This window comes from Streptomyces sp. NPDC057486, assembly GCF_042802415.1.
Lineage (GTDB): Bacteria > Actinomycetota > Actinomycetes > Streptomycetales > Streptomycetaceae > Streptomyces > Streptomyces yanii.
Genome location: NZ_JBHVEE010000001.1, coordinates 167,177 through 279,407, shown reverse-complemented (window position 1 = coordinate 279,407; position 112,231 = coordinate 167,177). Strand labels below are relative to the sequence as shown.

The window sequence follows — 112,231 nt, the reverse complement described above, 5'->3', positions numbered from 1 at the left end:
GGGGCAGCAGACCTGCGGCGAGTGCGTGTGCCACTGCTGCGGAAGCCGTCTGCCGGGCCAGTCGGCGGCCTCGCCACCGCGGGTCGGTCAGCACACAGACATGCGCGGTCGAGACCGGCCACGCGCGGTATCCCGCCGCGGCCACCACGTCCGTTCCCTCGCGCACGACGAACGCAGGGGAGGTGATCTCCTCCAAGCCGCTCTCGTCCGCGTCCTCCGGTCCCGCCGACCGCACCAACTCACGAAGGCCGCGATGCCCGGGCGCGAGCTCCTCGACGGCGTGATGGGCCGGCGTGGGCCGGAAGCCGTCCCTCGCGACGTAGGCCAGCGTGGCCGGACCGAGTACCTCGGTCACGGGCAGCACGGCCGTGATCGCTTCGGGCCGAGTGAGCGAACCGGCCGGCACCGCAGCCAGCACACGGCGCACCACCTGTGCAGCACCCTCGGTGGGCACCGTGGCTATGGCCGCGCCGCCCAGCATCACGATGCCGGCCCACGACGGCGGGCACAGACCCGAACCGGGCGAAGCGACCACGGTCAAACCACCGGAGGGCGCGAACGTCACCGGAACGGCGGCCAACGTCTCCCACAGACCACGAGCACGGATCAGCAGCGGATCGACAGGCATGACCCGATCCTGTCACCCCGAGATCGTCGGGCGCCCGGGAAATCGACCTCCGCAGGCACGGCACATCGGATGCTGAAGCGACCTCGCGCTCACCGGAGAAACCCGTCCGAGAGTTCACGAGACGGTTCCCGGATCCGCCGGACCGGTCAGTGGCCGGGCGGGGTGTCCAGGGCCAGTGCGGCGAAGGTGGCCAGCCAGTGGTCCGTGCTGAAGTCACCGGAGGAGACCGAGGGCAGGCCGACGGCGAGATGAGCCTCGGCCGAAGCGGTCAGAGCGGCGTGGGCGGGGCCCTCGCCCAGCGCGTCGCCGATCGTACGGAGGGCCGCTGCCCGGCTCAGGGTGAGGCCCAGGAGGTGACCGATCTGCGGGTCCGCGTGGTCGGAGATCACGGGCGGGGTGAGCAGCGGAGAGTCCGTCAGCCCCGGCAGGAACCCGGCCAGCCAGGTCCGGAACTCGGCGACGGGAAGCACCCGGCGCATCGCGTCCGCCTCGGTCAGGGCGGGGGAGAGGAAGTCCTGCCCGGACGGCTCCCAGTGGGCGGGGGCGTCGTGGTCCTCGGCGAACCAGGTGCGCAGCCGGTCCGTCACCGCGTCGAGGACCGGGCGGGGCAGCCCGGCGCGCTCGCCCGCGTCCAGAACCATGCCGAGGCCGAAGGCGCTGTTGGGGTGGATCCCGTGCCGGATCGGGTAGGTCGCCTTGGGCAGCCAGACGGTGAGGAGTTCGCCGACCGTCTCCACGGCGGGGGCGAGGGCGTCGGCCCAGCGGTCGCCCTCGGGGGTTCCGAGCGCACGGCTTTCCGCCGCCAGCGCCACCAACCACGCCCAGCCGTAGGGGCGTTCGAAGTGCGGACGGTTGCGGAGATACGCCGCCTCGACGGCGAGGTTCTCCGGGGTGAGGTGGGAGTTCAGCACCTCGTGGACACGGGTGGTGACCGTGGCCGGGAGGTCGCCGGTGGCGGAGAAGCGGCGCAGCAGGCGGACGAGCAGCCAGTGCATGTGCACAGTGGAGTGCCAGTCGTACCCCCCGTAGAAGGCGGGGTGCAGGGTGCGGGGCGCGACCAGTTCCTCGGGGCCGGCGTACAGGTGGGCCGGGGCGTTGGGGTACTCGCGTACGACATTGGCGAGGGCCAGTTCCGCGAAGGGGACGGCGTACGCGGCAGGGAGCGCGGGGGACATCGGGGTCACTCCAGAGGGGTGGGTGAGCGGCTCGGGTCAAGGGGCGGCTCGGGTCGGGGCAGGGGTGGCTCGGGTCAGGGGCGGCGCGGGTCAGAAGGCGAAGAGGGCCATGATCGCAACGTTGCAGACCAGCAGGGCCGCCGCCGTGGGGAGCTGGGCCTTGATCGGGCCGTACTGGTCCTTGAGTTCGAGCAGAGCGGCGGGAACCAGGTTGAAGTTGGCGGCCATCGGGGTGACGAGGGTGCCGCAGAAGCCGCAGAGCATGCCGATCGCGAGGATCGCGGGCGCGTTGCCGTTCATCTGCTCGATGAGGACGGGCCAGCCGATCGCGGCGGTCATCACCGGGAACGCGGCGAAGGCATTGCCCATGACGATGGTGAACAGCGCCATGCCGCAGCAGTAGACGGCCACGGCCACGAACTTCTGGCCGTCCGGCAGCACCGCCTCGCTGATCCTTCCGACCTGCTCGCCGACGCCGGCGGACTGGAAGATCGAGCCGAGGACCGCGAGCAGCTGAGGCAGGATCAGCGCCCAGCCCATCGATTCGAGCATGTTGCGACCGGAGTGCAGCGGTACGGAGATCCTCCGCTCGCGCAGCAGCACCATGCCGACGATCAGTGCGGCGATGGCGCCGACGCCGAGGCCCAGGATGGTCTCGTACCCCGGTTCCAGGACCGGTTCGCCACCGATCTTCCAGTTCTTCACGAGCGTCGCGCAGATCATCGCGACGACGGGGATGGTGAGAGCCGGAAGAAACAGCTTGTTGCCGAGGCGGGCGGCCGAGGCTGCGCGCTTCTCGCGGGAAGGGGTGTGTGATGCGCCCTTGCCGGTCAGACCGCAGCCGCCCAGGACGATCAGGATCAGGACGGCGACGCCCAGCGGTTCGGCGGGGAGGGACTTGTCGACGACTCCGGTGGAGTAGAAGAACGCGGCGCCCAGCAGACCCCAGAACCCGGCCGATCCGAAGCGCTTGGGGTTGGTGCGGTCCCCGACCATCTGCGCGGCCATGACGAGGAACACCGCGCCGACCAGCCAGAAGAAGTACTCGGACTTGATCACTTGGCGTCCTCCGTCCGGAGCCCGGCGTGTGCCGTCATGTCGTTCTCGGCGGCGACGACGGCGAGTTCGCGCTCCAGCTGCCGGTCCAGGTTGAGCAGGCGGGCCCCGTGGATCAGGAAGGCGCAGATCGCGGAGGGGATCGCCCACAGAGCCAGATGCAAGGGTTCGAGGTGCTGGTCGTACGTGGAGTTCACGAAGCCGGTGATCAGCAGGATCGATCCGATGGCGATGAAGCAGTCCTCACCGAAGAACACGCCGATGGTGTCGGCGCCGGACGCGTGCGAGCGGACCTTCTCGCGCAGCTTCTGCGGCAGCGGACGGCCCGCCTTGGCCTCGGCCGCGGCCTCGGCCATCGGGGCGATCAGCGGCCGCACACTCTGCGCGGGGCCGCCGATGCTGGTGAGGCCGACGGAGGCGGTGAGCTGACGGATCAGCAGGTAGAGCGCCAGGAAGCGGCCGGTGGTCAGCCTGCCCAGTTTGCCGATGAGAGTACGGGCCTGCTCCTGGAGTCCGTACCGCTCGAGAAGCCCGATGACGGGCAGGGTGATGACGAAGACGGTCACGGAGCGCGCGGAGGCGAAGCTGTTGCCGAATGTGGCCAGCACCTCCTGCGGGGAGAGCTTGCCGAGCAGCCCTGTGACGATGCCTGCGACACCCACCACGAGGAGGGGGTTGCGGCGGGTGGCGAATCCGAGGATCACCACGAGCACGCCGAGGAGAACGATCACGCGTCGGCCTTCTTCCGCGCATGGACGTGCAGGCAGGCCTGCTCGGTCCTGATCAGATGGGGTGGTGCGCGAGACATTAAGCGATTGTTCAACAAACCCACAAGGGTGTGGGTTACATGGATCGAAATGTGCATGGTGGGGGCGTGGTGTGATCGGGCAGGCGGTGCGCGGTTCGCCCGATCCGGGCAATGACAGGCGCGAAATGCCCGTGATGTGCGGTTGTGGCTGGAGGGAGGTCCGACACGTGGGGTGAGGGATGGGGTTCGGTGGATGGCCAGGATTGTGGAACATCCGATGCGCCGCACGGGCCGACGCGGCACGAAGCGCGGGGCCGTGCGGAGCGGGGTTCCGGCGAGGCGGACGGTCCGGGCGGGGCTATCGCGCGGTCAGGCGCTCCGCGTACGCCTCCGCCAGCTGGCGCCGCGAGTCCTCCAGGTAGAAGGCCAGCATCCGCTCGGCGCCCGCCGCGTCGCCCTCGGCGAGTCTGTCCGCGATCTCCCTGTTCCGGGTGAGGTAGGGCTCGTGGAAGCGGCGCGGGTCGGCCATCACGTGGAAGGCCAGCCGCAGTTCGGCGAGGACGTTGCGCATCAGCTCGTCCGTGCGGGGACTGTTCGCGAGGCCGGTCAGGGCCTGATGGAAGCGGATGTTGGCGGTCGAGCAGACGGGCCAGTCGTCGGCCAGTGCCGCCTGCTCGCCCGTCGACACGGCGGCTTCGACGGCCGTCAGGTCGTACGGCGGTTCGCCCAGCGTCCGCAGGGCGGCGCACTCGACGAGCAGCCGGACCCGGTAGATGTCCACCAGGTCCTCGACGGCCAGGACGCGGACGAAGACACCCTTGTTGAGGCGGTGTTCCAGGAGGCGCTCGTGCGACAGCAGGCGGAACGCCTCGCGCAGGGTGTTCCGGGACACGGCGAGGGCGCCGCTGATGCTTTCCTCCGAGAGCCGGGTGCCCGGCGGGAAGTAGCCTTCGGTGATCCGGTCCCGCAGGACGGCGGCGACCCGCTCGGCGGTGCCGGACCGGGCCAGGGAGGCGCTGTCCGCCGCCAGTTCCGAGAGGTCCGGAGAAGTCCGGCCGCCCGCAGTCCCCGCCATGCCCCGTCCCCTGCCTGTTGCCGTGCGCGTCGTCAGGTGCGCACTCTGTGCCCAGTGAACCGTACCGGCATCCCGCTCTCCGAGCCGGGTCTTGTCAGATTGTTGAACAATCGCTAGCGTGCGCTCGTGATGGATCTGACGAACCCGGCGAGCCCGACGAACCCGATGGATCTCAACGCGGATCTCGGCGAAGGGTTCGGGCACTGGACCCTCACCGATGACGACGCGCTGCTCGACTGCGTCACCAGCGCCAATGTGGCCTGCGGCTTCCACGCGGGCGACGCCTCCGTGATGCGGCGGGTCTGCGACACCGCGGCCGCCAGGGGCGTACGGATCGGCGCCCAGGTCGCCTACCGCGACCTGGCCGGCTTCGGGCGTCGCTCCATGGATGTGCCACCCGCCGAACTCACCGCCGAGATCGCCTACCAGATCGGCGCCCTGCGGGTCTTCGCCGAAGCGGCCGGCTCCACGGTCGCGTACGTCAAACCGCACGGCGCCCTCTACAACCGCGCCGTCTGGGACGACGACCAGGCCGCGGCCGTGGTCGAGGGCGTCCGGCTGGCCGGCGGGGACCTGGCGGTCCTCGGACTCCCCGGTTCGCGCCTGCTCGCCCACGCCGGGGCCGCGGGTCTCACCGCCGTCGAGGAGGCCTTCGCCGACCGCGCGTACACCCCGCAGGGCACGCTGGTCCCGCGGAGCGAGCCCGGCGCCGTGGTGCACGACGAGGACGAAGTGGTACGCCGCAGTGTCGGGATGGCAGTGGGGCGGGGCGTCACCGGCGCGGACGGCAGCCGGATACCGGTCGCGGCACGCTCGCTGTGCGTCCACGGCGACACCCCGGGCGCGGCGGCGCTGGCGCGCAGGGTCAGAGCGGCGCTCGAAGAAGCGGGCGTGGCCGTGCGGGCATTCGCATGAGCGTGGGCGCGGGTGCCGGCGCCGCGCGTGCGGTCACGGCCGAACGGGGCGCCCCCGCAGGGCGGTCGCGCGACGCGCGTACGCCCGCGGCACGGGAGGCGAGCGCTCCGGACGGCGTCCGCGTTCTTCCCGCCGGGGCCGGGGCGCTGCTCGTCGAGCTGTCCTCCGGTGAGCACGCCGAGGCCTTCCACGCCGAGCTGCTGCGGCGTCGTGCACGCGGCGAGCTGCCCGCCGTACGCGAGATCGTTCCCGGTGCCCGGACCGTGCTGCTCGACGGCATCGCGGACCGCACCCCGGACGGCAGCGCGCGGCTCGCCCGGGAGCTCGTCTCCTGGCGGATACCGCCGCTGCGGCGTGACACCGGGGAAGCCGTCGAGATCCCCGTCGTCTACGACGGCCCGGACCTCGCCGACGTCGCGGCGGCCTGGGGCGTCACCGCTGCCGACGTGCCCCGCATCCACGCCGGGACCGAATTCCGCGTGGCCTTCTGCGGGTTCGCCCCCGGCTTCGGCTACCTCACCGGTCTCCCCGAGCACCGGCACACGCCACGCCGCGCGACGCCGCGCACCAGGGTTCCGGCCGGTGCGCTGGCCCTCGCGGGGGCGTACACCGGGGTGTACCCGCGCCCGTCGCCCGGCGGCTGGCAGATCATCGGGCGGATGCCCGAGCCGGGCGAACTGTGGAACCCGGCCCGTGAACCGGCCGCCCTGCTGAGCCCCGGGGCGCGGGTGCGGTTCGTCGCGACGGAGGTGCGGCCATGACCGGTGCCATCGAGGTGGTCAGGGCCGGAGCCCTGACCACCGTTCAGGACGCGGGCCGTATCGGCTGGGCGCACCTCGGGGTGCCGCGCGCCGGGGCCCTGGACGCCCCCTCCCGCCGCCTCGCCAACCGGCTGGCCGGAAACCCCGCGGACGCGGCACTGCTGGAGACGACCGCCACCGGCTGCGCGGTCCGCCCGGACCGGCCCGCGGTCGCCGTCGTCGGCGGTGCGCCCTGCCGGGTCACGGTCGACGGGCGGCCCGTGGCCTGGGGGACACCCGTGCACGTACCGGCGGGCGCGGTGCTGGACGCCGGCCCCGCGGTGCAGGGGCTGCGCAGCTATCTGGCGTTCGGGGGCGGCCTGTTGCCGGAACCGGTGCTGGGCAGCAGGTCCGCGGACCTGCTCTCCGGGCTCGGCCCGGCCCCCCTGCGTGACGGGGACGTACTGCCGCTGGGACACGGGCCGTCGAGGCCCGCGGCCCCCGACGCCGTGCCCTGGCCGGGCGCGCCCGCCGAACTCGTACTCCCCGTACGCCTCGGCCCCCGCCACACCTGGTTCACGGATGAGGCGCTGCGCACGCTCACCACGGCCACGTACCGGGTCTCGCCGCAGAGCAACCGGATCGGCCTGCGCACGGAGGGTCCGGCCCTGGCGCGCACCCACGAGGGCGAACTGCCCAGCGAGGGGATGGTGCTCGGCGCCGTTCAGGTGCCGCCGGACGGCCGCCCGGTGGTGTTCCTCAACGACCATCCGACGACCGGGGGCTACCCGGTCGTCGGTGTCGTGCACGAGACCGCACTCGCGGGGGCGGCACAGGCGGTGCCGGGAACCCGGGTGCGGTTCGTGAGCGCGGGCTGAGGGCCTGCCCCCGTCGGGGTGGGCGGCTTCCTACGCCGCCGCCCTGAACCCGCGCAGCCGCAGCGAGTTGCCGACCACGAAGACCGACGAGAACGCCATCGCGGCGCCCGCGATCATCGGGTTGAGCAGTCCGGCCGCGGCGAGCGGCAGGGCGGCCACGTTGTAGGCGAAGGCCCAGAACAGGTTCGTACGGATGGTGCCCAGCGTCCTGCGGGAGAGGCGGATGGCGTCCGCCGCGGCCCGCAGATCCCCGCGTACCAGCGTCAGGTCGCCGGCCTCGATCGCGGCGTCCGTACCCGTACCCATCGCCAGGCCCAGATCGGCCTGGGCGAGAGCGGCCGCGTCGTTGACGCCGTCACCGACCATGGCGACCGAACGGCCCTGGGACTGGAGTTCCTTGACGACGTCGACCTTGTCCTCCGGCATGACCTCCGCGTACACCTTCTCGATCCCGACCTCGGCCGCGACCGACTCGGCCACCGCCCGGTTGTCACCGGTGAGCAGGATCGGGGTCAGCCCCAGGGCCCGCAGCCGCCGAATGGCCTCCGCACTGGTGTCCTTCACCGCGTCGGCGACTTCGAGGACCGCCCGCGCCTCGCCGTCCCAGGCGACCGCGACGGCCGTCCGGCCGGCGGCCTCCGCCGCGGCCTTGTGCCGGGCCAGCTCCACCGGCAGGTGGATCTCCCACTCGGCGAGCAGCTGCTCACGGCCGACGAGGACGGCGTGCCCCTCGACGACACCCTGCACGCCGAGCCCCGCGATGTTGGCGAAGTCCTCGGGGGCGGGCAGGGCGGCACCGGTGCGCTCGGCGGCTCCGGCAGCGACGGCCTGGGCGATGGGGTGTTCCGAGGAGTGCTCCAGGGCGCCCGCGAGCCGCAGCACATCGCGCTCGTCCGTACCGTCCGCCGTGTGCACGTCCAGCAGCGTCATCCGGCCGGTGGTGACCGTGCCGGTCTTGTCCAGGACGATCGTGTCGACGCGACGCGTGGTCTCCAGAACTTCCGGGCCCTTGATCAGGATGCCGAGCTGCGCGCCGCGTCCGGTCCCCACCATGAGGGCGGTCGGAGTGGCGAGGCCCAGCGCGCACGGGCAGGCGATGATCAGTACGGCGACGGCGGCCGTGAACGCGGCCGTCAGACCCGCCCCGTTACCCAGCCAGAACCCCAGCGTGCCGAGCGCGAGCGCGATGACCACGGGCACGAAGACCGCGGAGATCCGGTCGGCCAGTCGCTGCGCCGCCGCCTTGCCGTTCTGCGCGTCCTCGACGAGCCTCGCCATCCGCGCCAGCTGCGTGTCGGCGCCGACCCGTGTCGCCTCGACGACGAGCCGGCCGCCCGCGTTGAGCGTGGCACCGGTGACGGAGTCCCCGACCCCGACCTCGACCGGCACGGACTCGCCGGTGAGCATCGACGCGTCCACCGCCGAGGCGCCCTCGACGACCGTGCCGTCGGTGGCGACCTTCTCGCCGGGGCGGACCAGGAACCGGTCCCCGACCTGAAGTTCCGCGGTCGGGACGGTCATCTCACGGCCGCCCCGCACCACGGTGACCTCCTTGGCGCCCAGCTCCAGCAGCGCCTTGAGCGCGGCGCCCGCCTTCCGCTTGGAACGGGCCTCGAAATAGCGACCGGCCAGGATGAACGCGGTGACTCCGGCCGCCGCCTCCAGATAGATGTTCCCGGCGCCGTCGCTGCGGCCGATGGTCAGCTCGAAGGGGTGCGTCATGCCCGTCATCCCCGCCGTGCCGAAGAACAGCGCCCACAGCGACCAGAGGAACGCGGCCGACGTACCGAGCGAGATCAGCGTGTCCATCGTCGCCGCACCGTGCCGGGCATTGGTCCAGGCGGCCCGGTGGAACGGCCAGGCGGCATACGTGACGACCGGGGCCGCCAGGGTCAGCGACAGCCACTGCCAGTAGTCGAACTGGAGCGCCGGGACCATCGCCATCGCGATCACGGGGACGGCGAGCACCACGGCGGTGAGCAGCCGCTGCCGCAGCGGACGGAGCTCATCGGCTTCCGCTGCGGCTTCCGACGGTGCGCCTTCCCCGGCAGGTACCGGAGGTGCGGGCTCCTGTGCGGTGTAGCCGGTCTTCTCGACCGTGGCGATCAGGTCCTGTACGGAGATGTCCTCGCCCCGGTAGCTGACCTTGGCCTTCTCCGTGGCGTAGTTGACGGTGGCGGTGACGCCGTCCATCCGGTTCAGTTTCTTCTCGATGCGGGCCGCGCACGATGCGCAGGTCATGCCGCCGATCGCGAGCTCGACCTCTGCGGTGGCGTCGGTGCCGATGCCGGTTGCGGCGGTATGCGCGGACACGGTTTCCTCCCGGACGTGGACGGATGCGCTATACCCCTAGGGGGTATCTAATCCTGATCCATGTATACCCCCCACCCCTATGAAACGCAAGAGTGGATCCGGGATCGAGAGATGGATCATGTGCGTCCGATTACCGGATGTCGCTCCGGCCTCGCGTATCTTCGCGTTCGCACCGGGGCTTCGCCTTGGCGCGACCGGCCCGTAGGCTGGTCATTGGACTAGACCTATAGCTGCTTACTGGAGGAATGGGGTCCCATGAGCAACCGTGCAGTCCTGGAGGTGATCGCTCTCGACGCGGAGGACGCGGTCGCTGCCCAGGCGGGTGGTGCAGACCGGCTGGAGCTGGTCACCGACATGGCGTCGGACGGCCTGACCCCGTCCTGTGCGACCTTCGCGGAGATCCGTGCCGCGGTCGACATTCCGCTGCGTGTGATGCTCAGGGTGGCGGACGGATTCGCGGCCGGTGACATCGATGTTCTCGTACGCAAGGCGCGCGAGCTGCGGGCCGAGGGTGCCGATGAGTTCGTCCTCGGCTTCCTGGATGCGGCGGGCCACGCGGACCTCGTCGCCGTCGAACGGCTCGTCGCCGAGCTGGACGGCTGCCGCTGGACGTTCCACCGCGCGATCGACCGCGCCACCGACCGGGACACCCTGCGCAAACAGCTGGCAGATCTGCCGGGCCTCGACACGTACCTCACGGCGGGATCGGCGCGCGGCGTCGACGACGGCATCCCGACGCTGCTCGCCGAGGCGGCCCACAAGGGCGAGCCCGGGTACGCGCCGCAGATCCTGGTGGGAGGCGGGCTCCGGCTCGAACACCTGCCCCAGCTGCTGGCCGCGGGCATCGACGCGGTGCACATCGGGGGTGCGGCCCGCCCGAAGGGCTGGGAGGCGCCGGTGGACGCGGCGGCGGTACGGGAGTGGCGGGCGCGGCTCGACGGGTAGCCGGCTCACCGGGGTGACCGGTTACGTCCTCGATCTCCCCCAGGGACTTGAGGCCATGAGGGAGATCGAGGACGAAGCGGCCGCCGGACGACCCGGTGACCGCCGCTCAGTCCCCGAGCGCCTCCGGCAGCCCCGCCGCGTGCACCACGGTCAGCCCCGACACCGCACGGGTCAGTGCCACGTACAGCCGGCGCAGACCCGTGCGTTCGTCCGGTTCGCCGTCGACCACCGCCGCCGGCTCGTCCAGCACCACGTAGTCGTACTCCAGGCCCTTCGCCAGCGACGCCGGGACCAGCGTCAGCCGCGACTCGGCCGTCGTCTCCTCGCCCGGCGACAGATACGCGTGACCCGCCGCCGTCAGCGCCTCCGCCAGCACCGGGATCCGCGCGTCCGCCGCGATCAGCCCGATCGATCCCTCCTGCGCCAGCGACTCCTCGCAGGCCGCGAGCACCGCCGCGTCCAGTCCGGTCACGTCGGGCACCTCCCGCACCGCCAGCGAACCCGGCGACTCACGCACCGACTCCACCGCCGCAAGACCCGGTGAGATGACCGGCAGCAGCCGTGACGCGTACGCGATGACCTCCCTCGGCACACGGAAGCCCGCCGTCAGCTCCTCCACCACGGCGTCCTCCTTGCCCAGGTGGTGCAGCGCCTGCGCCCAGCTCTCCGTCGACCACGGCGTCGTCCCCTGCGCCAGGTCGCCGAGCACCGTCGCCGAACCCGTCGTGCACCGCCGCCCCACCGCCCGGTACTGCATCGGCGACAGGTCCTGCGCCTCGTCGAGGACGACATGGCCGAGCGAGTGCGTACGGGCCACCAGATCGCTCGCCTCGTCGATCAGCACCGCGTCCGCCGCCGACCACTTCGCCGACTTCACGCTGCGGGCCGGCTTCGTCCACAGGATCGTCTTCTGCTCGTCCTCGGTGAGCAGCCCGTCCGCGTGCGCGGCCAGGAAATCCGGGTCGGAGAGCAGTCGCAGCACCAGCTTCGTCGGATCGACCGCGGGCCAGATCGCCTTCACGGCCGCCTTCACCGCCGGAGTACGGGCCACCGCGTTCTGCACCCGGTCGTCGGGCGCCTCGCCGGCCTCCTCCATCCGGACGAGGACGGCGTGCGCGATCCGCTGCGGGAGCGCCTCGTGCGCCGCGCCGTACCGCATGTCGCGGGCCAGCAACTCGGTGACCATCTCCTCCAGTTCGTACGCGGGTACCCGCCATCGCCGCGAACCGCGCACCACCATCACCGGCTCCGTCGGCACCGTCACATGCGAACGGATCGCCCGCCGCAGCACCTCCGCCATCCGGGCGTCACCCTTGACGACGGCCGCCTCCGCCGCGTCCGATCCCCGCACCTCGACGTGTGCCGCCACCAGATCGTCGACGGTCGCCTGCTTCACCTCCAGCTCACCGAGGGCCGGGAGCACCTGCTCGATGTAGTGCAGGAACGACCGGTTCGGCCCGATCACCAGCGTGCCGGTGCGCGCGAGACGCTCACGGTGCGCGTACAGCAGATAGGCGACACGGTGCAGACCGACGGCGGTCTTACCCGTACCGGGGCCTCCCTGGACGCAGACCGTCCCGCCCAGCCCGCTACGGACGATCTCGTCCTGCTCCGGCTGGATCGTCGCCACGATGTCGCGCATCGGACCCACGCGCGGCCGCTCGATCTCCGCCTGGAGCAGCTTGCTGGTCTGCGCGGCCTCGGTGGGGTCGGTGAGGTGCTCGTCCTCGTACGCGGTCAGTTCGCCACCGGTGTAGCCGAAACGGCGCCGCTGCCCGACGTCCTGCGGGTCCTTCCTCGATGCCCGGTAGAACGGCTGCGAGACGGGCGCACGCCAGTCGATGACCATCGGGTCGCCGTCGGCGTCGTGGACGTGGCGGCGTCCGATGTAGAACTGTTCTCCCTCCGCGCCCTCGGCCCGATCCGCGCCGACCCGGTGCAGATAGTCGAGACGGCCGAAGAAGAGCGGGGTGTGCGACAGATCGGCGAGCGCCTTGATGCGTTCGTCGATCTGGGCCTGCAGGACGGCGGCGTTCACCCAGTTCGCGGTGACATCGCGGATGTCGAGGGCCTGGGCGTCCTCGCGCATGGCTCGCAGCGCGGCGCGGGACGCGGCGAGATGGGCGCGCTCGCGAGCCAGCGCATCGGTGGTGGTCGTGACGGCTTCGTGTTCGTGCGCGGGCACGGTGTTGCCTCCGGCTTTTCGACGCAGGACAGCGGACCGCAGCTCGCACCCGGTCACGTGCCGGGGACGATGCGGTCCGCTAGGGGATCGATCACGGGTTGCGCACGCTGGTGCGCGTGCGGCTGTCGGCCGGTTTCCGTCCGGTCGGCGGCGCTCCCCCGGCTGCCGGCGAAGAGCCGGTACCACGGTGCGGGAGGCGGGCAGACCGGCGATTGTATCGACCGCGACCGGTGGGGTCGAACGAATTGGGGCGCCGGGCCCACCCCTCCTCCACCCCCGGATCACCCCGTAGGGGACGGCATCCGACCGGAGACCCATGCGAAGCCCACCGTGATTCCGCCCGCGGGCCGATGCCTTTACGGAACGGGCGCAGGACCATGGACTACATGAGCACCGTCAGTCTGAACCCACACGGGACCGGCCCCGCGCACGGCGCGACCGCGGCCACCGGTCACCCGCCCACCCATCACGTCGGCGACGCCGTGCGCGCCGTCAAGGTCTTCGCCCGCGCCGCGTTCGACGTGGCCGTCCTCGGCGAGTACGCGGAGGAGGCCGGCGTTCTCCGCCGCGACCACCGGGAACAGCACGACCACCGAGTACGCCGCGACCACCGGGAACAGCACGACCACCGAGTACGCCGCGAACACTGAGTACCGCACGGCCCCTGAGTACGCCGCGAACGAACACTGAGTACCGCACGGCCCCTGAGTACGCGCGACTGCCGCGGTATGAGTAGCCGACCGGAGGTGGCGGGTCCCCGTCCCACGGTTGAGTGGCCGCATGGAGAACAGCCGCTACAACGCCTTCGCAGCCCCGACCGCCACCGCGCCGGCCATCGGCGCACCTCTGCCGCCTCGGGTGATGCCTCAGGCCCCGTCGCGCAGAGCACCACCGCCTGGGTCGCCCCCACGATCGCCACGGTGCTGGCCGCGTTCCTGACCTTCATCGGCGTGTTCACCCTGGGCTTTGCCGTGATGGCCACGGACAGCTGCGGCCCCGACAACTGCTCGTCGGACATCACGGTCCCGCTGGACCTCATGGGCTACGGGCTCTACGCGTCGCCGTTCGTCACGCCCGTCGCCCTGGTCGCCGCGTGGGCGCTGCCGTGGCGGCCCCGCTGGGCCACCGCCCGCCGGTGGGCGGCGGCCGTCGCGGTGCTGCCGGGCCTGACGATGGTCACCGGGCTGTTCCTGCTCCTGACCCTCGGAGGCTGACCGGGCGGGACCGCTCGGTTCAGTTCTCCGTCAGCAGTTCGTCCGCGTCCACGATCCGGTACGCGTACCCCTGCTCGGCCAGGAACCGCTGGCGGTGCGCCGCGAAGTCCTGGTCGATCGTGTCGCGGGCGACCACCGAGTAGAACCGGGCCTCGTGCCCGTCCGCCTTCGGCCGCAGCACCCGGCCGAGCCGCTGCGCCTCCTCCTGCCGCGAGCCGAACGTGCCCGACACCTGAATGGCGACGGTCGCCTCCGGCAGGTCGATCGAGAAGTTCGCGACCTTCGACACGACCAGGACGTTGAGCTCGCCCTCACGGAACGCGTCGAAGAGCTTCTCGCGCTGCGCGTTGCTCGTCTCGCCCTTGATGACCGGGGCGCCCAGATGCTCACCCAGCTCGTCGAGCTGGTCGATGTACTGCCCGATGACGAGAGTCTGCTCGCCCCGGTGCTTGCGCACCAGCGCCTCCGTCACCTTCCGCTTCGTCGCGGTCGTCGCGCAGAACCGGTACTTCTCCTCCGCCTCGGCGGTCGCGTACGCCAGCCGCTCCGAGTCCGTCAGATTGACCCGCACCTCGACACAGTCCGCGGGCGCGATGTAGCCCTGCGCCTCGATCTCCTTCCACGGCGCGTCGAACCGCTTGGGGCCGATCAGCGAGAAGACGTCCGACTCGCGCCCGTCCTCGCGCACCAGCGTCGCGGTGAGACCGAGCCGTCGACGCGCCTGCAGGTCGGCGGTGAACTTGAAGACGGGCGCGGGCAGCAGATGCACCTCGTCGTAGATCACCAGACCCCAGTCGCGGGAGTCGAACAGCTCCAGGTGCGGGTAGACGCCCTTGCGACGGGTCGTCAGCACCTGGTAGGTGGCGATGGTGACCGGCCGGATCTCCTTGCGCGTACCGCTGTACTCGCCGATCTCGTCCTCGGTCAGCGAGGTCCGCTTCACCAGCTCGTGCTTCCACTGCCGGGCCGAGACGGTGTTCGTCACCAGAATCAGCGTGGTCGCCTTGGCCTCCGCCATCGCACCGGCCCCGACCAGCGTCTTCCCCGCACCACACGGCAGTACGACCACTCCGGAGCCGCCGTGCCAGAACCCCTGGACGGCCTGCTTCTGGTACGGACGCAGTGACCAGCCGTCCTCGGCCAGCTCGATCGGGTGGGCCTCGCCGTCCACGTACCCGGCAAGGTCTTCGGCGGGCCAGCCCAGCTTCAGCAGCGTCTGCTTGATCTGCCCGCGCTCGGACGGGTGCACCGCCACGGTGTCCGGGTCGATCCGCGCCCCGACCAGCGGCTGGACCTTCTTCGACCGGAGGATCTCCTCCAGCACCGGCCGGTCGGTGGAGGTCAGCACCAACCCGTGGACGGGGTTCTTGGAGAGGGTGAGGCGGCCGTACCGGGCCATCGTCTCGGCGATGTCGACGAGCAGCGCGTGCGGCACCGGGTAGCGGGAGTACTGCACGAGGGCGTCGACGACCTGTTCGGCGTCGTGCCCGGCGGCGCGCGCGTTCCACAGTCCGAGCGGCGTCAGCCGGTAGGTGTGGATGTGCTCGGGTGCACGCTCCAGCTCCGCGAACGGGGCGATCGCACGACGGCAGGCGTCGGCCTGCTCGTGGTCGACTTCCAGGAGCAGTGTCTTGTCGCTCTGGACGATGAGGGGTCCGGTCACGCGTCTCGGCCCTTTCTTCGGGGGGTGGCCGCCCTTGCGGCCAAACGTCCAGTGTGCCGCATGCGGGGCAGGTGGTGCGTCGGTGTCGGCCGGCGGGAGGCTCGGCCATCCGTCCGCCGCGCGGGCGGGAGACGTGGCATGGTCCGTGCGTGACCGATGCCGCCGCCGGGGCCACGCCCCCGGAACGAACCGCTTCCGCGCGTCCGGACGACCGCATACCGTCCGTGCTGCGCTTCTCCACCGAAATCGTCGCCTGGGTCGCCACCCCCTGGGTGTTGGCCGGCCACTCATGGCTGCTTGCCGCCCTGTCGCTGGTGGTTCTGATCGGCCTGCCGGCCGTTCTGTCCACCCCGGGTGACAAGAACAGTGTGCTCGTCGCCGTGCCGGGCTGGGCCACGATCCTGATGGTGCTGGCCGAACTGGGCGCTGCTGTCGTCTCGTCGTGGCTGCTGTGGCCGGTGTGGGCGGCCGTTCCGGTGACGCTGCTCGCGGCGGCCGCCGTGGTCACCGAGCAGCCCCGGTGGCGGTGGCTCGTCTCGCTGGGCTAAGGAGCTCGGAGCTGTCAGGCGTCTTCGGAGCCGGCCAGTTCCGCGACGCCCGTGACCCGGTGCAGCGGGTACGTGCGGATCTCGTCCGCCGTGTGGTCGTACGCCGTCACGAAGCCGCCCTCGACCCGCACCGGAGCGATGACGCGCTGGCTGGCCGCGCCGTCCGCATTGACGTAGCCGATCCAGATCGCCGAGCCCGTCATGGCCGCCGCCTGGACGGTCGCGAGAGTCTCGGCGGAGGTCGTACGAGGCAGTGAACCGGCCGGTGCCGCGGGGGCCTCGGAGGTGTCCTTGCGGACGACGGTGGCGGCCGTGTCGCCGGCGCGGATCGCCCGTACAGCCGCGCCCAGCAGCGTTCCGTCGGGGAGCGGCGGGCCCTCGGGGACCGGCACGGGGGGTGTACGGGGAGGGGTGCGGCGGGTGCCCGCGCGGGTGATCAGGACATCGCCCTCGGCGGACTCGGCGGCGGGCGCGTACCCCATCTCGCGCAGCCCTTCGAGCAGGGACGCCGGGTCGATCTGGGCGGCCAGCGCCGTCGGGGCGAGGCGGCGCAGTCGCAGGGTGGCCGAGCGTTTGTCGGCGAGGATCTCGCCCAGCACGGCCTCGTCGTCGCAGCGGACGTACGCGGACGCGGCACCGATCCGCAGATGGCCGTGGCGGCGGGCGACGTCGTCGATGAGGTAGCTGAGCGGCTGCGGGACCGGCGTGCGGCTGTGTGCGGCGAGGAACGCGTGCAGATCGGCCGCGGACTGCCCGGCGTCCAGCGCGCGGCGTACGGAGCCGGGCGTGAACCGGTAGACGGTCGCGCCGCCCTTCGACTCGATGTCGGCGAGGACGGACAGCGTGTCCGCGAGGGGGCGCTCCAGCGGGCCCGGCGCGACGGCCGTCAGGTCGGCCTGCAGCAGGACGTGGTCGAGAGACTCCGGGATGAGCGGGGCGAGCAGCGCGGCCGCTTCGGCCGGCCCGGATTCGAGCAGGGCGCGGGACTGGGAGGAGAGTGCGCCGCGGCCGGTGATGCCGAGGAGCTCGGACTCGTTCAGTGTCCACAGGGCGATCCGGGACCGGAGGTCGGTGGTGTCCCCGGCGGAGGTGGAGGAGCCGCGCAGCGGCCGTTCCCAGCGGAGCCGGGCGAGCAGCGTCTCCGGGTCCGGTACGGTGCCGGGGTCCAGGGAGGCGAGCAGGGCCAGGATGCGGTGGCGTACCTCGGGAGCGGCCGAGCGGTCCAGTTCGGGGCCGAGCGCGGACAGGGCCCGGCCCTTGGCGTCCTGGCCGCCGACCAGACCGGCGGTCCGGGTGGCGGCGAGCCAGGCGGTCGCGAGGCGCACCCAGCGCTCCTGGGCGGGGAGTTCGGTCCAGTCGTCGTATGCGGGCGTCGGTGCGTACCGCTCGTCGGCCTCGCCGTCGGAGGCCAGCAGTCCGGCCGCGTAGGCGAGTTCGAGCCAGAACGCGGCGATCGGCTCCGACACATCGAGGACGGACGCGGTCCGCTTCAGCTCGCGGACGCTGAGGCCGCCGGCCCGGAGCATGGCGGGGCCGCCGGTGTTCCAGCTCGTCAGGAGTTCCTCGACGGTGGACACCGCCAGGTACGCCTGGCCCGCGGCCGCACTGTCCACAGCCTGGGGATCACGGGTCGCGGCCGCCGCGACGGCGGGCGGCAGCGGCTCCGGTACGCGGTGGGCGCGCCCGGCCCGCAGATGCAGCGCCGCCTCGCGCGGCAGGACGACGGTGCGCGTCGACACGGGCAGCAACAGCCCGCGGTCGCGCAGCCACTTCACGGGCGGGGTCGGGTTCGGGGTCACTTCTCCGTACGGCGGACCCCACACCAGCCGGTCCAGCACGGCGAGCGCCTCCATCGGCGCGGTGTCCAGCAACTCGCCCATCCTGGCCCGGTCGGTGAACAGCGCGGCCAGCGCGGCCACGGCCGAGACCGGGTCGTGCGTGGCGGGCAGCCCGGCCGCCGCCAGGATCTCCTGCAGCCGGCCCGGCGACATGCCGGCCGTGGCCTCGGCGACGGTCGGCCCGAGACCGGTGGGGGAGGGGTGCTGCGGGGACGGTGCGAGAAGTTCGCGCGCGGTACGGACCAGCCGCAGCCGGTCGTCCTCGCCCCAGACCAGGGCCTGTTCGCGCAGGGTCGCGAGGGCTCCGGGCGCCGCGTCCCGGATCGTCGCACCCGCGTCGTCGCGCTGCGCGCCGTCGTCCCGGCCGTCGCCCGTGAGGAGGGCGAGAAGCGTGTCGTACGAGGCCGGGTCGGGTGCGACAGCGAGCGCCTCCGCGGTCTGCAGGGCGAACCGGTCGAGGTGCTCCAGCGCGCGCACGACAGAGGCACGGGTGCCGGCTCTCGTCGCCAGCTGGGTGATGTCGTTCGGCACGGGAGACAGGAGGTCGGGACGGGCACGCAGCAGCCCGGCCAGCGACTCGTCGTCCCGGGCGCGCAGCGCTTCGGCGAGCGTCCGCGGTGGTGTGGTCATCCCCATCCGTCCCACGGTAGTCGCTCCGGACAGGCCCGAGGGCGCTACCGTCGGTGCAGGGCGGCCGGAGGGGAACCATCGCGTGGGGATCGAGAGCGACCAGCTCGTCTACGACTACCTGAGCCGGGTCGGAGACCTGGCCCAGCAGCAACAGCTGTCCTCGGGCGCCCGGATGCGGCTCGTGGCGGCACTGCGCACCGAGATCGACCGGCAGCGCGGAAGCCAAGGCACGGACACACCGGCGGCGGTGCGGCGCATCATCGGGAAGCTCGGCACACCGGACGAACTGGTGGCCGCGGCGGCGAGGTCGGGGGACGGGACCGTGATGCTGCCGGAGGGGACGAAGGACGGGAAACGGGGCGATCCGGAGCCGCGGGAAATTCCACGGCCGCGGAGAGGGGCCTTCCGGAAAGAGAGTTTGCGCAAGGGCGCGTCGGAGGGCGACCCGGGGACGGGTGGGGTGCCTGGGGCGCGTGAAACGCCTGAGGGTTCTGGGGCCTCTGCGGCTTCTGCTGCTTCGAGGGGGGACGGGCCGTTGCCGCCGCACATGGCGGGGACGGATGAGCTCGGAGCGTCCGGGAGCGAACCCGACTGGTGGCGTATCGAGCCGGGGCCGTTCGAGGACGGGGTGCGGGTGCCGGGGTTCACCGGTGGGGTGGAGATCCCGGAGCTTCTGAAACCGCCGTCGCCCGCGGAGGAACCGGAAGCGGCTGCCGAGGGCGAGGCGGAGGGGGACGGGAACGATTCCGCCGAGGACGGCGGGAGCGAGGGTGCGCGGAGGCGCCTGCGGCCGCGGATCCGACGGCGTGCGCCACGGGAGAGCGCGGGGTTCCGGTTCGCCCACCCGCTGCTGCTGCTCGCCGCCGGGTTGCTGGTCACCGGTGCGGTGACGGGATCCCTGCTGGCACTCGCGGGCGGCTGGCTGATCGCGTACAGCTCGCGCACGCTCTCCCGCACGGAGGCGAAGCTGGCCGCGATGGGGCTGCCCGGAGCGGCCGTGGCCGGCGGCCTGGTCTGGCTGTGGGGACGGATGGACGGGCGCTGGGGCGAGCCGATTCCGGAGGACGGGATGGGGGATGCGCTGACCGGGGTGTGGCCGGTGGTGGTGCGGGCGGCTGCGGTGGCCTCGGCGGTGTTCCTGGTGTGGCGGGCGGGGAAGCGGGTGGGGTAGGCGGGGGCGTTGCGTGGTGCGGGGCCCCTGGGCGGGGCGGGTCCGTTGCGTGGTGCGGGGCCCCTGGGCGGGGCGGGTCCGTTGCGTGGTGCGGTGCCCCTGGGCGGGGCGGGGGCGTTGCGTGGTGCGGTGCCCCGGTCCGGGGTGGCCGGTTCCGTCCTCAATCGCCGGACGGGCTCGAGGTGTCGGCCTGGGCCCTGGTGGCATGGTCGCCTGCTCCGGTGGGTGGTGGTCCGGGGCCTCTCCGGGGTGTCTCCTCGGGCGACGGACGTTCGGCGGGTACGCGGGGGAGCTCGGGTCTTTGTCCGTCGCCCTGCGGGGACTCCCCTGCACGGCCCCGGACCGGCCGTCGTGCGTCAGCGGCAATGCGTTCCACCGGGTCGCGGACGCGGGTGATGCCCGGGTGGGGCCGTGCAGGGGGGTCCCCGCAGGGGCCGGCGTACGTGCCGGGTTCGTCCGCGTTGCGGGCTTCCGCGCCAGTCCTGAGGAGACGCCCCGGAGGGGCCCCGCCCACCCCCCCACCGCACAGGGGCGGCGGCCCCCCGGGACACGGCGCCGAAAATCCAGCCCGTCCGGCGATCGAGGACGGAACCGGTCACCCCAGGCCGGGGTGGGACCACGGGGCCCCCGGTACCACCAGCGGCGAACCCGTCACCGGGTCCGGGACGATCACTGCCTCCAGGCCGAAGACCTGGCGTACGAGGTCTGCCGTGACGATGTCCTCGGGGCGGCCCTCGGCGACGATCCGGCCCGCCTTCATCGCGACCAGGTGGTCCGCGTACCGCGCGGCCTGGTTCAGGTCGTGGAGCACGGTGACGACGGTGCGGCCCCGGGTGCCGTCCGCCGCCGGGGCGGCGAGCTGCCGCACCAGGTCGAGAACCTCCACCTGGTGCGCGATGTCGAGGTACGTCGTCGGCTCGTCGAGCAGCAGCAGATCCGTCTCCTGGGCCAGCGCCATCGCGATCCAGACCCGCTGTCGCTGACCGCCGGAGAGTTCGTCCACCGACCGGTCGCCGAGTGCCGTGATGTCCGTGCGCTCCATCGCGTCGGTCACCGCCCGCTCGTCCTCGTCCGACCACTGCTGCCACCAGTGCTGGTGCGGCTGGCGGCCACGGGCGACGAGGTCGGACACGGTGATCGCCTCGGGCGCGACCGGAGTCTGCGGCAGCAGCCCGATGGACTGTGCGATCTTCCGCGTGGGGATCCTCGACAGTTCGGTGCCGTCCAGGAGCACGGCCCCGCCGCGCGGCTTGAGGAGTCGGCCGAGCGCCCGCAGGGTGGTCGACTTGCCGCAGGCGTTCGGGCCGACGATGACGGTGACCCGGCCGTCGGGAATGGCGAGGTCCAGCTCCTGGACGACGGTGCGGTCCTCGTACGCGAGGGTCAGTTCCCGCGTCGCGAGCCGGCTGGTCGTGGTCGTCGCGGTGTCGGACGTACGGGTCGAGCTCATGCAGTGCCTCCACTACGGCCGCGACCGCCACCGTGACCGCGGATGATCAGCCAGATCAGATACGGGGCGCCGACCGCCGCCGTCAGCACGCCCACCGGCAACTCGGTGGGCGAGAAGAGCTTGCGCGCCAGCAGGTCGGCGAAGACGACGATCACCGCGCCGAGCAGCGCCGAGCAGAGCAGGGGGATCTGCGCGGTCCGCGTCATGCGGCGGGCGATCTGCGGGGCGAGGAGTGCCACGAAGTCGACGGGACCGGCCGTTCCGGTCGCCACGGACGCCAGGATCACGCCGATGGCGACGAGCCCCAGCCGTACGCGTCCCAGACGTACTCCGAGGGCCGTCGCGGTGTCGTCGTCCATCGAGACGGTGCGCTGGGCGCGGGCGGCCCACAGGACGGCCGGCAGCAGGATCAGCAGCGTCCAGCCGATCGGCGCGGCCTCGGACCAGCCGCGGCCGTTGAGCGAGCCGGTCATCCAGATCTGCGCCTGCTGCGCGACCAGGTAGTCGCCCTTCGTCAGGAACAGTGTGGTGACCGACCGCAGCGCGATGGCGAAGCCGATGCCGATGAGGACGAAGCGGGTGGCGTGCAGCCCGCCCCGCCAGGCGAAGACGTACACGAGGGCCGCCGCGGCCACCCCGCCGATGACGGACAGGTACGGCAGCACGGTGTACGAGGTGACGCCGAAGGTCATCGCGCCGACCGTGAGCGCGCCCGCCCCCTGGCTGATGCCGATGATGTCGGGACTGGCCAGCGGATTGCGGGCCACTGTCTGGATCAGCGCACCGGCGATCCCGAAGGCCGCGCCGACGAGCAGCCCGACGACCATGCGCGGCAGCCGCAGCGTGCCGACGACCAGTTCGTCCGGGGACGGCTGCCCCAGGATCACCTTCATGACCTCGCCGGGGGCGACGAAGCTCTCGCCGACGCAGAGGTACGCGACACAGACGGCGGCCAGCGAGGCGACGAGCGCGGCGGCGACGACGGCCGCCCGCCGGTGCAGCAGGAACCGGCCCCGCGCCCCGATCCGTACGACGTGGTACCCGGCGGGCCGCACCCGGACCGTGGTGTCGCTCATGCGGGCACCGCCTTCCGGCGCACCAGCGTGACCAGGAAGGGAACCCCGATCAGTGCCGTCATCACACCCGCCGGGACCTCGCTCGGCGGGAAGACGATGCGGCCGATGACATCGGAGACGAGCAGCATGACGGGCCCGATCAGAGCGGCCATCGGCAGCACCCAGCGGTGGTCGCTGCCGACGATCGCGCGGGCGATGTGGGGGACGGCGAGTCCGATGAACGCGATCGGGCCGGCCGCCGCGACGCCGACGCCGGTCAGCACGGTGGCCCCGGCGCCGCCGACGATCCGTACCGTCGCGACCTTCTGTCCGAGCCCCTTCGCCACGTCCTCGCCGAGGGCCAGCGCATCGAGCCCGCGGGCCACGGACAGCACGAGCACGGTTCCGACCAGCATGAACGGCCAGATCTGCTGAGCCACGTCGGCCTCGCGCCCGGCGATCGAGCCGACCTGCCAGAAGCGGAACTCGTCCAGCGCGGACGCCTTGGTCGTCAGCACCGCCATCGTCACCGACACCAGCAGCGCGTTGATCGCGGCGCCGCCGAGGGCGAGTTTCACGGGGGTGGCGCCCCCGCGCCCGCTGGACGCGATGGCGTACACGGCGACGGAGGCGATCGCGGCACCCGCGAACGCGAACCACACGTACCCCGTCAGGGTGTGGATCCCGACGTACGCGATGGCCAGCACCACGCCCACCGAGGCGCCCTGGCTGATGCCGAGGATCCCGGGGTCGGCGATGGGGTTACGGGTGATGCCCTGGAGCACCGTGCCCGCGAGGGCCAGTGCCGCGCCGACCATCAGCCCGATCAGGGTGCGTGGCACCCGCATGTTCCGGATGACCTCGGCGGCGTCGGAGTGCCCGCCGTGCAGCAGGGCGTCGATCACCTGGGACGGGGGTATGGAGCGTGCCCCCACGGCAAGGCTGAGAAGTACCGCCACCAGCAGCGCCGCGACGGCCGCCGCCGTCGCGAGTGCGCGTCTGGAGCGGCGTGGTGCGGCGGCTGACATCGGACCCAATCGGAAGCGAAGCAAACTTAGGCTTGGCTAAGTCTAAGCATCGCCGTTCCGGTGCCCGAGGGCCGTACCGGGACCGCCGCTTCGCCCGGCCCCGCGACAATGGATGCCATGTCTGCACATCCACTGACGGTCGGCTTCGACCTCGATATGACGCTCATCGACTCCCGGCCCGGTATCAAGGCCGCCTACCTGGCGCTTTCCGCCGAAACAGGGACGCCGATCGACGCGGATCTGGTGGTGAGCAGGCTCGGGCCGCCGGTCGACGACGAATTGCGGAACTGGTTTCCGGCCGATGCGGTGGCCGCTACCGCCGACCGCTACCGGGAGATCTACCCCACATATGCCATCGTCCCGAGCCTTGCGCTGCCGGGTGCCCGGGAGTCGGTCGCGGCGATCCGTGAGCGGGGCGGCCGGGCCATAGTCGTCACCGCCAAGCACCGGCCGAACGCGGAACTGCACCTGGCGCACCTCGGGATCGAGCCCGATGCGGTGATCGGCGGCCTGTGGGCGGAGGCCAAGGGGGAGGCGCTGCGCGAGCACGGGGCGCACGTGTACGTGGGCGACCACATCGGGGACGTACGGGGCGCCCGCACGGCCGGCGCGCTGTCGGTCGCGGTCACCACGGGCCCGTGCGACGCGGAGGAGCTGCGGGCGGCGGGAGCGGATGTCGTCCTGTCCACACTCACGGACTTCCCGTCCTGGCTGGACGCGTACGCGGCGTAGCCGAGGTCTCGGGCCGACCTCCTGGGTACGAGCCCAGGGCAGCTCGGCAGCGACCGTCTTGTCCGTGATGCGCACCGACTTGAGCATGCGCAGCAGGTTTCCGCGATGGACACCGCTGCAGATCCACTTGCAGGATCTCCGCGCAGTCGTGCCGGCATGCTGCCTATTCCTTACGCCGGGCACCGCTGATGTGGTCGTTGATCTGTCGGAGTCGCTGCCAGGCAGTGGGGTCGGCGCCGTCGCCGAGCGCGTAGTGCAGGGCGGTTCGGGCGGCCGGGCCGAGCCGGACGGGTGTGGTGTCGGCGAGGGCTCTGCGGGCGTGGTCGAGTCCGAGGTCGGCGACGGCGTCGGGGCCCAGGGTGAAGCCGATAGGTGTCGGGGGCGGCTCGTAGTGGGCCGGGGTGGTCAGATCTGCGCGTGCGGTACGTAGTTGGCTGATCATCGTGGCGAGGTTGTGTCCAGTGGTCAGGGACTCGGCCAGCTCGGGCAAGACGTCCACCGGAGTGCTCCGGTCTGCGCCGCAGCCGATGGCCAGAGTGATGTGCTCCTCGATGCCGAGGTGAGTACGGGCCGTGCGCACGGTGGCGATCGCCGGGCGGTCGGGGGCGCCGACGGCGACGATCCAGGTGGGCAGGGACTTCTGGGCGCGGGTGCGGGTCAGGTCGGTCAACTGCCGCTTCGACCAGGGGACGTTGACGGGTTCCGCAGTGGCCCAGCCGACGGGCGGGGCTCCGGTGAGCGTGCGCCAGGCCTGTTCCAAGGCGCCGCCCAGGACGAGCCGCTCGTCGGCCGGGTGGACCGTACGGATGGAGAGCAGCAGCTGCCGTTCGCCTTCGGTGCCGGGTCGCGGCCGGAAGGCATCCGCGATCCGGGGGCCGTCGCCGGTGACAGGGGTGAAGCGACCGCCGTGCCAGTGCAGCACGGCCCCGGAAAGTCCGTCGTAGTAGCCGCACTCGGGGTCGCGCACGACCCAGCGGGAGGGCATCCCGTCCAGCAGCGTGCGGGCGGGCAGCGTGAGCCGGGTGCCGGGCGGGGTGACGAGGTGCAGCTCACGCCCGGTGCGGGCCGTGTTGCGCACCACGTCGGTCAGCAAGGTCGTGACAGCGACGACGGGGCGGCCCTGGATGACGACGGCGGCCTGCTCGGTGAGCATGTCGACGCCCATGGGAGCCGCATCTCCTACGGCGTCTGCGAGATCGGCCACGACGTCGGTGTGACCGGCTTCACGCGGCCAGACGGTGCCCCCGAGGACGGCCGTCAGGCGCCCGGCGACGGACCCGGCCAGCCGTCCGGCCTCTTCCACAGCCGTGGTCGCCCGCGCCTCGGTCCACCACACGGGCGACTCCGCATCCACGCTCGGTCCGAGCAACCGGTGCACCTCGCCCGGGACTTGGAGGTACCGGGGCGCTTCGACCGACACCAATGCCTGCCCGGAGGCGGTGCACAGCTGGACGACGGCCCCATCGCCTGCCCGGTTCACCCGCAAATCGGAACCACCGGCGTGGAGCCCGGCCAGCAGTGTCTTGGTATCCGGCATCTGCGGGGTCAGGGCGATGGCGTCCTGAGTCATGTGCTGCTCCTGAACCGGCGGCTCGGTAGGTCCAAGGACGCTTCTGTCATCCGCGGCACGGGACGGAAGTCGTCTTCTCGGCAGTCAGAGGTGGTCGGTGAGGTCGAGGCCCATGCCGTTGTCGTCCGCGTCCGGGGTGGAGACGCCGAAGCCGACAGTATGACCGAAGTGCGTCGGCTCACCCGGTTCGGGTTCCACGCCGAAGGCGGAGGTGATTTCGCGCAGAGCGTCCGCAAGCCGTGGCGCGTTTCGGTTGTGGACCTCGGGGTGTGGACGACCGGAGAGATCGAACCAGCTCCAGATGTCGTGGTAGACGGCCGGTTCAGCCCAGGCGCCGATGGAGCCGGGGGCTACCGACACTTCGACCAGCCGTGATTCCTTGCGGAATGTGCCCTGTGATCCGTGCCGCGGCACGGAAGCTGCCGACCCTCCGGTCATCAGAGTCTGTTGGTCAGGTCGGGCCCCAGGCCGTCTTCGTACGCATCCGGCGTCGCAAGACCTTCAGATGTGGCTGTTCCGAAATACGTCGGTTCGCCGGGCTCGGGAGACATGCCGAGCAGAGCGCCGAGTTCCTTCAGAGCTGCCGCAAGCCGCGGAGCATTGTTCCGGCAGACCTCGGGGTGCGGGTGTCCCGCGAAGTCGTACCATCCCCAGATGTCGTGGTGCACTGACAGTTCGGCCGAGAGGCCGGTAGGGGCGGTGGAGAGGGACAGATTGACCAGCTGCGGCTCTTTTCGGGGTTGCCCGGCTGCATCAATCCACGTTCCCGAGCCGATGACACTGATGCGGCTGATCCCGGCGGTGGGAAACGTGACGGGTCGGCTACCTCGCACCCGATCCGGAAGGCTCGGGTCTCCCAATGGTTTGGCGAGCTCAAGACTGCTTGTGATGCCGGTCGTTCCGACGCCCGGTACGCTCCAGCCGTACTTCAACTCGGTTGGAGTGAGGAGTTCATGACGGACAAGCACTTCACTCATCTGCGCTGCAGTCGAGAGTGCCGACTCCAGGCCTGGAGGAGCAACCTCGTAGAGATCCCAGAACCAGGAACCGCATTCCCGCGGCGCACGCATCAATGTCGACATGGATTTCCTTACGGGAATGTGGGCCCATTTGGTGGGACGGTTATGGAACCATCAGTGAAGCGCAGGAGGAATGTCGCTCCGGCGTCCCTCGCTTGAAATTCTGCCTCGCGAAACATCCTGGGCGTGAGTTCCCCCATCGACTGGTGGATGTCGAGCACGGCCACTCGATGGGTGATGCCGTCGTGGGCCAGTTGCGTTGCAGCCTTCTGCGCTGCGCTGTTGATGCCCTTGATGGTGTTGACATCCTTGAGCTGGTATCCGTAGTCGATGGAACTGTCGGGGTTCCGTGTGTAGACGTCGAGATCGAAGGTGTCCGTATCGAGCTCGACCCCCACCCGGCGCATGCCGTGCTCCTGCAGGTCGGTAGCGAGCCTCATGGCCATGTATGCGGCCGGAACCATGCCCTTCGGGTCCCCCTTGGAGGGCCCCTTCTTACACATGTCGAGCAGCTTGTCGTAGCCCTCCACGTTCCTCAGATGCCCGCGCGAGATCATCTCGGCGACACCGGCTCCGTACGGGTCCTTGCGCAGGGCGCGAAGCACTGACTGCTGATCGCGCGGGTCCATCCTGGCGCGGTTCAGTTCTGCCACGACTCCGGCTTCCTGTTCCGGCTCGATTCGGCCCGTATGGGCCTGCGCGAGGTCGTTGACGTCCTTGGTGTACTTGGCCGGGTCGATGCCGGGAGGACCGCCCGAAGCGTCGCCATGCACCGGATGCGTCTCGGGCGGCACGGTTGGGTCACCATGGCCGCTGACATCGCCATGCGCAGGGTTCGTCCGGTGCTGACCGGGAGGATCGTGGGGAGATGGGCCCGAGGGAGGGTCAGCGGGACCGCGCCCATGGCCGGGCGCGTCGGGGAGGGCACCGGTCTCTGCGGCCCCTTGGCCGTGACGGCCTGCTCCCGGTGCACCTTCATCAGTTGCTCGGATGGTGGAACCCGCGCCACCGGGTGCAGCGCTTCCCGCCCCGCGATGTGTTCCACCGTCTCCACCAATGGGTCCACCGCCTGAGTTCTCGTGGTTGGACCTGGGCGCGTGTCCTCCCACGCCGACCGGCTCGCGCTCCCTCTGCGGTCCGCCGACGCCCCGTTCGGCTGCGGCGGGTTCGCGCTTGACCGGGTCGACGTTCGGTTTGCCGTCCGGGTCGAGCGGAACGAAGTTGCCGTCCTTGTCGACCCGATACCGGTCGTTCAGGTCGAAGGCACCATCGGGGAACTTCGTCTTCGGTAGCTGGAGGTGGTCGCTGACGTTGGCCAGGACCTGGGAAACCTTCGGTAAGTCCGACAGGGCCTTGGCGGCCTTGAAGGCGCCGCCCAGGGGGTCGAGGGCGTCGCCGATCTTGGCCATGGTGCCGGCCGCCTTCGCGAGAGTACCGCCCTTGCCGAGCTTCGAGGCGGCGGCCAGAGGACCGGCGCCGAGGGTGAGCAGGTTGAAGGACACCACGGCATGGGCGCGGGCGGGGTCCTCCGCACCCATGTCGTAGGCGATGAACTGCTTGCCGAACTCCTTGGCGTACGCCTTGCTGTCGCGCTGCCAGCCGGTCAGATGCTCGTCCTGCCCGAACAGGTCCATGCCGTAGGCGTAGCCACCGACAGCAGTGCGCCTCAGCCCGTCCCAGGCCTGGTCGCGCTCTTGCTCCCCGTGGAAGCCGGCCAAGGTGCCCAGGCCGTCGATACCGCCCCAGATGCTGTCCTTGGCGATGCCGTCCCATGCCCAGCTCTTGGCCCCGTGCCCCCACCACTCCAGGCTCCATCGCTCGTAGGTACGTCCCTCGGGGCTGCCCCACGGCAGGTCCTTCACGTCGTTGAGCGCGTCGGCGTCCTGGCCGTACATGCCGGGCCCGTGGGTGCCGTCGTCCACCACCCACTGAGGGCGACACACACCCGGACTGATCGCGTTGATCTTGTTGGCGGCGCTGCGCTCGGCCTCCTGGAAACCCTCGCGTGCCGCCGCCACACCGTCCATCAACGCCTGATGCGCATCGACCTTGCCCTTGTCCTGGTTCCAGTTGTCATCACCCCGGACGCTGTCGACAAAGGTGAACGCGTCCAGCTTCAGCTGCCCCAGCCGGTCCGCGTGGGGCTTCGCCTCGAAGATGAACGTGTCCAGGACATCGGCCAGCGCCTCGATGTCCCCGGCGAACTCCTCCGCCGTGTCCATCACCGGCTGCGTGGAGGAGAACAGCTTGTCGGCCTCGGGAGCCTTGTAATAGGCAGCTGTCGCCTGGAAGCGGGAGTGGACGTCCTTCCCCCCGGTCCGGATGCCCGCGGCATGTGTCCGCAAGCTGGACGCAGCCTTCTCCAGCTGACCGAAATCACCGGTGTACTGCGGTATCCCACCCGGTTCGATCACCCCGGCTGCTCCCCGCCCTTGTGGCCGGCCCGCTGCCCGACCGCCCTGATCTCAGCGGGGGTCGGAGCCTTGGCCGCGTCACGCTGGGCCTGGGCGGCCATGGCCAGGTCCCCCTCGATGTACTCGGTGGTGGCCTCGACCGTGCCGTCCATCGACTTCTTGGTCCGCGCCGCCATGAACCGGATCCGCTGCTGGGTGTCAGCGACGAAGTTCGCCACCGCGGCTCCCACCGGCCCCGCCGGGGCCTCACCGCAGTACGGCCCGCTGATCGTCCCCGCGTGCAGCGCGGCGTCCTCCACGCTCGCGCCGTAACCCCTGACACCCTTGCTCAAGTCCTCGGCCGCCAGCCCCACCAACGACAGAACGGACTCCACCCCACTCGGCCTGATGTCCCACCCCGTCACACCAACCCCCTGCATCCCCCGGCTGATACGTCTCGTCAACTGCGTCCGGCAACGCGCATGCCACTGACAACAGGATCTTCATCTGTATCAAGATGCCCGTCGCAGTGGCAATGCACTTCAAGCCAAACATGTGTTGCGGTAAGCGCGCAGCGTGGTCGCCGAGGTGTCGTGGTGACCGAGAACCACCGCTGAATGAGCAGCTCACACGGCTCTTTGTGTCTCGTGTCGCTGTCCCGTGAGGTGGGGATCGGGTGGCCGAGCAGGACGACTCACGGCGTTTGCGGCGGGAAAGAGGGCTGCCTGCCCGGAGACAGGGCCGGCCGAAACGGCCCGGCGCCCGTCCCCGTCAGCGTGCGGTCCGCTTGGGGGATGCCGCCCATACCGACCGCACCACGCCCGCCGCGGCGATCAGGAACCCCACGCCCATCAGCATGCACACGGCATACGCGAAGGACGGGAACGGCTCGGTCCCGAGGAACAGCGGAGCCACCGTGACCACTGTGGCCAGGGCTCCGATGAAGAAAACGATCGCGCCGACGCGGACAAGCCGGTCACCTGCGCCAGAGGGAGGAGTACTCACCCCATCAGGGTAGTTCCCGCCCCGGAGCCACCGTCGCTTCACCCGGAGTGCGCCGTTTCCGGACAGAGTCCGGATGACCCGGCTTGACGGGGGGTACTGCACCTGTGGAGGCTTCTGCCAGCAGGGGAGCACGACCATTGGACGGCCTGACCTGCTGAGGTTTGGTTCCGGCTTACGGGTTGAGATGGGGTGCGTGCTTTGCCGACTGGCAAGGTCAAATGGTTCAACAGCGAGAAGGGCTTCGGCTTCCTTTCCCGCGACGACGGTGGCGATGTGTTCGTGCACTCGTCGGTGCTCCCTGACGGAGTCGACGCACTCAAGCCCGGCCAGCGCGTCGAATTCGGTGTCGTCGCAGGTCAGCGCGGAGACCAGGCGCTCTCGGTGGCGATCCTCGACCCGACACCGTCCGTCGCTGCCGCCCAGCGCCGCAAGCCGGACGAGCTCGCATCGATCGTGCAGGACCTGACAACCCTGCTGGAGAACATCACGCCGATGCTGGAGCGGGGCCGCTACCCCGACAAGGCGGCCGGCAAGCAGATCGGCGGCCTGCTGCGCGCGGTCGCCGACCAGCTCGACGTCTAGGGCGTGTGTCGGGAGTCCCGCCGTCCGCCCGAAGGGTGGGCCCGGCGGCGTCCGGTGCGTGCGATCGCAAGGCGGAGGGTCGTCCTCGTACTGGACGTACTCGGACGACCCCGACAACGCAGCGAGCGTGCGTGCCGGGCGTCGCCGGGCAGGCGGGACTTCCGACACACGCCCCAGGGCTCCGAGTCCGGCCGTATTCCGTCACGGCCGGACTCGGAGGGGCGAGCCCCTCTCAGCCGAACGACAGAGCATCCGGGCCGAGGGGCGGCACCAGCCCCTCGGCCGCCGCGCGCGTGAGCAGCCCGCGGACCGCCGCATAGCCGCTCTCGCCGAGGTCGGCGGTGAACTCGTTCACGTACAGCCCGATGTGCTGGTCGGCGACGGCCGGGTCCATCTCCTGGGCGTGCTCCAGCACGTACGGACGTGACATCTCCGGGTCGTCCCAGGCCATCCGTACCGACGTGCGGATCGACTCGGCCAGCAGCTTCAGCGTCTCCGCGCCCAGTGACCGCTTGGCGATGATCGCGCCGAGCGGGATCGGCAGCCCGGTCGTGGCCTCCCAGTGCTCGCCCATGTCGGCGAGGCTGTGCAGCCCGTAGTTCCGGTACGTGAAACGCGCCTCGTGGATGACGAGACCGGCGTCCACCTTTCCGTCCCGCACGGCGGGCATGATCTCGTCGAACGGCATGACGACGATCTCGCCGACATCGCCCGGCACGACATCCGCCGCCCAGAGCCGGAACAGCAGATACGCGGTGGAGCGCTCGCTCGGAACGGCGACGGTCTTCCCCGTCAGATCCGTACCCGGCTCCTTCGTCAGGACGAGCGGTCCGCAGCCGCGGCCCAGCGCACCGCCGCAGGGCAGCAGGGCGTACTCCTCCATGACCCAGGGCAGCACCGCGTACGACACCTTCAACACGTCCAGCTCGCCGCGCTCGGCCATGCCGTTGGTGATGTCGATGTCGGCGAAGGTGACATCGAGGGCGGGCGCGCCGGGGACCCTGCCGTGCGCCCAGGCGTCGAAGACGAAGGTGTCGTTCGGGCACGGCGAGAAGGCGATCTTCACAGCGGTGCCGGGCTTCGCGGCGCCCTCAGTCGAGTCGGTCATGGTGGGTCCAACCTTCCAGTACGGGGGTGAGCTTCCCGAACGCGTCGGTGAGCGCGGCCAGTGCGTCGCCGATGCGCCAGGCGTCCCGGTCGCGCGGGCCGACGGCATTCGACACGGCCCGGATCTCCAGCACCGGTACGCGCAGCCGGTCGGCTGCCTCGGCGACCCCGAAGCCCTCCATGGCCTCGGCGACGGCGTCCGGATGTGCGGCGCGGAGGGCGGCGGCACGGTCGGCGCTGCCGGTCACGGTGGAGACGGTGAGGACGTCGCCGGTGACCGCGCCGGTCGCGACGGCCACCTCCCGAACCAGGGCGGGCGGCGGCTCGAACCGTTCCCGGCCGAAGCCCAGGGCGGTGACGGGCACGAACCCGTCGGGGGTCTCCGCGCCCAGATCGGCGGCGACGATCGCGCTCGCCACGACGAGGGAGCCGACCGGGGCGCCTGGCGAGAACCCGCCGCCGATACCGGCGGAGACCACCAGGCCGTAGGACCCGGAGGCAAGCCCGAACGCGGCGGCGGCGGCCGCGGAGGCCGGACCGGCGCCGCCCGCGAGGACATCGAAACCGCCGGCGCGGTGCAGCTCGGCGCCCGGTGCCCGGACCACCACCGGTCCGTCCGTGAACGCACGCGTGACCGCGTCCCGTTCCACCGGGACAGCGGTCACGACGAGCACACGCACGGGGAGGGTCCTCCCGGGTCGGGAGGGGGTCAGTTGGTCTTCACGAAGGTGAAGTGCCAGATGCCCGTGAGCTTCTTGCCCGTGGTCTCCACGATGCTGATCTGCGTCTTGTTCGTGGTCGCGCCGGTCTGGCTGGAGAAGAAGGCGCTGCCCGGGATGGACCGGTAGGTCTTCTTGTACGGCTCCTGCTCGGCCTGCTGGCCGTTGATGAAGAGGGTCCAGCCGTTGTCCGCGATCTTCGGGTCGACGCCGAAGCGGACCTTGTCGTCCATCGCGACCTTGACGGTGTGCTCGGCCTTCTTGTTGTTGAGGCAGCCCTGGATCAGGGACTCCTTGATGGCGTTGCCGTCGTTGTAGCAGGTTGCTTCGGCACTCACCGAGGTGTCGCCGACCGTCACGGTGGCGAGCGGCGTCGGCTTGTTGCAGGCGGACAGGACAAGGAGTCCCGCGGACACGGCACCAAGAGCGACGCCGATTCGACGGCCCTTACCGGAGAAGAACGCAACGGTCATGGGCCGAAGGCTATCGGTCGCTCCCGCTCACGCCACGCGGGGGTGCGGCGAGCCGCGTCGTGCCGCACTCAGCAGACCCCGTACGGAGGCAGCCGCACCGAGGGCGAGGATCCCCGCGGCGACCGACATCCCCAGTACGCCGTTGAGGGGGAGAGCGATGCCGATACCACCGCCGACCACCCAGGCCATCTGGAGCAGTGTCTCGGACCGGGCGAACGCCGACGTGCGGACTTCCTCGGGCACGTCGCGCTGGATCGTCGCGTCCAGCGACAGCTTCGACAGTGCCTGTGTGAAGCCCGCCACCGCGCTGAGCGCGGCGACCATCACGGTGGAGAAGAAGACCGCGGCGAGGACGGCGACACCGAGCGCCAGCCCCAGCACCGAGGCGATGATCACCTCGGGGACGCGGGCCCGGAGCCAGGAGCCCATCGCCGTGCCGAGGGCATTGCCGACCCCCGCCGCTACACCGACGATGCCGAGCGAGACGGCCGCGCTCTGCCCGGCGAGCGGGTGCACCCGCAGCAGGAACGCCAGGAAGAAGATCAGGAAGCCGGAGAGCGCGCGGTGCGCGGCATTGGCCTGGAGCCCGTGCAGGACGGAGGGCCCGACAGTCCGCAGCCCCGGCCGCTTCTCCTTCTCCCCGTTGGTCCTGGCCCTGCCCTTCTTCCCGTTGGCCACGGAGGGCCTGCTGCGGACGGAGGGCTGATGGCCGTGCGGCTCGACCAGCTGGGCGCGGCGTTCGCCCTTCGCCGAGTCGACCTTGTGGGGCAGCGTGAACGCGAGAACGGTGCCGAGGGTGAAGATCAGACACGCGCCGTAGAGCGGCCAGGGCGCCCCGATGGTCTGCAGCCCGGCCCCGATCGGCGCCGCCACGCCCGTGGCCAGAAGCCCGGCCAGGGTGACCCGGGAATTGGCCTTCACCAGGGAGAAACGCGGTGGCAGCAGGCGTGGCACGACCGCGCTGCGCACGACCCCGTACGCCCTCGATGCGACCAGCACGCCCAGTGCCGCCGGATACAGCTCCAGACCGCCCGTGGCGACCGCGCTCGACATCGTGAGCGCGAGCACCGCACGCGCCAGCATGGCGCCCGCCATCGCGGCGCGGCGGCCGTGCGGCAGACGGTCCAGGAGCGGGCCGATGACAGGGGCGAGGAGAGTGAACGGTGCCATCGTCACGGCGAGGTAGAGGGCGACGCGGCCGCGCGCCTCGTCCGTCGGTACGGAGAAGAACACGGTCGACGCGAGCGCCACCGTGATCATCACGTCGCCCGCGCCGTTCACTGCGTGCAGCTCGATCAGTTTGCCGAGTCCGGATTCGCCGGCGCCGTGGGCGTGGGTCGCCTTACGGATGCCTTTCGCGGTGCCGGTGAACGGCGCGTGCAGGGCATGACCGATCGTCCGGCCCGTCCTGCGGAGCGGGCCGGGCCCGTCGTGCGACCTGGCGGAAGCCACCCCGTCATAGTGCCCCAGCCACTGCGGTAACGAACCGAGAACGGTACGGGGCACGGGGTACGCCGCCCTGTCGGGTCAGTGAGGACCTTGCCCGCAGGGAAATCCTCCGACGGCTCGACCCGGACACGGCAGTGGATACGCCGTCGATTGGGACGGGCAGGTGGGCGGGGAGCTGCGGAGAGGGTAGCGTGCGTAGCGCGCCCCCGGCGGTTGTTCTTGGCCGCGCGCCTCTCGGCGATCCCGCAGAATGGATAGCAGAAGGCGCGCCCGAGGCAGGCACAACGGGTGCGGACGTCGACGCGGCCCCCAGGTCCGCTCCGCCCGCAACCGTCATGCCCGAAATCGATGGATCTGCTGGCGCACTCGTGAGACGGCGTATGGAGAGAAGCGAGACCTGTGAGTGCTGCTACGACGCGAAGCCGTACTGCCCGTACCCCTGCCCCCGACCGTCTGTGCGCCGAGGCGGTAGACCTCGCGCGCGCGGCGGCCCAGGAAGTGGCCGCGCCGGGGGAGGTCGGTGAGCACGTGGGCCTGGTCTCCGAGGGGGACCGGGTCGTCACGCACTACTTCGAGTGCAAGGAACCCGGTTACAAGGGCTGGCGTTGGGCGGTGACGGTCGCCAGGGCCTCCCGCGCCAAGATCGTCACGCTCGACGAGGCGGTACTGCTGCCGGGGACCGACGCACTGCTCGCTCCCGAGTGGGTGCCGTGGAGCGAGCGGCTGCGGCCCGGCGACATGGGACCCGGTGATCTGCTGCCGACGGAGGCGGAGGATCTGCGTCTGGAGCCGGGGTACAGCGGCGAGGAAGAGCCGCTGCCGAACTCGGTGGCCTCCGAGATGTCGGAGGAGATGGCCGACCTCGTCGACGCGGAGGACGCGGAACTCACGACGCGCCCGGAGACGACGAGGCGCGGTTCCATCGCTGCGCTCGCGGAAGAGCTCGGCATGCGACGGGCACGGGTGCTGTCCCGGTACGGGCTGCATGCCGCGGCCGACCGCTGGGACGAGACATTCGGCGCGAAGACGCCGATGGCTCAGGCGGCACCGGCTTCCTGTGTCACCTGCGCCTTCCTGGTGCCGCTGGCCGGTTCGCTGCGGCAGGCCTTCGGCGTGTGCGCGAACGAGTTCGGCCCGGCGGACGGTCATGTGGTCTCCCTGTCGTACGGCTGCGGTGGGCACTCGGAGGCAGCGGTGATGCCGAAGCCGCCGAAGCCGGCGCCGCACGCGCTGGACACGATGCAGGTGGACGAATACCCGCTGCGCCCGGCGCGGGACAGCGGATCGGTCCCGGTGGAACCGGATGCGCCGTCGGAGGACCTGGGCCACTCCTGACGCTCCTGGCCGCCGGGGTCCGGGTCTGCGGTACCCGGGGGGGTCGCGTGCTGCGGTGCGGCCCCGGGGCTCCGGGTGAGCGCCTTGTCCTCGATCGCCGGACGGGCTCGATGTGTCGCTCGGGACGGGCCCGACAGGTCGCCCGTGCGACGTTCGGTGCGGCGCGGGGTGCGTTTTCGGAGGCGGGATCGAGCCCGTCCGGCGAGGGCGGACACGGCGCGACGACGCGCCGGGGGCGTTTCGAGCCCGCCCGGCGCTGGGGGACGGGGGCGGCGCCCCACCGCCGCGCCACGCGGGATTGTCGGTCGCGGTACCTTCGGGCGCACACTGGCGGCACGGGTGTACGCGCACGCACGCGCACGCACACCCCCGCCGCACACGGGTAACGCGTCACCGGACAGAGCGGAGTCAGAGCGTGAGCATGAATGCGACCGAGGGGGCCGATCCGTTCGGGACGGCACGGCTGCGGCGCGGGGTGCTCGACGCCTGGGGCGCCGGTCCGGCCCGGTTCCGGGAGGACGCCAACGCCGAGGAGGACCTCGCGCTCGGCGGCTACCGCGACCGCCTGGTCGTCGAGCTCGCCCAGAACGCCGCCGATGCGGCCGCCCGCGCCGGTGTCCCCGGCCGGCTCCGTCTCACCCTTCACCCCGCCTCGGACACCGGTCCCGCCGTCCTCGCCGCCGCCAACACCGGCGCCCCCCTCGACGCCACCGGCGTCGAATCGCTCAGCACGCTCCGCGCCTCCGCCAAGCGCGAGGGCCACGAGTCCGCCGTCGGCAGGTTCGGCGTCGGGTTCGCGGCCGTCCTCGCGGTCAGCGACGAACCCGCCGTCGTCGGCCGGCACGGCGGCGTCCGCTGGTCCCTCGCCGAGGCCCGTGATCTCGCCCGCGAGGCCGCCGTCGGCAGCCCGGGCCTCGGTGACGAACTCCGCCGCCGCGACGGCCACGTACCGCTGCTGCGTCTTCCGCTGCCCGCCGAGGGCACCGCACCGGACGGGTACGACACCGTCGTCGTCCTGCCGCTGCGTGACGGCGTCGCCGAGGACCTCGTCGGACGGCTGCTCGCCGCCGTCGACGACGCGCTCCTCCTGACGCTCGCCGGTCTCGAAGAGATCGTCATCGACACCCCCGAGGACCTGCGGACGCTCAGCCGTTCCCAGCACGGGCCCTACACACACATCAACGACTCCGCGTACGGCACGAACCGCTGGCGCACCGTCGCCCAGCACGGGCCGATCGAACCGGCCCTGCTCGCCGACCGCCCGCTGGAGGAACGGCTGCGCCCGCACTGGTCGGTGACCTGGGCGGTGCCCGTGGACGGGGAAGGGGCACCGGTGTACCCCCGTACCGCCCCCGTCGTGCACGCGCCGACCCCCACCGACGAGCCCCTCGGCGTCCCCGCCCTGCTCATCGCGTCGCTGCCGCTCGACACCACGCGCCGCCACCCCGCGCCCGGCCCGCTCACCGACTTCCTGGTGCAGCGCGCGGCCGACGCGTACGCCGAACTGCTCGCCGACTGGCATCCGGTGTCCATCGCCACTCTCGACCTCGTGCCCGGCCCGCTCGGCAAGAGCGAACTGGACGGTGCCGTGCGCGGCGCGATCCTGGACCGGCTGCCACGCGTCGCGTTCCTGGAGCCCGCCGCTCCGCGCGACGCCGCCGCCGAGCCCGAGCAGTGGGACGCCTGGGACGCCGGGTCGGAGAACGTCCGCGTGGCCACCACCGCGCTGCGGCCGATCGAGGCGGAGGTCGTGGAGGGGGTGGGCGCCGAGACCGTTCAGGTGCTTGCCGAGGTGCTGCCGTGCCTGCTGCCCGCGGGACTTGAGCGCCGGAGCGAACTGCGTACCCTCGGCGTCGCCCGGGTCCCGCTGACCGAGGCGATCGACCGGCTCGCCGGTCTGGAGCGCGAACCCGACTGGTGGCGGCGGCTGTACGACAGCCTGTCGGGAGTCGACCCCGACCGGCTCTCCGGACTCCCGGTCCCCCTGGCCGGAGCGGTGGAGGGCGCGGCGGGCACCCCGGACGCCGCACCACCCCGCACCACCATCGGTCCCCGACAGGTCCTCCTGCCGGTACCCGACGCCCTCACCGGCCCGGTCCTGGGCCGACTGGCCCGACTCGGGCTGAAGGTCGCGCATCCGGATGCCGCACATCCGCTCCTGGAGAAGCTGGGTGCCCTGCCCGCCACCCCGCGCGCGGTGCTGACGACCCCGCAGGTGCGTGCGGCCGTCGCCGGTTCGCTGGACGCCGGCGAGGTGTGGGACGAGGACGCGCTGGATGCGGAGGAGCTCGCGGACACCGTCCTCACGCTCGTCCGGGACGCCGACCTCGCGCCGGGCGACGAGCCCTGGCTCGGTGCACTGGCCCTCCCCGACGAGGACGGCGAACCCGCACCCGCCGGTGAACTCGTGCTGCCGGGAAGCCCGTTCGCGAGCGTCATGCGCGAGGGTGAACTCGCGCTCTGCGACGAGGAACTGACGGAACGCTGGGGCGAGCAGCCGCTTACCGCATGCGGGGTGCTGGCCACCTTCGCGCTCGTCCGGGCCGCCGATGTCGTCCTCGACCCCGACGAACTGGAGCCCCGCGAAGGCGACTTCGCCGAACCGGACGACGCGGGACTTCTCGACGCCGTCGACGTGTGGTGCGAGGACATTCTCGACCAGCTGCAATTGAGTCTGTCGCCGCGCAGCGGTGATGGCGAGGGATGGTGGTCGGGCGACGGGCAGGCCCAAGTGCCGCCTGTCGCCACCGAGATCGTCGCGGTCCGCGACCTCGACCTCGTCGACGACGATGCCTGGCCGCAGGCGCTCGCCCTGCTCTCCCGGCCGCCGCTGCGCGACGCGCTGACGCAGCCGGTGCGGGTGCTGCTCCCGGACGGCACGACCCGGTCCGTGCGCTCCTACACCGCCTGGTGGCTGCGCGACCATCCGGTGCTCGGCGGCCGCCGCCCGGCGGGGCTGCGGGCTGCGGGTGGCGACCCGCGACTGTCCGGACTGTACGACTCCGCCGACGCGACCGGTTTCGACGACGTCCAGGTGCTGCGCGCCCTCGGCGTGAGGACCTCCGTCGCCGCGCTCCTCGACGAGCCCGGGGGTGCGGCGGAGCTCCTCGGCCGGCTCGCGGACGAGGACCGCCCGGTCGGCTCCGTACAACTCCACGAGCTGTACACGGCCCTGGCCGATCTCGACCCGGAGCAGGTCACGCTGCCCGACGAGCTGCGGGCCGTGGTCGACGGCGAGGTACGCGTCGTCGATGCGGCCGACGCGTTGATCGCGGACGCCCCCGACCTGCTGCCGCTGACGAGCAGTCTGCCGCTCCTGCCGGTGGCCCCGGCGCGCGCCGCGGACCTGGCCGAGCTGTTCCAGGTGCGGCGGCTCGGCGAGACCGTCGAGGCGGAGGTGACGACGGACGGCGAGGAGCACCGGGTGCCGGAGTCGGTACGGATCCTGCTCGGCGCCGGTACCCCGGACACGTACGTCGAACACGGCGAACTCCGCGCGGGAGGCGTCGAGCTGGACTGGCGCCGCACCCCGGACGGGACCGTCCACGCCTCGACACTGGAGGGTGTCGCGGCGGGCCTGGCCTGGGCGGCGGGTCAGTGGCCACGCCGTTTCGAGGTCGCTGCGCTGCTGCAGGACCCGTCGCGTACGGAGGAGTTGGCGCGAGACCGCTGGTTCGACTGACAGAGTGGGGGCGGAACGGGCCAATATCCCGGGCAGGGTGAGGTATTCGCAAAATATCCCCGTGGGCCGCACAACCATTCACGCGTCTCAAGGGTCTCGTCTGTGAAGCCATCAGGCTTCACAGACGGCCTTGGGCCCGGGAACGGACGACCTTCGCGGGCCCTTCTCCACATTGGGGAATGAAACATGCGTATTCGTGCCACGGTGGCTGCCGTAACCGGCGCCCTGGCTCTCTCCGCCCTCGTCGTTCCGTCTGCGGCTCAGGCCGACGACGCGCACCGCTCGACTGTCCTCGATGCCGCGCGCGCCGCCCAGGCCGCGTCCGGCGCGCAGTCCGGTGCGAAGTCCGGCGCGCGCTCCGTCACCGCCGCCGGGACCGTCGGCGCCCCGCTCGACCTGACCTTCTCGAAGCTCACCGTGAACGGCGGCAAGCCGATCGCCGTGGGTACCTCCGCCACGAAGACCGTGGCGACCACGTACACCGTGACGCACGCCGCCGACGTCGACATCTTCGGCGCCGAATTCGCGCTCGATGTCGCGCTCTACCGGGGCTCGTTCGACTTCCCGGCGAACGAGCTCTACGGCTACAAGGCCCCCACCTGCAAGGTGGTCTCCTCGACGGTCGCCACCTGCAAGGGGCAGATCGACATCTCGCCGTACTACGACCTCATCGGCAACGCGGACGCCACGACGTGGAAGGCGGTGGGCTTCGCCGTCGACTACAACGGCCAGGACCCGACCAACCCCGACCCCACCCAGATCGACTACGCGGTGCAGGACGGCCTGGGTACCACCAAGCTCCAGCGCTTCTCGAAGCTGACGGTCAACGCTTCTCCGGAGCCCGTGAGGAAGGGCAAGACCGTCACGATCACCGGGAAGCTCTCCCGTGCGAACTGGGACGACCTGGCCTACCACGGCTACGCGACCCAGTCGGTGAAGCTCCAGTTCCGCAAGAAGGGCACCTCCACCTACACCACGCTGAAGACGATCAAGTCGAGCAGCACCGGCACCCTGAAGACCACGAGCACGGCCAAGGTCGACGGCTACTGGCGCTACAGCTTCGCCGGCACGTCCACCACCCCGGCCGTCTCCGCCGCGGGTGACTACGTCGACGTGCGGTAGTTCCACGCCCGATTGCAGGCGTAGTTCCACACATGGTCCACACGAGAAGCGGGATCTCCGGTATGGGGGTCCCGCTTCTCGTACCCCCATCCCGTGCGTTCCCACTCGGCCCGCCGGGTCCGCGGACGCACTGACCCTTCGGGTCCCGTCGCGGCCGGAGCCACCACGCCGCCTGCCCGACGGACCCCTTTCTCCACCGGAGAAGAACATGCGCATACGTACCACTGTGGCCGCCGCGTCCGGCGCCCTGGTCCTGTCCGCCCTCGCCGTCCCGGCCGCGCACGCGGCAACGGCGGATCCCGTCATCTCCAAGGTCAGCGTCAACGGCGGCAAGAACACCGTGCTGGGCACGACGGCGGCGAAGACCATCACCGTGTCGGTCACCGCTTCGCACGCCTCCGGCATCGCCGACGGCTGGGTGATCCTGTGGCACGGGAAGAACCTGGAAGAGGGCATGGACGGTGCGCTGCTGCCGAACGGGGAGGCAGCGACCTGCAAGGCCGCGAGCGCCACCACCTCCACCTGCTCGTACACCATCACGATCGACCCGCGGGTCGATCTGACGAAGAACGCGCTGGCCGGCTCCTGGCACGTCCTCACCGGCGTGGAGGCCACGGACGGCTCCAGCACGCACTACGACTCCTACGCCACGGCGAGGATCCAGCGGCTGTCGAAGCTGACGGTCAACGCCTCCCCGGAGCCCGTCAGGAAGGGCAGGACCATCACGGTCACCGGCAAGCTGTCGCGCGCCAACTGGGAGACGCACGCGTACGCGGGCTACACCGGTCAGTCGGTCAAGCTCCAGTTCCGCAAGAAGACCAGCTCCACCTACACCACGGTGAAGACGATCAAGACGAACAGCACCGGCAACCTGAAGACCACGGTCACGGCCTCGGTCGACGGCTACTGGCGCTACAGCTTCGCCGGTACGTCCACCACCCCGGCCGTCACCACCGCCGGTGACTTCGTCGACGTGCGATAACGGCTACGCCGGGAAGCGGCGGCTGACCAGTCGCCAGGTGAACTCCAGGGCAGCCGCCGCCACCACCGCTATCCCCACCGCCGTCCACGGGATGACCGTGCCCACCAGCTTCAGTGCGAAGAAGTTCTGCAGCCACGGCACCATCAGCACGATCAGGAACGCCGCACCCATCGACGCGACCAGGACGATCCGCCACCAGGTGTACGGGCGGGCGATGATCGCGAGCACCCACATGGAGACCAGGAACAGCGTGAGCGTCGCCGCGCTGGTCTCCGCGCCCAGCGCTTCCGTACCCGTGTAGTAGTGCCGGGCGACCAGGTACGTCGCGAAGGTGGCGATGCCCGCGATGACGCCGGACGGCACCGAGTACCGCATGACTCTGCGGACGAAGTGCGGCCGGGCCCGCTCCTTGTTCGGGGCGAGGGCCAGGAAGAACGCCGGGACGCCGATCGTCAGCGTCGACAGCAGGGTCAGATGCCGGGGCAGGAACGGGTACTCGACCTGGAAGCAGACCACCAGGATCGCCAGCAGCACCGAATAGACGGTCTTCGTCAGGAACAGGGTGGCGACCCGGGTGATGTTGCCGATCACCCGGCGGCCCTCCGCGACCACCGACGGCAGCGTCGCGAAGCTGTTGTTCAGCAGGACGATCTGGGCCACGGCGCGTGTCGCCTCGGAGCCCGAACCCATCGACACCCCGATGTCGGCGTCCTTCAGCGCCAGCACGTCGTTGACCCCGTCGCCCGTCATCGCGACCGTGTGGCCGCGGGACTGGAGGGCGGCGACCATCTCGCGCTTCTGCTGCGGGGTGACCCGGCCGAAGACCGCGTTCTCCTCCATGGCCGTGGCCATGTCGTCCGGGTCCGTGGGCAGCCGGCGCGCGTCCAGCGTGTGCTCGGCGCCGGGCAGGCCGAGCTTGCCCGCGACCGCGCCGACCGAGACGGCGTTGTCCCCGGAGATGACCTTCGTGGCGACCCGCTGGTCGGCGAAGTAGCGCAGCGTGTCCCCGGCGTCCGGCCGCAGCCGCTGCTCCAGCACGATCAGCGCGGTGGGTACGGCCCCGTGGGCGATCTCCGGCCCCTCCAGCTCGCCCTCGGCGCGCGCCAGCAGCAGCACCCGCAGCCCCTGCTCGTTGAGCTGCTCGACCTCGCCGAGCGCCGGGTCCTCGTCGGGGAGGAGCACATCGGGTGCGCCGAGCAGCCAGGTCGACGACCGCCCGTCGGTCTCGACGAACGCGGCGCCGCTGTACTTGCGCGCCGAGGAGAACGGGAGAGCCTCCGTGCACCGCCATGCTTCGCCGTTCGGGGACGGGTACGCGTCGATGATCGCCTGAAGGCTGGCGTTGGGCCGCGGGTCGGATGCGCCGAGGGCGCTCAGCACCTGGCGTATGTACGGGTCGTCCGCGCCGTTCAGTGGACGCACCTCGGTGACGTCCATCCCGCCCTCGGTGAGCGTCCCGGTCTTGTCCAGACAGACGACGTCGACCCGGGCGAGACCTTCGATGGCGGGCAGCTCCTGCACGAGGCACTGCTTGCGGCCGAGCCGCACGACACCGATCGCGAAGGCGACCGAGGTGAGCAGGACCAGGCCCTCGGGGATCATCGGGACGATGCCGCCGACGGTGCGGGCGATCGAGTCCCTGACGTTGCTGTTCTTGACGACGAGCTGGCTGATGATGAGGCCGATCGCGGTCGGCACCATCATCCAGGTGACGTACTTGAGGATCGTGCTGATGCCGCTGCGCAGCTCGGACTGGACGAGCGTGAAGCGGGACGCCTCCTCGGCGAGCTGCGCGGCATAGGCCTCGCGGCCGACTTTGGTGGCGGAGAACGCGCCGCCGCCCGCGACGACGAAGCTGCCGGACATCACCGGGTCGCCGGCCTGCTTCAGTACGGGGTCGGCCTCGCCGGTGAGCAGGGACTCGTCGATCTCCAGGTTGTCGGCCTCGACCACCGCGCCGTCGACCACGACCTTGTCGCCGGGCCCGAGCTCGACGAGATCGCCGAGGACGATCTCGGAGGTGGAGATCTCCGCCGCGACCCCGTCGCGGCGGACCATGGGTTTCGCCTCACCGATGACCGCGAGGCTGTCCAGGGTCTTCTTGGCGCGCCATTCCTGGACGATGCCGATACCTGTGTTGGCGATGATCACGAAGCCGAAGAGGCTGTCCTGGATCGGCGCGACGAACAGCATGATCAGCCAGAGCACGCCGATGATCAGGTTGAACCGGGTGAAGACGTTGGCCCGGACGATCTCACTGACGGAGCGGGACGAGCGGACGGGTACGTCGTTGACCTCGCCCCGGGCGATCCGCTCGGCCACCTCGGCCGCGGTCAGCCCGCTCGTGCGGACGGCCGTGGCAGGGAGCTTCATCGGGTGGACCGGGTCGAGTTCGGAACCGGCGTCGATCCTGGCCAGCCGGCGTCGGCCGGGTGTGTGCTCCCCGGAGGAGCGGAGTGCCCGCTGCGTCATGGTTCCGACGGTACGGGTGGAACGTCCGGTTCACCCGCCGGGGGGTCGAAGATCAGACCGCAGGAGGAGCGGAATGGTCCTCGGGCGGTACGGAAGTCAGGGCCGACCCCGACTTTCGTCGGTGGCGCCGGACGCTTCAGCCGGTCGGGCCCCGACGGCCGCCCGCTTGATCGCCGCGTCGCGCCCCCGCACGTACCAGATGCCGATCAGTCCGAGCCCGGCACCGGCCAGACATGTCCAGATCCACCACGCGTGCCCGTGGTCGTCGAACCAGCCGTAGAACGGCAGCTGCACGAGGAAGAGGACGAACCAGAGGATCGTGCCGCCGGTGATGGTGGCGACGACGGGCCCCTCCAGGGGCTCGGGTGCCTCGTGTGTCGGTGTCCACTTCGCCATGGGCTCAGTCTATGCGGCCCGTATGCAAAGCCCCTCGGCCTAGTCGGCCCATGGGTCTACGCGCGGAGATAGCGATCTTCGCCTTATGTATTCATACTGAATCTGCTTATGGCTGGCTCGATTTATTCGTGTAAAAGTCCAAAGCTGACCACTTTTTTCTCCTTTCTACGTACGACTGAGGTCATACATGTCCCCCTCGGCCACCGCTCCGGTCGCCTCCAAGCAGCCTCCGGCTCCGCAGCCGCACGGCAGCCTGGATCGTTTCTTCAAGATCTCCGAGCGGGGGTCGTCGGTCGCGCGCGAGATCCGTGGCGGATTCGCCACGTTCTTCGCGATGGCGTACATCATCGTGCTGAACCCGATCATCCTCGGCAGTGCGAAGGACATGTACGGGCACCAGTTGAGCGGCGGCCAGCTGGTCACCGCCACCGTGCTGACCGCCGCGTTCTCCACGCTCCTGATGGGCGTCATCGGCAACGTGCCGATCGCGCTGGCCGCCGGCCTCGGCGTCAACACCGTCGTCGCCCTCCAGCTCGCCCCCCGGATGAGCTGGCCGGACGCGATGGGCATGGTCGTCCTCGCGGGCATCGTCGTCATGCTGCTGGTCGCGACCGGGCTGCGTGAACGCGTGATGAACGCGGTGCCGACGTCGCTCCGCAAGGGCATCGCCATCGGTATCGGTCTCTTCATCCTGCTGATCGGTCTGGTCGACTCGGGCTTCGTCTCCCGCATCCCGGACGCCGCGCACACCACCGTGCCGCTCCAGCTCGGCAGCGACGGCCACCTCCATGGCTGGCCGGTCCTGGTCTTCGTCCTCGGCGCGCTGCTCACGCTCGCGCTGATCGTCCGCAAGGTGCCGGGCGCGATCCTCATCTCCATCGTCTCGATGACGGTCGTCGCGCTGATCATCAACGCGGTCGCCGATCTGCCGGGCGAGGCGTGGGGTCTGACCGTCCCGCAGTGGCCGGGCAATCCGGTCGCCACCCCCGACTTCGGGCTGATCGGCCACGTCAGTCTGTTCGGCGGCTTCGACAAGGTCGGTGTGCTCACCGGCATCCTGTTCGTCTTCACCGTGCTGCTGTCCTGCTTCTTCGACGCGATGGGCACCATCCTCGGCGTCGGCGACGAGGCCAAGCTGATGGACAAGGACGGCAACTTCCCCGGCATCAACAAGGTGCTGTTCGTGGACGGCATCGCGGTCGCCGCGGGAGGTGCGAGCTCCGCCTCCGCAGGAACCTGCTTCGTGGAGTCCACCGCGGGCGTCGGCGAAGGCGCCCGCACCGGCTTCGCGAGCGTGGTGACCGGCCTGCTGTTCACGGTGGCCCTGTTCCTGACGCCACTGGCGACCATGGTCCCGTCACAGGCGGCCACTCCGGCGCTGCTGGCCGTCGGCTTCCTGATCATCGCGGGTTCGGTGCGGGACATCGACTGGAGCGACTACACGCTCGCCATCCCGGCCTTCCTGGCCATGGTGATGATGCCGTTCACCTACTCGATCACCAACGGCATCGGCATCGGCTTCATCGCCTTCTCCGTGCTGCGGGTGGCGGCGGGTCGCTGGCGCGAGGTGCCGCTGGCCATGTACGTCGTGTCGGCGGTCTTCGTCTTCTACTACGCGATGCCGGCTCTCGGCCTCACGTGACCTCTTCCGCTCCGTAGAACTTCTGCGTCTCGTCGACGGCCGTCTTGAAGCGCTCGTCGAAGTCGTCCCGAATGAGCGTCCGGACCACATAGTCCTGGACGCTCATTCCGCGTTTGGCGGCGTGCTGCCGGAGCCGGTCGAGCAGCTCACCGTCTACCCGCAGGCTGAGCACTGTCGATCCCATGGCAAGCAGGGTTAGGCCTTCGAGCTCGTTTGGCGTCACTTTCCGCATCCAACTCACTCGTTCGGGTGAGCGATCCGGCGCACGTGTACCACCGAGTGGTCTTTAGGAAGAGTAATGAGTTATTCTAAGGAACATGCCTGACCTGATCCACGACGGCGACAGTGCGGCCGCCGTGAGCTCCCTTCGTTCCGCTGTGATGCTGCTGGGCCGACGCCTCAAGCACCAGCGCGTCGACGAGTCGCTGAGCCCCACCGAGATGTCGGTGCTCGGCACGCTCGCCCGCTGCGGTTCCGCCACCCCCGGTGAGCTGGCCCGCAAGGAGCATGTGCAGCCTCCGTCGATGACCCGCATCGTCGCGCTGCTGGAAGCCAAGGGGCTGGTCAGACTGGAACCGCACCCCGATGACCGTCGCCAGAAGATGGTCAGCCAGACCGAGCAGGCCGAAGCCATGCTCGAGGAGAGCCGCTCGAAGCGGAACGCCTGGCTGGCCAACCTTGCCGAGGGCCTGGACGAGGAGGAGTGGGAGACGCTGCGCAAGGCCGCGCCCGTTCTGGAGAAGCTCGCCCACCTGTAGAAGCGGTTCCGGACCACGGTCCGGTTCCGCTTTCACTGCCTCGTCAGTCAGCGAAACGTCCACGCCGAGGAGGCGAACCCTTTTGAGTACGGGATCCGGAGCAGACTCCGCCCCCGCACCGACGTCCACCCACGAGAGCAAGCCCGGCGGGACCTTCTCGTCGCTGAAGATCCGTAACTACCGTCTGTTCGCCACGGGCGCCGTGATCTCCAACACCGGTACCTGGATGTCCCGCATCACGCAGGACTGGCTCGTCCTGAGCCTCACCGGGTCCGCCGCCGCCGTCGGCATCACCACGGCCCTCCAGTTTCTTCCCATGCTGCTCTTCGGCCTCTACGGCGGCGTCATCGCCGACCGGCTCCCGAAGCGCAAGCTCCTCCTCGTCAGCCAGGCCGCGCTCGGCCTCTGCGGCATCGCCCTCGCCGTCCTCACGCTCTCCGGAGTGGTCCAGGTCTGGCACGTCTACCTGATCGCCTTCCTCCTCGGTATGGTCACGGTCGTCGACAACCCGGCCCGCCAGTCGTTCGTCTCCGAGATGGTCGGCCCGGCCCAGCTGCGGAACGCGGTCAGCCTGAACTCGGCCAACTTCCAGTCCGCCCGGCTCATCGGCCCCGCCGTCGCGGGTGTCCTGATCACCACGGTCGGCAGCGGCTGGGCATTCATGTTCAACGGCCTGTCGTTCCTCGCCCCGCTCGTCGGTCTGCTGATGATGCGTACGGGCGAACTGCACAAGGCGGTCGTCGTGCCGCGCGCCAAGGGGCAGCTGCGCGAGGGGCTGCGCTATGTCTCCGGCCGCCCCGAGCTGATCTGGCCGATCGTCCTCGTCGGCTTCGTCGGCACGTTCGGCTTCAACTTCCCGATCTGGCTCACCGCCTTCGCGGACGAGATCTTCCACGGCGGCGCCGGGATGTACTCGTTCTTCAACATCCTCATGGCGGCCGGCTCCCTGGCCGGCGCCCTGCTCGCCGCCCGCCGTCGTTCCTCGCGGCTTCGGATGCTGGTGGCGGCGGGCACCGCATTCGGTCTCCTGGAGATCGTCGCGTCCCTGTCGCCGTCCGTCTGGCTCTTCGCGATCCTGCTGGTCCCGATCGGCATGATCGGCCTGACGACCAACATCAGCGCGAACACGAGCGTCCAGATGGCGGCCGACCCGGCCATGCGCGGCCGGGTGATGAGTCTGTACATGATGGTCTTCGTCGGGGGTACGCCGGTGGGCGCCCCGATCGTGGGCTGGATCAGCGACGCGTACGGCGTCCGGACCGCCATGGCGGTCGGCGGTGCGTTCTCGCTGCTGGCCGCGCTCGGCGTCGGCTTCATGCTGGCCCGCGTCGGCGGCCTGCGCCTCAAGGTCGATCTGCGACCGGGCCACCCGCATGTGCGGTTCGTCCCGCGCGAACAGCTGGCGACGGCGGCCTGAGGCCGGTCCGTCACGGACGTGATACGGCCCCGACCGGTGAACCTGCCGGTCGGGGCCGCTGCATGTGCGGAGTACGTCAGTCGCGTGGGAAATCGTCGGTTCGGAGGGTGAGGCCGACGGGGGTGTCGGTGAGGTCGATCGGGGTGCCGAAGCCGAGGCTCAGCACACCGCGGTACTCGTCGTCCTTCGGGAGCGTGTGGAGGTGCCACGTTCGGGTGTACGGGGCGGCGATGACGTACACGGGTACGTCGGCCGCACGGGCGCGGGAAGCCGCGTAGTACAACGATACGCACGGTGACCGGGACACTCCGGTACGGTGCGACACTCGGTTCATGAGCCGCATGAGACTCTTCGTCGCCGTCCTGCCGCCCGACTCCGCCATCGCGGAGCTCCGCCGTGCCGTCGCCCCGCTGCACACCCTTCCGGGCGCCGGTGGCCTGCGCTGGACCGGAACCGACGCATGGCACTTCACGCTCGCGTTCCTCGGTGTGGTCGACGACGCGCTGCTGCCCGATCTGCACGAGCGGCTGGGGCGCGCCGCCGGCCGCACCGAGCGGTTCCCGCTGCGCATCCACCGTGGCGGCCGGTTCGACGGTCATGTGCTGTGGGCCGGGGCCGCGGGCGGCCTCGACACTCTGAGGCTCCTCGCCGAGCGTGCCGACGCCGCCGCCCGCCGCGCAGGCGTGCCGATGGACGAGCACCGTCGTTACACCCCGCACCTCACCCTCGCCCGCAGTCGCGCCGAGGCGGACCTGCACCCCTATGTGGAGGCCCTGGACACCTTCGAGGGCACACCGTGGGAGGTCGGCGAGATGGCTCTCGTGCGCAGCAATCTGCCGGTTTCCGGGGTGCCGGGGGAGCAGCCGCGGTACGAGGTGGTCGCATCCTGGTCGCTGGAACACTGAGCGGTGCGGTTACGCTCGACGGGTGGACCCGAAGACCAGAAACCGCATCATGGCGGCCGTGCTCGTGCTGATGTTCGCCGTCGTCGCCGTGGCAGCCGCGCTCGGCGGCTGAGCGGCCGACACCGGCCCCCCAGGCGAGCCCCCGGGCGGTCTCCCCCGCGAACGCCTCGGGGTCGTCCAGCATGATGTTGTGCCCGCACTCCGGGACCGGCACGACCCGCACCCCTGGAGCGCGCCGGATGGCGACGACCCGTTCCGCCGAGGTGTTCTCGTGATCGCGCGCGCGACGAGCGAGGCGGAACCGAGCCGGCCGGCAACGACGCCGGAGGACCTCGAAACCCGTTGAGACCGTCCGCCGGCCACTTGCCTCGAGCGGACTCGAAGGCGTTGGCTGGGTGCCCATGAAGTACACGCAGCTCGGACGCACCGGACTCGAAGTCAGCCGACTTGTCCTCGGCACCATGAACTTCGGTCCGCAGACCAATGAGGCCGACAGTCACGCGATCATGGACGCCGCTCTGGACGCGGGCGTCAACTTCTTCGACACCGCCAATGTCTACGGCTGGGGCGAGAACAAGGGCCGTACCGAGGAGATCCTCGGCACCTGGTTCGCCCAGGGCGGCGAACGTCGCGACAAGGTCGTTCTCGCCACCAAGGTGTACGGGAACATGGCCGCGGAAGGCGACGCCTGGCCCAACCACCACAAGCTCTCCGCCCTCAACATCCGGCGGGCCGTCGACGCCAGCCTCAAGCGGCTGCAGACCGACCACATCGACCTGTACCAGTTCCACCACATCGACCGCTCCACCCCGGTCGAGGAGATCTGGCAGGCCATCGACGTACTGATCCAGCAGGGCAAGATCCTTTACGCCGGTTCGTCCAACTTCGCCGGCTGGAAGATCGCCCAGACCAACGAGACGGCCAGGCGCCTCGGTTCGTACGGGCTGGTCAGCGAGCAGTGCCTCTACAACCTCGCCGAGCGCCGCGCCGAGATGGAGGTCATCCCGGCCGCGCAGGAGTACGGACTGGGTGTCATCCCGTGGTCCCCGCTGCACGGCGGACTGCTCGGCGGTGTGATCCGCAAGGAGCGCGAGGGCGGCGCGGCCCGTTCGGCGTCCGGCCGGTCCGCGGACGCGCTCGCCAACACCACGGTGCGGGCGCAGATCCAGGCGTACGAGGACCTGCTCGACAAGCACGGTCTGGAGCCCGGCGAGGTGGGGCTGGCCTGGCTGCTGACCCGCCCAGGCGTGACGGGACCGATCTCCGGCCCGCGCACGCGGGAGCAGCTGGATTCGGCGGTGCGCGCGGTGGACCTCGAGCTGTCGGACGAGGTGCTCGCGTCCCTGGACGAGATCTTCCCGGGCCCGGGTCCGTCGCCGGAGGCCTTCGCCTGGTAGGCGACGGGACCGACCGAACGCCTGAGCCCGGCTCTGCGACACAGGTGCGCGGAGCCGGGCTCAGGTCATGCGGGTACGTCAGTCAGCGGACCGCGACGGCTACTTGAGGTAGACGAGGCCGTCCGTCGTGATCGTCGGACGGCCCGAGGTGGCGACGACGACGATCTTGACGGTGTGCTTGGCACTGGTGGACCAGCTCTTCGTCCACAGGGCGTCGCGGTACTTGGTGGTGGACGACTTCAGGTCGACCGTGGCCACCTTCGTACCGTCGACGTACACGTACGCCTGGCCGGACGTGGCGGCGCGCGAGACCACCCAGGAGGCCGAACGGCCGGTGAACGTCCAGCTCAGGCTCGCAGCCTTGGAGGAGCTGGAGTACGACTTGCCGCCCAGGTACGAGGACGAGGACTTGGTCGTCCAGGTCCCGGTCTTCGTGGCCGAGGTCTCCTGGAGGATGACCGGGGTGCCGGAGACGGAGGCCGCCGCGGTGTTGCCCGCGAGGTCGTACGCGCTCATGGACCAGGTGGTCGCCACGCCGGACTTCGCGGTGTGCGAGGCGCTCGTGGTGGTCGGACCGTAGGTCTTGGCGACCGGAGCGGTCAGCCGGACCTCCTTGAGCGACGCGGTGTCGGTCGCCTTCCACTTCAGGGTGAGCGGGACGGCGGTGGTGTTCACCGTGCCGGTGCGCAGCGCGAGGTTCGGCTTGGTGGTGAAGCTCGGCGCCGTCTGGTCGGCGACCACGGTCGCCGCAGCGGACAGGGTCGTCTTCCCGGACTGGTGGGTGGCGCGGACCTGGACCGAGTGCGTGCCGACGCCGAGGGTGGCCTTCGCCGACGTGGCGGTGCCCGCGGCTGTGGCGACGCTCTTGCCGTCGACCAGCAGCTCGTACTTGGAGATGAAGGCGTTCGGCGTGCTCGCCGACCAGCCGACCGTGATCGCGGACTTGGTGTAGTACGACGTACCGGACAGGGTGGCGCCGGTCACCGACTTGATGGCCAGTCCGGTGACGGGGCCCGCGGCGAGGCTGCGGATCGTGGGCAGCTGCCCGTACAGCTTGGTGCCGGGGCACTCGGTGTTGAAGCCGTCGCGGTGGCCGGAGATCTGCTTGAACGAGTACTGCGTACCGGCGGTGAAGGCCTTCCCGAAGCCGTTGGACCCGGTGGCGCCCGCGGTGAGCATGGTGCTGCCCGCCGGGTCGCCCTTGTACTGGCCGAGCTTCCACGCGGCGATCCGGGCCACCGAGGTGGTCACCGCACTCGGGGCGGCCGTGTCCGTGTAGGTGCCGAGGACGGAGATACCGGTCGACTCACGGTTGAAGCCGTAGGTGTGCGCGCCGAGGACCGGCCGGTCAAGGCCGCCCTTGCGGCCCTCGAAGATCGTCCCGCACTTGTCGACCAGGAAGTTGTAGCCGATGTCCTTCCAGCCCTCGCTCTTCACGTGGTACGCGTAGATGCCGCGGACGACGGAGGCGGAGTCGGCGCAGGAGTAGTTGTTGGTCCCTGCGGTGTGGTGGACGAAGACGGCCTTGACCGTCTCGTTGTACTCCGGCGCCTCCGGGCTGATCGACTCGTCGGCTCCCCAGCCCGCACGCGAGGTGATGGGCGGCTTGGGCACGGTGGACGGCGGAGCGGGCGGCAGCGACGCGGACGGCGAGGTGCTCGCGGTCGGTGAGGAAGTGTCGCTCGCCGTGGGGGAGGGGCTGTTCGTGGCCGTCTCGGAAGGTGTCACGGACGGCGGCTCGGATGCCGGGGCGGTGTCGGACTCCGTGGCCGAGGGGGTCGGTTCCTCGGTGGCCGTCGGATCGGCCGCGGGGGTTTCGGACGACGACGGGTCGTCGGTGGGGGCGTCGGTCTCGGCGACGAAGGCGGCCGGGTCGGCGTGCAGCGACGAGCCCTTGCCGGGGTCGATGGTGTCCAGCCGTAGCCCGGCGGGCAGCTTCGAGGAGACCTTGGCGCCCGCGGTGACGCGTACCTCGACGCCGTTGGACGGGCCGACCCACCGCGGTTCGGTGGCCCCGCGGACGCCGGAGCGGCCCGCCTCCGTGCGGCCGTCGTTGTCGGTCTCCAGCGGCAGCCAGGACGACCAGGTGCCGTTCGAGGCCGACCTGGTCCGTACCTCGACCGCTCCCGTCACCTTCGCCGCCGGGTCGGTCCAGGTGACCCCCAGCATGCTGAAAGGTGCGGTGTCCCGCCGGCCGAGCGACGCGGAGCTGCCGTCCGCGGCCACCTTCAGTTCCGTCTTCCGTACATCGGTCCTGACCGGACCGGCCTTGCTGTCACTGTCATTCGCCGAGTCGTCGGTCACGTTCTGAAACACCACGAAACCCGCCACGGCTGCCGTCGTCACGGCAGCTGTGGTCCATATTCTTCGGTGCGATCTCACGTATATCCCTCGGGGTGTCACGGGGGGTGGCAAGGAGCCGTGGCATCACGGCGTTCGCACAGCTTTCCATGACTGTCCGCCGACCCGTCCAGCCACCCCCGGCACCTGGCTTGGTCTTTACCCTGTTCGGCGGGTCGGGCGCGGTCGGCGGCGACGATCCGGCGGAGAGGATTCAGCGCGACGCGAACCGGTCCAACGCCTCCAGCACGGCCCGGCCGGTCGCCGCACCGCCCAGATGCCCTGCCCCGTCGATCACGGTCAACTCCGCGTCCGGCCATGCCTTGGACAGCTCCCAGGCGGTGATGAGGGGCCCGCCCAGGTCGAACCGGCCGTGCACCAGTACCCCCGGGATCCCGGCCAGCCGCCCGGCGTTCCGGATCAGCTGCCCCTCCTCCAGCCAGGCTCCGTTGGAGAAGTAGTGCGAGCAGATCCGCACCAGGGCCTGCTGCGCCCTGCCCGGCCTGCCGCTGTACGGGGGCGGTCCCGCGTACGTCTCGTGGGAGAGCACCGCGTCCTCCCACGCACACCAGTCCGCCGTCGCCCTCGCCCGTACCTCCGGGTCCGGGCTCTCCATCCGCCGGGCGTAGGCGGCGAGGACGTCCGGGGTCGGCCTGCCCTCGGCCTCCGGCACCCCGGCCCGGAACAGGTCCCACGCCTCCGGGAAGATCTGCCCGGCGCCCCGGTACAGCCAGTCGATCTCGCTGCGCCGGGTCGTGGTGACGGCCGGGATCACGATCTCGGAGACCCGGTCCGGATGTTCCTCGGCGTACGCCAGGATCAGCGTCGACCCCCAGGACCCGCCGTACAGCAGCCATGTGTCGATCCCGAGGCGCACGCGCAGGCGCTCCATGTCGGCGATCAGACGGTCGGTCGTGTTGTACCGCATGTCGGCGGCGGGGTCGCTCGCGTGCGGGGTCGACCGGCCGCAGCCCCGCTGGTCGAAGAGGACGACGCGGTACCGGTCCGGGTCGAAATACTGCCGGGCCCACGCCCCGCACCCCGACCCGGGACCTCCGTGGACGACGAGCGCGGGCTTGCCGTCCGGATTGCCGCAGACCTCCCAGTACACGAGGTTGCCTTCGCCGACGTCGAGCATCCCGTGGTCGTACGGCTCGATCGGCGGGTACTTCTCGCCGGGTTCATGGTCCATGGCGGCATCCTCCTGGGTCCGGGCGGAAGAGTGCACACCAGGGTGGGGCGTAGCCTGGCTGCCGTGAATTCCATCGCCCGGATCCTGACCGTACTCGACGGACTACTCACCGAAGCGGGCCCGGAAGAGCGTGGTGCCCTCTGGCAACTGGCCGAAAATGGTCGTGAGTTGGACGCCAATCTGGTGCGTCTGCCGCCGGGCGCCGAGGTCGGCGAGCATCAGGAGGACGTCCTGGACGTCCTTCTCGTCGTCATCGCGGGCAGCGGCCGGGTCACAACCGGGGGCGACGTGCTGAGCCTGGCGCCGAGCACTGTCGTCTGGCTGCCCCGCACCTCCCGACGCGCCCTCGCCGCGGGAGCGGACGGTCTGGCCTATCTGACCGTTCACCGCCGCCGCCCCGGCCTGACCATCAAGCCCTCGGTCGCGCCCTCGACGGCGTACGAAGGCGGCGAGGCGCCCTGCATGCTGGACCGGGTCTGCCCCGAGTGCGGCCGGCTCTCACCGGACCCGGCACCGGTGTTCTGCAGCCAGTGCGGGGAGCGGTTCCCGGAGCGCTGAGCCCACGGGGGTACTAGCGTGGACCCATGCCGCACGCCCCCGCGCTCCTCGTCATCGACATGCAGAACACCCTGGTGGCCATCGCGCACCGGGCCTTCGAGACCGTCGCCACGATCGCCGGGCTCCGCGAACGTGCCAGGGCTGCGGGCGTACCGATCGTGACGATTCAGCACCGGGGCGAAGGGCTGGAGGCCGGCACCGAAGGCTGGCGGATCGTGCCCGAACTCGCGCCCGCCGCCGACGAGGAGGTCGTCCACAAGACCAGCGCGGACAGTTTCCTGGACACCGGTCTCGACGAGACCCTCACGGCGCTGGGAGTCACCGAGGTGGTCGTCACCGGGTTCGCGACCGAGATCTGCGTGGACACCACGGCGCGGCAGGCGCTGAGCCACCGGTACAACCTGGTGCTGGTGGCCGACGGGCACACCACGTCCGTCCGGCCCGACGCCGGCGAGTACGCCGCGCCGGACCGGTCGATCGCGCACCACAACGAGATCTACCGGCACATCGACTTCCCCGGGCGGAGCATCCGCGTGCTGCCCGCGTCCGAAGTGGACTTCGCGGTCCTTCCGTAGCGGGTGGCGCGGCCGCGCCCCGGCTCGTCGACGCGCCGCTCCGGGTGGCTCCCTTCGCGGAATTCCTGCCACGTAATACCTCGCAAACAGAGGTAAAATGGGTATGTGGTGGCGAGTGATCTCCCCGATGAACTCGCCGGACTTCTGCCCCGCATCCAGCGGCTCGCCCGGCGGAGACTGTGGAGCGGTCTGCCCACGCCCCGGCTGCGCGGAGCGCACGCGGAACTGCTGCGGCTGGTTGCCGCCCGGCCCGGAATCCGGGTCTCGGCGGCCGCGCGAGAGCTCTGCCTCGCGCCCAACTCCGTCTCCACCCTGGTCAACCACCTCGTCGGGGAAGGCCTGTTGCGTCGGGAGCCGGACCCGGGCGACGGGCGTGCCGCGCTCCTCCACCCGACCGCGGCGGGAGTCGACCGGCTGCGCGACTGGCGGGCCCGGCGCGACGCGCTCTTCCGCGAACACGTGGCGAGACTCGACGCCGCCGACCGGGCCGCGCTGACCGCCGCGCTCCCGTCACTGCGCAGACTCGCCGAGTCGCTGCGCGAAGGAGAGGAGACCCCATGACTCCCGCTCTCAGCTGCACCGGTCTGACCTATTCCTTCGGCACCTCGAAAGCCGTCGACGGCCTGGACCTGCTCGTCCACCCCGGTGAGGTCTTCGGACTCCTCGGGCCCAACGGCGCGGGCAAGACCACCACCCTGCGTGCGATCGCCACACTGCTGCCCGTACCTCCCGGCGTCATCCATGTGTTCGGCCACGACGCGGCCCGGCAGAAGATGGCCGTACGGCGCCTGCTCGGTTACGTACCGCAGCAGCTTTCGGCCGACGCCGCCCTCACCGGCCGGGAGAACGTCGCCCTTTTCGCCCGTGTCTTCGACGTCCCCCGCCGCCACCGTGCCGCCCGCGTCGGGCAGGCGCTGGACGCGGTCGGGCTCGGGCCCGAGGCGCACCGGCTCGCCGCCACGTACTCCGGTGGCATGGTGCGCCGCCTCGAACTCGCGCAGGCGCTGGTCAGCGCACCCCGCCTGATGATCCTGGACGAGCCGACCATCGGCCTGGACCCGATCGCGCGCGACAGCGTCTGGGACCGCATCACCGAGATCCGTGTCGGCACCGGGATGACCGTGCTGGTCACCACCCACTCCATGGAGGAGGCCGACCAGCGCTGCGACCGGCTCGCCCTGATGCATCTGGGCAGACTGCGCGCGCTCGGCACGCCCGCCGAGCTCAAGAACGAACTGGTCGCGCACCGCGAGGAGTCCGGCGATGCGGCTCTGCCGCCACCGACCTTGGAGGACGTTTTCCGGTACCACTCCGGAAGCGGCCTGGACGACCCCGGTGCTCCCGGGGAGAAGGGAGCCTTCAACGATGTCCTCCGTACCCGTCGCACCGCGTCCCGCCGCGGCTGAACCCGGCTCGCCCGACCGCCGCTTCGCCCTCCTCCTGGAACCGCCACCCGCCCGCACGGGCTGGCGCGTCGTCCCCGCGCGGGTCGTGGCGATGTGCGCCGTCGAACTGCAGAAGCTGCGCCACGACCGCGCCGAGATCTACACCCGCGCCGTCCAGCCCGCGCTCTGGCTGCTGATCTTCGGCCAGACGTTCTCCCGTATCCATGCCATCCCCACCGGCGGCGTCCCGTATCTCGACTTCCTGGCGCCCGGGATCATCGCCCAGTCCGCCATGTTCATCGCGATCTTCTACGGCATCATGATCATCTGGGAGCGGGACTCCGGCGTCCTCACCAAACTCATGGTCACGCCGACGCCCAGGACCGCCCTGGTGGCGGGCAAGGCCTTCGCCGCCGGGGTGAAAGCCGTGATCCAGGCGGCGGTCGTCATCGTGGTCGCCGTGGCGCTCGGCGTCGGCATGACCTGGAACCCGCTGCGACTGCTGGGCGTGGTCGTCGTGGTCGTCCTCGCCTCCGCGTTCTTCTCCTGCCTGTCGATGTCGATCGCCGGGATCGTCCTCACCCGCGACCGGCTGATGGGCATCGGCCAGGCCATCACCATGCCGCTGTTCTTCGCCTCCAACGCGCTGTACCCGGTCGCGCTGATGCCCGGCTGGCTCCAGGCGATCAGCAGGGCGAACCCGCTGAGTTACCAGGTCGACGCCCTGCGTGGACTGCTCATCGGTACGCCGGCCCACCTCGGCCTCGACTTCGCGGTACTCGTCCTCGCCGCGGTCGTCGGCATCGTCGCCGCCGGTTCGCTCCTCGGCCGGCTCGCCCGCTGACCGCGTCGTACGACGGTTCTCGACGGCCCGGCCGCCGAGCGGCGCGCGGCTGACGCCAGTGCTGCGGCCCGGCACCAGGGCGTGTTCGAGATGTGGGCCCGGTGCGGGTCGGTGCGGGTCGCGATCCGAGTGCTGCTGTGTGCCGGATGCCTCAGCCGCTCCGCCAGGGACGGAGCTTCTCGGGGTTTCGCACCGCCCAGATGTGTCTGATCCGGTCTCCCACGATCTCGAACGCGAACACGGTCGCGATGTTGCCGTCCTGCTGCGCCACCAAGCCGGGCAGGCCGTTGACCGTGCACTCCAGGAACGTCGTGCGGTCGCCCGACACACGGGCGATCTCGGCGTAGCCACGTGCGATCTGCTCACCGCCCACGATCGGGTGCAGGTGGGTGACGGCCAGCCCTCCGCCGTCGGCGGTCGCGGTGGCGTCGGGGTCGAGCAGGGTGATCAGGGCGTCGATGTCCTTGGCCTCCCACGCCGTTCTGAACTGCCTGACGATGCCGGCCTGCCCGGCACTCGTGCCCGCCGGGGTCTGCGCAGTGCGGATACGACGGCGGGCGGACGAGGCCAGTTGGCGGCACGCCGCCGGAGTGCGGCCGACGATCTCGGCGACCTCGCCGAAGGGGTAGCGGAAGACGTCGTGCAGGACGAACGCGACGCGCTCGGCCGGGGTCATCGAATCCAGGACGACCAGGAAGGCCATCGTCACCGACTCGTCGAGGGTGACTCGATCGGCCGGGTCGATCCCGTCGACGCCGGAGGGGCCGGTGATCCACTCCGTGGGCTCGGGCAGCGGTTCCGGGATCCACTCACCCACGTACGTCTCCCGCCTGGCCCGCGCCGAGCCGAGCAGGTTCAGGCAGATGCGGCCGGCGACCGTCATCAACCAGGCGCCGGGCGACTCGATGGCCTGCTGCTCCCGTGCGGACATGGCGTACCAGCGGGCGTAGGTCTCCTGCACGACGTCCTCGGCGTCGACGAGGGACCCGAGGAGTCGATAGCCGAGGTTGATCAGCCGGCGCCGCTCGCTCATGATCGCGCCGAGGCCCGGATCGCTCTGATCGTCGCCGGGCTCGTCTCTGGTTGTCATGGTCCGGCCGTCTCCCCCGGTCGCCTCTGTGCCTCAACCCGTTACGACAGGACAGCACACCGGAATGTGAGGCCGACCGCCGCCTCACATTCCGAAGGGCTGCGTTGTCGTAACGGTGAGGACGAACAAGACGGAGAGGTGACTGACGATGAACGACTTCCAGGCCATCGCGGACCGCGTCGAGATCGAGGCACTGCGCGGCGAGTTCACCGACGCGGCGATGATGCGCGACCGACCCCGCCTGGCGTCGCTGTTCACACCGAACGGTGCCCTGCGCATGCCCAACATCCCCGCCGAGATGGTCGGCCCGGAGGAGATCCGTGCCGGGGGCGAGCGGCTGCAGAGCCAGTGGGACTTCTTCGTGCAGAACACACACCCCGGCACGATCCTGCTCGACGGCGACACCGCGACCGGCCGCGCCTACATCCAGGAACTCGCGCGCACCCTCGACGGACGCGAGGGTCTGAACTACGCCGTCTACCACGACCGCTACCAGCGCACCGCGGAGGGCTGGAAGTTCGCCGAGCGGGTGTACGAGGTCAGGTACCTCGACACCTCCCCGCTGGCGGGCACGGCGCCCCACGCGACTCAGGGCTCCGGGACCGACCCGGCAGACGCCACGGCCGCCCCGGCTCCGGCCGCATCCTTCGCCGACCCGGCATCGGTCGAACAACTGGAGCGGGTGGCCGCCGCGCTGCGTGCGGGCGGCTTCGCCGCCGAGATCCTCGACGACGCCGCGGCCGCGCGCGCCCGCATCAAGGACCTGGTCCCCGAGGGCGCCAGCGTGCTCACCGGAGCCAGCGAGACTCTCCGACTGTCCGGCATCGACGACGACATCAACGCCGGTGGCCGGTACGACGCCATCAGGCCGCGCGCCCTGGCCATCGACCGTGCCACCGGCGCCGACGAGATCCGAAGGCTGGTCGCCAGCCCCGAATTCGTCGTCAACAGCGTCGCCGCGGTCACCGAGACCGGCTCGCTCGTTCTTGCCTCGGGCAGCGGCAGCCAACTCCCTGCCAACGCGGGCGGCGCCGCCCACGCGGTCTGGATCGTCGGCGCGCAGAAGGTGGTGCCTGACCTGAGCACAGCGCTGCGCCGCGTCGAGGAGCACGCCCTCCCGCTGGAGAACGCCCGCGCCCAGGCGGCGTACGGGGTGCCCAGCGCCGTCAACCGGCTGCTCGTCCTCAACGCGGAACCCCGCCCGGGGCGCGGCACCGTGCTGCTTCTCCGAGAGGCCATCGGATACTGACCCGGCCCAGGGTCCGTTCGACGCACGGGCTCGGAGCCGGTCATTGACGGCGGGGATCTGGACGGTGGCTTCCCAGCGGACCGCGAGCCTGTCGTACCGGGTCGCCACCGCCCTGTGCCGCTCGAGGCGGTTGATTCCGCATTCCACGGCGTGACGGCGCTTGTACAGCTCCTGGTCGAAGCTGTACTCGCGTCCCCCGTGCGAGCCCTTCCTCCGCAGGTTCTGCCAGCGGCAGGCGGTCCCTACCTCGTGCGCGGCCGGTCGAACCAGATCGTCAGCAGCGTCGGGGCGAGCCCCACCCAGAAGATCACCTGCGGAACGCCCCGGTCCGTCCACGGCACCGCCGCGATCGCCACCGCGCAGAGCGTCCCCAGCACCGCCTGCACGAGCACCAGCCGCGCCCAGAACATCCGCCGCACCAGCGACCGCACGCTCAGCTGCACCCCCGCACGCAGCTTCCGGTAGCGCCGCCACGCGCCGAACGCCCAGACCACCCCGATCAACGCCAGCACGTAGAGCCGCCTGCCGAGCGGCAGCGGCAGGTCGGGCGCGTCCCCGTCGGACGGGAAGAGGTTGATCGCCGCGCCCGCCATCAGCAGGCTCAGCACGGCGAGCCACCGGGTGCCGCGCAGCATCTGGAACACCGCCCGGTCCAGTCCCAGCCGCAGCCCCGCCGAACCCGGGTCGGCGGCCAGCGCCGACGCGTACACCTCGGCGCGCTGCTTCGGCTTCACCCCGGGCGCCGCGGCCTGCCGGTCCGCGTGCTCGCGCAGCGCCCATGCGTCGGTGGGGTCGATCCGCAGGGTCTCGCGCACCCCCAGCTCGACGAGGTCGCTCCGGCCGTTGAGCAGGGCGGCCTTCCACAGTGCGTAGTATGCCCCGGTCTCCTCCGGGCCCAGCCGGACCGCCTCCTGCGCCGCCTGCAGCGCCTCGGGCCAGCGCGGCTGCCAGGCACCGAGCGCCTCGGAGAGCGCGACGTACGACTGCCACATGTGCGGGGCGAGCCGCACCGCCTCCTGCGCCGCCGCGAGGGACTCGTCGGGGCGCGTCGTCCGGCGCATCCCGTAGGTCCGGACGATCAGCGCGTCGACGTGCTCCGGGTCGATCGCCAGCGCCGCCCCGGTCGCCTCGATGACCTTGTCGTACTCCTTGACCCGCAGATGGCAGCGGGCCAGCTTCGCCCACGCCCGGACGTCCTCGGGGTCCTGGGCCAGCCGCTTCGCCAGCAGTGCCTTCGCCTCGTCGACGCGGTCGAGCGAGAGCAGCGCGGACGCCTGCTCGGTGAGGTCCTGCCCGGCGGTGGTCACAGCTTGCGCTTCCTCTTCAGATAGGCGAGCAACTCGTCATACATCCCGCCCTCGTTGGCGAACATCGCCACGTTGCGCGCCGAGGCGAACCAGGGGTCGGTGGACGGCCGGACCTCCTTCGCCGCGGCCAGCAGGTCCTTCATATTGATCATCCGGACCGTGCCGGTACGGGTCGAGTCGAGCAGCGCCCGCTCGGACGCGGACTCGCAGAGGTGCGCCAGATCGGCGCCGGACAGGTCCTCGGTGACCTTGACCAGCTTGCCCAGGTCGACGGACTCGATCGGCCGGTCGCGCAGGTGGTAGCGGAGGATCGCCTCGCGGGCCGGCGCGTCCGGCGGCAGGACGAGCAGGGTGCGGTCGAGCCGGCCGGGGCGTCGCAGTGCGATGTCCACGTCCCAGGGGACGTTGGTCGCGGCGAGCACGAACACGCCCTCGTTGGCCCCGTCGACGCCGTCGAGCTCGGTGAGCAGTTGGTTGACGGTGTTGCGCATTCCGCCGTGGTGCATACGGCTTCGCTTGGCGCCCAGCGCGTCCACCTCGTCGAGGAACAGCACGCACGGCGCCTGACGGCGGGCGGTCTCGAAGACCTCGTGCATGTTGCGCTCGGAGTTGCCCATCCACATGTCGAGCACGTCGTTGATGGACACGGACATGAAGCTCGCCCCGAGCTCTCCCGCGACGGCCCGCGCGATGAACGTCTTCCCGCACCCGGGCGGCCCGTACATCAACAGCCCGCCGCGCAGGCTCTTTCCGTACAGCCGGCCGAGCTCGGGGTTGCGCATGGGAGCGAGGAACGCGGCTTCGAGGCGCTCCTTGATCTCGTGCATGCCGCCGACGTCTGCGAGCGTCACGGAACCCGGGGTGTCGACCTCCCAGGTGGTGGCGTCGCCCGGGGCGTCCTGACCGTCCACCGGGACCGGGGCCCCGGGAGTCTCGGATGTGACGAAGCGGGGCGGCACGGCGCCCCTGATCTCGTCCTCGGCGGCACGCCAGTCGAACCCGGCGGTCGGTGCCGCGGGCGCCTCAGGTGCGGTCGGTGCCTCGGGGGCATCCGGTGCCTCCGGGGCGGCCGCGGGCATGCCCATGGCCCGGACCATGAGAGCCCGTGCGGCGGAGTCGCCCGGCGCATGCTGAAGCGCGACGGCAGCCTCGGCGACGGCGGCGTCGCTCAGCCCCTCGCCGAGCAACAACTCGGCGAGATGCAGCCGAAGAGGCACGTCGGAGGGCGCCGCGGCAACAGCGGTACGCAGACTCTGGATCAGCGGGGACTCGTTGGACATGCCAACACCCTATTGAGCGGTGGCGAATCCCAGAAAGGCGGTCCAGGCGGCGGGGGAGAGGGCGAGGGCGGGGACGGTGAGGTCCTTGGAGTCGCGGACGTGGACGGTGCGGGGGCGGGTGGCGACCTCGACGCAGTTGCCGCCCTGGTCGCCGCTGTAGCTGCTCTTGAGCCAGTTGAGGTCGGTGCTCATTCTTCCCCTGCCACCTCTTCGATCAGTTTCATGGACGCTTCCGGGCTGAGCGCCTGCGCCCGCAGAATGCCATACTTGCCGAACAGGTCGCCCAGGTCGGGCTGTTGACTCACGAAGAAGCTGCCGCTCTGCCCTTCGACGTAGGCGAGGCGGTTCCGTTCAGCCGTCTCCAGCAGGACGAACGGGCCGTTGAGCCCGGCGTGAGTCGTCCGGTCCGGGGTCATCACCTGAATCTGTACGTTCCGCAGCTGTGCGACATCAAGGATGTGGCGGAGCTGCCTTCTTCGTACCTGGCGGCCCCCGATGGGCCGCGTGAGCGGATGCAGCTCCAGTACGAAGCCGATGTCCGCCGCCGGTCTGCGGGTAAGAAGCTTCTGCCGTTCCAATCGCGCCACGACCCGCCCCTCGATCTCTTCGTCGTCGAGAGACGGGTGGTGGTTGGTGAACACCGCGCGGGCGTGCTCCTCGGTCTGAAGCAGACCGGGTACTGCGTGCGTTTCGTATTCGTGCCGTGCGGAGGCTCCGATCTCCACCGAGGCGAACTCTTCGAACCATGAGGCCAAATGGCTGGGGCGCAACTCTGCCCCTGCGGCCAGCAGTGCACCTTGTGCACCCAGCACCTCGTCCGCCCGCGCGATGAAGTCGCCCTTCGGCGGTCGCTGCCCCCGTTCCACCATCGCCACCTGGGACTTGGAGAAGCCGACCTTCAGCCCCAGGGCCTCCTGCGACAGCTCTGCCCGCTCCCGGAAGAAGCGCAACAGCGTCCCGAACATCTGGGCGTTGCCGCCCCCTTGGCCGCCCGAGTGCACAGCCCACCTCCCGAGTGCACAACAGTGCACAGACGCCTTGTGTCCCTGGTCACGGTACGTGTGGGGCGCGACGCTTTCCGTATGGAACGGAAAAGTTCACTGGACCCGGTGCCCTCGTGGGTGCCTGCGAGCGGGCATGCCCTTCGGTATGCGGGCATCCACTTCGACGCCGTACGGATCGGTGGCCTGTGGGGCGAGCAAGTCGCTTACGAGATACTGCAGTTCACCGACTTTCGGGCGGGCCCCATCGTGCGCTCGCGGATCGGGGCGCGGAGCATGTATTTCCTGTTGCCGCCGCAAACCGCGCGTGCCCACCGCTGGCCGGCCGGTGCGGAGGTGATGAGCCGGGACGGGCGGGCGGCGGCGTTCGTCGGGGTGCCGGCGCTGCATGGGCTGACCTGGCCGCTCGACTGGCGCTCCCCACCCACGCCCGAGGCGCCGTTCGTGAATGCGGAGCTGCTGCACGAACTGACGGTGACTGTACCGGCGGGTGAGGCGGAGGTCCCCTGAAGGGGCCCTCGCGGCAGGCGCGTTGCCGTGCGCAAGGTCCGTTTGCGTGGTGAAGCGGGAGTCCACAGGTCAACTTGCGGCGGTTGGACACCGTGCTGCCGGTGCCCACTCCCGTCGACGGCAGGCAGTCGGTCCGGCCGGTCTGAGGGACGCTGACCGGATGCTGTCGCATGGTCAGGAGCAGCCGTCCGGTGACCCGTTTCGCTCGTTCCGGGTGCAGGTGGTCCTGGGAAGCGCCGACGTGAAGAACGCCTCGGTGGCGTCGATGTCGATGTCGTCACCGGCGGTGTCGGGGCAGGCCATGGATCCACGATGGCGGGCGGCGTCGTCCGGCCACGCGCCCCCCGCCCGTGGGTGTGGCGGATCCGCCGCCGTCGGGGCGGAGCGAGGACAATGACAGCGACTCCGGGCCGACGAAGGAGGACCTGTGGTGAATGCCGTGGTGAGCCGCGGAACAGGGATGACCGAGTCCGCCGAGGACCGGGCGCAGTGGCGTGGCCGGCTTCTGCGGGCCGGGCGGGACCTGTTCGCCGCGTACGGCTACGCGCACACGACCGTCGAGCGGCTCTGCGCCGAGGCGCGCGTGCCGATTCGCGCGTTCCATCAGCAGTTCACCTCGCGCGAGGCGCTGCTGATCGCGCTGTACGACGAGGTGGCGACCAGCGGACTGCGCGCGTCCGAGGCGGCCATGCTCTCCGACGACATGGAGGAGTGCGCGACGGAGGAACGGTTCCGTCGCCTCTTCGCCGCCTATGTGCGCGGGGTCACCGCCGATCCGCGGGCCGCGCGGGTGGCGTTCGTCGAGACGCTGGGCGTGAGCCGCACCGTCGACGACCATCTCGCGATGTGGCGGACGATGTGGTCCGAGTTCCTGACCTGTGAGGCCGAGCGTGCCGCCGAGCGGGGTGAGGTGGGTGACGGGGACCAGCGGGTCGCGGTCACGGTGATGACCCACTCGGTCGAGGAACTCCTCGCCCACCACGCCCGCCGCCCCCGCCAGGTCACGCCCGACTGGCTGACCGAAGAGCTCACGCGGCTCTCCCTGACCATGCTCGGCTCGCCCTGACCGCCGCCGCTCTCCCGTACGGCGAATAATGGGGAGATGGGAGACGGAGCGAAGGCGGATACGGATGCCGGCGATGAGTTCGCCGCAGTCCTGACCGGGGTCGGGTCGCGCCTGAGGGCCCTGCGCCGGGAGCGCGGCACGACTCTCGCCCAGCTGGGCGAGATGACCGGGATCTCGGTCAGTACCCTCTCCCGCCTGGAGTCGGGCGGCCGCAAACCGACCCTGGAACTGCTGCTGCCACTGGCCAAGGCGTACGGGGTCGCGCTCGACGAACTCGTCGGCGCCCCCGCCACCGGCGACCCCCGCGTCCATGTGCGTCCCTTCACCCGCGGCGGCAAAAAATTCGTGCCGCTGACCCGCCACCTCGGTGGCCTCCAGGCGTACAAGATGGTGCTGCCCGGCGGGCGAGGGGCGACCGTGCCCCTGGAGCAGCGGACTCACGAGGGCTACGAGTGGCTGTACGTGCTGGCGGGGCGGCTGCGGCTGGTGCTGGGCGAGCACGATGTCGTACTGACCACCGGGGAGGTCGCCGAGTTCGACACGCGTACGCCCCATGCCTGGTCCAGCGCGGGGCCGGAACCGGTCGAGATTCTCAGCCTGTTCGGGCCGCAGGGCGAACGGATGCATGTGCGGGCCCGGCCCACCAAGAAGTGAGGGCACCGGGGCGGCCGGACGTCACGTATGTGTTCGGCCGCCCGCGTACGGCCCGCCCACGCCCCACGCCTGGTGCATCGCGTCGGCGAACGTCGCGGCCAGCTTCTGCTCACCCGTGGGGCCGGGGTGCGTGCCGTCGTACGTGTCCGTGTGGATGTCGTACCCGGCCGGGTGCGACGCCAGCAGGACCGGTGACATCGGCTCGTCGAGGTCGGCGACCGCCTTCGCAAGGAGCTCGTTGAAGCGGTCGCACTCCGCGGCGAACGGGACGTCCGACTCGGCCCGTATGTTCGGGATGACCGGCAGGAGCACGGCCTTGATGTGCGGGTTCGCGGTGCGGGCGGCCGCGATGAACGCGCGGGCGTTCTCGGCGGTCTGCCCGCTGTCCGTGTAGAAGCCGAGATCTATCAGGCCGAGCGAGACGAGCAGCACGTCGGCACGCGTCGCGGTGACCGTGTCCGCGATCACCGGGGCCATGTGCAGCCATCCCTCTCCCCAGCCCGCCAGATGGCGGCGTGCCGGGGCGGGGAAATCCGGGGCGCCGTACGCGTACGAGACCGGGGTGTTCGTCGCGGTGTCGTACAGCTCGGTCCGGGGACCGACGATCTCGTACGGACCGTCGAAAGCCGCTTCGAGGTGCTGCCACATGCGGTAGCGCCAGGTGAAGTCGCCGGCGCGGCCGATGGTCATGGAATCGCCGACGAACAGAAAACGCATGGCGCCATCATGGCGGATCAACGCGCGGAGCTGCGACGTGACGATGGACACTTGGTCCATGCGTTCGTATCTGACAGCCACCGGTGCCGCCGCGCTGCTCGTCCTCGCCGGGGCGGCAGCCGCCCCGGCCACGGCCGACGACGGGTCCGCCGACCGCAGCTTCACGATCGAGGACCCCCGGATCACCGAGTCCAGCGGCCTCGCCGCGAGCCGCGCCCACCCGGGCATCTACTGGACGCACAACGACAGCGAGGACGGGCCGTACGTCTACGCCGTCGACTCCCGGACCGGGAAGACCGTCGCGACGATCACCATGCGCGGGGTCGGCGCGCCGCGCGACGTGGAGGCGATCTCGCTCGGACCCGACGGCAACCTGTACGTCGGCGACATCGGCGACAACCTGAACGGCAGCTGGGACCACGTCTGGATCTACCGGTTCCCGGAGCCGAAGGTGCTGAAGGACGCGACGGTCCGGGCGACCCAGTTCGACGTGAAGTACGCGGACGGAGCACGCAACGCCGAGGCGCTGATGGTCCACCCGAAGACCGGCCGGGTCTACATCGCCTCGAAGAACGAGGACGGCGGCGGACTGTACGAAGGACCCGCCGAGCTCTCCACCGGACGGACCAATGTGTTCCGGCGGGTCGGCGAGGTGCCGTGGGTGACGGACGGGGCGTTCTCGCCGGACGGGAAGGAACTGGTGCTGCGGTCCTACTTCAGCGCCCGTGGCTACGCGTTCAAGGACGGGCGGCTCGGCGCCGACCACCCGGTCCGTGCGCCGTTGCAGGGACAGTCCGAGTCGGTGACGTACACGGCGGACGGCTCGGCGCTGATGTTCGGCTCGGAGGGCGCGCGGAGCGAGGTGGTACGGGTGGACATCGCAGGCGGCAGCGGCGGCGGTGACAGCAAGTCGCCGTCGAAGGACGGCGGCGGTGCGTCGGCCGCCGGCGGGGCGGGCGGGGGCGACAGCGAGGTGAAGGGCAGCACACTGGTGGGAGCGGCGGTGCTCGCCGCCGTGGGCGCACTCGTCTTCATGAACCGGCGCCGCAAGCGCGGCTGACCGTTCGCGCCCGACCCCATCGGCGCACGTCCCGGGGCCGGAGCCATCCGGTGACGCGCCGCACGTAGGGTCGGGCACCATGACGAACCAGGGGCCCGAGGCCTTCTCGACCGAGCGGCTCGACGCACTGCCGCTGCGAGCCGTGCACGCAGACGAGATGGCGGCGGTCCTCGCCGACCCGGCCCTGCACACGTACACGGGCGGCGCACCGGAGGACCTGGACACACTCCGGGCCCGCTACGTCCGCTGGGAGGCCGGCTCGCCCGACCCTGCCGAACACTGGTGGAACTGGGTACTCCGGGTACCCGCGGACAGCCGTCTCGTGGGCTGGGTCCAGGCCACGGTGGCGGGCCCCCGGGCCGAGATCGCCTGGGTCGTCGGCACCGAGTGGCAGGGCCTGGGCTATGCGAAGGAAGCGGCGGCCGGGCTGGTGGCGCACCTGTTGACCGGGGGCACGGTCCGTACGGTCGTCGCGCACATCCACCCCGACCACACCGCGTCCGCAGCGGTGGCCGCGGCGGCGGGACTCGTGGCCACCGACGAGTGGGAGGACGGGGAGCGGCGGTGGCGCCGCCCGGACGTCACTTCCGGCGCTGCCCGGTTCTGAGCAGGTCCGCGACATCGAGAACGAGGCGGCCGGGCCTATGCGAAGGCGCTCTGCGCGTGGTGCCCGTCGCCCCGTCGATCAGTTCGCGGACGATGTCCATGCGGCCGGCGTGCCGTACGACGTCCTCCAGCATGTGGATGAGCACCCAGCGCATCGACACCTTCCGCCCGTTCCATGCCGTACCGATCGTGTCGAGCGGGATCTCCTCTATCGCCCGGTCCGCGGCGGTGAGGGCGCGCGCGTAGGTGACGACGGCGTACGGGCCGGACGAGCCGCTCCCCGAGCTGCCCGTGGAGCTGCGGCACCTCGCGGTTCAGGCCCTCGACCGGGTGGTGACCGAGCCGTCCGAGCTGCTGGAGCTGTGGAGCGAGGGCGGGCACGAGGAGCCGTGGAAGGAAGGGATCGGCCGGCTCCGCGCGGTCCTGGCGGAGGCGGCGGGGTGAGCAACGGCGAGGGGCCCCGGTACGGATCCGTACCGGGGCCCCTCGGAGGCGTACAGCTGCTCGTTACAGCTTCTCGATCACGTAGTCGATGCAGGCCGTCAGGGCCAGCACGTCCGCCGGGTCGATCGCCGGGAACATCGCGACACGCAGCTGGTTGCGGCCCAGCTTGCGGTACGGCTCCGTGTCGACGATGCCGTTGGCGCGCAGCACCTTGGCGACCGCCGATGCGTCGATGTCGTCCGCGAAGTCGATCGTGCCGATGACGGCCGAGCGCTTCGCCGGGTCGGAGACGAACGGGGTCGCGTACTTCGACTCCTCGGCCCATCCGTACAGGTTCCGCGCCGAGGTGGCCGTGCGGCGGACCGAGAAGTCCAGGCCGCCCTGGGAGTTCAGCCAGTTCAGCTGCTCGTTCAGGAGGAAGAGCGTGGCGAGGGCCGGGGTGTTGTACGTCTGGTTCTTCAGGGAGTTGTCGATCGCCGTGGGCAGGCTGAAGAACTCCGGGATGTGACGGCCCGACGCGTGGATGCGCGCGGCGCGTTCCAGGGCCGCCGGGGAGAAGACACCGATCCAGAGACCGCCGTCGGAGGCGAAGGACTTCTGCGGGGCGAAGTAGTAGACGTCCGACTCGGTGATGTCGACCGGCAGGCCGCCCGCACCGGAGGTGGCGTCCACCAGGACCAGGGAGCCCTCGTCGGCGCCCGCGACGCGCTCGACCGGCGCGGCGACACCGGTCGAGGTTTCGTTGTGCGTGAAGGCGTAGACGTCGACGCCCGCCTCGGCCCGCGGGTCCGGGTGGGTGCCGGGGTCCGAGGCGATCACGGTCGGGTCGGCCAGCCACGGGGCGAGCTTGGCGGCCTTCGCGAACTTCGACGAGAACTCGCCGAAGTTGAGGTGCTGGGACTTCGTCTCGATCAGACCGTGCGTCGCGATGTCCCAGAAGGCGGTCGAGCCACCGTTGCCCAGGATCACCTCGTAGCCCTCGGGGAGGGAGAAGAGGTCGCGTACACCCTGACGGACCGAGCCGACCAGGTTCTTGACCGGGGCCTGGCGGTGGGACGTACCGAGCAGAGACGTTCCGGTGGCGGCCAGCGCGTCGAGCGCCTCCGTCCGCACCTTGGAAGGACCGGCGCCGAAGCGTCCGTCGGAGGGCTTGATGTCAGCGGGAATCTGGATATCGGCCACGAACCGGAGCGTAGTACCTCATGGGCACGGTCGAGCGCCGTGTCCGTCGGATGAGACACCCGCTCCGGCGTATGGACCACATCGCGCGGCGGGGTCAGCCCAGTTCGACCGGCAGGTCGTACAGGTCGTTCTGGGTGACGATCGGCTTGTTCCGCAGCTCGGAGGCCGGGACGGCGAGCTCCAGCTCCGGGAACCGCTCGTACAGCGCGGGCAGCGCCACTCCCGCCTCCAGCCGGGACAGCGCCGCGCCCGGGCACACGTGCGGGCCGTGGCCGAAGGCGATGTGGCGGTTGGGCGAGCGGGTGATGTCGAAGTCACCGGCGGTGGGCCCGTACTGCGCCTCGTCGCGGCCCAGCGCGCCGAAGGAGACGATCAGCGCCTCGCCCTTCGGCAGCACTCTGTCGCCGACCTCGACATCCTCCGTGGCGAACCGGATCAGCACGTGCGAGGTGGGAGTGTTCCAGCGCAGGGTCTCCTCGATCACGTTCTCCCACGGCACCTCCCCGCTGAGCACCTGCTTGCGCTGCTCCGGGTGGGTCTGGAGTGCGACGACCGCGTTCACGATCAGACTGATCGTGGTCTCGTGGCCCGCAGCGATGATCAGCTGGAGGGTGTTGACGATCTCCTCGTCGCTGAGGTGGTCGCCGTCCTCGGAGGCCGCGATCAGGGCGCTGGTCAGGTCGTCGCCCGGGTTCTCCCGCTTGGAGTCGACGATCCTCGTGAAGAGCGTGCCGAGGTCCGCCATCATCTGCGGGACCTCCTCCGGCGGCGTCTGCGTCGAGAAGAACTTCTCGAACAGCTCCTTCAGCCGCGGGTGGTCGGCGCCGTCCACCCCCATCAGCTCGCTGATCACGTTCATCGGCAGCGGGTACGCGAACTCGGCCTTCAGGTCGACCTGCTCGCCCCGGGGCAGCGCCGCCAGCCGGTCCAGGCTCGCTGTGGTCAGCGCCTCGATACCGGCCCGCAGCCGTTCCACCCGCTTCACCGTCAGCGCCTGCGCGACCAGGGTGCGCAGCCGGCGGTGGTCCGCGCCGTCGACGGTGAGCATGGAGCGGCCCGGGTTGGCGAGGCCGATCAGCGGCCAGTCCATCGGTATCTCGCCGCGCTGCCAGGCGCCCCAGACGTTGATGTCCTTCACGATCCGGCTGTCGGTGAGCAGCTGGCGGGCCTCGGCGTGGTGGGTGACCGCGTAGCAGTGCACCCCGCCCGGCAGCTCCACCTCGGCGAGGGGGCCGGCCGCGCGCAGCCGGGCGCTCTCGCCGTCGAGATCGGCGACGAAGGGGTCGAGGGCGATACGGGTCATCTCTGGCCTCCAAGGGCGGGGGTGGGGGTGAAGGTCACCGGCAGGTCGGTCAGGCCGCGCAGCCAGGGGGACGGGCGGCGGGTGAGCTGTTCCGCGGGGACCGCGAGGTCGATGTCCGGGAGCCGGTCGAGAAGCACCTCGATGCCGGTACGGGCGATGACCTCGGCGGTCTCCTGGGCGGGGAACGGGCAGCGGTGCTCGCCGTGGCCGAAGGAGAGGAACGCGTTGTTGCCGCCGGTCAGCGAGGAGCCGTCGGTGCGGATCTGCGGGTCCGCGTTGGCGGCGGCGATGCCGAGCAGCAGCAGGTCGCCCGCCTGGATGTGACGCCCGCCGAGGTGGGTGTCGCGCGATGCCCAGCGGCCCGCGACGTTCTGCGTCGGGGTGTCCTCCCAGAGCACCTCGTTCATCGCCTCGGCGACGCTGTGCCGGCCGCCCGACAGCGACGCGGCGAACCGGTCGTCGGTGAGCATCAGCCGCAGCGAGTTGCCCATCCAGTCGGCGGTCGGCTGGTGGCCCGCCGCCATCATGACCATGAGGTCCTGGGCGACCTCCTCGTCGGTGAAGCCGCCGGTGTCGGCGAGCATCCGGGTCGCGACGTCGTCGCCGGGCTCGGTGTGCTTGTCGGCCAGCAGCTGGATCATCGACGTGGCGAGGTGCTGCTGTCCGGCGAGGGCCCGTTCCCGGCCGTCGATCATGTCGTTGATCGAGCCGACGAGTGCGTGACCGATGGTGTCGCCGAAGCCGTAGATCTTCGCCAGGACGAGGGCGGGGAGCAGCATCGCGTAGTCGGCGATGATGTCGGTTGCGCCCTTGGTGCAGAACCCGTCGACGAGCGTGTCGGCGAACTCCTCCGCGTACCGCCTGAGCGCGAACGGGTCGACGGCCTCCAGCGCGTTGCTGATCATCGCGGCGCGCTCGGTGTGGCGCGGGCCGACGGTGTACAGGATCGACGGCTGCTTGTGACCGATCATCGGCAGCAGCGGCCAGTCGTCCGGGATGCGGTCCCACTGGTTCCACAGGTCGGAGTCGCGGCTGAACAGCACCGGGTCGCCGGTGAGCTGGTGCAGTTCGCGGTAGCCGAGCACCAGCCAGGCGGGGATGTCGCCGTCCAGGACGACGGGCGCCACGGCTCCGTGGTCGCGGCGCATCTCCCGGTACAGCGTGGTCGGTTCGGTCTGGAACCGGGGGCCGGAGAGCGGCGCGCGGCCGTGGTTCACGGGGCAGCCGGAGGGCGGCGCCGGGGGCTGGGTCACGAGGTCGGCTCCGGGGTCTTCTCCGGTGTGGTCTCCGGACGGGCGGCGGACGGGGCGGACGCTGTGCCGAGCGCGAGGGCATGGAGGTGCTCGACGAGCGTGATCAGTACGTACTTGCTGGACGAGCGGTCCCGGGCGTCGCACTCCACCAGGGGCACGTCGTCCGACAGGTCGAGCGCCTCACGAATCTGCTGTTCGGTGTGGAGCGGGCCGCCGAAGTCGTTGCACGCCACGATGAACGGCGTGCCGTGGTGCTCCAGGCGGTCGATCGCGTACCAGGAGTCGGCGAGCCGGCGGGTGTCGACGAGGACGACGGCGCCGAGCGTGCCCGAGAACAGCCGGTCCCACAGGAACCAGAAGCGTTCCTGACCGGGTGCGCCGAAGAGGTAGAGCACCGAGCGTTCGTCGAGGGAGATCCGGCCGAAGTCGAAGGCGACGGTCGTGGACGTCTTCGACTGCACACCGTCGAGGTGGTCGACGGCCTCGCCCGCGCGGGTCATGGTCTCTTCCGTGTTCAGCGGACGGATCTCGCTGACGGAGCGGACCATGGTGGTCTTGCCGACCCCGAAGCCGCCGACGACGACGATCTTCAGTCCGTTGTCGGCCGTCGCCTGCAGGGCGGCACGGTCAGAGGTTGCGGAGTCCAACGAGCACCTGTTCCAGGATGTCGGGGTCGGGGAGCCGGTCCGCGACACGGGCGGTACGGGGGTGACGGGCGCTGATCCGGCCGGTGTCCAGCAGGTCGGACAGCATGATCCGGACGATGCTGACGGGCAGCCCGAGCCCCGCCGCGATCTCGACGACCGCGGTGGGGCTCTGACACATCCGCAGGATCGTGACGTGTTCCGACTGCATGCCGGGGGCCGGCTCGCATTCGGAGACCACCAGCGTCACCAGGTCGAACGCGTCCGAATCGGACCGGCTGCGGCCACCGGTGAGGGTGTACAGCCGGTCCGGGTCGTCGTCCCGGCCGGGACGGGGGCGGGTCATACGGCAGCGGTCGCGTCGGCGGCTGCGGTGGCGTCGGACGGTGCTTCGGAGGAGCGCGGCGGGGCGCTCAGGTGCTCGCCGAGCTGCTCGACGAGCTCGCTCATGTTGTGGCCGATGAGGCCGACGTCGGAGTCCTCCGAGGCGACGACCGCGAGATGGGCGCCCGCGCCCGCCTCGACGATGAACAGCACGCCGCCGTAGAACTCGGCCATCGCGGACCGTACGCCGCCGGTACCGTCACCGAACTCGACGGAGGCGCCGTGCGACAGGCTCTGGATGCCGGCCGATATCGCGGCCAGCTGGTCGGCCTGATCGACGGAGAGCTCGGGGGTACGGCAGAGCTTGAGGCCGTCCCTGGACAGGACGAGGGCGTGCCGGGTACCGGGGGTGCGCTCCAGGAGCCCCTCCAGTAGCCAGTTGAGCTTCTCGTCGGTGGTCGCGGTCATCGGGTGTTGCCTTCCGGGTGCGGGGGATTGGGCCGTACTGCCTGGCGGAAGCTGCTGAAGCGGGCTGCCTGTTCCTTGGGGTCGGAAGTACGGGGCCGGGGAGTTGCGGCGGTGCCGTTGGCGTTGTTACGGGATTCGGCGGCGGCGAGGGTACGGCCCCGGGTGCGCTTGGGGAGGCCGCTCTCGCCGAACCGGGGGAGGCCACCGGTGGTATCGGACGCGGAGCCGGACCCGGTCTCCGCGTTCGCGGGGGCGGGCGGCTCGGCGGCCGGGGCGGGGGCGGGCGTGGGGACGGGCGCCGGTTCCGTCGCCGGGGCGGGCGCAGGGACGGGCGCAGGGACGGTCACCGGCGTCCGGGTGATCAGTTCCTGCGGGAGCATCATCAGGGCCCCCGTGCCGCCGCGCGCGGACGGTCGGAAGGACACCGTCAGGCCGTGCTTGCGGGCCAGTCGGCCCACGACGGCGAGACCGAGGCGGGTGCCGGACAGACCGGTCAGGTCCTGGTTGGCGGCGGACACCGCACGTTCGGCGCGCCGCAGCTGCACATCGCTCATCACCAGACCGCTGTCCTCGACGGTGAGGACGATGCCGGCGGGCACCTCCTCGACGTACACATGGACTTCCGCGGTGGGCGGCGAGAAGTTGGCGGCGTTGTCGAGGAGTTCGGCGAGCGCGTGCATGACACCCTCGGCGGCGTGGCCGGCGATCGCGACGTCGCTGGCCGAGTGGAGACGTACTCGCTGATAGCCGCTGATCCGGCCCATCGCGCCGCGCAGGATGGACTCCATCACGATCGGCTTCGCCCAGCGCCGCCCGGAACGGGCACCGGTCAGCACGGCGATGGAGTCGGCCAGCCGGCCGGCCTGGGCGGTGCGGTGGTCCAGGTGCAGCAGATCGCCGAGAATGTCCTCGGCGGAGTGCCGGTGCTCCATCTCGCGCAGGTCGGCGAGCATGCTGGTGGCGAGCGCCTGCATCCGTCCGGCGGCGTTGGCGCAGGAGGCGATCGCGGCGGAGCGCTCGGTCTCGCTGCGGGTCACGCGCGCGCTCAGCCGCTCGACCTCGTCGTGCAGCCGCTTGACCTCGCCCTCCAGCCGGGCGGTCTCCGCGGCGGCCAGCTCGGTGATCCGCGCGTTCTCGGCCGCCGCGGAGGCCTTGATCCTGGCCACCTCCGCGGTGAACCGCTGGGCCTCGGCCGCGGACGACGACACCAGCCGCGAGGCCTCGGCGCTGAACCGCTGGGCCTCGACGGCGTTGTGCGCGCGCAGCAGGCGCGCGGTGGCCCGGGCGTGGACGGCGAAGGCCACGGCGGCGGACAACAGCAGGGCGGCGGCGCCCGCCCCCCAGGACAGCGGGGTTCTGACCGAAGCGGGGGCGGCGAGGACCGCCCACAGGCAGCAGGAACCGGTGACGGCCGCCGAGACCAGCAGGGCCAGTGCGGTCGGCCGGGATGTGGGGCGCAAGCGGAGTCCTCGGGGGCGGACGGCGACGGACAGGGGGTGTATCCGGACACTTCGGTACGGCAGAGGGTGAAAGTGATCAACCGGAGTTGATAATTCCTAATCAAGTCGTCGCCACTATATGAGAATTGACGATCTGTTTGGGAAGTCCTTGTGGCCTTTTCTGTTACGTATGTGACTACGCATCCGACGTATTCCGACGGATTGGCGTATTCGGGGGAAAAGCGAGGGGGCCGCGGGGCCCAGCGCCCCGACCAACGGCATCCTGGGCCCATGGCTGAACGACAGGACCGGACCGCTCTTGTGCGGGCCCTCGGCAGTGCCGTGCGCGGCGAGGTGGAGTTCGGCACCACCGCGCGGGCGCTGATGACGATGGACGCCTCCAACTACCGCCGGGTGCCGCTCGGGGTCGTCGCCCCGCGCGACGCCGACGACGTCGCCGCCGCGCTCGCCGTCTGCCGTGCGCACGAGGTGCCCGTCGTGCCGCGTGGCGGCGGCACCTCCATCGCCGGGCAGGCCACCGGCACCGGTGTGGTCCTCGACCTCACCCGCCACCTGGGGAAGATCGTCGAACTGGACGCCGCGTCCCGGACGGCCGTCGTCCAGCCGGGCGTGGTCCTGGACGACCTGCGCGCCGCCGCCGCACCCCATGGCCTCACCTTCGGCCCCGACCCGTCCACGCACAGCCGGTGCACGCTCGGCGGGATGATCGGCAACAACGCCTGCGGCTCCCACTCGGTGGCCTGGGGCACCACCGCCGACAACGTCCACGCACTGACCGTCGCCCGCTACGGCGGCGACACGCTCCGGCTCGACCGGGGGAGGTGGGACGGCGCCCCCGCCGGCCTGCGCGAACTGGTCGGCTCCCACCTCGCCCTCCTCCGCACCGGCTTTCCCGAACTCCCGCGCCGCATCTCCGGATACGCCCTCGACGCCCTGCTCCCCGAGTGCGGCCCGGACCTGGCCCGCGCCTTCTGCGGCAGCGAAGGCACGCTCGGCGTGATGACGGAGGCGACCGTGCGACTGGTCGAGGCGCCCGGATCCCGCGCCCTCGCCGTACTCGGTTACGCCGACGAGTCCGCGGCCGCCGAAGCCGCCCCCGGCCTCCTCCCGTACCGCCCCCTGACGGTCGAGGGCATGGCCGCCGATCTCGTACGGGAACCGGCCGGGCTGCCGCGCGGCGGAGCCTGGCTCTTCGTCGAGACGGGCGGGGACACCCCGGCCGAGGCACGGGCGCACGCCGAGCGGATCCTGCGGGTTGCCGACGCGGTGGACGGGGCCGTCGTCACCGACCCGGCCGGACAGCGGGCCCTGTGGCGCATCCGGGAGGACGCGTCCGGCACCGCCACCCGGATGCAGGACGGCAGCGAGGCCTGGCCCGGCTGGGAGGACTGCGCCGTACCGCCCGCCCGCCTCGGCCCGTATCTGCGCGACTTCCGCGCCCTGCTCACCGCACACGGGCTGCGCGGCACGCCGTACGGGCACTTCGGCGACGGCTGCATCCACGTGCGGATCGACTTCGACATGCTGAGCGGCGACGGTCTGGCCCGCTTCCGCCGCTTCTCCGAGGAGCTCGCCGCGCTCGTCGTCGCGCACGGCGGCTCGCTGAGCGGCGAACACGGCGACGGGCAGGCGCGGGCCGAGCTGCTGCCCCGGATGTACGGGGACGAACTCGTCGCGCTCTTCGGCCGGTTCAAGGACCTCTGGGATCCGGACGGCGGCATGAACCCCGGCATCCTCGCCCGCCCCGCCCGCCTCGACGAGAACATCCGCTTCGACGTCCTGCCGAAAGGTCCCGTGGACGTCACCTTCGGCTACCCGCACGACGGCGGCGACTTCACGGCGGCCGTACGACGATGTGTCGGCGTCGCGAAATGCCGTACGGCGCAGCCGACGGGCACGGACGTGATGTGCCCGTCCTTCCGGGCGACCGGCGAGGAGGCCCACTCCACCCGCGGCCGGGCCCGCCTGCTGCACGAGATGCTCGCCGGTGAGGTCGTCACGGAGGGCTGGAGGTCGAAGGAGGTGCGGGACGCGCTCGACCTCTGTCTCTCCTGCAAGGGGTGCCGCAGCGACTGCCCGGTGGGCGTGGACATGGCCACGTACAAGGCGGAGTTCCTGCACCACCACTACCGGGGGCGGCTGCGGCCCGTCACCCACTACGTGATGGGCCGGCTGCCGCAGTGGCTGCGGCTCGCGGCCCCGGTCGCGCCCGTGCTGAACGCGCTCGCCCGGATCCGCCCGTTGGCCGTACCGGCGAAGCGAATGGCGGGCATCACTGCGGAGCGGACGATTCCGGTGCTGGCGGGGGAGACGTTCACCCGGTGGGCCCGAAAGCGCAGGGGCCGCGGGACGGTGATCCTGTCGACCGATCAGGTGGTGACCGTCTGGCCGGACACCTTCACCAACCACCTCTCCCCGGAGGTCGGGAAGGCGGCCGTCCGGGTCCTGGCGGCTGCGGGCCGGACAGCCCTGTACCCGGAACGGCGCGTGTGCTGCGGACTCACCTACGTATCGACGGGCCAACTGGACAAGGCCCGCAGGGTCATGCGCCGCACCCTCGACCGGATGGGGCTCTTCCTCGGCGACCCGCTCGTCGTCCTCGAACCGAGCTGCGCCGCCACTCTCCGTACGGATCTGCCGGAACTCCTCCCCGACGATCCCCGCGCCGCCGAACTCGCGGGTTCGGTGCGGACGTTGGCCCAGTACCTGGAGGAGTACGCCCCCGACTGGCAGCCGCCGCGCCTGAACCGCCGGGTCGCCGGCCAGACCCATTGCCACCAGCACGCGGTCCTCGGTGATGCGGCCGAACGCCGGCTGCGCGAACGAGCCGGTCTGGAAGGAGAGTTGAGTGGAGGGTGCTGCGGTCTTGCGGGGAACTTCGGCTTCGAGCGGGGCCACTGGGATGTGTCGGCGGCGTGCGCGGAGGAGCAGCTGCTGCCGTCGGTACGGGGTGCGGAGCCCGGCACGGACATCCTGGCGGACGGTTTCTCGTGCCGGACCCAGCTGGCGCAGCTGGCGGGTGTGCGGGCGAGGCACCTGGCGGAGCTGCTGGCGGAGGGACTGGACGGGCCCGATGCCCACCCCTCCGGCAACTGACCAGAGCGTCCGCTCCACCCCCTGCGCCTGAGCTCCTCTCGATCAAGCCCCCCCTGCGGCGATCGAGCAGCAGGGCCGGGGCGGTGCCCCGGGTTCGGGAAGGGGTGGGGCGGGGAACAGGCATCCCCGCCCCACCCGGACGCTCCACCACCCTCGCCACCCGCCGGAGGCACCCGCCTCAGCCCGCCTCGACCGCCCGCGTCACCGCCGCCACCAGCCTCTCGTTCTCCGGAGCCGTCCCGCCTAGGAAGGCGTACCGACGGCGTGTGTACCCGTACGCCGGCCCACTGGCCGGATCGGCGAGCACGGCGGCGAGGCGTCCCGTACGCCTTCGAAGCCGGGTGCGACGGTTCCGTGCACGGTGATGTCGTCGTACGTCATGGTTGCTTCCCCGGTGATGACCTGCCCTCGCACGGCGTTCACAGCACCCCGACCGCACGGCACCCCCCGGGCATTCCCTCACGGGGCGATGTTCCGCCCGATGATCTCGTGGGCCAGCGAGGCGAGTTCGGGCAGCGCCGGGTGGCCCGGGGCGTCGCGTCGGGCGAGGAGCAGCGGGACGGTCGGGGCGTCGACGAGCGGGCGGTAGGCGACCCCCGCGTGCGGATGCATGTCGGCGGTGGAGGCGGCCGACACCCCGGAGCCGCGCCCGGCCGCGATGGCGGTCAGCCAGTCGTCGGTGTTGGCGACGGTGACGGTGGCGGCGGGCCGGGCGCCACGTGGCCACAGGTCGACGGTGGTGGTGCCGGAGACGGTGTTCAGGACGATCGGGCCGCCCGCGAGATCGGCGAGACGGAGCGTGGCGTGTGCGGCGAGCGGCCCGTCCGCGGTCACCGCCGCCACCCGGTCCTCGCTCAACAGCACCTCGGTGACGAGCCCCGGCGCGTCGACGGGTCCGCGCAGCAGCGCCGCGTCGACCTCGCCGCGGGTGAGCCCGGCGGTGCGGTCGTCGATCCGGAGCAGTTCGAGGGGCGTCTCCGGGTGCCGCTGCTGCCAGCTGCGGAGCAGCGGTGTGGTGTAGGGGCCCAACGCCGACCAGGCGTGTCCGAGCCGCAGCGGCCAGTGGCGCAGCCCACCGGGGTCGACGGCCTCGTCGAAGGCGGCGACCGCCGCGGCGGCCTTGTCACGGAAGACGACGCCCTCGGGGGTGAGGGAGAGGTGATGGGTGGAGCGGTCGACGAGCCGGACGCCGAGGTGCTGCTCCAGGGCGGCGAGGGTGCGGGAGACGGCGGGCTGGGTGAGCCGGAGCGCGGCTGCGGCGCGTGTGACGTTGCCCGCTTCGGCGACGGCGAGGAAGGCCCGTAGATGACGCAGCTCGACGGGCCGGACGGGGCCCTGTCCTGTGCTCATGCGTGTGGAGCATAACGAGAGCGCAATCGGCATTTCACGCGCCGCGCGGACGTCTCTACGGTGAAGAAACGAGCCGCACCGCAGGAGTGCAGTATCTTCAATTGCGAAGTGCAACACATTGAACTCTTCGAGGATGAAGGCCACCCGTGAATGACCAGCGCAGTGCCGTGGAGCCGGCCGCAGCAGCCGTCGCCGTACCGGAGGCGGTGTCCGCCCTCGACCGGACGGGTCCCGCACGACCGGGCGGCCGCAGGGCGGCGCTCGCTCCGGTGGCGCTGGTGGTCGCGGGCGGACTCTCCGTCCAGTTCGGCTCGGCGGTCGCGGCGCTCCTGATGCCGCGGGCGGGCGCGCTCGGCGTGGTCACGCTCCGGCTGGCCGTCGCCGCGGTCGTCCTGCTGATCGTCTGCCGCCCGAAGTGGCGCGGCCACTCACGGTCCGACTGGGGGACGGTGGTCGCGTTCGGCGTCGCGATGGGCGCCATGAACATGCTCTTCTATCAAGCGCTCGACCGCATCCCGCTGGGCGCGGCCGTCACCCTGGAGGTGCTCGGCCCCCTCGCGCTCTCGGTCGCCGCCTCCCGCCGGCTGATCAATCTTGTCTGGGCGGGGCTCGCGCTGGGCGGGGTGTTCCTGCTGGGTGGTGGCGGCTTCGACCGCCTGGACCCGGCCGGCGCCGCGTTCGCGCTCGGTGCCGGGGCGATGTGGGCGGCGTACATCGTCTTCAGCGCCCGCACCGGCCGCCGCTTCCCGCAGGCCGACGGCCTGGCCCTGGCGATGACGGTCGCCGCGCTCCTGTCGCTCCCGCTGGGCATCCTGGAGTCGGGCGCGAAGCTCGCGGTCCCGTCGACGCTCGCGATGGGCGCGGCGGTGGCCCTGATGAGCTCGGTGCTGCCGTACACGCTGGAACTGATGGCGCTGCGCCGGCTGCCCGCGCCGACTTTCGCGGTACTGATGAGTCTGGAACCGGCCATCGCGGCGACGGCCGGATTCCTGATCCTCGACCAGGCGCTGACGGCCACCGACGCGCTCGCCATCGCCCTGGTCATCGGGGCGAGCATGGGCGCGGTCCGCAGCCAGGTCGGCGGCGCCAGGCGCAGGAAGGCGAACGACTAGGGCCTCGCCGTGTCCGGCTGCGGCGTCGGGCCGACGACCGGTGCCACATACGCATGCATCCGCGCCGGATCCAGGTCTCCGGTCCTCGCCCTCACCATGCGCAGGCCGCATGCAGGTCCCCCACGGAGTCGGCGAGTTCCGCCGGAGGCGCCGGCCAGCCGACGGTGTGCCAGTGGGCGATCCGCCAGGACAGGCGGCGGGGCCACAGCGGCGTGGTGGGCAGCTCGGAGACGGGAACCCACGCCGGGACGCCGCCGTAGTTGTCCAGCGTCTCGGGTGCGCCCACCTCGCCCTCGGCCTCCATCGTGAAGTAGTGGCCGCGGTTGCCGTTCCGCCAGATCCGGGCCACCTCGCGCACGACCGTCCCGCGCAGGCCGGTCTCCTCCCGCAGTTCGCGTACCGCCGCCACCTCCGGTGTCTCACCGGTCTCGACCCCGCCGCCCGGGATCTCGTAGTGGCGCTCCGGCGTGCGGATCAGCAGCATCCGCCGGTCACGGATGACGATCGCGCCGCCGCGGACCCGGTTCGGCGTGGCTGTGGTCGGGTCGTCCAGAGCGACCGAGCCCTGCGGGAGCGATCCTTGCGACCAGGCGCGGAGGACCTTCTCCGCGGTGCCGACCGGACGGATCCGGGCGTGCAGCGCCTCGGTCAGGGACAGGGCGACGGATGGTCCGGCGGCGGCCCGGCCATCGCCCGGGAAGGTGTAGTAGGTGCCGCTCTCGTCCCGATACCGCTCCAGGACAAGCCTGTTGTCGTCGAAACGCACGCCCGTGGTGCGAGGTTCGTCAGCCATCGGCGGAGGCTAGCAGCCGGGTCCCCGACCGCCCCCGGAGGCGGACGCATCAATTAATGCAAGCATGCTTGCTTGTTTCCTGGTCCGCTGACATGCTCCTGGGCACACCGCCACGCCCCGAGGGGAGCGCACCGTGTCCGACGCCGCAGCCGTGCTCGACGATCTGCGCAGTGAGAGCGATGAACTCGACACGCTCGTAGCAGAGTTGAGCGGCGATCAATGGGCCGGGCCGACCCCCGCCGCAGGCTGGACCGTCGCCCATCAGATCGCCCATCTGACCTGGACCGACGAGGTCGCCCTGCTCGCCGTCACCGATCCGGACGCCTTCGCGGTGGAGGTGGCCAAGGCCCAGGCAGCCCCCGACAGCTTTGTCGATCAGGCTGCCGAGGAGCTTGTCGCCGTGGAGCCGGCCGCACTGCTCGCGCGCTGGCGCGACGGGCGTGAGCGGCTCGGGCGCGCCCTGCGCGGCGCCCCGCCCGGCACCCGCATCCCGTGGTACGGGCCGCCCATGAGCGTCGCGTCCATGGCGACCGCGCGACTCATGGAGACCTGGGCCCACGGGCAGGACATCGCCGACGCCCTCGGAGTCGTACGCGGCCCGACCGCCCGGCTGCGGCACGTCGCCCGGATCGGGGTGCGCGCCCGTGACTACGCGTTCCTCGCGCGAGGGATCAAGCCGCCCGGCGAGGAGTTCCGGATCGAACTGGTGGCGCCCGGCGGAGAGGTGATCGCCTACGGGCCCGAGGGCGCCGCGCAGCGTGTCACCGGACCGCTGTACGACTTCTGTCTGCTCGTCACCCAGCGCGCCCACCGTCTCGACCTGGCCGTGCGCGCCGTCGGGGACGACGCCGACCGGTGGCTCGACATCGCACAGGCCTTCGCCGGGCCGCCCGGTCCCGGCCGCGCGCCCAAGGGCGGTGCACGGTGACCGCCGCGCCGCTGCGGATCGGGAACGCCTCCGGGTTCTACGGCGACCGCTTCGACGCCGTGCGCGAGATGCTCACCGGCGGCCCCCTCGACGTCCTCACCGGCGACTATCTCGCCGAGCTGACCATGCTCATCCTCGGGCGGAGCCGAATCAAGGACCCGAACCGCGGGTACGCCACCACCTTCCTGCGCCAGCTCGAAGAGGGTCTCGGGCTCGCGCAGGAGCGCGGGGTGAAGATCGTCGCCAATGCCGGAGGGCTCAACCCGGCCGGACTGGCCGAAGCGGTCCGGGAGTTGGCGGAGAAGGTGGGCGTGCCGGTGCGCGTCGCGCATGTCGAGGGCGACAGCCTGCCCGTCCCCGACGGGTTCCTCACCGCCAACGCGTACCTCGGGGGCGCGGGCATCGCCGCCTGCCTGCGCGCCGGGGCCGATGTCGTCGTCACCGGCCGGGTCACCGACGCCGCCCTCGTCACGGGACCCGCCGCCGCCCACTTCGGCTGGGAACCCGGCGACCACGACGCGCTCGCCGGTGCCCTCGTCGCCGGGCATGTGCTGGAGTGCGGAACCCAGGCGACCGGCGGGAACTACTCCTTCTTCCGCGGCCACGACGTCCGTCGGCCCGGCTTTCCGCTCGCCGAGATCCACGCCGACGGGACGTCCGTCATCACCAAGCACGACGGTACGGGCGGCGTCGTCGACGTCGGGACCGTCACCGCCCAGCTGCTGTACGAGACCGGAGGAGCCCGGTACGCCGGACCGGACGTGACCGCCCGGCTCGACACCGTACGGCTGACTCAGGAGGGGCCGGACCGCGTACGTATCTCCGGAGTGCGCGGCGAGGCTCCGCCGCCGACGCTCAAGGTCGGGCTCAACCGCATCGGCGGCTGGCGCAACGAGGTCGTCTTCGTGCTCACCGGACTCGACATCGAGGCCAAGGCGCAGCTGGTGCAGGACCAGTTCGCGGAGGCGCTCACCCGGACCGGGAAGGAGCCCGACGAGGTGCGGTGGGAGCTGGCCCGTACCGACAGGGCCGACGCCGACACCGAGGAGACCGCCGGCGCCCTGCTCCGGCTCGTGGTCCGCGACCAGGACCCGGAGGCGGTCGGACGCGTCGTCTCCGGGGCCGCGATCGAACTGGCCCTCGGCAGCTACCCGGGCTTCCATGTCACCGCCCCGCCCGGCAAGGGCGCGCCCTACGGGGTGTTCGAGGCGAGGTACGTACCGGCGGGAGAGGTCGACCATGTCGCCGTACTTCCGGACGGGCGGCGGGAGAACATGGCAACACCGGTACATGTGAGGGAGCTTGAGGGTGTGGAGGAGCCCGCTCTTCCCGAGCCGCTGCCCACGGGGATCACCCGGATCGCCCCCCTCGGTCGCATCGCGGGCGCCCGCAGCGGCGACAAGGGCGGGGACGCCAACGTCGGCGTGTGGGTCCGTGCCGACGACGCCTGGCGCTGGCTCGCGCATGAGCTCACCGTCGAACGTTTCCAGGAGCTGCTCCCGGAGACGGCCGAGTTGACCGTCGTGCGGCACGTCCTGCCGAACCTCCGCGCCCTGAACTTCGTCGTCCACGGCCTCCTCGGCGATGGCGTCGCAGCGCAGGCCCGTTTCGATCCGCAGGCCAAGGCGGTGGGGGAGTGGCTGCGGTCCAGGCACCTTCCCGTCCCCGTGAACCTGCTCGAATCCACCGACGCACCGGAGGCGCACGCATGACCGTCCTGGCCAGCGGGCTCGACACCGCGAGCCCCGAATACGCCGCCCACCGGGCCGCCATGCTCGCCAAGCTCGCCGATCTCGACACCGAGCACTCCAAGGCCCTCGCGGGCGGCGGCGAGAAGTACGTCGAGCGGCACCGGGGGCGCGGCAAGCTCCTCGCCCGGGAACGGATCGAGCTGCTCGTCGACCCCGACACCCCGTTCCTGGAACTGTCGCCGCTCGCCGCCTGGGGCAGCGAGTACGCGGTGGGCGCCTCGCTCGTCACCGGCATCGGCGTCGTCGAGGGCGTGGAGTGCCTGATCACCGCCAACGACCCGACCGTACGCGGTGGCGCCTCCAACCCCTGGACGCTGAAGAAGGCGCTCCGCGCCAACGAGATCGCCTTCGCCAACCGCCTTCCGTGCATCAGTCTCGTCGAGTCGGGCGGGGCGGACCTGCCGTCCCAGAAGGAGATCTTCATTCCCGGCGGCGCGCTGTTCCGCGACCTCACCCGGCTCTCCGCCGCCGGAATCCCGACCGTGGCCGTCGTCTTCGGGAACTCGACCGCCGGCGGGGCCTACGTCCCCGGCATGTCCGACCACACCGTCATGATCAAGGAGCAGTCCAAGGTCTTCCTCGGCGGACCGCCGCTCGTGAAGATGGCGACCGGCGAGGAGAGCGACGACGAGTCCCTCGGCGGCGCCGACATGCACGCCCGCACCTCCGGGCTCGCGGACCATTTCGCCGTCGACGAGCACGACGCGCTCCGCCAGGCGCGGCGGATCGTCGCCCGGCTCAACTGGCGCAAGGCGCACGCCGATCCGGGCCACGCCGAACCGCCGAAGTACGACGAGGAGGAGCTCCTCGGCATCGTGCCCGGCGATCTCAAGGTCCCGTTCGATCCGCGCGAGGTCATCGCCCGGCTCGTCGACGGCTCGGACTTCGACGCGTTCAAACCGCTGTACGGCACGAGCCTCGTCACCGGCTGGGCCCGGCTGCACGGCTACCCCGTCGGCATCCTCGCCAACGCCCAGGGCGTGTTGTTCAGCGAGGAGTCGCAGAAGGCCGCCCAGTTCATCCAGCTCGCCAACCAGCGCGACATCCCCCTCCTCTTCCTGCACAACACCACCGGCTACATGGTCGGCAAGGAGTACGAACAGGGCGGCATCATCAAGCACGGCGCGATGATGATCAACGCGGTGTCGAACTCCAGGGTCCCGCACCTGTCCGTCCTGATGGGCGCCTCGTACGGGGCCGGGCACTACGGCATGTGCGGGCGCGCCTACGACCCCCGCTTCCTCTTCGCCTGGCCGGGCAGCAAATCCGCCGTCATGGGACCGCAGCAACTCGCGGGCGTGCTGTCCATCGTTGCCCGTGCCTCCGCCGCCGCCAAGGGACGGCCGTACGACGACGAGGCCGACGCCGCACTCCGCGGCATGGTCGAGCAGCAGATCGAGACCGAGTCGCTGCCGATGTTCCTTTCCGGGCGGCTGTACGACGACGGGGTCATCGACCCGCGCGACACCAGGACCGTCCTCGGGATCTGCCTGTCCGCGATCCACACCGCCCCGGTCGAAGGCGCCCGCGGCGGCTTCGGCATCTTCCGGATGTGAGGCCCAGATGATCTCCACTCTGCTCGTCGCCAACCGGGGCGAGATCGCCTGCCGGATCTTCCGGACCTGCCGCGCCCTGGGCATCGCCACCGTCGCCGTGCACTCCGACGCGGATGCCGACGCGCTGCATGTCAGGGAGGCGGACGCGGCCGTACGGCTGCCGGGGGCCGCCCCCACCGACACATATCTGCGTGGTGATCTCGTCGTGCGCGCCGCGCTCGCCGCGGGCGCCGACGCCGTGCACCCCGGCTACGGGTTCCTCTCCGAGAACGCCGGGTTCGCCCGGGCCGTGCAGGACGCCGGCCTCCTCTGGGTCGGTCCGCCGGTCAAGGCCATCGAGATGATGGCGTCCAAGACCCGCGCCAAGGAGCTGATGGCCGCCGCCGACGTGCCGCTGCTCTCCCCCGTCGACCCGGCGAAGGCGACCGCGGACGATCTGCCGCTGCTGCTGAAGGCCGCGGCCGGTGGCGGCGGGCGCGGGATGCGGGTCGTACGGGAACTGGGTGCGCTCCCCGGCGAGGTGGCGGCCGCCACGGCCGAGGCGGCGAACGCCTTCGGGGACGGGGAAGTCTTCGCCGAGCCGTACGTCGAGGGCGGCCGGCACGTCGAGGTCCAGATCATGGCCGACGAGCACGGCACCGTATGGGCGCTCGGCACCCGCGACTGCTCGCTCCAGCGGCGTCACCAGAAGGTCATCGAGGAAGCACCCGCACCCGGCCTCGACGAGGCGCTGCGCACCCGGCTGCACGACGCGGCGACCGCCGCCGCCCGAGCCGTCGGCTACCGCGGGGCGGGCACCGTCGAGTTCCTCGTCACCGCCGACGGGCGCCCCTGCTTCCTGGAGATGAACACCCGCCTCCAGGTCGAACACCCCGTCACCGAAGCCGTCTTCGGCCTCGACCTCGTCGCCCTGCAGCTGTCCGTCGCCGAAGGCGAACCCCTCCCGTCCCCCACACCCCCCGCCCCGCACGGGCACGCCGTCGAGGCCCGGCTCTACGCCGAGGACCCCGCCCACGACTGGCAGCCCAGGACCGGGCCGCTGCACACCCTCGACGTGCCGGACGAACCCGGACTGCGGCTGGACACCGGGTACACCGGCGGCGACACCATCGGCGTGCACTACGACCCGATGCTCGCCAAGGTCATCGCCCACGCCCCCACACGCACCCAGGCCGTCCGGCTCCTCGCCCGCGCCCTGGAGCGCACCCGCATCCACGGACCGGTCACCAACCGCGACCTGCTCGTGCGGTCCCTGCGCCACCCCGACTTCACCGGCGCCCGCCTCGACACCGGCTTCTACGACCGCCACCTCGCCGCCCTCACCGCCACCCCCGACGGCGCCACGGACCGGAACCTCGCCGCCCTCGCCGCAACCGCCGCCGACGCCACTCGCCACCGCACCCCACGCCCCCCGGCGGCATCCACTCCGGCCACGGGGTCCCGATTCGGCGCCTGGCGCAATGTCCCCTCCCAGCCCCAGACCAGGCGCTACCGCAGCGAACCCGACGGAACCGAGCACGAGGTCGCCTACCGCACCACCCGCAGCGGCGCGATCGAAGCCCCCGGCGCCCGGATCCTCGCCGTCACCCCCGACCACGTCACCGTCGAGACGGATGACGGCGTCACCCACCGCTTCCGCCACGCCACCCACCACGACCGGGTGTACGTGGACGGCGCCACCCGCTCGTACACCTTCACCGCCCTGCCCCGCTTCACCGAACCCACCGACCGCACCGACCCCGGCTCCCTGCTCGCCCCCATGCCGGGCACCGTCGTCCGGCTCGCGGACGGACTCGTGGCGGGCGCGGCGGTCGAGGCGGGGCAGCCGCTGATCTGGCTGGAGGCGATGAAGATGGAACACCGCATTCTCGCCCCCGCCTCCGGCACCCTCACCGCACTGCATGCCGCACCCGGCCTTCAGGTGGAGGTCGGCGCCCTGCTCGCCGTCGTACAGGAGGAACCGACCCCATGAGTACCGTCCTCGAAACCGAAGAGCAGCAAGCCCTGCGCGCCGCCGTCGCCGCACTCGGAAAGCGGTACGGGCGCGACTACATGACCTCCGTCGTGCGCGACGGAGCCCACCCCCGCGAACTGTGGACCGAAGCGGCCAAGCTCGGCTACCTCGGGGTGAATCTCCCGGAGGAGTACGGCGGTGGTGGCAGCGGCATGTCCGAACTCTCCATCGTCCTGGAGGAATTGGGAGCTGCGGGCAGTCCGCTGCTGATGATGGTCGTCTCCCCGGCGATCTGCGGCACCGTCATCGCCCGCTTCGGCACCGACACCCAGAAGCAGCAGTGGCTACCGGGCCTCGCGGACGGCTCCCTCACCATGGCCTTCGGCATCACCGAACCCGATGCCGGATCCAACTCCCACCGCATCACCACCACCGCCCGCCGCGACGGCGAGGACTGGCTGCTCACCGGGCGGAAGGTCTTCGTCTCCGGCGTCGACATCGCCGACGCCACCCTCGTCGTCGGCCGCACCGAGGACGCCAGGACGGGGAAGCTCAAGCCCTGTCTCTTCATCGTCCCGCGCGACGCCCCCGGCTTCCGGCGCTCGCAGATCGACATGGAACTCCAGGCGCCGGAGAAGCAGTTCGAGCTCGTCCTCGACGACGTGCGGCTGCCCGCCGACGCCCTCGTCGGAGGGGGTACCTCCCGCTCGGGCGAAGCCGGGAGCGGGGGAGAGGACGCGGGTCTGCTCCAGCTCTTCGCCGGACTGAACCCCGAACGCATCATGACCGCCGCGTTCGCTCTCGGCATGGGGCGGTACGCGCTCGGCCGCGCCGTCGAGTACGCGCGGACCCGCCAGGTGTGGAAGGAGCCCATCGGCTCCCACCAGGCCATCGCCCATCCCCTCGCCCAGGCACACATCGAAATCGAACTGGCCCGACTGATGATGCAGAAGGCCGCCAGGCTGTACGACGAGGGCGACGACATCGGCGCCGGCGAAGCCGCGAACATGGCGAAATACGCCGCCGCCGAAGCCTGCGTGAAGGCCGTCGACCAGGCCGTGCACACCCTCGGCGGCAACGGCCTCACCCGCGAGTACGGGCTCGCGTCCCTGATCACCGCCGCCCGCGTCGCCCGGATCGCACCCGTCAGCCGGGAAATGATCCTGAACTACGTTTCCCACCAGTCCCTGGGTCTCCCCAAGTCCTACTGACAGGAGGGACCCTGTCCCTCCACCCGCCGTATCGAAGGGACCCGCCATGGTGAACGTGTTCCGCAGCGAGTACGCAGACGTCCAGCCGCTCGACCTGCCCATCCATGACGCGGTCCTCGGGCAGGCCGCCGGCACCTACGGCGACACGGTCGCCCTGATCGACGGCACCGACGGCACCACCGCCCTCACCTACCGGCAGCTCGACACCTTCCACCGACGGATCGCGGCGGCGCTCGCCGCCGCCGGGGTCCGCAAGGGCGACGTCCTCGCCCTGCACAGCCCCAACACCCTCGCCTACCCGGCCGTGTTCTTCGGAGCCACCCGGGCAGGTGCGACCGTCACCACCGTGCACCCGCTCGTCACGGCGGAGGAGTTCGCCGAACAGCTCCGCGACTCCTCCGCCCGGTGGATCGTCACCGTCTCCGCCCTTCTCGCAACCGCCCGCCGCGCCGCCGAACTCGTCGGCGGCATCGAGGAGATATTCGTCTGCGACCGGGCCGACGGACACACCTCCGTCCTCGACATGCTGGGCTCCGCCGCTCCCGAACCGCAGATCGCCATCGACCCGGCGGAGGACATCGCCGCACTCCCGTACTCCTCCGGCACCACCGGCACGCCCAAGGGCGTGATGCTCACCCACCGCTCCATGGCCACCAACCTGGAACAGCTGCGACCGTTCATCCCGATGAACCCCGGCCACCGGATCCTGGCCGTCCTGCCGTTCTTCCACATCTACGGGCTCACCGCTCTGATGAACGCCCCGCTCCGGCTCGGCGCCACCGTCGTCGTCCTGCCGCGCTTCGACCTCGTCCAGTTCCTCACCGCGATCGAGAAGCACCGGATCAGCGGGCTGTACGTGGCACCGCCGATCGTGCTGGCCCTCGCCAAGCACCCGGCCGTCGCCCAGTACGACCTGTCGTCGCTGGAGTACGTCGTCAGCGCCGCCGCCCCGCTCGACGCCGAACTCGCCGCCGCCTGCTCCCGGCGCCTGGGACTGCCGCCGGTACGGCAGGCGTACGGCATGACGGAACTCTCACCCGGCACCCATGTCGTCCCGCTCGCCGCCGAGAACCCGCCGGCCGGCGCCGTCGGGAAACTCCTGCCCAGCACCGAGATGCGCATCGCCTCCCTCGACGACCCGGACCGCGACGCGGGGATCGACACCGACGGCGAGGTGCTCATCCGCGGCCCGCAGGTGATGAAGGGCTACCTCGGCCGGCCCGACGCCACCGCCGACATGATCGATGCCGACGGGTGGGTGCACACCGGCGACATCGGCCGCGTCGACGCCGACGGCTGGCTGTCCGTCGTCGACCGGGTCAAGGAACTCATCAAGTACAAGGGCTACCAGGTCGCCCCGGCCGAACTCGAAGCCCTGCTGCTCGGCCATCCTTCGATCGCGGACGCCGCCGTCATCGGGGTGTACGACACGGACGGCAACGAGGTCCCCAAGGCGTATCTGGTCCGGCAGGCGGGAGTCACCGCCGCCGACCTCACCGCGGACGACGTCATGGCGTACGTCGCCGAGCGCGTCTCCCCGTACAAGAAGGTCCGGCGGGTGGAATTCATCGACGCCGTACCGAGGGCCACCTCCGGAAAGATCCTCCGGCGCGAACTGCGCGACCGGGAGAAGGCCGACGAAAAGGCCGGCGAGAGGGCGGAAGAGGCATGAAACTGGTCCGCACCGGCCGCGAGCGCGGGATCGCCACCGTACGGCTGGACTCACCGACGAACCGCAACGCGCTCTCCGCACGGCTCGTCGCCGAACTCCACGAAACGCTCGCCGCCCACGGCGGGGACGAGACCGTGCGCGCCGTCGTCCTCACCCACACCGGCACCACGTTCTGCGCCGGCGCCGACCTGGGCGCACCCCCGGAGCCCGAGGCGTTCGTCGCCCTGATGCGGCAGATCGTGACCCTGCCCAAACCGGTCGTGGCCCGCGTCGACGGACATGTCCGGGCCGGCGGACTCGGCCTCCTCGCGGCCTGCGACATCTCGGCCGCCGGACCCGCCTCCACCTTCGCCCTCACCGAGTCCCGGCTCGGCCTCGCCCCCGCCGTGATCTCGATGCCGCTGCTGCCCCGCACCGACCCCAGGGCCGCCGCCCGCTACTACCTCACCGGAGAACGGTTCGACGCGACCGAAGCGGCCCGCATCTCCCTCGTCACCATCGCCGCCGAGGACGTCGACAAAGCACTCGTACCCGTACTGGACGGACTGCGCCGGGCCTCACCGCAGGGGCTGGCAGCATCGAAGGAGCTGGTCACAGCTACTGTGCGGGAGAGTTTCGACCAGTACGCCGAAGACCTCATCGCCCGCTCGGCAGCACTCTTCGCCTCCGCCGAGGCACGGGAGGGGATGACAGCCTTCCTCGAACGACGGGACCCCGCATGGGTGTTGTGACGCCTCCCACCGACAGGACCCCCAAGCAGGACCGCAGCCGCGCCACCCGCCAACGGCTGCTCGAAGCCGCGGTCGCCTGCCTCGCCGAACACGGCTGGGCGGGCTCCACGGTCTCCGTCGTCGCCGAACACGCCGGGGTCTCCCGAGGTGCCGCCCAGCACCACTTCCCCACCCGCGAGGACCTGTTCACCGCCGCCGTCGAATACGTCGCCGAGGAACGCTCCGCCGCCCTGCGCGCCCTTCCCGTCCAGGGCCGTACGGCTGTCGTCGCCGCCCTCGTCGATCTCTACACCGGCCCGCTCTTCCGTGCCGCCCTCCAGCTCTGGGTCGCCGCGTCCAACGAATCGCAGCTCCGCCCCCGCGTCACCGAACTCGAAGCCCGCGTCGGCCGCGAGACCCACCGCATCGCCGTCGAACTCCTCGCCGCCGACGAGACGAAGCCCGGCGCACGCGAAACCGTCCAGGGGCTCCTCGACATGGCCCGCGGCCTCGGGCTGGCCAACGTGCTGACCGATGACACCGCCCGGCGTCAGAGGGTCGTGGCACAGTGGGCGGCGCTGGTGGACGACGCACTCGACTGACCTTGGAGGACCTGTGGGTGACCACTTCCAGACGATCGTCGACCTCGACGCCACCGAGCAGGACGCCGCCCCGCTCGGCGCCGGGCTCCTCGACTGGCTGATCGCCGAAGGAATCGTCGGCGCCGAGCGCACCGACTGCGTCCTCGACGGAGACGGCTACGGCAACGCACCCGGTCCGAACTACGCCAAGGCCGTCGACGACCCGGAACCGGTCGACCTGTGGAGCAACGGCGTCCACGTCGCGACCGGACGCACCGTGTTCGACAGCGGCCAGGGCGACGCGGGAGCTGCCACCTGCCCGCTCTGCGCCACCGAGATCCGCCTCGTCGACGACACCTGGTGCCCCGTCGACAGCGCCTGGGCCCCGCTCGCGGGCCGGCTCGGCGCCTGGGCGAACGGCGGCGAAGGCATCGTGGAGTGCCCCTCCTGCCGTCGGCCCTCCGGCATCGACCGCTGGAGCTGGGAGGACGACTACTACGCCTGCGGGCAGCTCGGCCTCACCTTCTGGAACTGGGCGGAGCTGACCCACGGCTTCGAACAGGAGGTGCGGCGCCGCCTCGGCGGACACCGCACCGTCACTCTCCGCGGCAAGCTCTGAGGGCTGCCCCGTCATCCCTGGTGGATCAGCGCGCGGCGTCGGATGCGGTGCATCGCACGGCGGAGGAGCGTCCTCATACCGGGCGCATTCGGGCGTTCCGGCAATGCGGCGAGGTGCCGCAGCCGGCGTCGTGCGCCCGCCGGGGATTACGGGACAGCCCTCAGGGCCTCCTGTCCGGATCCCGCCGGGCGCGCGGTACCGGGACCGTCAGTTCCCCAGATCCGCGATCTGCCCGTACCCCTCGATCTCCCGGGGGTCACGCGGCCCCGGGCCGACATACCTCGCCGACGGCCGCACCAGCCGCCCCGTGCGCTTCTGCTCCAGGATGTGCGCCGACCAGCCCGCCGTACGCGCACACGTGAACATCGACGTGAACATGTGCGCCGGGACCTCCGCGAAGTCCAGCATGATCGCCGCCCAGAACTCCACGTTCGTCGCCAGCACCCGGTCCGGCCGCCGCGCGTGCAACTCCTCCAGCGCGGCCCTCTCCAGCGCCTCCGCCACCTCGAACCGCGGCGCACCCAGCTCCTTCGCGGTCCGCCGCAGCACGCGCGCCCGCGGGTCCTCGGCCCGGTAGACCCGGTGCCCGAAGCCCATGAGCCGCTCGCCCTTGTCCAGGGCCTTCTTCACGTACGCGGTGGCGTCACCGGTCCGCTCGATCTCCTCGATCATGCCGAGGACCCGGGACGGGGCGCCGCCGTGCAGCGGACCCGACATCGCGCCCACCGCACCGGACAGTGCGGCCGCCACATCGGCGCCGGTCGACGCGATGACCCGGGCGGTGAACGTGGACGCGTTCATGCCGTGCTCGGCGGCCGACGTCCAGTACGCGTCGACGGCTTTGACGTGCTTCGGGTCCGGCTCGCCGCGCCAGCGGATCATGAACCGCTCGACGACGGACTGCGCCTTGTCGATCTCGCTCTGCGGGACCATCGGCAACCCCTGCCCGCGCGCCGACTGGGCGACGTACGACAGTGCCATCACGGCGGCCCGCGCCAGATCGTTGCGGGCGGTCTCCTCGTCGATGTCGAGGAGCGGCTTCAGCCCCCAGACCGGCGCCAGCATGGCCAGCGCGGACTGCACATCGACACGGATGTCACCCGAGTGGACCGGGATCGGGAACGGCTCGGCGGGCGGCAGCCCGGGGTTGAACGCCCCGTCGACCAGCAGACCCCACACGTTCCCGAACGACACATGACCGACGAGATCCTCGATGTCAACCCCGCGGTAGCGGAGCGAGCCGCCTTCCTTGTCGGGCTCGGCGATCTCCGTCTCGAACGCGATGACTCCTTCGAGTCCGGGTACGAAGTCGGACATCATGGGCTCCCCTCGATCGGCGGCTGTATGGAGGCCACAGTGGCCTGCCCCAAGATATTGGCGGGTTCCCACGATGCGGGGAAGCGTGACATCCGGCACAGCCACCCACTTCATCCGAGCGCGATTGGCACCCCTCCTTACCGGGCAGACTCGGCCCCTGCGGCAGGATGACCCCGTGCCCACCGCAGATTCCCCTTCCGATTCCACCACCGATCCGGCCGCGATGCGCGAGCAGTACCGCTCCGAGGGCTTCACCGAGGACACGCTCGACGCCAACCCGATTCAGCAGTTCGCCCACTGGTTCCGGCAGATCGCCGCAGGTGGAATGGTCTACGAGCCGAACGCCATGGTGGTCTCCACGGCCACCCCCGACGGCCGCCCCTCCTCCCGGACGGTGCTGCTGAAGAAGTACGACGACCGCGGATTCGTCTTCTTCACCAACTACGCCTCCCGCAAGGGCCGCGAGCTGACCGCCAACCCGTACGTCTCCCTGCTCTTCCCCTGGCACCCGCTGGCCCGCCAGGTCATCGTCACCGGCACTGCGGCGCGTGTCGCCCGCGAGGAGACGGTCGCCTACTTCCGAACCCGCCCCCACGGCTCCCAGTTGGGCGCCTGGGCGAGCGAGCAGTCGACGGTCATCGGCTCCCGCCAGGAACTCATCGACCGGTACGAGGAACTGGCGGCCCGCTACCCGGAGGGCGAGCACATCCCCGCACCCCCCGAGTGGGGCGGCTTCCGGGTCGTACCGGAGACGATCGAGTTCTGGCAGGGCCACGAGAACCGCCTCCACGACCGACTGCGGTACGTACGCGAGGGCGAGGGCTGGCGAGTGGAACGCCTCTGCCCCTGACCGGCCCCGAACACGCAGAAACCCGCGGGCTCTGGTCCCTCCTTGCGGAGGAGCCGGCCGGATCTACCGGCGAGCCCGCGGGTCGGTGACTGCTTGGGTTTCGGCAGACAGCCTGCCGAGGTGCACGATGTGCGACGACGGGCTGTCAGCCCGCAGCCACCTCACGAATCCGATAAGACTGCACTTTTCGGATCACCTCCTTTCAACGTGTACAACACACACTAGGAACCTCTCCGGGACCGCACAACCCATTTATCGAGATCTTCCGGAGCACCGATTTCCCGGAATTCGATGTGCGCTGAGTCACGTTCGAGTTCAATGATCTGACGTGTGGCAACGGCGGACACGTCCGGCAGGGGGTCCGGGATGAGCGCTTCCAGGAGCAGTGGGATCACCGACGCCATCGGGCCCGAACCCATCCCCGGGTCGGAGCTGCTCGCGGCGCTGCTCGACGGTATGGACGCGGCGCTCTGCGCGTTCGACGCGGGCGGTGCGATCACCCACTGGAACCGAGAGGCCGAGCGGATTCTCGGCTGGACCGCCGAGGAAGCCGTGGGGCGGCCGGGGTTCGCGGGGTGGGCGGTGCGCCATGCGGACGCGGGTGAGGTGCACGGGCGGTTGATGGCGGCCATGGACGCGCCGGGCCGCCAGGTCCACGAGTTCGCGCTGCTGCGCAAGGACGGCGGCCGGGTGCTCGTACGGACCCAGGCCGCCGGGGTGCGGGGCGCGGACGGGAAGCCGGCCGGGGTCTACTGCGCATTCGGCGAGGTGCACGCGCAGATCGACCTGGAGCGGTCGATCGCCCTCAGCGAGGCGCTGTTCGAGGACGCCTCCTGGGGCGTGGTCCTCGTCGACGTGGACCTGCGGCCGACGGTCGTCAACGCCTATGCGGCGCGGGCGCTCGGCGGCGGCCGTACGACGATGCTGGGACGCCCGCTCGGAGAGCTCCTCGTGCAGGGTGTCGAGGACCTGGAGGGCGCGCTGCAGCACGTCCTCGCCGAGGGGCCGCCGCCCGCGCCCGCCGACCTGTGGGTGACGCTGCGGACGGCGGAGGGGGACCGGCGGCGCTGCTGGCACAGCGGGTTCCTGCAGCTGGCGTCGCCGCTCGCGGAGGAGCCGGTTCCGCTGGGCGTCGGCTGGCTGTTCCAGGACGTGACGGCGGAGCGGCTGGCGGCGCAGGAGGCTGACCGGGTGCGGTTCCGGTCGAACCAGCTGCACCGGGCGTGCCGGTCGGCGGCCGAGTGCGAGGACCCGATGGAGGCGGCGACGGCCTACCTGGACTACGCGCTTGCGGGCTTCGCCGACCATGCGCTGATCGACCTGGTGGCGGGGGCGCGGCTGGTTCGGGCGGCGGCGACGCCGACCGAGGCCCCCGGCCCGTGTCAGCCCGTGGCGGCGGGCGGCATCCCGCTCCGCTACGCCCCGGGCCACCCGGCGCTCCAGGCGGTGGACCGCACGGGCTCGGTCCGCGTGAGCGCCGGTGCGGCTCCGGGGGGAGGGGCCTGGGCGGCGGACCGTCAGTGGCCGGGCGACTCGGTCCATGCCCTGTGCGCGGTGCTGCGGAGCCGGGGCCGGACGCTGGGCGTGGTGACGTTCCTCCGGGCGGCGAACCGCAGCCCTTTCCAACGCCAGGACGCGACGTACGCGGAGAGCGTGGCGGCCCGGGTGGCAACAGCGGTGGACCTGTCCCGGGCGCTGGCCACGCCCTAGTGCCCCTCCCGGCAAGCTTTGCCCCGTCGCACCGCCCGGCACGCGCTCCCCCAAGGCCTCAAGGGCCAGGGGGGACCCCCTTCCGCGTTGGCCAAAAGCCCTGGTAGCTCCTTCCCCAAGCTCTCAACTCCGTTCGAGCAGGGGAGACCCCATCCAAGGACTTCCGGCCGCCTTGCGATCACACGCACCGGACGGCGCTCCTCATGGGGCAAACATTGCCGGTCGCAGCACTAGTGCTGCGACCGGTGCCGGTCACGGCACGGGTACCGGCCGATCCGGCCCGTCCGGCGTTCGAGGACGGAAGCCATCACCCGGGGAAGCCGCAGCCCCTGCATCAGTGCCGGTAGAAGATCCGATCCGCGTACTCCGCCATCACGCGCCCGTTCCACTCGTGTCCGCCGTCGACATTCCCCGACCGCAGCAGCGGCGGTTCGATCCCCCGCTCGACCAATCGCTCCGCGGCCGTCGCCATCACGGCCTGCATCACCGCACTGGTGACCACCGTCGACGCGGGCGCGAACGGCGCCTCGACGCCCTTCGTCGTCAGCTCCGCGTCGCCGATCGCGATCTTGCTGTCGATGACGATGTCGCAGTGGTCCCGCAGGAACCCGCCCGAGACGTGCCGCGACCGGGTCCCGTCCGCGTAGGCGACCGACGTGACACCGATGACCTTCAGGCCGAGTGCCTGCGCGTTGACCGCCATTTCGACGGGCAACGCGTTCCGCCCGGAGAGCGAGATGATCACCAGCAGGTCGCCGGCGCTCGCCGGGCTGGAGTCGAGCACGGCGCCGGCCAGCCCCTCGACCCGTTCCAGCGCCGAGCCGAGCGTCGCCGGCATGACGTCGACGCCGAGTGTGCCGGGCACGGCGAGCAGGTTCATCAGAGCCAGTCCACCGGCCCGGTAGACGACGTCCTGGGCGGCGAGGGACGAGTGGCCGGCGCCGAACGCGAAGAGCCGGCCACCCGCTTCGACGGTGTCGGCGATCGCGGCCCCGGCTGCCGCGATCGGGCCGGCCTCCTCGTCGCGTACCCGCTCCAGCAGGCCGATCGCTGCATCGAAGAACTGACCGGCCAGCATGCTGTCGCTCATCGGGGAGGCCCTTTCCGCAGGGGTGGGGGTGTCCGTGCCGCGGATCACGTTGCGGTCTGGACCAGTGACCTGTCAATACCGTCCGGGACGCACACGGAGGGTCGAGGGTTCGGTCGGCGCGGCACGGTTGTCAGCGGTATGCGTCAGAATTGCTTGAGGGCCAGCGCACGACGTTTTTCATGTCACAGCATCGAGGGGCACGAATGTCCGGACTGATCGACACAACGGAGATGTATCTCCGCACCATCCTCGAACTCGAAGAGGAAGGCGTCGTTCCCATGCGCGCCCGGATCGCGGAACGGCTGGACCAGAGCGGTCCGACGGTCAGCCAGACGGTGGCGCGGATGGAGCGCGACGGTCTGGTGCAGGTCGCGGGCGACCGGCATCTGGAGCTGACGGAGGAGGGCCGCCGGCTGGCGACCCGGGTGATGCGCAAGCACCGCCTCGCCGAGTGCCTGCTCGTCGACGTGATCGGCCTGGAGTGGGAGCAGGTGCACGCCGAGGCCTGCCGCTGGGAGCACGTGATGAGCGAGGCGGTGGAGCGGCGGGTGCTGGAGCTGCTGCGGCACCCGACGGAGTCCCCGTACGGGAATCCGATCCCGGGCCTGGAGGAGCTGGGCGAGAAGGCCGAGGCCGACCCGTTCCTGAACGACGGCATGGTGAGTCTGTCCGAGCTCGACCCGGGCGCCGACGGCAAGACCGTGGTGGTTCGCCGGATCGGTGAGCCGATCCAGACGGACGCCCAGCTGATGTACACGTTGCGGCGGGCGGGCGTGCAGCCCGGTTCCGTGGTCAGCGTGACGCAGTCGCCGGGCGGGGTGCTGGTCGGCAGCAGCGGTGAGGCGGCGGAGCTGGACTCCGAGGTCGCCTCGCACGTGTTCGTGGCCAAGCGCTGACCGGAGGCGGCCCGGGAGGGGCGCACGTGGACCGCACGCCGACCCGTACGAAGGAAGCCGAAGCGTAACGTCCGGTTTCCGTTTTTCCGTCCCGAATGGCAGCGGCCGGGCGCATCGCGTGCCAGGCTGTGGCTGAGCCATACCTGAGAGTGTCGGCCGCCCGGCCATGCGGTCGGGGAGGGAGCAGCGGATGCGCCCGTCGTACTGGCATGTGCAGCAGAGGGCGGCTGCCACGATCACGAGCACCCGGACCGCCCCGCCTGTCCGGGCTGCCCACAAGACCGCGGCCCCGTCCCCGCACGCCCCCCGGACGTGGGAGGGCCCCGGCGCCGCGCGGCGCCGGGGCCTCTCCTCCCCTGTTCCGACCTGGAGCCCCGAGCTCTCAAGGTCGGTCCCCACGGACCCTCATCCCCGAGTGGTCCGCCTCCCGGAGAAGATCTCCCCGCCGCGGGCGATGTCAATCCTTGGAAGGGGTCACTCGAACGAGGGGTGTTGCGAGCCGAACACCGATTTTCGAATACAGGTTCGATAGTCTGGCGTGACGCGACCACACGGCGATCGAGCGGTTGTCGAGGACCAGAAGGGGGTGCCAGGACCTATGGTGCGGCGCATCGATGTAACCGGATCCGACGGCGTACGCCTCGCGGCCTGGGAGTTCGCAGACCCGCCCAAGGAGCGCACGGAGGGCGTACGCGCCCCCGGGGTCTTACTGCTTCATGGACTGATGGGCCGGGCCTCCCACTGGGCCTCCACCACCCGCTGGCTCGCCGAGCGGCACCGGGCGGTCGGCCTCGACCAGCGGGGGCACGGCCGCAGCGAGAAACCCGCCGAAGGCCCCTACACGCGTGAGGCGTACGTCGCCGATGCCGAGGCGGCGATCGAACAGCTCGGTCTGGCTCCCGTCACCGTCGTCGGCCATTCGATGGGTGCCCTCACCGCCTGGCAGCTCGCCGCGAAGCGCCCCGATCTGGTCCACGCCCTGGTCATCTGCGACATGCGGGCCTCCGCGCTCGGCGCGGCCTCGCAGCGGGAGTGGGAGGACTGGTTCAAGTCATGGCCGGTGCCGTTCGCGACACTCTCCGACGTGCGGAAGTGGTTCGGTGAGGACGACCCCTGGGTGGAGCGGCCGAACCCGTCCCGCGGCGAGTTCTTCGCCGAGGTGATGGCCGAGCGCGCCGACGGCTGGCGCCCCGTCTTCTCCCGCCGCCAGATGCTCCAGTCCCGTGCGACATGGGTGTACGACGCGCACTGGGAGGAGCTGGCACAGGTCCGGTGCCCGACGCTGGTGCTCCGCGGCCTGGACGGCGAGCTGGGCCGCGCGGAGGCGCAGGAGATGGTCCGCGTACTGCCGCGCGGACAGTACGCGGAGGTGGCGGACGCCGGCCATCTCGTCCACTACGACCAACCGGAGGGCTGGCGCGCCGCGGTCGAACCGTTCCTGGAGCAGTTCGCCGAGGACCCCCGCAACGACCGCGAGCCCGTCTCCCCGTGACGGAGCAGCCCCGCCCGGCCCGCGTCACCCCTTGCTGACCGCCGCCAGGATCTCGGGCAGCCGGTTCGCCGTGCGCGGTGCGGCCAGCCGCAGCCCCGCCCAGCCGACCAGCGCCCCGTACGCGCTGCCGACCGGCAGCAGTACCCACAACCAGTCCTCCGCGTCGATCAGATGCAGCCAGATCGTCGCCACGATCACCGGCGCGCACAGCAGCGCCGCCGAGACCATGCCGCCGAAGATCGAGATCCAGGCGAGCCCGGCCTGCCCCGGTGCCACGTTCTTGAACCCGCTGTCCTGAGGGATCGAGTACGGGAAGTTGGCCGACGCCAGTGCCCCCGTCGCCAGCATCGCGCCCAGCAGGGCGAGCGACAGCCCTATGGCACCCGGCAGCTTCTCCCAGTCGCCGAGCACCGCCGCCGTCGCCACGGTCACCAGCACCGTGTACGGGAGAGTGATCACCAGCAACGCCGCCGCCCGACCCCGCAGTTCGAGGTAGGCGTCCCGGGTGGAGGAGATCGTCAGCGCCACCATCCAGAACGCCGAGGTGTCCTGCCCGAACTGGTTGTACATCTGGATGCCGAGCATCCCGGCGGCGAAGCAGGCGAAGTAGACCGAGCCGGTGCCCTGCACCGCGTTGAGCAGCGGCACGATCAACCCGATGGCGAGCGCCGTCACCCAGGCGGCCTTGGTCTTCGGGTCCCGTGCCACGTACCGCAGACTGCGCCGTATCACCGTCCCCGTGCGCCCCTCGGGCAGCAGTGCGGAGAGCCGGGAGCCGTCCCTGCCGGACTTCTCCCGGGCCGTTCCGGCGGCGGCCAGCGTGGAACCGTCCGGGGCGGTCATCAGCTTCACCAGACTCCGCTGCCACAGCCACACCAGCGCACCCAGCGCCGCGACGGAGAGCAGCAGTTGTGCCACGGCCCGCCCGTACGACCCCTGCGCCACCGATTCCACCGCACCGATCGCCGAGGCGGGCGGCAGCCAGCGCACCACGTCCGCCGCCGGGTCGAGCGTGGCGAGGCCACCGGACCGGCCGAGCCGCTGCGCACCGAAGTTGACGACCTGGATGCCGACCGCGACCACGAGTCCGCTGAGAACCGCCAGATCGCGGCCCTTGCGGGAGCTCAGCAGCCGGGTGTTGGCCGTGGCGACGGCCCGCGCCAGGGCGACGCACACCACCAGTGTCAGCGGCACGGCGACCACCGCGCACACCACGGCCGCCGCCCCGTGCGCCACCGCGAACGCCGACCCGGCCGCCAGGCAGAGCGTGAACAGCGGTCCGACGCCGACGAGCGACGCCACCAGCAGCGCCCCGACCAGCGGGCGCGGCCGCAGCGGCAGCATCACGAGCCGGCTCGGGTCGAGGGTTTCGTCGCCGCTGGGGAAGAAGAGCGGCATCACCGCCCAGCCGAGCGCCAGCACCCCGGTCAGCAGGACCGTCAGGGAACCCGCGTGGGCGTGGCCGCGCAGCGCGGCCAGCGCGATGAGCTGGCCCGCCGCGAAGAGCAGCGTGAGGACGACGGACGAGATGTACGCGACCCGTCTGCCGGAGGACTGCCGCAGCCCGTTGCGCAGCAGCGTCAGCTTGAGCCGTACGAAGACGCGGACGAGCCGTTCGCCGCCGGCAGCGGGGCGGGTGGCGGAGGCGACGGGTGTGTCGAGCACGCTCATCGGGCGCCGCCCAGCCAGTCGAGGGAGTCGCCGGTGTCCCGGCCGCCCGCGCCGACGAGTTCGAGGAACGCGTCCTGCAACGACGGCGCCTTGCCGCGCACCTCGGCGAGGGTGCCGTGCGCCCGGATCGTGCCGCCCGCCATGACGGCCACCCAGTCGCACAGCGACTCGACGAGCTCCATCACATGGCTGGAGAAGACGACGGTCGCCCCCGAGTGGGTGTACCGCTCCAGGACCCCGCGGATGGTCTGCGCCGAGACGGGGTCGACGCCCTCGAACGGCTCGTCCAGAAAAAGCACGTCGGGGTTGTGCAGCAGCGCCGCGGCGAGCCCGATCTTCTTCCGCATGCCGGTCGAGTAGTCGACGACCAGCTTGTTCCGGGAGCCCGCCAGGTCGAGCACGTCCAGCAGCTGGCCGGCCCGCTTGTCGACCTCGGCGCCCGGCAGCCCGCGCAACCGTCCGGTGTACGCGAGGAGTTCACGCCCCGAGAGGCGTTCGAAGAGCCGCAGCCCCTCCGGCAGGACGCCGATCCTGGCCTTCACCTCGACCGGGTCCCGCCAGACGTCGTGCCCGCCGACCTCGACCGTGCCGTGGTCGGGACGGAGCAGCCCGGTCACCATCGACAGCGTGGTCGTCTTGCCCGCGCCGTTGGGTCCGACCAGACCGATGAACTTGCCTGCGGGCAGCTCCAGATCGATCCCGGCGACCGCGACCTGCGCCCCGAACCGCTTCCACAAGCCCTGTACGCGAACGGCGGGCGGCGCCGTTCGCGCCCCGCCCGCCTCCACCGCCCCGTGCGATCCCGCCGTGTTCCGGTCCGACATGGTGCTCCTGCCTTCGGTGTCCCCGTGTGAGGGGCCCAGACTACGAAAGGCGTGCCCGCGCGTCGGCTGCTTCCCGTCCGCAGGCGTAGGCGAGGGGGCTGATGACCTCTTCGGCTTCGGGCAGCCAGCGGTTGGCGGGGGTGGGCCGGCGCACCCACTGCACCGCACCGCGCCCGCCGATCCTGGTCGGCGGGCCCACCACGTAGTGGCCCTCACCGCGGCCGTGCAGACCGATCGCGGTGGCGCTCCAGCCCAGCCTCCGTACGAGATCGTCCGCCTTGGCCGCCGCGCCGGGCAGTACGAAGAAGAGCATCCGGCGGTCGGGGGTGCAGGTGACGGGGCCGAGCGGCAGGCTCATCCGCTCCATCCGGGCCAACGCCAGGAAGCCGGCGGACTCCGGTACGTCGATCGCGTCGAAGGTGCGACCGGTGGGCAGCAGCACCGAAGCCCCGGGCTGCTGGGACCACATCCGGCGGGCCGCGGCGCCGCTGCCGGTCGACCGGCTCGCCCAGTCGGGCCGGGTGGGGTGGGCGCCGGGGGCGGCGCAGCGGGCCTCTCCGCAGGAGCACCGTTCCGCTCCTTCCACCACCTGGAGCCAGGTGCCGGGGAACACGTCCCAGTGCCGCTCCTCCGCATAGCGCACGGCGGCGTCGAGCAGGTGCTCACCTCGTTGTTGGGGGACTTGTGCGGTTTCCGTGACTCCGATGGGCTCTTCCACGAACATCACAACTTCCGCCACCACCTGGGGTTACGGGCGTGGCGAACGCGGTCACGGTGCATCGCTCCCGCACATGGGGCGCATGGATGCATGGACGGGGGCGCGCATGAGGCGGTGCGTCGAGGGGCGGGTAGCCACATGTGGGGAATCCGGAACGGTTCCCCCATGCCGAATACGTGCCGAACCCGAACAACGACACGATACGCGCCATTAATGCCGTGAACACCGTGAACACAACGGAAAGCACCAACACGATCCATGTGCGCATTTCTTGGGCATATGCCGGGCAGTGATCCGTTCACCGATCACTGCGGTCTCAGGGGGAAACATGGCAGCCAGGCCTCTCGTCGCACGCCAGCCGAACGAACGGCTCCAGGCGCTCATCCAGGAAGCCGGATGCTCCAACGCGGGCCTCGCCCGCCGAGTCAACATGGTCGGCGCGGAGCGTGGCCTCGACCTCCGTTACGACAAGACTTCCGTGGCCCGCTGGCTGCGCGGACAGCAACCGCGCGGCAGGGCACCGGGAATCATCGCCGAGGCGCTCGGGCGCAAGCTCGGCCGTACGGTCACGATCGACGAGATCGGGATGGCCAACGGCAAGAATCTGGCGTCCGGGGTCGGCCTGCAGTTCGCGCCGACCGTGATCGGTGCGATCGAGCAGGTCTGTGAGCTGTGGCGCAGCGATGTCGGACGCCGCGACGTCCTGTCCGGTTCGGCGGTCGCGTCCTCGGCGCTGGTCGAGCCCAGCAGGGACTGGCTGATCACCGGTGCCGACCCGCAGGTGGCGCGCGCGGCGGGGGCGCGGGTCGGGATGTCGGACGTGGAGGCGGTGGTGGCGATGACGGCGGCGCTGGTCGACCTCGACCACCGGTTCGGCAGCGGGCATGTGCGGCCGGTCCTGGTGCACTACCTCAACAGCGTGGTCTCCGGGCTGCTCTCGGGGGCGTACCGCGAAACGGTCGGGCGGCAGCTGTTCGCGGCGGTCGCGCGGCTCACCGAGCTCGCCGGGTACATGGCGGTCGACACGGGGCAGCCGGGGCTCGCCCAGCGGTACTACATCCAGGCTCTGCGACTGGCGCAGGCGGCGGGCGACCGGGCGTACGGCGGCTATGTGCTGGCCGCTTCGATGAGCCATCTCGCCGCACAGCTCGGCAACCCGCGGGAGATCGCGCAGCTGGCACGGGCCGCGCAGGAGGGAGCGCGCGGGCGGGTCACGCCGCGCGCGGAGGCGATGTTCTACGCGGCGGAGGCGCGCGGGCACGCGCTGCTCGGCGATGCCCGGACCTGCCAGGCGGTGGCGGGCCGGGCCCTGACGGCGCTGGAGCACGCCGAACCGGACACCGGTGACGATCCGCCATGGATCGTCCACTTCGACTCCGCCTATCTCGCCGACGAGCTGGCCCACTGTCACCGCGATCTCGGCCAGGCGGAGGCGGCCGAGCGCCGGGCGACGGAGTCCCTGGCCGGTCTCCCGGAGTCCCGGGCCCGGCGCCGGGGCATCGGTCTGGTGCTGCTCGCCACGGCGCAGGTGCAGCTGCGCGAGGTGGAGCAGGCGTGTCATACGGGGACGCGGGCGATGGAGCTGCTGGGGACGGTGCGGTCCGAGCGGGGCGCGGAGTACCTGGACGATCTGCAGCAGCGGCTGGTCCCGTACAGCGACGAGCCGGCGGTCCGTGAGTTCGGGGCGCGGCTGGAGCTCCAGGCAGCCTGACCGGCGTCTGATCGGGGGTTTTTCGGGGCGCCCTTCAACTGCGTCGTCAGGCCTCGGCGTGTTACTGCCCCTGTGAAGGGGTGGTGAGTGATATCGGGCGCTTGGCGGAGGGCGGCTGCCACCCGATAGCGTGAGCCGACGATTCCGTAGGTTTACACGTAGGAGTCCCGGTGACGCAGAGCGGACAGGGTGACGAGCAGCAGCCCCCTGCTGTACGGCCCGCGCACGAAGGTGTCGTGCTGCCCGCAGGTGGCGGCGAGCCCTGGATACCGGGCGGACCGGCCGACCGGCCCGCTCCGGCGGGCGGGCAGCCATGGGGTCAGCCCTGGGGGCCGCAGGCGCCGCAGCAGGACGCGTCGCCGCAGGGCCAGTACGCGCAGTACGACCAGGGGCAGGCGTACGGGCAGCAGGGCCGGCCCCTGCCGGCCGAGCAGCCTCAGCCGTACGACCAGCCCCAGTCGTATGCGCAGCCCCAGCCGTACGACCAGCCCCAGTCGTATGCGCAGCCCCAGCCGTACGCCCAGCCCCAGCCGTACGCCCAGCCGCTGCCCCCGGAGGCCGTACCGGGCACGGGAACGGGCGCGGGTGCGGGCGCGGGCATGGGTGGCGACGCGGATGCCACGCAGTTCATCGCGCCGGTGCCGCCCGAGAGTGCCGCGGAGGCGACCCAGTTCATCGCCCACGCGCAGCCGCCCGCATCGGCCTCCGACGCCGACGCGACCCAGTACATTCCGCCGGTGCCCGGTGGTGCCCCGTACGGCATCAGGCCGGGTACGCCCGGTGAGCGGCAGCCCCCCGCCGAGTTCGACAATCTCTTCCGCGCCGAGGAGCCGACGGCCTCCACGCAGCAGATGCCCCGGTTCGACCCGGGACAGGCGTCGTACCAGGGCGCCGGTCAGCTGCACCAGCAGTCCGCCCCGGCCTACCAGCCGCAGTACGACGAGCCGCCGCAGGGCCGGGCCGGGCAGCGCAAGAAGCCGTCGCACGTCCCGCTGATCGCCGCCGTCGTCGTCGGCTGTGCCGTCGTCGGGCTCGGCGCAGGTGCGCTGATGAGTGGCGACGACAAGGGCGCGGACGACAAGCAGCCGGTGGCCGCGGCGAGCTCGCCCGCCGCCGCGAAGCCCTCCACGCAGGCGGCGGCCGACCCGGCGAAGCCGCAGGCCGAGGCACTCGACAAGCTGCTCGCGGACAGCAACAACAGCCGGGCGGCGGTCATCGGGGCCGTGGAGAAGACCAAGTCCTGCAGCAACCTGGACCAGGCGGTCACCGATCTGCAGGGCGCGGCCAAGCAGCGCCGCGACCTGGTGACGCGGCTGCAGGGGCTGACGGTCGACAAGCTGCCGAACAACGCGCAGCTGACCTCGGCGCTCACGAAGGCGTGGCAGGCGTCGGCCTCCGCCGACGACCACTACGCGGCGTGGGCCGCGCAGGCCAAGAACGGCAAGAAGGTCTGCAAGCACGGGCAGGCCCGCCCGACGTCCGAGAAGGCCCAGGCCGATCGGGCGAGCGGTGAGGCGAGCAAGGCGAAGGCGCAGGCGTCGGGGCTGTGGAACTCGATCGCGGCGAAGTACGGGTTGACGCGGCGGACGCCGACGGATCTCTGACGGCAGTGCGGGGGTGCTGCCCAGCACTGGGGCAGCACCCCCCCGTGGGCCCGCACCCTCGTGGGCCCACACCCCGCTCCTCGACCGCCGGAGGGGCTTGCGGGTGCTCAGCCCTTCGCGCTGGCCTCCGACAGCGTGTTCGTGACGTCCACGAACCCCTTCCTCTCGGCCACCAGCCGTCCCTTCCGCACCACTTGGAACGTCACCTTCCGGTTCACGATCCGTGGATAAGCCGACGAGCCCAGCATGTCCTCGTACCGCCACCGCAGCACCGGGGTGAGGCCACCGGTGTCGACCTCGGCGCCTCTGTTGAGAGCAGTCGTGATCTTGCCGCCGGTGATGTCCGGGGCGTCGATCGCCGTCACGATCTCCTTCAGTGCCGTGTACGCGATCCACGTCGTCTGGACACCCGTGTCGTCCGGGTCGATCCGGTTGTCGCCGAACGCGTGCTTCCGGATCACCGTGCGCATCTCGTCCCAGCGGGCATCCCCCGACTCGGGGTACCAGCCGGTGACGTACGCCCCCTCGAAGGGGCTGTTCCGCCCGCCGGTGCTGTTGATCAGCGGCTGGTCGACGCTGCCGAGGACCGACGAGATCCGTACGGGACCGTCCGGCGGTTCGAGACGGCGGAAGGAGTCGAAGAACGTCTCCGTGCGGTCCCCGAGCACCGTCGTCACGCACCCGTCGGACGGTCCCGCCCCTTCCAGCGCCTGCTCGGCCGCCTGGTCGTAGGACGTGGCCGCCTCCGCCGCCCGGACGTCGGTGGGCGCGGACCGCTTCTCCTCCTTCAGGCCGGTGCTGAAGAGCCATGCCTGGCTGTCGCCGCCCAGCGTGTCGGGGCGCACCAGGGAGACCCGCTCACAACTGCGGGCGAGCTGCTTGGCGTTGCCCGCCAGAAGCGCCGACTGGCCGCCGTTGACGGGGTACGAGTCGTAGCTGTTGAACTCCTCGGTGGAGGCCCCGTAGCCGCCGATGTACGGGATTCCGGCGGCCTCCAGAGGCCCCATGAAGGAGTGGCCCTCCGGACTGTACGAGCCGACGACCGCGACCACCTTCTCCGCGACCGCCCGCCGGGCGCAGTCCCCCGCGCCGTTCGCCGTGTCGTCCTCGTTGCAGGTGACGACGCGCAGCTTGTGCCCGTCGAGCCCGCCGTTGTTGTTCACCCAGCGGGCGTAGGCGCGGGCCATGGCCGTCATGCCCGCCATGTTCTCCGTATCCGGACCGCTGGAGCCGTCGGGGGCCCAGGTCATGACGGTGACGGGCTCCCTGGAGTCCCCCGAGGCCCCAGGGAGCGAACCGCAGCCGGTGATCAGCAATGCCCCGGCCGCCGCCGTACATGTGAGGAATGTGTAGGGGCGGGGGGAGGTGAGGCGTCGCCATCCGGTCATGGGCATGAACATTTCCGCGTCCGGGGTAACGCCGATGTGTGCCCCGTTCAACGCTCGGTGACATCGAGGTGAATTACAGGGGCCGGTGCGAGCCCGGAAGGAGGGAACGTACGATCGACAACCGTGCAGCAAGGTTCGGAGAACACTTCCCGTCGCGGCCGTCGCTCCTCCACCATGGGCGGCATGCCGCTCAATGACGTTCCTTGGTGGCGCTGGCGCAGCAACGTGCGCTCGGCGCTGCACATGCTCTCCGACCCCGTCTTCCACCACGAGTGCTGGCTGGCCGGCCGGGAGGGGTACGGCGATGTCACCGACGCCGTGTACCGCCTGGTCGAGGACACCTGGCTGGACAACTGGTCCGCCGAGAAGTACGTCGGGACGGTCTTCCGCGACTCCGGCGAGGCGGCCCTCGTCGACGTCGCCGTGCTGCGGGTGCTGCGCATCATGCACCAGGTCGGCGCCGACGCCCCCGTCTCCGCCTACCTGGAGCACCACGGCTGGCCGGAAGCCGTGCGGGCCGCCCGTGAGGCGCACGTGCTGCTCGCCGCGAACGACGGCGAGGACCCCGACACCCCGCCGCGCTCCCTGGACGTGCTCCGCATCATGACCAGGACCGCCTGAAACGGGGACGGTGTGGCACGCTACGGACATGACCGCGCCGCAGCCTGCTGAGACCACCCCCGAGCAGTACGTCCTCACCCTCTCGTGCCCGGACAAACAGGGCATCGTGCACGCCGTGTCGAGTTATCTCTTCATGACCGGCTGCAATATCGAGGACAGTCAGCAGTTCGGTGACCACGACACGGGTCTCTTCTTCATGCGGGTCCACTTCTCGGCGGACGCCCCGGTGACCGTGGAGAAGCTGCGGGCCAGTTTCGCCGCCGTCGGGGACTCGTTCCGGATGGACTGGCAGATCCACCGCTCCTCGGACCGGATGCGGGTCGTGCTGATGGTCAGCAAGTTCGGCCACTGCCTCAACGACCTGCTGTTCCGCTCCAGCATCGGCGCGCTGCCGGTCGACATCGCGGCCGTCGTCTCCAACCACACGGACTTCGCCGAGCTCACTGCCTCGTACGACGTGCCCTTCCGGCACATCCCGGTGACCAAGGAGACCAAGGCGGAGGCGGAGGCGCAGCTGCTGCAGCTGGTCCGCGAGGAGAACGTCGAGCTGGTCGTCCTCGCCCGCTACATGCAGGTCCTCTCCGACGACCTGTGCAAGCAGCTCAGCGGGCGGATCATCAACATCCACCACTCCTTCCTGCCGAGCTTCAAGGGCGCGAAGCCGTATCACCAGGCGCATGCCCGCGGTGTGAAGCTGATCGGTGCGACGGCGCACTACGTGACCGCCGACCTCGACGAGGGACCGATCATCGAGCAGGAGGTCGAGCGCGTCGGCCACGGCGTCACGCCGGACCAGCTGGTCGCGATCGGGCGCGATGTGGAGTGCCAGGCGCTGGCGCGCGCGGTGAAGTGGCACGCGGAGCGACGCATCCTGCTCAACGGGCGCCGCACGGTGATCTTCGCGTAGCGCGAAGGACCGACGTCCCCTGGGGTCCTTCGTCGGGATCGGACGGGATCAGGGCGCGTGCCTGCCCCTGCGAGCCCGGCATGATCCGAACGAGAGGCCCCGGTGCCGTGACGGGCGTCGCGAGCCGGTGAACCTCTCCGGTCGCAGCACCGGGGCGTGTGTCGGAAGTCCCGCCTGCCCGGCGACGCCCGGCACGCACGCTCGCTGCGTTGTCGGGGTCGTCCGAGTACGTCCGTCCGGTACGAGGACGACCCTCCGCCGTGCGATCGCACGCACCGGACGCCGCCGGGCCCACCCTTCGGGCGGACGGCGGGACTTCCGACACATGCCCTAGAGCCGGCTGAGCGACGCCGCCGCGAACAGCACGTCGCGGATCGCCTCGCGGTCGCCTTCCTGCCCGGCCGCCGCGTCGAGGGGCGACACATGGCCCGCGAGCAGCCGGCAGAACTCCGTGCCGTCCAGGGCCACCTGCGCGACCGCGTGGTCGGGCGAGCCGAGCGCGGCCGGGGAGTCCAGGGCGATGTACCAGTTGCCGCCGCCCGAGCCCTCGACCTCCAGATGGAGCGAACGGCCCGGCGAGCCGGCCGTCACCAGATGGCGGGCGGGCGCCGCGAGCCCGGCCCGGCGGCGTCCGGCGAGGGCGGCCGGCAGGAGCCGGGCCGCCAGATCGATCATCCGGTGGAGATGGGTGGCGGACGGGGCCTCGTACGGATAGTCCACCGCGTCCGCGATGTCACCGCCGTGCACCCAGCATTCGAAGGCCCGGTCCAGCAGGGCGTCCTGCAGCGGGAGGGCGAAGTCCCCGTACGAGACGGACAGCTCGGCGACCCCGCGGCCGGCGAACGACACCGTGCGGATGAGGGCGTGGCTCTGGTCGCGCCAGGGCTCGCGGACGGCCCGGGTGGGCGGTCGTCGGGCCGCCGACCAGTACGTCTCGGTGCGCGAGGTGGGGGAGAGGGGAAGCTCGGAGCCGGGTGCGGTATCTCTCCCGCGGCGTCCGCCGGCGGCCGGATCGTCCAGGCCGAGGGCGGTGCTGACCAGCCCGTCGACGGTCATGAGATGGCCGATCACCCCCGCGACCGTCGTCTTGCGGTTGACCTGTCGCTCGCCCTCGAACCATCTCAGCCGCACCGGCGCATGCCATTCCGACCTGCCGATGTCACGGAGGAGCGCGTCGAGGCGGGCCGTCTCCGCGTCGTACGGAACGGCCCAGCCCGGTACCGGGATCTTGGCCGGGCGACGGCTCAGACAGCTTTCGAGCACCCGGGAGCGCAGCAGCGGGTCGAGGTCCAGGCTGCGGTCGGTGTGCAGCAGACCGACCGCGTCGCGCAGCCGTAGCGCTTCGTCCGCGCAGGCGGCGCACTCGGGGAGATGCGCCTCGACCGCCTCGGTCTCCTCGGCGGAACAGGCGGCCAGCGCCCAGGCGCCGAGGAGGGCCTTGAGCACACGGTGGGGAAGCGCCGGGGCGGGCGCCGTCGGTACGGCGCCGAGGTCGAAGTCGTCCGCCGCCGCCCGCGGTCCCGGTACCCGCCGCGAGCCCCGCACCTCGTCGTCGCGCCCGTTCGCCTCGTCGCCGGTCACAGGGTCCGTCCGTATCCGGGCGGCGCGGACCCCTCCGGCGAGCGGGTGTTGGCGGTGGAGAGCAGCTGAAGCCCGAGCCGCAGCCGACGGCGGGCCTCGTCCTCGGTCACCCCGAGGTCGGTCGCGGTCTGCCGGTAGTCCCTGCGCTGGATGTACGCGAGTTCCAGTGCGGCCCGCAACGGTGCGGGCATGGAGGCGACGATGTAGTCGGCGCGGGCTGCGGCCGTGGCGCGCCGCACCCGCTCCTCCAGCTCCTGCCGTGCCGCGGTGTCCTCACCCCCGTCCCGCGCGCCCTCCTCGCTGCCGTCCTCGCCCCGCGCGGACGGGGACGGTTCCGCGGCACGCAGGCGCCGCACGGACCGGCGGTGGGTGAGCTGGACCACCCAGGACCGCATCGAACCCTGCTTGGGGTCGTACGCGTCGGGGTTCTCCCACACGTACCCGAAGACCTCGCGGGTCACCAGGTCGGCGGCCGACTCGTCGTCGAGCATCCGATGGGCCTGACTGTGGACGAGTGAGGCGAAACGGTCGTAGAGCTCGCCGAGGGCCGCCGCCTCGCCGCGTGCCAGCCGTTGCTGCATCCTGCGGTCCCAGCGGGGCGGTGCGTCTTTCGCCATAGGACCCCCAACCCTGTCCCCCTCGTCACATCGAATGTAGTCGGCGGCACTCACCCTGCAGGCGTCTTTGCGGCAAGTACGTCCCGGAGAACGCCCTGGACGGTAGGGAATGCGACGTCCCGAGATGCTGGAATCGGACCTGAAGTGATCATTTCTGCCTGAAACTCTTCTGTCTCTACTTCTTGTGTCTACTTCTGTGGGTCGGTGTTTCATCGGCGCGCTGCGGGGGCAGCCGCGAGGAGGAACGGATACTTCCGGATCGTCGGATTCCCCGGAACGAGAGGCCCAGTCGAGTGACTCTGAAAGTGGCCGAGGCCGAGCAGGGCGTATGGACCGTCCTCCACATACGTGGCGAACTGGACCTGGTGACGTCGCCAACGGTCCGCCAGTCCGTCCATGACGTGGTCGCCGTCGGACGTCACGACGTGGTGCTCGACCTCTCCGAGGTGCAGTTCTGCGATTCGAGCGGCGTCAGCGTGCTGATCGCGGCCCGTCGTCTGATGCGCTCCTGCGGCGGTCGACTGCGGCTGATCCTGCCGGCCCGCGGCGCGGAGGAGGGCTCCCACGTCAATCGCGTGCTCGCCGCCCTCGGCGTGCGCCGTCTGTTCGATGTCTACCCCGACTGGGATGCGGCCGTCGACGACGGAGCCCAGCCGATTTCGGCCTGAAACCAGCCGGCCACCCGGCGTTAAGACCAGGTTGTAACACCGGTGGCGCGCGTAAGTGACACGTGATGCCCGCAGGCGTCGTACGCTCCCCGCATGGACAGCGCAGAATATGAGCGCAAGATCGCCTTCCGCTTCGCCGCCTTCGACCAGGACGGCAACGGATACATCGATCGCGCGGATTTCAACGCCGCCGCGGCCCGTCTGCTCGCCGAATTCGGTACGACGGCCCGCTGCGACAAGGGGCAGGCGCTCTACACCGGGGCCGAGGCGTTCTGGCAGGGCATGGCGGGCATCGCCGATGTCGACGGG

The 112,231-nt window shown here is 71.2% G+C and carries 104 protein-coding genes and 3 pseudogenes (2 of these 107 cut by a window edge); 52 read left to right on the top strand and 55 right to left on the bottom strand.

The window, feature by feature from the left end; genetic code table 11:
- The 5 genes from ACFU6I_RS01385 to ACFU6I_RS01365 all read right to left on the bottom strand — a co-directional run.
- Window positions 1-628: the 5' portion of a GNAT family N-acetyltransferase gene (locus tag ACFU6I_RS01385; protein WP_384360140.1), read on the bottom strand. 116 nt of this gene lie to the left of the window's left edge; 628 of the gene's 744 nt are visible here — the first part of the coding sequence; it begins with the start codon at window positions 626-628; the stop codon falls past the left edge of the window.
- Window positions 629-774: 146 nt separating this feature from the next.
- Window positions 775-1,803: a DUF2891 domain-containing protein gene (locus tag ACFU6I_RS01380; RefSeq protein ID WP_384360138.1), complete on the bottom strand. Its 1,029-nt coding sequence runs from the start codon at window positions 1,801-1,803 to the stop codon at window positions 775-777.
- A gap of 90 nt (window positions 1,804-1,893) precedes the next feature.
- Window positions 1,894-2,862: a DUF979 domain-containing protein gene (locus ACFU6I_RS01375; RefSeq protein ID WP_384360136.1), complete on the bottom strand. Its 969-nt coding sequence runs from the start codon at window positions 2,860-2,862 to the stop codon at window positions 1,894-1,896.
- Window positions 2,859-3,590, bottom strand: coding sequence for a DUF969 domain-containing protein (locus tag ACFU6I_RS01370; protein WP_384360134.1), 732 nt, complete (start codon window positions 3,588-3,590; stop codon window positions 2,859-2,861). The genes ACFU6I_RS01375 and ACFU6I_RS01370 overlap by 4 nt, the downstream gene beginning before the upstream one ends.
- A gap of 375 nt (window positions 3,591-3,965) precedes the next feature.
- On the bottom strand, window positions 3,966-4,682 hold the full coding sequence (locus ACFU6I_RS01365) for a GntR family transcriptional regulator (protein ID WP_384360132.1): 717 nt from the start codon (window positions 4,680-4,682) through the stop codon (window positions 3,966-3,968).
- A gap of 165 nt (window positions 4,683-4,847) precedes the next feature.
- Between ACFU6I_RS01365 and ACFU6I_RS01360 the strand changes: the two genes are divergently transcribed.
- From ACFU6I_RS01360 to ACFU6I_RS01350, 3 genes are read left to right on the top strand one after another with little or no spacing between them, the layout of a single operon-like run.
- A complete protein-coding gene (locus ACFU6I_RS01360) occupies window positions 4,848-5,597 on the top strand; it encodes a LamB/YcsF family protein (protein ID WP_266990570.1) in 750 nt (249 codons plus the stop codon).
- Window positions 5,594-6,358, top strand: a complete 765-nt coding sequence (locus tag ACFU6I_RS01355; protein ID WP_384360130.1) for an allophanate hydrolase subunit 1 — start codon at window positions 5,594-5,596, stop codon at window positions 6,356-6,358. The genes ACFU6I_RS01360 and ACFU6I_RS01355 overlap by 4 nt, the downstream gene beginning before the upstream one ends.
- Window positions 6,355-7,215: a biotin-dependent carboxyltransferase family protein gene (locus tag ACFU6I_RS01350; RefSeq protein WP_384360128.1), complete on the top strand. Its 861-nt coding sequence runs from the start codon at window positions 6,355-6,357 to the stop codon at window positions 7,213-7,215. Before ACFU6I_RS01355 ends, ACFU6I_RS01350 begins: the two co-directional genes overlap by 4 nt.
- Window positions 7,216-7,245: 30 nt before the next feature.
- Here ACFU6I_RS01350 and ACFU6I_RS01345 read toward each other — a convergent pair whose 3' ends face one another.
- Window positions 7,246-9,528, bottom strand: a complete 2,283-nt coding sequence (locus ACFU6I_RS01345) for a heavy metal translocating P-type ATPase (RefSeq protein WP_384360126.1) — start codon at window positions 9,526-9,528, stop codon at window positions 7,246-7,248.
- A gap of 255 nt (window positions 9,529-9,783) precedes the next feature.
- On the opposite strand from ACFU6I_RS01345, the gene ACFU6I_RS01340 reads away from it, so the two are divergent.
- A complete protein-coding gene (locus ACFU6I_RS01340; protein ID WP_384360124.1) occupies window positions 9,784-10,473 on the top strand; it encodes a copper homeostasis protein CutC in 690 nt (229 codons plus the stop codon).
- 106 nt (window positions 10,474-10,579) lie between these two features.
- On the opposite strand, the gene ACFU6I_RS01335 is transcribed toward ACFU6I_RS01340, so the two are convergent.
- Window positions 10,580-12,658, bottom strand: coding sequence for a HelD family protein (locus tag ACFU6I_RS01335; protein ID WP_384360122.1), 2,079 nt, complete (start codon window positions 12,656-12,658; stop codon window positions 10,580-10,582).
- A 386-nt stretch (window positions 12,659-13,044) separates the two neighbouring features.
- Here ACFU6I_RS01335 and ACFU6I_RS01330 point away from each other — a divergent pair.
- Window positions 13,045-13,227, top strand: a pseudogene (locus ACFU6I_RS01330) (hypothetical protein); the annotation flags it as partial.
- A 351-nt stretch (window positions 13,228-13,578) separates the two neighbouring features.
- Window positions 13,579-13,872: a hypothetical protein gene (locus ACFU6I_RS01325; RefSeq protein WP_384360120.1), complete on the top strand. Its 294-nt coding sequence runs from the start codon at window positions 13,579-13,581 to the stop codon at window positions 13,870-13,872.
- A gap of 19 nt (window positions 13,873-13,891) precedes the next feature.
- On the opposite strand, the gene ACFU6I_RS01320 is transcribed toward ACFU6I_RS01325, so the two are convergent.
- Window positions 13,892-15,535: a DNA repair helicase XPB gene (locus tag ACFU6I_RS01320; protein WP_384360118.1), complete on the bottom strand. Its 1,644-nt coding sequence runs from the start codon at window positions 15,533-15,535 to the stop codon at window positions 13,892-13,894.
- 149 nt (window positions 15,536-15,684) lie between these two features.
- On the opposite strand from ACFU6I_RS01320, the gene ACFU6I_RS01315 reads away from it, so the two are divergent.
- Complete coding sequence (locus ACFU6I_RS01315) at window positions 15,685-16,083, top strand: hypothetical protein (RefSeq protein ID WP_384360116.1); 399 nt, start codon at window positions 15,685-15,687, stop codon at window positions 16,081-16,083.
- Window positions 16,084-16,097: 14 nt separating this feature from the next.
- Here ACFU6I_RS01315 and ACFU6I_RS01310 read toward each other — a convergent pair whose 3' ends face one another.
- Complete coding sequence (locus ACFU6I_RS01310; RefSeq protein ID WP_384360114.1) at window positions 16,098-18,557, bottom strand: helicase C-terminal domain-containing protein; 2,460 nt, start codon at window positions 18,555-18,557, stop codon at window positions 16,098-16,100.
- Window positions 18,558-18,633: 76 nt separating this feature from the next.
- Here ACFU6I_RS01310 and ACFU6I_RS01305 point away from each other — a divergent pair, with 76 nt between their 5' ends.
- Entirely contained in the window at window positions 18,634-19,722 is a 1,089-nt protein-coding gene (locus ACFU6I_RS01305) for a hypothetical protein (RefSeq protein WP_384360112.1), read from the top strand.
- Between the two features lie 595 nt (window positions 19,723-20,317).
- Here the strand turns inward: ACFU6I_RS01305 and ACFU6I_RS01300 are convergent.
- The 3 genes from ACFU6I_RS01300 to ACFU6I_RS01290 are packed head-to-tail and all read right to left on the bottom strand — an operon-like array spanning window position 20,318 to window position 23,255.
- Window positions 20,318-21,172, bottom strand: coding sequence for an ABC transporter ATP-binding protein (locus ACFU6I_RS01300; protein ID WP_384360110.1), 855 nt, complete (start codon window positions 21,170-21,172; stop codon window positions 20,318-20,320).
- The gene (locus tag ACFU6I_RS01295; RefSeq protein WP_384360108.1) at window positions 21,169-22,248 is read right to left on the bottom strand and encodes a FecCD family ABC transporter permease; all 1,080 of its coding nucleotides are present in this window, start codon (window positions 22,246-22,248) and stop codon (window positions 21,169-21,171) included. The genes ACFU6I_RS01300 and ACFU6I_RS01295 overlap by 4 nt, the downstream gene beginning before the upstream one ends.
- On the bottom strand, window positions 22,245-23,255 hold the full coding sequence (locus ACFU6I_RS01290) for an iron ABC transporter permease (protein WP_345512240.1): 1,011 nt from the start codon (window positions 23,253-23,255) through the stop codon (window positions 22,245-22,247). Before ACFU6I_RS01290 ends, ACFU6I_RS01295 begins: the two co-directional genes overlap by 4 nt.
- A 117-nt stretch (window positions 23,256-23,372) precedes the next feature.
- On the opposite strand from ACFU6I_RS01290, the gene ACFU6I_RS01285 reads away from it, so the two are divergent.
- The gene (locus tag ACFU6I_RS01285; protein WP_384360106.1) at window positions 23,373-23,987 is read left to right on the top strand and encodes an HAD family hydrolase; all 615 of its coding nucleotides are present in this window, start codon (window positions 23,373-23,375) and stop codon (window positions 23,985-23,987) included.
- Window positions 23,988-24,150: 163 nt separating this feature from the next.
- Here the strand turns inward: ACFU6I_RS01285 and ACFU6I_RS01280 are convergent, their stop codons facing one another.
- The 6 genes from ACFU6I_RS01280 to ACFU6I_RS01255 all read right to left on the bottom strand — a co-directional run bounded on the left by ACFU6I_RS01280 (window position 24,151) and on the right by ACFU6I_RS01255 (window position 29,974).
- Window positions 24,151-25,557: a DUF6177 family protein gene (locus ACFU6I_RS01280; RefSeq protein ID WP_384360104.1), complete on the bottom strand. Its 1,407-nt coding sequence runs from the start codon at window positions 25,555-25,557 to the stop codon at window positions 24,151-24,153.
- A gap of 84 nt (window positions 25,558-25,641) precedes the next feature.
- Window positions 25,642-25,917, bottom strand: coding sequence for a hypothetical protein (locus tag ACFU6I_RS01275; protein ID WP_384360102.1), 276 nt, complete (start codon window positions 25,915-25,917; stop codon window positions 25,642-25,644).
- A gap of 77 nt (window positions 25,918-25,994) precedes the next feature.
- Window positions 25,995-26,639, bottom strand: a complete 645-nt coding sequence (locus ACFU6I_RS01270; protein WP_384360100.1) for a hypothetical protein — start codon at window positions 26,637-26,639, stop codon at window positions 25,995-25,997.
- Window positions 26,640-26,647: 8 nt separating this feature from the next.
- Window positions 26,648-28,990: a hypothetical protein gene (locus tag ACFU6I_RS01265; RefSeq protein WP_384360098.1), complete on the bottom strand. Its 2,343-nt coding sequence runs from the start codon at window positions 28,988-28,990 to the stop codon at window positions 26,648-26,650.
- The gene (locus ACFU6I_RS01260; protein ID WP_384360096.1) at window positions 28,987-29,409 is read right to left on the bottom strand and encodes a DUF6507 family protein; all 423 of its coding nucleotides are present in this window, start codon (window positions 29,407-29,409) and stop codon (window positions 28,987-28,989) included. Before ACFU6I_RS01260 ends, ACFU6I_RS01265 begins: the two co-directional genes overlap by 4 nt.
- A 331-nt stretch (window positions 29,410-29,740) precedes the next feature.
- Entirely contained in the window at window positions 29,741-29,974 is a 234-nt protein-coding gene (locus ACFU6I_RS01255) for a hypothetical protein (RefSeq protein ID WP_384360094.1), read from the bottom strand.
- Between the two features lie 198 nt (window positions 29,975-30,172).
- On the opposite strand from ACFU6I_RS01255, the gene ACFU6I_RS01250 reads away from it, so the two are divergent.
- Window positions 30,173-30,556 (top strand): cold-shock protein, encoded by a 384-nt coding sequence (locus ACFU6I_RS01250; RefSeq protein ID WP_037692759.1) that lies wholly within the window; start codon window positions 30,173-30,175, stop codon window positions 30,554-30,556.
- Between the two features lie 232 nt (window positions 30,557-30,788).
- On the opposite strand, the gene ACFU6I_RS01245 is transcribed toward ACFU6I_RS01250, so the two are convergent.
- The 4 genes from ACFU6I_RS01245 to ACFU6I_RS01230 are packed head-to-tail and all read right to left on the bottom strand — an operon-like array spanning window position 30,789 to window position 34,307.
- A complete protein-coding gene (locus ACFU6I_RS01245; protein WP_384360092.1) occupies window positions 30,789-31,664 on the bottom strand; it encodes a 1,4-dihydroxy-6-naphthoate synthase in 876 nt (291 codons plus the stop codon).
- The gene (locus tag ACFU6I_RS01240; RefSeq protein WP_384360090.1) at window positions 31,648-32,343 is read right to left on the bottom strand and encodes a futalosine hydrolase; all 696 of its coding nucleotides are present in this window, start codon (window positions 32,341-32,343) and stop codon (window positions 31,648-31,650) included. Before ACFU6I_RS01240 ends, ACFU6I_RS01245 begins: the two co-directional genes overlap by 17 nt.
- A gap of 29 nt (window positions 32,344-32,372) precedes the next feature.
- The gene (locus ACFU6I_RS01235) at window positions 32,373-32,855 is read right to left on the bottom strand and encodes a DUF2771 domain-containing protein (RefSeq protein WP_384360088.1); all 483 of its coding nucleotides are present in this window, start codon (window positions 32,853-32,855) and stop codon (window positions 32,373-32,375) included.
- Window positions 32,856-32,882: 27 nt separating this feature from the next.
- On the bottom strand, window positions 32,883-34,307 hold the full coding sequence (locus ACFU6I_RS01230) for an MFS transporter (protein WP_384360086.1): 1,425 nt from the start codon (window positions 34,305-34,307) through the stop codon (window positions 32,883-32,885).
- 396 nt (window positions 34,308-34,703) lie between these two features.
- On the opposite strand from ACFU6I_RS01230, the gene ACFU6I_RS01225 reads away from it, so the two are divergent.
- The 4 genes from ACFU6I_RS01225 (at window position 34,704) to ACFU6I_RS01210 (ending at window position 41,425) form a co-directional block, all read left to right on the top strand.
- On the top strand, window positions 34,704-35,639 hold the full coding sequence (locus ACFU6I_RS01225; protein WP_384360084.1) for a DUF3027 domain-containing protein: 936 nt from the start codon (window positions 34,704-34,706) through the stop codon (window positions 35,637-35,639).
- Window positions 35,640-36,060: 421 nt separating this feature from the next.
- On the top strand, window positions 36,061-39,321 hold the full coding sequence (locus tag ACFU6I_RS01220) for a sacsin N-terminal ATP-binding-like domain-containing protein (protein ID WP_384360223.1): 3,261 nt from the start codon (window positions 36,061-36,063) through the stop codon (window positions 39,319-39,321).
- A 186-nt stretch (window positions 39,322-39,507) separates the two neighbouring features.
- A complete protein-coding gene (locus ACFU6I_RS01215) occupies window positions 39,508-40,443 on the top strand; it encodes a hypothetical protein (protein ID WP_384360082.1) in 936 nt (311 codons plus the stop codon).
- A gap of 208 nt (window positions 40,444-40,651) precedes the next feature.
- Window positions 40,652-41,425 carry a DUF5707 domain-containing protein gene (locus tag ACFU6I_RS01210; RefSeq protein ID WP_384360080.1) on the top strand — a complete coding sequence of 258 codons (774 nt, stop codon included), beginning with the start codon at window positions 40,652-40,654 and terminating at the stop codon, window positions 41,423-41,425.
- 3 nt (window positions 41,426-41,428) lie between these two features.
- Here the strand turns inward: ACFU6I_RS01210 and ACFU6I_RS01205 are convergent, their stop codons facing one another.
- Together ACFU6I_RS01205 and ACFU6I_RS01200 are read right to left on the bottom strand one after the other, a co-directional pair.
- Window positions 41,429-43,897, bottom strand: coding sequence for an HAD-IC family P-type ATPase (locus tag ACFU6I_RS01205; RefSeq protein WP_384360078.1), 2,469 nt, complete (start codon window positions 43,895-43,897; stop codon window positions 41,429-41,431).
- Between the two features lie 96 nt (window positions 43,898-43,993).
- Window positions 43,994-44,293: a DUF2530 domain-containing protein gene (locus tag ACFU6I_RS01200; RefSeq protein WP_384360076.1), complete on the bottom strand. Its 300-nt coding sequence runs from the start codon at window positions 44,291-44,293 to the stop codon at window positions 43,994-43,996.
- A gap of 187 nt (window positions 44,294-44,480) precedes the next feature.
- Between ACFU6I_RS01200 and ACFU6I_RS01195 the strand changes: the two genes are divergently transcribed.
- Window positions 44,481-45,935 (top strand): NCS2 family permease, encoded by a 1,455-nt coding sequence (locus ACFU6I_RS01195; protein WP_384360074.1) that lies wholly within the window; start codon window positions 44,481-44,483, stop codon window positions 45,933-45,935.
- On the opposite strand, the gene ACFU6I_RS01190 is transcribed toward ACFU6I_RS01195, so the two are convergent.
- Window positions 45,928-46,167, bottom strand: a complete 240-nt coding sequence (locus tag ACFU6I_RS01190; RefSeq protein WP_384360072.1) for a hypothetical protein — start codon at window positions 46,165-46,167, stop codon at window positions 45,928-45,930. The genes ACFU6I_RS01195 and ACFU6I_RS01190 overlap by 8 nt on opposite strands.
- A gap of 85 nt (window positions 46,168-46,252) precedes the next feature.
- Here ACFU6I_RS01190 and ACFU6I_RS01185 point away from each other — a divergent pair, with 85 nt between their 5' ends.
- Together ACFU6I_RS01185 and ACFU6I_RS01180 are read left to right on the top strand one after the other, a co-directional pair.
- Complete coding sequence (locus tag ACFU6I_RS01185; RefSeq protein WP_345512227.1) at window positions 46,253-46,693, top strand: MarR family transcriptional regulator; 441 nt, start codon at window positions 46,253-46,255, stop codon at window positions 46,691-46,693.
- An 82-nt stretch (window positions 46,694-46,775) separates the two neighbouring features.
- Window positions 46,776-48,110, top strand: coding sequence for an MFS transporter (locus tag ACFU6I_RS01180; protein WP_384360070.1), 1,335 nt, complete (start codon window positions 46,776-46,778; stop codon window positions 48,108-48,110).
- Window positions 48,111-48,186: 76 nt separating this feature from the next.
- On the opposite strand, the gene ACFU6I_RS01175 is transcribed toward ACFU6I_RS01180, so the two are convergent.
- Window positions 48,187-48,393, bottom strand: a complete 207-nt coding sequence (locus tag ACFU6I_RS01175; RefSeq protein ID WP_384360068.1) for a hypothetical protein — start codon at window positions 48,391-48,393, stop codon at window positions 48,187-48,189.
- 58 nt (window positions 48,394-48,451) lie between these two features.
- On the opposite strand from ACFU6I_RS01175, the gene thpR reads away from it, so the two are divergent.
- On the top strand, window positions 48,452-49,015 hold the full coding sequence (gene thpR, locus ACFU6I_RS01170) for an RNA 2',3'-cyclic phosphodiesterase (protein ID WP_384360221.1): 564 nt from the start codon (window positions 48,452-48,454) through the stop codon (window positions 49,013-49,015).
- A 133-nt stretch (window positions 49,016-49,148) separates the two neighbouring features.
- Here thpR and ACFU6I_RS01165 read toward each other — a convergent pair.
- Window positions 49,149-49,241, bottom strand: a pseudogene (locus ACFU6I_RS01165) (alpha/beta hydrolase); the annotation flags it as partial.
- 175 nt (window positions 49,242-49,416) lie between these two features.
- Between ACFU6I_RS01165 and ACFU6I_RS01160 the strand changes: the two are divergent.
- Window positions 49,417-50,412 carry an aldo/keto reductase gene (locus ACFU6I_RS01160; RefSeq protein WP_384049501.1) on the top strand — a complete coding sequence of 332 codons (996 nt, stop codon included), beginning with the start codon at window positions 49,417-49,419 and terminating at the stop codon, window positions 50,410-50,412.
- 99 nt (window positions 50,413-50,511) lie between these two features.
- On the opposite strand, the gene ACFU6I_RS01155 is transcribed toward ACFU6I_RS01160, so the two are convergent.
- Window positions 50,512-52,794 carry an N-acetylmuramoyl-L-alanine amidase gene (locus ACFU6I_RS01155; protein WP_384360066.1) on the bottom strand — a complete coding sequence of 761 codons (2,283 nt, stop codon included), beginning with the start codon at window positions 52,792-52,794 and terminating at the stop codon, window positions 50,512-50,514.
- 172 nt (window positions 52,795-52,966) lie between these two features.
- A complete protein-coding gene (gene pip / locus ACFU6I_RS01150; protein WP_384360064.1) occupies window positions 52,967-53,944 on the bottom strand; it encodes a prolyl aminopeptidase in 978 nt (325 codons plus the stop codon).
- Window positions 53,945-54,007: 63 nt separating this feature from the next.
- On the opposite strand from pip, the gene ACFU6I_RS01145 reads away from it, so the two are divergent.
- From ACFU6I_RS01145 to ACFU6I_RS01125, 5 genes are all read left to right on the top strand, one after another.
- On the top strand, window positions 54,008-54,502 hold the full coding sequence (locus ACFU6I_RS01145; RefSeq protein ID WP_384360062.1) for a cupin domain-containing protein: 495 nt from the start codon (window positions 54,008-54,010) through the stop codon (window positions 54,500-54,502).
- Between the two features lie 26 nt (window positions 54,503-54,528).
- Window positions 54,529-55,077, top strand: coding sequence for an isochorismatase family protein (locus tag ACFU6I_RS01140; RefSeq protein ID WP_384360060.1), 549 nt, complete (start codon window positions 54,529-54,531; stop codon window positions 55,075-55,077).
- A gap of 105 nt (window positions 55,078-55,182) precedes the next feature.
- Entirely contained in the window at window positions 55,183-55,638 is a 456-nt protein-coding gene (locus tag ACFU6I_RS01135; protein ID WP_345512215.1) for a MarR family transcriptional regulator, read from the top strand.
- Window positions 55,635-56,483: an ABC transporter ATP-binding protein gene (locus ACFU6I_RS01130; protein ID WP_384360058.1), complete on the top strand. Its 849-nt coding sequence runs from the start codon at window positions 55,635-55,637 to the stop codon at window positions 56,481-56,483. The genes ACFU6I_RS01135 and ACFU6I_RS01130 overlap by 4 nt, the downstream gene beginning before the upstream one ends.
- Window positions 56,443-57,306, top strand: coding sequence for an ABC transporter permease (locus ACFU6I_RS01125; RefSeq protein WP_384360056.1), 864 nt, complete (start codon window positions 56,443-56,445; stop codon window positions 57,304-57,306). Before ACFU6I_RS01130 ends, ACFU6I_RS01125 begins: the two co-directional genes overlap by 41 nt.
- Window positions 57,307-57,457: 151 nt before the next feature.
- Here ACFU6I_RS01125 and sigJ read toward each other — a convergent pair whose 3' ends face one another.
- Window positions 57,458-58,396, bottom strand: a complete 939-nt coding sequence (gene sigJ, locus ACFU6I_RS01120; RefSeq protein WP_384360054.1) for an RNA polymerase sigma factor SigJ — start codon at window positions 58,394-58,396, stop codon at window positions 57,458-57,460.
- Window positions 58,397-58,544: 148 nt separating this feature from the next.
- Here sigJ and ACFU6I_RS01115 point away from each other — a divergent pair, with 148 nt between their 5' ends.
- Window positions 58,545-59,645: a nuclear transport factor 2 family protein gene (locus ACFU6I_RS01115; protein WP_384360052.1), complete on the top strand. Its 1,101-nt coding sequence runs from the start codon at window positions 58,545-58,547 to the stop codon at window positions 59,643-59,645.
- Between the two features lie 242 nt (window positions 59,646-59,887).
- Here ACFU6I_RS01115 and ACFU6I_RS01110 read toward each other — a convergent pair whose 3' ends face one another.
- The 4 genes from ACFU6I_RS01110 to ACFU6I_RS01095 are packed head-to-tail and all read right to left on the bottom strand — an operon-like array spanning window position 59,888 to window position 63,197.
- Window positions 59,888-60,952, bottom strand: coding sequence for a tetratricopeptide repeat protein (locus ACFU6I_RS01110; RefSeq protein ID WP_384360050.1), 1,065 nt, complete (start codon window positions 60,950-60,952; stop codon window positions 59,888-59,890).
- Entirely contained in the window at window positions 60,949-62,232 is a 1,284-nt protein-coding gene (locus tag ACFU6I_RS01105) for an ATP-binding protein (protein ID WP_384360048.1), read from the bottom strand. Before ACFU6I_RS01105 ends, ACFU6I_RS01110 begins: the two co-directional genes overlap by 4 nt.
- Before the next feature lie 9 nt (window positions 62,233-62,241).
- A complete protein-coding gene (locus ACFU6I_RS01100) occupies window positions 62,242-62,424 on the bottom strand; it encodes a DUF397 domain-containing protein (protein ID WP_384360046.1) in 183 nt (60 codons plus the stop codon).
- Window positions 62,421-63,197, bottom strand: a complete 777-nt coding sequence (locus tag ACFU6I_RS01095) for a helix-turn-helix domain-containing protein (protein ID WP_384360044.1) — start codon at window positions 63,195-63,197, stop codon at window positions 62,421-62,423. The genes ACFU6I_RS01100 and ACFU6I_RS01095 overlap by 4 nt, the downstream gene beginning before the upstream one ends.
- A gap of 117 nt (window positions 63,198-63,314) precedes the next feature.
- Here ACFU6I_RS01095 and ACFU6I_RS01090 point away from each other — a divergent pair, with 117 nt between their 5' ends.
- A complete protein-coding gene (locus ACFU6I_RS01090; RefSeq protein ID WP_384360042.1) occupies window positions 63,315-63,743 on the top strand; it encodes a hypothetical protein in 429 nt (142 codons plus the stop codon).
- A 174-nt stretch (window positions 63,744-63,917) separates the two neighbouring features.
- Here ACFU6I_RS01090 and ACFU6I_RS01085 read toward each other — a convergent pair whose 3' ends face one another.
- Entirely contained in the window at window positions 63,918-64,046 is a 129-nt protein-coding gene (locus ACFU6I_RS01085; protein WP_384360040.1) for a hypothetical protein, read from the bottom strand.
- Between the two features lie 157 nt (window positions 64,047-64,203).
- Between ACFU6I_RS01085 and ACFU6I_RS01080 the strand changes: the two genes are divergently transcribed.
- Entirely contained in the window at window positions 64,204-64,809 is a 606-nt protein-coding gene (locus ACFU6I_RS01080) for a TetR/AcrR family transcriptional regulator (protein WP_384360038.1), read from the top strand.
- A gap of 36 nt (window positions 64,810-64,845) precedes the next feature.
- Window positions 64,846-65,463, top strand: coding sequence for a helix-turn-helix domain-containing protein (locus tag ACFU6I_RS01075; RefSeq protein ID WP_384360036.1), 618 nt, complete (start codon window positions 64,846-64,848; stop codon window positions 65,461-65,463).
- Window positions 65,464-65,484: 21 nt separating this feature from the next.
- On the opposite strand, the gene ACFU6I_RS01070 is transcribed toward ACFU6I_RS01075, so the two are convergent.
- Window positions 65,485-66,180: a GDSL-type esterase/lipase family protein gene (locus ACFU6I_RS01070; protein ID WP_384360034.1), complete on the bottom strand. Its 696-nt coding sequence runs from the start codon at window positions 66,178-66,180 to the stop codon at window positions 65,485-65,487.
- 58 nt (window positions 66,181-66,238) lie between these two features.
- Here ACFU6I_RS01070 and ACFU6I_RS01065 point away from each other — a divergent pair, with 58 nt between their 5' ends.
- Together ACFU6I_RS01065 and ACFU6I_RS01060 are read left to right on the top strand one after the other, a co-directional pair.
- Complete coding sequence (locus tag ACFU6I_RS01065) at window positions 66,239-67,240, top strand: WD40 repeat domain-containing protein (protein WP_384360032.1); 1,002 nt, start codon at window positions 66,239-66,241, stop codon at window positions 67,238-67,240.
- A gap of 79 nt (window positions 67,241-67,319) precedes the next feature.
- Window positions 67,320-67,847: a GNAT family N-acetyltransferase gene (locus tag ACFU6I_RS01060; RefSeq protein WP_384360030.1), complete on the top strand. Its 528-nt coding sequence runs from the start codon at window positions 67,320-67,322 to the stop codon at window positions 67,845-67,847.
- On the opposite strand, the pseudogene ACFU6I_RS01055 reads toward ACFU6I_RS01060, so the two are convergent.
- Window positions 67,822-68,091 (bottom strand): annotated as a pseudogene (locus ACFU6I_RS01055) (DUF664 domain-containing protein); the annotation flags it as partial. The gene ACFU6I_RS01060 and the pseudogene ACFU6I_RS01055 overlap by 26 nt on opposite strands.
- Window position 68,092: 1 nt before the next feature.
- Between ACFU6I_RS01055 and ACFU6I_RS01050 the strand changes: the two are divergent.
- The gene (locus ACFU6I_RS01050; protein WP_384360028.1) at window positions 68,093-68,290 is read left to right on the top strand and encodes a DUF4259 domain-containing protein; all 198 of its coding nucleotides are present in this window, start codon (window positions 68,093-68,095) and stop codon (window positions 68,288-68,290) included.
- 63 nt (window positions 68,291-68,353) lie between these two features.
- On the opposite strand, the gene serC is transcribed toward ACFU6I_RS01050, so the two are convergent.
- From serC to ACFU6I_RS01015, 7 genes are all read right to left on the bottom strand, one after another.
- Window positions 68,354-69,472 (bottom strand): phosphoserine transaminase, encoded by a 1,119-nt coding sequence (serC, locus tag ACFU6I_RS01045; protein ID WP_384360026.1) that lies wholly within the window; start codon window positions 69,470-69,472, stop codon window positions 68,354-68,356.
- A 94-nt stretch (window positions 69,473-69,566) separates the two neighbouring features.
- Window positions 69,567-70,775, bottom strand: coding sequence for a cytochrome P450 (locus tag ACFU6I_RS01040; RefSeq protein WP_384360024.1), 1,209 nt, complete (start codon window positions 70,773-70,775; stop codon window positions 69,567-69,569).
- Window positions 70,772-72,028 (bottom strand): cytochrome P450, encoded by a 1,257-nt coding sequence (locus ACFU6I_RS01035; protein ID WP_384360022.1) that lies wholly within the window; start codon window positions 72,026-72,028, stop codon window positions 70,772-70,774. The genes ACFU6I_RS01040 and ACFU6I_RS01035 overlap by 4 nt, the downstream gene beginning before the upstream one ends.
- Window positions 72,025-72,675, bottom strand: a complete 651-nt coding sequence (locus ACFU6I_RS01030; protein ID WP_376337096.1) for an ATP/GTP-binding protein — start codon at window positions 72,673-72,675, stop codon at window positions 72,025-72,027. The genes ACFU6I_RS01035 and ACFU6I_RS01030 overlap by 4 nt, the downstream gene beginning before the upstream one ends.
- A complete protein-coding gene (locus tag ACFU6I_RS01025) occupies window positions 72,656-73,018 on the bottom strand; it encodes a DUF742 domain-containing protein (RefSeq protein WP_266982896.1) in 363 nt (120 codons plus the stop codon). The genes ACFU6I_RS01030 and ACFU6I_RS01025 overlap by 20 nt, the downstream gene beginning before the upstream one ends.
- Window positions 73,015-73,464: a roadblock/LC7 domain-containing protein gene (locus ACFU6I_RS01020; protein ID WP_384360019.1), complete on the bottom strand. Its 450-nt coding sequence runs from the start codon at window positions 73,462-73,464 to the stop codon at window positions 73,015-73,017. The genes ACFU6I_RS01025 and ACFU6I_RS01020 overlap by 4 nt, the downstream gene beginning before the upstream one ends.
- Window positions 73,461-74,924: an ATP-binding protein gene (locus ACFU6I_RS01015; protein WP_384360017.1), complete on the bottom strand. Its 1,464-nt coding sequence runs from the start codon at window positions 74,922-74,924 to the stop codon at window positions 73,461-73,463. Before ACFU6I_RS01015 ends, ACFU6I_RS01020 begins: the two co-directional genes overlap by 4 nt.
- Before the next feature lie 270 nt (window positions 74,925-75,194).
- Between ACFU6I_RS01015 and ACFU6I_RS01010 the strand changes: the two genes are divergently transcribed.
- Window positions 75,195-78,020, top strand: coding sequence for an FAD-binding and (Fe-S)-binding domain-containing protein (locus tag ACFU6I_RS01010; RefSeq protein ID WP_384360015.1), 2,826 nt, complete (start codon window positions 75,195-75,197; stop codon window positions 78,018-78,020).
- 243 nt (window positions 78,021-78,263) lie between these two features.
- Here the strand turns inward: ACFU6I_RS01010 and ACFU6I_RS01005 are convergent, their stop codons facing one another.
- Together ACFU6I_RS01005 and ACFU6I_RS01000 are read right to left on the bottom strand one after the other, a co-directional pair.
- Window positions 78,264-78,401, bottom strand: coding sequence for a hypothetical protein (locus tag ACFU6I_RS01005; RefSeq protein WP_384360013.1), 138 nt, complete (start codon window positions 78,399-78,401; stop codon window positions 78,264-78,266).
- A gap of 78 nt (window positions 78,402-78,479) precedes the next feature.
- The gene (locus ACFU6I_RS01000; RefSeq protein WP_384360011.1) at window positions 78,480-79,370 is read right to left on the bottom strand and encodes a LysR family transcriptional regulator; all 891 of its coding nucleotides are present in this window, start codon (window positions 79,368-79,370) and stop codon (window positions 78,480-78,482) included.
- A gap of 146 nt (window positions 79,371-79,516) precedes the next feature.
- Here ACFU6I_RS01000 and ACFU6I_RS00995 point away from each other — a divergent pair, with 146 nt between their 5' ends.
- Window positions 79,517-80,482: a DMT family transporter gene (locus ACFU6I_RS00995; RefSeq protein WP_384360009.1), complete on the top strand. Its 966-nt coding sequence runs from the start codon at window positions 79,517-79,519 to the stop codon at window positions 80,480-80,482.
- Between the two features lie 91 nt (window positions 80,483-80,573).
- On the opposite strand, the gene ACFU6I_RS00990 is transcribed toward ACFU6I_RS00995, so the two are convergent.
- Complete coding sequence (locus ACFU6I_RS00990) at window positions 80,574-81,275, bottom strand: NUDIX hydrolase (protein WP_384360007.1); 702 nt, start codon at window positions 81,273-81,275, stop codon at window positions 80,574-80,576.
- Between the two features lie 133 nt (window positions 81,276-81,408).
- On the opposite strand from ACFU6I_RS00990, the gene ACFU6I_RS00985 reads away from it, so the two are divergent.
- The 9 genes from ACFU6I_RS00985 to ACFU6I_RS00945 are packed head-to-tail and all read left to right on the top strand — an operon-like array spanning window position 81,409 to window position 92,257.
- Window positions 81,409-82,203, top strand: a complete 795-nt coding sequence (locus ACFU6I_RS00985; protein WP_384360005.1) for a TIGR03084 family metal-binding protein — start codon at window positions 81,409-81,411, stop codon at window positions 82,201-82,203.
- On the top strand, window positions 82,200-83,915 hold the full coding sequence (locus tag ACFU6I_RS00980) for an acyclic terpene utilization AtuA family protein (protein ID WP_384360003.1): 1,716 nt from the start codon (window positions 82,200-82,202) through the stop codon (window positions 83,913-83,915). The genes ACFU6I_RS00985 and ACFU6I_RS00980 overlap by 4 nt, the downstream gene beginning before the upstream one ends.
- Window positions 83,912-85,510, top strand: coding sequence for an acyl-CoA carboxylase subunit beta (locus tag ACFU6I_RS00975; protein ID WP_384360001.1), 1,599 nt, complete (start codon window positions 83,912-83,914; stop codon window positions 85,508-85,510). Before ACFU6I_RS00980 ends, ACFU6I_RS00975 begins: the two co-directional genes overlap by 4 nt.
- Window positions 85,511-85,517: 7 nt before the next feature.
- Window positions 85,518-87,482 (top strand): acetyl/propionyl/methylcrotonyl-CoA carboxylase subunit alpha, encoded by a 1,965-nt coding sequence (locus tag ACFU6I_RS00970; RefSeq protein ID WP_384359999.1) that lies wholly within the window; start codon window positions 85,518-85,520, stop codon window positions 87,480-87,482.
- Window positions 87,479-88,675, top strand: a complete 1,197-nt coding sequence (locus ACFU6I_RS00965) for an acyl-CoA dehydrogenase family protein (RefSeq protein ID WP_384359997.1) — start codon at window positions 87,479-87,481, stop codon at window positions 88,673-88,675. The genes ACFU6I_RS00970 and ACFU6I_RS00965 overlap by 4 nt, the downstream gene beginning before the upstream one ends.
- A 46-nt stretch (window positions 88,676-88,721) precedes the next feature.
- The gene (locus ACFU6I_RS00960) at window positions 88,722-90,347 is read left to right on the top strand and encodes a 4-coumarate--CoA ligase family protein (protein WP_384359995.1); all 1,626 of its coding nucleotides are present in this window, start codon (window positions 88,722-88,724) and stop codon (window positions 90,345-90,347) included.
- Window positions 90,344-91,078 carry an enoyl-CoA hydratase family protein gene (locus ACFU6I_RS00955; protein WP_384359993.1) on the top strand — a complete coding sequence of 245 codons (735 nt, stop codon included), beginning with the start codon at window positions 90,344-90,346 and terminating at the stop codon, window positions 91,076-91,078. Before ACFU6I_RS00960 ends, ACFU6I_RS00955 begins: the two co-directional genes overlap by 4 nt.
- Entirely contained in the window at window positions 91,066-91,659 is a 594-nt protein-coding gene (locus ACFU6I_RS00950; protein WP_384041529.1) for a TetR/AcrR family transcriptional regulator, read from the top strand. The genes ACFU6I_RS00955 and ACFU6I_RS00950 overlap by 13 nt, the downstream gene beginning before the upstream one ends.
- Window positions 91,660-91,672: 13 nt before the next feature.
- Window positions 91,673-92,257 (top strand): hypothetical protein, encoded by a 585-nt coding sequence (locus ACFU6I_RS00945; protein WP_384359991.1) that lies wholly within the window; start codon window positions 91,673-91,675, stop codon window positions 92,255-92,257.
- A gap of 207 nt (window positions 92,258-92,464) precedes the next feature.
- On the opposite strand, the gene ACFU6I_RS00940 is transcribed toward ACFU6I_RS00945, so the two are convergent.
- On the bottom strand, window positions 92,465-93,574 hold the full coding sequence (locus tag ACFU6I_RS00940; protein ID WP_384360219.1) for a citrate synthase 2: 1,110 nt from the start codon (window positions 93,572-93,574) through the stop codon (window positions 92,465-92,467).
- Window positions 93,575-93,797: 223 nt separating this feature from the next.
- Here ACFU6I_RS00940 and pdxH point away from each other — a divergent pair, with 223 nt between their 5' ends.
- A complete protein-coding gene (gene pdxH / locus ACFU6I_RS00935; protein ID WP_384041587.1) occupies window positions 93,798-94,424 on the top strand; it encodes a pyridoxamine 5'-phosphate oxidase in 627 nt (208 codons plus the stop codon).
- 366 nt (window positions 94,425-94,790) lie between these two features.
- A complete protein-coding gene (locus ACFU6I_RS00930; RefSeq protein WP_384359989.1) occupies window positions 94,791-96,134 on the top strand; it encodes a PAS domain-containing protein in 1,344 nt (447 codons plus the stop codon).
- A 334-nt stretch (window positions 96,135-96,468) separates the two neighbouring features.
- Here the strand turns inward: ACFU6I_RS00930 and ACFU6I_RS00925 are convergent, their stop codons facing one another.
- On the bottom strand, window positions 96,469-97,224 hold the full coding sequence (locus ACFU6I_RS00925; RefSeq protein ID WP_384359987.1) for an SIS domain-containing protein: 756 nt from the start codon (window positions 97,222-97,224) through the stop codon (window positions 96,469-96,471).
- Window positions 97,225-97,427: 203 nt separating this feature from the next.
- Here ACFU6I_RS00925 and ACFU6I_RS00920 point away from each other — a divergent pair, with 203 nt between their 5' ends.
- Complete coding sequence (locus tag ACFU6I_RS00920) at window positions 97,428-98,120, top strand: metal-dependent transcriptional regulator (RefSeq protein WP_266982858.1); 693 nt, start codon at window positions 97,428-97,430, stop codon at window positions 98,118-98,120.
- Between the two features lie 598 nt (window positions 98,121-98,718).
- Window positions 98,719-99,612: an alpha/beta fold hydrolase gene (locus tag ACFU6I_RS00915; RefSeq protein ID WP_384359985.1), complete on the top strand. Its 894-nt coding sequence runs from the start codon at window positions 98,719-98,721 to the stop codon at window positions 99,610-99,612.
- Window positions 99,613-99,636: 24 nt separating this feature from the next.
- On the opposite strand, the gene ACFU6I_RS00910 is transcribed toward ACFU6I_RS00915, so the two are convergent.
- From ACFU6I_RS00910 to ACFU6I_RS00900, 3 genes are read right to left on the bottom strand one after another with little or no spacing between them, the layout of a single operon-like run.
- Window positions 99,637-101,283 (bottom strand): transporter, encoded by a 1,647-nt coding sequence (locus ACFU6I_RS00910; protein ID WP_384359983.1) that lies wholly within the window; start codon window positions 101,281-101,283, stop codon window positions 99,637-99,639.
- On the bottom strand, window positions 101,280-102,107 hold the full coding sequence (locus tag ACFU6I_RS00905; protein ID WP_384359981.1) for an ABC transporter ATP-binding protein: 828 nt from the start codon (window positions 102,105-102,107) through the stop codon (window positions 101,280-101,282). The genes ACFU6I_RS00910 and ACFU6I_RS00905 overlap by 4 nt, the downstream gene beginning before the upstream one ends.
- Window positions 102,108-102,147: 40 nt before the next feature.
- On the bottom strand, window positions 102,148-102,834 hold the full coding sequence (locus tag ACFU6I_RS00900; protein WP_384360217.1) for a bifunctional DNA primase/polymerase: 687 nt from the start codon (window positions 102,832-102,834) through the stop codon (window positions 102,148-102,150).
- Window positions 102,835-103,153: 319 nt separating this feature from the next.
- On the opposite strand from ACFU6I_RS00900, the gene ACFU6I_RS00895 reads away from it, so the two are divergent.
- Together ACFU6I_RS00895 and ACFU6I_RS00890 are read left to right on the top strand one after the other, a co-directional pair.
- Entirely contained in the window at window positions 103,154-104,536 is a 1,383-nt protein-coding gene (locus ACFU6I_RS00895) for a transcriptional regulator (protein ID WP_384359979.1), read from the top strand.
- Window positions 104,537-104,706: 170 nt separating this feature from the next.
- Window positions 104,707-106,140 (top strand): hypothetical protein, encoded by a 1,434-nt coding sequence (locus ACFU6I_RS00890; RefSeq protein WP_384359977.1) that lies wholly within the window; start codon window positions 104,707-104,709, stop codon window positions 106,138-106,140.
- A gap of 107 nt (window positions 106,141-106,247) precedes the next feature.
- On the opposite strand, the gene ACFU6I_RS00885 is transcribed toward ACFU6I_RS00890, so the two are convergent.
- Window positions 106,248-107,528: an ABC transporter substrate-binding protein gene (locus tag ACFU6I_RS00885; protein WP_384359975.1), complete on the bottom strand. Its 1,281-nt coding sequence runs from the start codon at window positions 107,526-107,528 to the stop codon at window positions 106,248-106,250.
- Window positions 107,529-107,702: 174 nt separating this feature from the next.
- Between ACFU6I_RS00885 and ACFU6I_RS00880 the strand changes: the two genes are divergently transcribed.
- Together ACFU6I_RS00880 and purU are read left to right on the top strand one after the other, a co-directional pair.
- Window positions 107,703-108,149, top strand: coding sequence for a hypothetical protein (locus tag ACFU6I_RS00880; protein ID WP_384360215.1), 447 nt, complete (start codon window positions 107,703-107,705; stop codon window positions 108,147-108,149).
- Window positions 108,150-108,177: 28 nt separating this feature from the next.
- A complete protein-coding gene (purU, locus tag ACFU6I_RS00875) occupies window positions 108,178-109,056 on the top strand; it encodes a formyltetrahydrofolate deformylase (RefSeq protein WP_384359973.1) in 879 nt (292 codons plus the stop codon).
- A gap of 330 nt (window positions 109,057-109,386) precedes the next feature.
- Here purU and ACFU6I_RS00870 read toward each other — a convergent pair whose 3' ends face one another.
- Together ACFU6I_RS00870 and ACFU6I_RS00865 are read right to left on the bottom strand one after the other, a co-directional pair.
- Window positions 109,387-110,637 (bottom strand): maleylpyruvate isomerase N-terminal domain-containing protein, encoded by a 1,251-nt coding sequence (locus ACFU6I_RS00870; protein ID WP_384359971.1) that lies wholly within the window; start codon window positions 110,635-110,637, stop codon window positions 109,387-109,389.
- Complete coding sequence (locus ACFU6I_RS00865) at window positions 110,634-111,254, bottom strand: RNA polymerase sigma factor (protein WP_384359969.1); 621 nt, start codon at window positions 111,252-111,254, stop codon at window positions 110,634-110,636. Before ACFU6I_RS00865 ends, ACFU6I_RS00870 begins: the two co-directional genes overlap by 4 nt.
- Window positions 111,255-111,547: 293 nt before the next feature.
- Between ACFU6I_RS00865 and ACFU6I_RS00860 the strand changes: the two genes are divergently transcribed.
- Together ACFU6I_RS00860 and ACFU6I_RS00855 are read left to right on the top strand one after the other, a co-directional pair.
- Window positions 111,548-111,922: an STAS domain-containing protein gene (locus tag ACFU6I_RS00860; protein WP_384359967.1), complete on the top strand. Its 375-nt coding sequence runs from the start codon at window positions 111,548-111,550 to the stop codon at window positions 111,920-111,922.
- A 93-nt stretch (window positions 111,923-112,015) separates the two neighbouring features.
- Window positions 112,016-112,231, top strand: the beginning of a protein-coding gene (locus tag ACFU6I_RS00855) for an EF-hand domain-containing protein (RefSeq protein ID WP_327244950.1). It continues 306 nt past the right edge of the window; only the first 216 of its 522 coding nucleotides appear in the window; its start codon is at window positions 112,016-112,018; its stop codon lies off the right edge, out of view.

Coding starts and splice junctions, on each gene's coding strand:
- ACFU6I_RS00915 (WP_384359985.1), top strand. CDS start 98,719: ATGGTGCGGCGCATCGATGTAACCGGATCCGACGGCGTACGCCTCGCG.
- ACFU6I_RS01160 (WP_384049501.1), top strand. CDS start 49,417: ATGAAGTACACGCAGCTCGGACGCACCGGACTCGAAGTCAGCCGACTT.
- ACFU6I_RS01075 (WP_384360036.1), top strand. CDS start 64,846: ATGGGAGACGGAGCGAAGGCGGATACGGATGCCGGCGATGAGTTCGCC.
- ACFU6I_RS01355 (WP_384360130.1), top strand. CDS start 5,594: ATGAGCGTGGGCGCGGGTGCCGGCGCCGCGCGTGCGGTCACGGCCGAA.
- ACFU6I_RS01080 (WP_384360038.1), top strand. CDS start 64,204: ATGACCGAGTCCGCCGAGGACCGGGCGCAGTGGCGTGGCCGGCTTCTG.
- ACFU6I_RS01365 (WP_384360132.1), bottom strand. CDS start 4,682: ATGGCGGGGACTGCGGGCGGCCGGACTTCTCCGGACCTCTCGGAACTG.
- pip (WP_384360064.1), bottom strand. CDS start 53,944: ATGGACCATGAACCCGGCGAGAAGTACCCGCCGATCGAGCCGTACGAC.
- ACFU6I_RS01200 (WP_384360076.1), bottom strand. CDS start 44,293: ATGGCGAAGTGGACACCGACACACGAGGCACCCGAGCCCCTGGAGGGG.
- ACFU6I_RS01095 (WP_384360044.1), bottom strand. CDS start 63,197: ATGTTCGGGACGCTGTTGCGCTTCTTCCGGGAGCGGGCAGAGCTGTCG.
- ACFU6I_RS01125 (WP_384360056.1), top strand. CDS start 56,443: ATGTCCTCCGTACCCGTCGCACCGCGTCCCGCCGCGGCTGAACCCGGC.
- ACFU6I_RS00920 (WP_266982858.1), top strand. CDS start 97,428: ATGTCCGGACTGATCGACACAACGGAGATGTATCTCCGCACCATCCTC.
- ACFU6I_RS01280 (WP_384360104.1), bottom strand. CDS start 25,557: ATGACTCAGGACGCCATCGCCCTGACCCCGCAGATGCCGGATACCAAG.
- ACFU6I_RS00940 (WP_384360219.1), bottom strand. CDS start 93,574: ATGTCCGACTTCGTACCCGGACTCGAAGGAGTCATCGCGTTCGAGACG.
- ACFU6I_RS00990 (WP_384360007.1), bottom strand. CDS start 81,275: ATGGCTGACGAACCTCGCACCACGGGCGTGCGTTTCGACGACAACAGG.
- ACFU6I_RS01195 (WP_384360074.1), top strand. CDS start 44,481: ATGTCCCCCTCGGCCACCGCTCCGGTCGCCTCCAAGCAGCCTCCGGCT.
- ACFU6I_RS01085 (WP_384360040.1), bottom strand. CDS start 64,046: ATGGCCTGCCCCGACACCGCCGGTGACGACATCGACATCGACGCCACC.
- ACFU6I_RS01215 (WP_384360082.1), top strand. CDS start 39,508: ATGCGTATTCGTGCCACGGTGGCTGCCGTAACCGGCGCCCTGGCTCTC.
- ACFU6I_RS01010 (WP_384360015.1), top strand. CDS start 75,195: ATGGCTGAACGACAGGACCGGACCGCTCTTGTGCGGGCCCTCGGCAGT.
- ACFU6I_RS01100 (WP_384360046.1), bottom strand. CDS start 62,424: ATGAGCACCGACCTCAACTGGCTCAAGAGCAGCTACAGCGGCGACCAG.
- ACFU6I_RS01005 (WP_384360013.1), bottom strand. CDS start 78,401: ATGACGTACGACGACATCACCGTGCACGGAACCGTCGCACCCGGCTTC.
- thpR (WP_384360221.1), top strand. CDS start 48,452: ATGAGACTCTTCGTCGCCGTCCTGCCGCCCGACTCCGCCATCGCGGAG.
- ACFU6I_RS00930 (WP_384359989.1), top strand. CDS start 94,791: ATGAGCGCTTCCAGGAGCAGTGGGATCACCGACGCCATCGGGCCCGAA.
- ACFU6I_RS00925 (WP_384359987.1), bottom strand. CDS start 97,224: ATGAGCGACAGCATGCTGGCCGGTCAGTTCTTCGATGCAGCGATCGGC.
- ACFU6I_RS01090 (WP_384360042.1), top strand. CDS start 63,315: ATGGAACGGAAAAGTTCACTGGACCCGGTGCCCTCGTGGGTGCCTGCG.
- ACFU6I_RS01060 (WP_384360030.1), top strand. CDS start 67,320: ATGACGAACCAGGGGCCCGAGGCCTTCTCGACCGAGCGGCTCGACGCA.
- ACFU6I_RS01115 (WP_384360052.1), top strand. CDS start 58,545: ATGAACGACTTCCAGGCCATCGCGGACCGCGTCGAGATCGAGGCACTG.
- ACFU6I_RS01310 (WP_384360114.1), bottom strand. CDS start 18,557: ATGGGGATGACCACACCACCGCGGACGCTCGCCGAAGCGCTGCGCGCC.
- ACFU6I_RS01295 (WP_384360108.1), bottom strand. CDS start 22,248: ATGAGCGACACCACGGTCCGGGTGCGGCCCGCCGGGTACCACGTCGTA.
- ACFU6I_RS00960 (WP_384359995.1), top strand. CDS start 88,722: ATGGTGAACGTGTTCCGCAGCGAGTACGCAGACGTCCAGCCGCTCGAC.
- ACFU6I_RS00910 (WP_384359983.1), bottom strand. CDS start 101,283: ATGAGCGTGCTCGACACACCCGTCGCCTCCGCCACCCGCCCCGCTGCC.
- ACFU6I_RS01205 (WP_384360078.1), bottom strand. CDS start 43,897: ATGACGCAGCGGGCACTCCGCTCCTCCGGGGAGCACACACCCGGCCGA.
- ACFU6I_RS01130 (WP_384360058.1), top strand. CDS start 55,635: ATGACTCCCGCTCTCAGCTGCACCGGTCTGACCTATTCCTTCGGCACC.
- ACFU6I_RS01190 (WP_384360072.1), bottom strand. CDS start 46,167: ATGCGGAAAGTGACGCCAAACGAGCTCGAAGGCCTAACCCTGCTTGCC.
- ACFU6I_RS01025 (WP_266982896.1), bottom strand. CDS start 73,018: ATGACCCGCCCCCGTCCCGGCCGGGACGACGACCCGGACCGGCTGTAC.
- ACFU6I_RS01020 (WP_384360019.1), bottom strand. CDS start 73,464: ATGACCGCGACCACCGACGAGAAGCTCAACTGGCTACTGGAGGGGCTC.
- ACFU6I_RS00955 (WP_384359993.1), top strand. CDS start 90,344: ATGAAACTGGTCCGCACCGGCCGCGAGCGCGGGATCGCCACCGTACGG.
- ACFU6I_RS00975 (WP_384360001.1), top strand. CDS start 83,912: ATGACCGTCCTGGCCAGCGGGCTCGACACCGCGAGCCCCGAATACGCC.
- ACFU6I_RS01270 (WP_384360100.1), bottom strand. CDS start 26,639: ATGTCGACATTGATGCGTGCGCCGCGGGAATGCGGTTCCTGGTTCTGG.
- ACFU6I_RS01000 (WP_384360011.1), bottom strand. CDS start 79,370: ATGAGCACAGGACAGGGCCCCGTCCGGCCCGTCGAGCTGCGTCATCTA.
- pdxH (WP_384041587.1), top strand. CDS start 93,798: ATGCGCGAGCAGTACCGCTCCGAGGGCTTCACCGAGGACACGCTCGAC.
- ACFU6I_RS00885 (WP_384359975.1), bottom strand. CDS start 107,528: ATGACCGGATGGCGACGCCTCACCTCCCCCCGCCCCTACACATTCCTC.
- ACFU6I_RS01285 (WP_384360106.1), top strand. CDS start 23,373: ATGTCTGCACATCCACTGACGGTCGGCTTCGACCTCGATATGACGCTC.
- ACFU6I_RS01220 (WP_384360223.1), top strand. CDS start 36,061: ATGAATGCGACCGAGGGGGCCGATCCGTTCGGGACGGCACGGCTGCGG.
- ACFU6I_RS01245 (WP_384360092.1), bottom strand. CDS start 31,664: ATGACCGACTCGACTGAGGGCGCCGCGAAGCCCGGCACCGCTGTGAAG.
- ACFU6I_RS00970 (WP_384359999.1), top strand. CDS start 85,518: ATGATCTCCACTCTGCTCGTCGCCAACCGGGGCGAGATCGCCTGCCGG.
- ACFU6I_RS01185 (WP_345512227.1), top strand. CDS start 46,253: ATGCCTGACCTGATCCACGACGGCGACAGTGCGGCCGCCGTGAGCTCC.
- ACFU6I_RS01290 (WP_345512240.1), bottom strand. CDS start 23,255: ATGTCAGCCGCCGCACCACGCCGCTCCAGACGCGCACTCGCGACGGCG.
- purU (WP_384359973.1), top strand. CDS start 108,178: ATGACCGCGCCGCAGCCTGCTGAGACCACCCCCGAGCAGTACGTCCTC.
- ACFU6I_RS00865 (WP_384359969.1), bottom strand. CDS start 111,254: ATGGCGAAAGACGCACCGCCCCGCTGGGACCGCAGGATGCAGCAACGG.
- ACFU6I_RS01260 (WP_384360096.1), bottom strand. CDS start 29,409: ATGCAGGGGGTTGGTGTGACGGGGTGGGACATCAGGCCGAGTGGGGTG.
- ACFU6I_RS00895 (WP_384359979.1), top strand. CDS start 103,154: ATGGCAGCCAGGCCTCTCGTCGCACGCCAGCCGAACGAACGGCTCCAG.
- ACFU6I_RS01105 (WP_384360048.1), bottom strand. CDS start 62,232: ATGTCCAACGAGTCCCCGCTGATCCAGAGTCTGCGTACCGCTGTTGCC.
- ACFU6I_RS01380 (WP_384360138.1), bottom strand. CDS start 1,803: ATGTCCCCCGCGCTCCCTGCCGCGTACGCCGTCCCCTTCGCGGAACTG.
- ACFU6I_RS01070 (WP_384360034.1), bottom strand. CDS start 66,180: ATGCGTTTTCTGTTCGTCGGCGATTCCATGACCATCGGCCGCGCCGGC.
- ACFU6I_RS01040 (WP_384360024.1), bottom strand. CDS start 70,775: ATGACCCGTATCGCCCTCGACCCCTTCGTCGCCGATCTCGACGGCGAG.
- ACFU6I_RS01350 (WP_384360128.1), top strand. CDS start 6,355: ATGACCGGTGCCATCGAGGTGGTCAGGGCCGGAGCCCTGACCACCGTT.
- ACFU6I_RS01360 (WP_266990570.1), top strand. CDS start 4,848: ATGGATCTCAACGCGGATCTCGGCGAAGGGTTCGGGCACTGGACCCTC.
- ACFU6I_RS01300 (WP_384360110.1), bottom strand. CDS start 21,172: ATGAGCTCGACCCGTACGTCCGACACCGCGACGACCACGACCAGCCGG.
- ACFU6I_RS00965 (WP_384359997.1), top strand. CDS start 87,479: ATGAGTACCGTCCTCGAAACCGAAGAGCAGCAAGCCCTGCGCGCCGCC.
- ACFU6I_RS00880 (WP_384360215.1), top strand. CDS start 107,703: ATGGGCGGCATGCCGCTCAATGACGTTCCTTGGTGGCGCTGGCGCAGC.
- sigJ (WP_384360054.1), bottom strand. CDS start 58,396: ATGACAACCAGAGACGAGCCCGGCGACGATCAGAGCGATCCGGGCCTC.
- ACFU6I_RS00905 (WP_384359981.1), bottom strand. CDS start 102,107: ATGTCGGACCGGAACACGGCGGGATCGCACGGGGCGGTGGAGGCGGGC.
- ACFU6I_RS01235 (WP_384360088.1), bottom strand. CDS start 32,855: ATGACCGTTGCGTTCTTCTCCGGTAAGGGCCGTCGAATCGGCGTCGCT.
- ACFU6I_RS01140 (WP_384360060.1), top strand. CDS start 54,529: ATGCCGCACGCCCCCGCGCTCCTCGTCATCGACATGCAGAACACCCTG.
- ACFU6I_RS01210 (WP_384360080.1), top strand. CDS start 40,652: ATGCGCATACGTACCACTGTGGCCGCCGCGTCCGGCGCCCTGGTCCTG.
- ACFU6I_RS01340 (WP_384360124.1), top strand. CDS start 9,784: ATGAGCAACCGTGCAGTCCTGGAGGTGATCGCTCTCGACGCGGAGGAC.
- ACFU6I_RS01065 (WP_384360032.1), top strand. CDS start 66,239: ATGCGTTCGTATCTGACAGCCACCGGTGCCGCCGCGCTGCTCGTCCTC.
- ACFU6I_RS00950 (WP_384041529.1), top strand. CDS start 91,066: ATGGGTGTTGTGACGCCTCCCACCGACAGGACCCCCAAGCAGGACCGC.